The sequence below is a fragment of the Psychrobacillus syltrankelensis genome (genome assembly GCF_055454035.1).
In genome coordinates, this window is the sequence record NZ_CM144227.1 from 3,787,689 (window position 1) to 3,903,031 (window position 115,343).

The window sequence follows — 115,343 nt, forward strand, 5'->3', positions numbered from 1 at the left end:
CAATAGCAAGACTTTGAGATACTAAGCTTCCTGTTTCTGCTTTTTTCAGCAATAGTGGAAGCATCGCACAGATGGTTGCGATTGCGGTCATGAAGATTGGTCTCATTCTTGTTGCTGTTGCTTCGATAAGTGCCTCGCGAATAATCATTTTTTGTTCGTTTTGTTTTACTCGGTCTAACAGCACAATCGCGTTTGTTACGACGATACCGATTAACATTAATGCTCCTAAAAGTGCAGTGATATCAACTGGTATTCCACTGATAAGAATTCCTAAAATGGCGCCAATTGCAGCAAGTGGAAGGGAGCAAAGAATTGCTATCGGTGCTTTAATCGACTTAAATGTGATCACCATTATTAAAAATACAATTCCGATGGAAACAAGCATGATGAGAAATAGGTCGGTAAAATCTTCAGCTTGTTGGCTACTTGATCCTCCAACTAAAACCTCCACGTTCTTAGGAATATCCATTGCCTTCATCTCTTTTTTATCGCCGAAAATCTCTTGATTTATCTTTTTCGAGATTTCCGATAGCTTCGTAGGATCAACGGATGCAGTGACACGTAGATATGCATTCCCATCTTTATGGAACTGGTTGGTTGAACGCTCTTCGCTTTTTATAGTTGCAATAGAAGAGATAGGGACTAATCCCGCATCAGTCATAACTGGAGTTTTTTCCAAGTCTTCCGGTGTTTTTGTATCTAGAACAGGTTCTAGGAATACGGTTTTTTGTTTGTCATTTAATTTAATCGTACCGATTGGTGTTTTATTTAACATTACACCTAACTGTTGTGCGATTTGTTCTGTGTTTCCTTTTGTTGGATTTACTATAATAGAGTGTACGGTTTTCTTTTTCTCTTGGTTGGTTGTTACTTCCTCCACGCCATCAATGTTCTGCACTTTTTCTTTAATAGTTGTTGCTACATTTTCAAGGTCCGCAATATTTTCACCTACTACATCTATGGTGATATTTGTGCTTGCACCTCCCATCATAAAGGAAGCTGTACTTACTTCAAAATGAGCATTCGGATATTGATCTTTTTTCTTTTCCATTTCTTTTAAGATGAAGTCTGTATCTTTTTTATCGTCCAATAAAATACTGAAGCTTGCTTCTGTCGGTGATCCAACCCAACCATATTGCGCAGCTTCTGATGGAGAACCTACTTGTGAAAATACATATTTAACTTTATCCATTGCTAGTATAGATGTTTCAAGTTCAGTAGTCTTTTCTTTCACATCTTCAATTGGTGTATCATTCGGGTAACTTAAAGTAGCCATCACATAGTCCGCGGAAGAGCTGTCAACGGCTCCTTTTGGAACGATAAAGTAAGCACCGATTGATCCGATAAACAGGAAGATGGAAATCGAGAAGACAATCCATTTGTGATTTAAAGACCATGAAACTATTTTTGGAAACCGAACAGCTGGTTTATGTTCTGGAAGCTTAGTATTCTTTAATAAACCTGCACTCATGATCGGAACGACAGTCAACGCAACAATCAAAGAGGCAAGTAAAGAATACGTAACGGTTAAAGCGAATGGTAAAAGGAATTCTTGAAGTCCACCATTCAATAAACTCATTGGTAAGAAAACTGCTACTGTCGTTAATGTAGAGGCAGTAATAGCTACTCCAACTTGCTTCGTTGCTTCAATAATCATTTGAGCTGAAAATTTCTCCGATTGCATTTTCCGGAAAATATTTTCGATTACGACGATACTATCATCAACAAGACGGCCAACTGCAACTGCCACACCGCCAAGTGTTAATATATTTAAAGTCACGCCAGACCATGATAGTAGTATTAGTGTGAAGCAAAGTGATAAAGGAATCGATACAATTGTTATAAAAGTAGTCCGAATATTTCGTAGGAAAATCATAATGACAATTGTTGCAAATAATGCACCAATAAGTACTTCCTTTATCATCGTTTGAACAGAATTTTTAACAAGATCAGCAGAAGAAATGTAAAGCACAGATTCCTGCTGTTTATACTGTTTATTGATAGCCTTTGTTACTTTTTCAACTTCTTTGCTAATAGTTACTGCATTAGATTGACTGTCCTTTGTGATGCTAATCTCTAAGCTATCCTTACCATTGAAACGGCTTATGAAATTTGCATCTTTTGTTTCTTTAATGATGGTAATATCTTCAAGCTTTACATTAGGAGCAACAGTTAATCCTTTCAGCTTATCAATGCTTGTTACATCTCCAATTACTTTAATATTGCTAGTTTTTCCATCTATTATTTTCTCGCCAATAGATACAGCGGTATTTTGGCCATGAAGAATCCCCATAACCGCTTGAAGAGGAATTTGTTTTTCAGACAATTTCATATCATCAATCTTGATGGATATAATCGTATCTGTAATTCCATATATATCGACATTGGATACACCTTTGATTTCTTGATAACGAGATAGAAGCTTTTCACGAGCAAAATCCATATTTTCTGTAGTCAATCCATCTTCAAAGGTGACCGCAATATTAGCAATTGGAATCATGGAAGTATTCAGCTGTGAAATGGTTGGCTTGGATATATAGACAGGTAAGGCAACCTTACTTAATGCTTCTTGTACATCCTGTTTTGCTTGTTTCATATCGTATCCTGCCTCAAAGAATAGGTCCACTTTGGAAAATCCGTCGCCGGTTGTAGAATAGACAGATGTTTTACCATTCAGTCCTCTAACGGCTCTTTCAATGGGTAAGGTCACTTCTGATTCCATCGTTTTGGAATCTGTACCTTGACCCATGGAAATTATTGTTACTTGCGGATTGTCCGCTGATGGTAAAAATTCCATTGGCAGTTTAAAGTAACTGATCACACCTATAACTAATATTAAAATGGTCAATACAGTAACAGCTGCTTTGTTACCAAAAGCCCACTTAGTAAAACTCGACATAATAATACTCCTCCTAAAAATTCAAAAGTTTGATAAAAAACACGAAGATAAATACGAAATTTAAAAACTTACTATATTTTTAATCCAGAATTATGTACTCCCTTCCTTCAACGTTTAAGTTCTATCTTCATTGTAAAAAATGGAAACATATTCCGCATTGAGCCTTAGAATTATATTTTTCTAAGACCTAAGACTTAGTATCATATGGAAAAATGGTTTCTAAAAATGCCAAAATTATTGAGGGAATTTCCTGGAATATAAAAAGGGTATAGAATACTTTTATAGAATTTATAGATTGGCTATATATAATATGGGGAATAAAATAAAGAAGACTGCGTAGCTTATATTCTTTTCTTCAAATTTAGAGCACACTTACAATTCTTTGACTGAAAAGGGAGTAAGCGTGATTGATCTACTAAAAGATGGATTAAATCCTTTTTTTGAAAGATAAAAATGTATATTCATTATTCTCCTGGCTAATTCATACTCTGAGCGATAGCTGGGCTAAATCTTCTTGTTAGTACAACTCACTTAATGGATTGTAGTGAAAGGTGGCGACTCCAGCGGGATGAGTGAGACAGATGAACCATCACAACGAACGCGTAGCGGCGGTGATGGTTCAACGCTCCCCCCGCGGAAAGCGTCCACCTGAAACGTAAATCCGCGGTAATGCTTTTGAAATAAGTCTATTTAAAGGAGTAATGCATATGAATTTTTTTACAACATTATTCGAATCGCATTTTGACTTATATTTACGATTGTTTATATCGACACTTATTGGTTTTTTTATTGGCTTAGAAAGAGCTATAAAAAACAAGCCAGCGGGTATTAGAACTCACATATTAGTATGTTTAGGATCGACATTAGCAATGGTCTTATCAACGCTAAATCAAGGACCAAGCATGGATCCTATGCGTTTAGCAGCTCAAGTAATTAGCGGCATTGGATTTCTTGGTGCTGGTGTAATTTGGGTTGATAAAGATAATGTGAAGCGGGGTCTTACAACTGCTGGAAATCTTTGGATTACTGCTTGCGTAGGTTTAACAATTGGTTATGGGGAATATGATTTAGCAATTATCACAGTAATATTAATGTTTATTGCTATGAACTTACCAAGATTGGTAGAGAAAGTAGGAATATTACCGTCAAGAGATAGAGAAGGCGATGATAGTGATGGAGAGTAGGACAAATTGTATTGGGTATAAAGTAAAAAGCTACAATAACCACAGTCAGTGGTCATTGTAGCTTTTTATATTTATAAAAAATTATTTAGTTATTTTGTGTAAAATGCTTTAGTTTCTTTTTCAGAAATGAAGTAAGGGAGATATAGTGTTCTCTCCGTTGGAAAAATTGTTTTCTACCTTATGCGTTGGAACAAATGACCATAAAGTTTTTTATCAATTTAAAGTTATTAATCTATTCCTTTAATTTAATTTGTGCTAAATTTCAGAGTATACAAAAAATTGTTAAGGAAATGGGTGCTGTGTAAATGAATTAATTTTTATGAAATGGCCAAAAAAGAACATTGTTTAATAAAAAGTAAGTTTTATAATCAAAGACCCACATTTTTTGGAGTAAATAATGTAACCGCTCTCATTAAGTTGGTCTTATATCTTTAATCACATGTATGAAAATGTTGAAATTACGAGGGGGATTAGAATGAAATTTATTAAGTATGTCTTATTTTTATGTCTGATGTTAATTGCACTTGTTGGTTGTTCGAATGATGACGTGGCTGGGGAGAGCACTAAGAAAGAAACAAAAGGCGGAGTATTGAGAGTTGCGGTACCTTCAGAACCACCAACATTGGATACGCATGTCAATACAACGACGATTTCTTCAAATATTGCGAGAAATATTTTTGAAACTCTTCTTACTTTTGACTCTAAAGGTAAAATTCAACCGATGCTAGTCGAATCGTATAATGAGGATGGAAAAACAATACAATTTAACTTGCGTCATGGCGTTAAATTTCATAATGGCGAAGAAATGAAAGCGGCAGACGTGGTCGCATCAATGAATCGTTGGATCAATGTTTCGAGTACAGGAAAAGAAACATTCAAAGGTGCCGCATTCAAAGAAGTTGATGAGTATACTGTTCAATTGGAAATGGCGCAACCGACTTCAACTGCCACACTCGTTCTTGCTTATTCTGGAGGAGAGTCTCCGAGTATAATGCCTGCTTCAATACTTGAGGGGAAAGATGAAAAAGAAAAAGTGACCGAATATATCGGTACTGGTCCATTTCAATTTAAGGAATGGAAACAAAATCAACAAATTCATTTAACTAAATTTAATGATTACTCACATCGAGAAGAGCCGGGAGATGGGTTAGCTGGAAATAGGGAAGCATTGGTAGATGACTTGTATATTATTTTTGTTCCAGATTCATCCACTCGTGTTGCTGGGATTTTATCAGGTGAATATGATGCAGCGATGGAGCTTCCGATTGATAACGTAGACATGCTTCTTAGTAGCAAGGATATCGAATTGAAAAGCGTTCCAAGGGAACTTCTGCTATTATATTTCAATAAAAAAGAAGGTCTTTTCACAAATCAGATTGCACGTGAGGCAGTAGATGCAGCAATCAAAAAAGAAGATGTGTTAAAAGCGGCTTTTGTAAACCCAGACTATTATAAGACGAATCACCATGTGATGTTAGCTAATCAGGAATCACAATGGTATAGCGATATCGGAAAAAACGAATATGGTTTCCAAGATCCAGAACTTGCGAAAAAGTTATTTAAAGAAGCTGGTTATAACGGCGAAGAAATTCGATTAATGACATCTAGAGATTATGACCATATGTATAATGCTTCGATTGTTATACAGGATCAGTTGAAAAATGCCGGGGTTAACGTGAAGTTAGAAGTTTACGATTGGCCGACTTTCTCAGAGCGTCGCAATGATCCGGATGCATTTGATCTGACAGTTATCACAAATAAAGGAAAAGTCGAACCGACTTCCCTTGTTTGGGCGAGACCAGATTATGTTGGTTGGACAGATAGCAAAGAACTAGAAGAGATTTCATCAAAGATTCGTCAAGCACCTTCACTTGAAGATGCACGAGGCTATTATGATGATTTGCAGGCTTGGTTCTTGGATTATAGACCTGCTATTAAAATGGGGGACGGAGATATGCTTTTCGCAGGGCGTAAATCACTCTCACATTTAGAAGACGTTGATGGGCTTATTTTCTGGAACGTTTCAAATTCTAAATAATTTTAAGATTGGATAACGCCAAGTTTAACATGTTGTCTTTACTAAACATGGCGTTATTTTTTATTTTCATTCAGCGGAATACTCTCACCTCTATAGGTGGTGATATGAATGAGGTTTTGTTTACTGTTCAGCGGGTGTTCAACCCCCCGCTGAATGAAGATAAAGCCTCCGGCGGATGACACAGATTTTGAAAGGAGTTAATCGAGCGAGCTCGATTCAAAATCTGGACGCAATTACGCCGAGGCGTAATTGATTTTAGCTCATTTATTCATCTTGTTTAATAGGAGGGAATCATTAATGTGGTCATATATTATTAAGCGATTGTTATCCTTAATCCCAGTATTATTTGTAGTATCAATTGTTATCTTTTCAATTATACATATCACTCCGGGGGACCCGACGTCTTTTATGTTGGGAGAGGAAGCAACGGAAGAACAAATTGCATCTGCTAAGACTCAACTTGGATTAGATAAACCTGTCTACGAGCAATATTTCCATTGGGTAAAAAAGGCCGTAGTTGGTGATTTGGGATTATCTTATCACATGAATATGTCGGTGAATGATGCAATCATGAGCCATGTTGGCCCTACATTATCTCTTGCAATTTTAGCGGAAATTGTTGCTTTGTGTATTGCCATTCCACTTGGAATTATCGCAGCAATTAGGAGAGGAACAGCTACAGATCAAACCGTTATGGGGTTTTCTTTACTAGGAATGGCAATCCCCAGTTTTTTACTTGCTTTGTTTTTAGTATTACTAGTGGGCGTGAAATTACAATGGTTGCCTGTGGCAGGATACCAACCACTGGAGAGTGGATTATGGAACCATCTTAAATATTTAATCATGCCAGCCATTTCGTTAGGCTCCATTCAAGCTGCATTAATTGCACGAATGACTCGGTCATCCATGTTGGAAGTTTTAAACACAAATTATATTAAAATGGCTAGGGCAAAGGGAGTAGTAGAAAGAAAAGTCATTTACAATCATGCTTTACAAAATGCTTTTCTTCCAATTCTCACAGTTATCGGTATCACTTTTGGTGGGCTAGTTACAGGTGCAGTAGTAACTGAAACTATTTTTAATATTCCTGGCATAGGATCGCTCATAATCAATTCAGTCTCAAAACGGGATTATACGGTCATACAAGGTATTGTGCTATTTGTTACTTTTGTATATGTAATGCTAAATCTGGTTATCGATATCTTTTATGGAATCATTGATCCACGTGTTCGATTAGAAGAAAAGTAAATTTTTTATTTTCGGAATATTAAATTAACATTTAAGTGTTAGGAGGAATAGCATGGACGGGATTGGGAGCACACTAACCCTCTCAGAAGCAAGAAGAAAGTTGAAAAAAGAGCAGCACCAACTTCTGAGAAAACGCTTTTTTTCCAATTATTCAATGATGATTGGGATTGTAATCGTCGCTTTTTTAGTACTGTTAAGTTTAATTGGCCCAAAATTAGTGGGCTATAGCCCTTATGAAATGATCGTCAGCAATCGACTACAATCACCAAATGCAGAACATTTATTGGGCACGGATAACTTTGGAAGAGATTTGTTAACTCGAATCATTCATGGAGCTCGTGCATCGATGGGCGTAGGTTTCTCTATCGCGATTATCACTTCGATTATTGGACTGACAATCGGTTTATACGCTAGCTTCTACAAAAGATTAGACCAAATTTTAATGAGAATTTGTGACGGGCTAATGGCGATTCCCGGAATCTTGTTGGCAATTGCCTTAATGGCAGCTTTAGGACCTAAAGTCGAAAACGTAATAATTGCATTAAGTATTGTGTTTACACCCTATGTTGCACGGATCGTTAGGTCTGCAGCACTCGTTGTATGTGAGCAAACCTATATTGAGGCGATGAAAGCTCAAGGTGCTAGTACTTCGCGCATTATTTGGCTACACATAGCACCTAATGTACTTTCTCCATTAATTGTGCAGGCAACTTTCATCTTTGCCGATTCTATCATTACAGAAGCAGCTTTGAGCTTTCTAGGAGCAGGGATTCCAGCTCCAGCACCAAGTTGGGGGAACATCTTATATGACGGAAAGCTTGTAATTTTTAATGCATGGTGGATGACCGTTTTCCCTGGATTGCTTATTATCATAGCTGTTATTGGCCTTAACTCTTTAGGGGATGGGTTAAGAGACATCATGGATCCACACTATAAAAAGGTTAAGAAAAAAAGAGCTAAAGTAAAAGCTTGAAGGGGGAAGAAGAGTCATGACGGATGCACTTTTGGAAATAAAGGATTTAAAAACACATTTTTACACGGAAACAGGACAAGTCACTGCAGTTAATGGCGTCTCTTTTGATGTTAAAAAAGGTGAAATCATCGGTGTTGTTGGCGAGTCTGGATGTGGAAAGAGCGTCATGTCTCAAACTATCTTACGGTTATTTGAAAAGGGAACGGTTGAATATGACGGCGAAATAAATTTTAAAGGAAAGAATCTTCTTTCGCTTACTGATCAACAAATGAATGGAGTTCGGGGAAATGATATATCAATGATTTTTCAAGATCCACTCAGTACATTAAATCCGGTTCATACTGTTGGACGTCAAATTGCCGAGTCTATTATATTGCATCAAAATGTGAGAAAAAGGGTTGCAGAAGAGCGTGCAGTTGAACTGTTGAGACTTGTTGGAATTCCATCTCCTGAAAGAAGGGCAAAGGAATTCCCGCATAATCTCTCAGGGGGAATGCGACAAAGAGCGATGATTGCAGTAGCACTTGCTTGCCGTCCACAATTATTAATAGCTGATGAACCAACAACGGCGCTAGACGTAACAATACAAGCACAAATCTTGGAATTAATGAAAAATTTAAACAAAGAATTGGATATGGGAATTATCTTTATCACACATGATTTAGGCGTAGTTGCAGAGCTATGTTCTCGAGTTGTTGTCATGTATTTAGGAGAAATTGTGGAAGAGGCAAGCATTGAAGAACTCTTTTCTAGACCGTTGCATCCTTATACACAAGGTCTTATTAAATCGATTCCACAATTAGATGGGGATAGATCTGCTCTTCTTCATACAATTGAAGGTACAGTACCTCCATTAACACGCATACCTATAGGATGTCGATTTGCATCTCGTTGCCCATTTGCAGATGAACATTGCATAGCCTCTTCACCGCCTGTTTTCGAATATACTCCTTCACAAAAGGTGAAATGTTGGCACTTTGAAAAAATTCTTGCTAAGCAGGAGGTGGCGACAGATGTCCACACTTACAATTGAGTCAAGTAATGAACAGATAGAATTAATTAACAGTAAAGAAACGCTATTAGAAATAAATAATTTAAAAAAGTTTTTCCCAGTGAAAAAGAGCCTCTTAAATTTTAATAAGGAAAAAACTTTCGTGCAAGCAGTGAATGATGTTTCCTTTATGCTTTATAAAGGCGAAACATACGGACTTGTCGGAGAGTCAGGCTGTGGAAAAAGTACGACAGGCCGTACGTTGCTGAAGCTCACAGAACCAACTGAGGGACAGGCATTTTATAATGGGAACGATATTTTCAAATTGTCAGAAAGAGAATTGAGAAAAGTACGTCAAGATATTCAAATGGTTTTCCAAGATCCTTATTCATCATTGAATCCGAGAAAAAGAATTGGGAAAACATTAGAGGAACCTTTAGTGATTCATAATATCGGTACCGCTAAAGAACGAACAGAAATTGTCATGGATATCTTAGATATAGTGGGGTTACAACTCGAACACTATTATCGCTATCCACACGAATTTTCAGGAGGTCAACGACAACGAATCGGGCTTGCGAGGGCGCTTATCTTAAATCCGAAACTACTCATCATGGATGAACCGGTATCGGCTCTTGACGTATCGATTCAATCTCAAATCCTAAATCTGTTAAAAAAATTACAGTCCGAGTTAGATCTAAGTTTTCTGTTTATCTCTCATGATTTGAGCGTAGTCCGTCATATTTCAGATCGGATAGGAGTCATGTATCTGGGGAGATTAGTAGAAGAAGCACCCACAGATGTGCTATTTTCAAACCCATTACATCCTTATACACAGGCACTTTTATCGGCAGTCCCAGTGCCGAAACTCGAATCAAAAAGGGAGCGAATCATACTAAAAGGTGATTTGCCATCACCTATGAATCCACCTTCAGGTTGTGTGTTCCATACAAGATGTCCTTTCGCAATGGAAAGATGCAAAACAGAAATTCCGCAAAGGAAGCAAATTACGAACGAACACAATGTAGCCTGCCATCTCCACGATTAATAGAAAGGCTCCTTCTCTATTGGAGGAAGGAGCCATTCTGGATAACTAGCAAATATACTATAGTAAACTAGTATTTACTGTTCCAGATGAATAGAGGCGAATTATTATGGTTTTAAGAAATGTATTACTGATCGTTTTAGGCTTTCAAATTGTGATTAATGCTACCCGTCCAATCATTACATTATCTGCATTTGATATGAATGCTTCTATGTTGGAGATTGGTGTATTGACAGCATCGTTTGCAGTCTTGCCACTTCTTATTGCTGTTAAAGCGGGAAAAATTGCGGATATTATTGGAGATCGCCTTCCAGTGATTTTTGGTTTAGTTGGCATTTCCCTAGGTATGTTTATCCCTTACATATTTGAATCCATCTGGTCATTGTATGTCAGTCAACTTCTAGTAGGAGCATCTAATATATTCATCGCCATTTGTTTGCAAAAAGTTCTCGGCAGTCATGCGACAAAAGAAAATCGTGATTATTACTACAGTATGTTCGGACTGGCTGTTGCGGCAGGGGCATTTATTGGCCCCGTTATGGGGGGCTACCTATCGGAACACTTTTCATATTCCGCATGCTTTCTCGTTTCGATGGTCATTTGTGTACCTTTAATAGTTGTTTCCTTTTATATACCAGTGGAGTTGAAAGAACAAACGACTGGAAAAGTAAATCTAAACTCATCACTTCAATTGGTAAAAGATCCACTCATTCAAAAAGCCTTATTTTCAAGCGCATTAGTTTTATATTCAAAAGATATATTTGTTGCCTATTTCCCGTTATATGCCAAAGATTTAGGCATCTCTACTTCAACAATCGGTTGGATACTTTCGATTCAAGGTTTAGCAATGATGATTGTTCGCTTTATATTGCCTAAAATGTTGCAAATAACGAATCGAGATAAGATATTATTTTATTCGGTCTTGCTTGCAGGTTCTTCTTTTCTGACTTTCGCATTGTCGAATAGTATTATCCTTTTTTGTATCTTTAGTTGTTTAATGGGATTCGGTTTAGGATGCGGACAGCCAATTTCCATGACGACAACCTATAACGCCTCGCCAAAATCACGGGAGGGTGAAGTACTTGGGATTCGTTTAATGATGAATAGGCTTTCACAATTCATAGCACCTGTCTTCTTTGGGGCAGTGGGGGGCTGGATTGGTATCGTATCTGTCTTCTACGTTAGTGGAGCCTTTTTAATAGGAGGGGCTTTTATAATGAAACCTGAACAAAATAAAGATGAATCAAAAACTGAAGAAAAAAGCCGTTCATAACATCGAGCTTTTTAAATAATCCAGGAGATTGTGGGGGGATTACTTGTGGAATATATTCTTATTTTTTTCATTGGTATCATAGCTACGATACTTGGCACACTTGCTGGAGGTGGTGGACTTATCAGTCTTCCGTCTATGCTGTTGATGGGGCTTCCAATTCATTCTGCGATAGGTGCAAATAAAGTATCGAATACCGTAAGTGCATTTTCAAGCTTTTACGTTTTACTTCGGCGCAAGGAGCTAACGATCAAAGAATCATTTTGGATCATTCCTGTGAGCCTTGGGGGAGGCTTGAGCGGAGGGTATATTGCTTCATTAATTTTCGGAGGCAAACTTATATTGGGTCGCTATTTGTTTACTAATATTCGCCTTTATCACGTCATTTCTATCTAAAGGAAATTTTGAGGGAAAAGAGCCGCTCCGTTTATCGAAAACTAGTGTTCCGGGTCTTTACGGAATTGGAATATATGACGGGTTGTTTGGTCCAGGGCAAGGGACATTAATGCTCTATTTATTTAGCCACTTACAAGTTGGATATATCCGGGCAGTCGGTTATGTGAGGCTTGCAACATTTGCAAGTTGTTTTGGTGCTTCTATCAGTTATATTTCCTCTGGAAAAATCATTTGGCCAATGACAATTGCTTTACTGCTTGGTTCCGTGACGGGCGCGCAGTTGGGTGTACGGATTGCACAAACTTTGAACCCGAAATTAGTTAAGCCAATCCTTCGGATTGTAACTGTCGCTATTATCCTTCAGCTTGTAGTGAAAAATTTTAAGTGAGTAAAAATAATATCAGCAAATAATTTCCGGCGTTATTCCTAAAACCATGGTGTTTTACAAATAACGATCATGTGCAGACTAAAATGTTATAATAGTAATATAATTATAAGTTGAAAAATGGTGATTGAATGTTTAAAGGGTCATTGCAACGTAAAATTTTAGTCGTAGTTATTTCCCTTATCTTTTTGATGGTCTTTTTAATGCTGAGTCTTTTTATTTACACAGATTATAAACGGGTGTTTCAAAATGCGGCGGAAAGGGGTTTGCAGACGGCGAGAATTCTGTCGCAAATGGACTCCATACAGTGGGCGATGTCGGAAGGAGACACTGGCGAATTAAAGCCACTTGTTGATTATTATGTGACACAGTCAGAATCCGCTTTTATCGTCATTAAAGATCGTGAAGGTAAGGTTCTTGCCCATCCGGATGAAGGGGAAGTTGGTAAAAATTATCCGATACAGGATGAGATGAAGGCACTTGTGTTCGGTGGAACTTATTCCTTGATATCCGACAGTATTTTGGGTTCCGCGGTTGTCGGAATTTCACCCATATACGTTGACAGACAAATTGTAGGTACAGCAAGAGTCGGATATCTGGTAAAGGATTTACAAAATACAGTTATTGAGCGAACAAAGAGGTTAGCATTTATTTCAATTTCTATATTTGTGATTGGGATAATCCTTAGTATTTGGCTAGCACGTCAAATACGTAAAGACACTTTTGGTATGGAACCGCAGGAGATTGCAAGCTTTTACAAGGAGAGACGTGCCATTCTTGCTTCCATTTCGGAAGGACTAATTGCAACCGATGGAAAGGGAAATATAACACTAATTAATACTGCCGCTAAAAAGATTTTGGATATTTCAAGTAACTATATTGGATGCTCAATACAATCAGTTTTCTCCACTTTAAGCTCTTCCGAACTGCTCAATGTTACCAATCAGCCTTTTTCCTTTGAATTAAATGTTCGTGAGAAAATTTTGATCATGACAATCGTACCGTTACGTAAGGATATTACAATATCTGGTACAGTGATTACATTTAGGGACAAGACGGAAATGAATGAACTCGTTAATACATTATTTGAGGTAAAGAAGTATTCAGATGATCTGAGAGCCCAAACACATGAGTTTATGAATAAACTCTACGTTATATCAGGATTATTACAACTACGTAAGTACAATGAAGCGGTTAAGATGATACAAGAGGACATCGACGTTACACAACATACGAATACATTTATATTTGAACATATCAAAGACCCAAATGTTCAAGCTATCTTGTTTGGAAAGATTGGGAAGGCATCGGAAAATAAAATCAAATTTGATATTGATGAAAACAGTAGTATTGGACATTTGCCTACCTTCATTGGCACGGGGCTTTTGACAATCATTATTGGCAATCTGATTGATAATGCTTTTGAGGAAGTGGCTGACCAACAGGAGTGCTGGGTGAACTTTTTTGCTTTAGATATTGGAAAGGATATCATTTTCGAAGTATCAGATAACGGTGGAGGAATTGATCCAGAGGTTTCAGATAAGATTTTTACAAAAGGATTTTCCACAAAGGCTACACCCGACCGCGGTTATGGATTATCGAATGTACGAAATGCGATTCAAGATCTAGGTGGGGAAATCCAGTGGAAAAGCGATGAAACAGGAACTATATTTACAGTATACCTCCCAAAAACAGAAAAAGTTGAAAGGTGAAGCTATGATAAATGTATTAATCGTGGAAGATGATTTTAGAATTGCAGAGATTCACCAACAGTTCTTAGAAAGCATAGAAGGCATTCGAGTGGTTGGGAAGGCATTACGAGCGGAGGAAGTTCACGGGTATTTCAAAAAGGAAAAAATTGATCTTTTGCTCGTTGATATCTATATGCCTGATCAGCTAGGGATTGATTTGGTTGTGGAATTGAAAAAGACATACATAGATTTGAGTTTCATTATGATCACGGCGGCTAAGGATATGGAGCTCCTCGAAAGAAGCGTAAAAGCGGGTGCCTTTTATTATTTAATTAAACCGTTGCAATTACAGAAGCTGTGTGAAGCTATCGAACAGTTTAGGAAGAGAAAGTTAATACTTGAATCGGACAAGCCAGTGGAACAATCATTAGTAGACCAATTATTCGGTAATTCCTTTGAAACACAGCAACAGGAGGAATTGCCGAAAGGAATCAATGCGCTTACACTTTCTAAGGTTTTGAAAACAGTAAAGGATATTTCGGACGGTACTACCGTTGAAGAAATTGGTGATCAGATAGGTGTATCAAGAACAACGGCGCGAAGGTATATGGAATACTTAGTGTCGACTGGGAGAATGAGCGCAGAGCTGGAGTACGGGATTGTTGGGCGCCCTGAAAGGAAATACTTTATGATTTGAGCATTCTCACACCGAGATGCTCTTTTTTGAACTTATTCAAAAGTGTGTATTTAAAAACATCGAATATTTTAGTAAAAGAAGAGGAGGGAGTTCGATGAAAAGAATCGTAAGCATACTTTTACCCGTATTCGTTTTGCTTTTGGCAGCATGTTCTACTAGAGGCATAGGTTACTCGGAAGAGAAAAAATTTCCAACAAAAGATATTGAGTTAATCGCCCCAGCAACACCTGGTGGCGGATGGGATGCTACGGCACTTGCAATCCAAAAAATCCTGAAAGATGAGAATTTAATAGATCAAAAAGTTAATGTTGTGAATAAGCCAGGAGGAAGTGGTGAAGTTGGCTGGCAGTACTTATCTAGTAAGGATGCCCATCATATTGCGATAAATTCAAGTCTAATGTTGACGAATAATCTTCTCGGACAAAGTAAATTGGAATTTCGGAATTTCACGCCTCTAGCAATTCTTACGACGGAATGGATTGCGGTCGCGGTACCAAATAGTTCACCATTTAAAGATGCAATTGAATTGATGGAAAAATTGAAAGAAGAGCCGTCTACTTTGAAAATCGCTGTAGCGCCAGGATTAGCAAACAATGACCATCTTTCTTTTTTACAAGCGGCTAAAAGTTACGGAGTAGATGTGTCGAAGCTAAACTTTCTTGTATATGATAGTGGTGGTGAAGTAGTAACAAGCTTACTTGATGATCGAGTGGAAGTAGCGATAACTTCCGTTTCCGAATTTATAAATGAGCATAAAGAGGACAAACTCAAAATCATTGCAATCTCTGCTGACAACCGTCTTGAAGGGTTGGAAGAGGTTGCAACTTGGAAAGAACAAGGAGTAGATATGGTATTTCCACACTGGAGAGGAATTGTCGGACCACCCAATATGTCAGAAGAAGAAATTGCTTATTGGAACAAAAAGATAAAAGAAATGATTGAAACAGAAGCCTGGACCCAATTGTTGAAAAAAAACAAATGGGAATCATTTTATAAAGATAGTAACGAAACGAAAAAGTTTTTAGAAGAGCAAGAAAAAAACTATCGTTGGCTAATTGATGGTTCTGGTTTAGTAGACTAACGATAAACTAAATCTATATCTAATGTATTGATGCGGATATATTACATTGGCAGATATGCCAAGTGTATTCAAAAAGTTTGATTCCTTGATTAGAAGAAGGCTTTGAATTTCCAAAAGCCTAATCTTAGACAGAGCCCTCGGAAACTCCTTTTAGAGTTCCCAAGGGCTTAAAAGTCTATCGTTTCGTATGTATTGAACTTTTTGTCATTTACCTTGATGGAACCGTCGTATACCGAACTGTACTTGTGATGGTGTGAGAGGATGGGAGTTAATCGCTCCCTCCTACTCTATTCTTAAGTAAAACATTTAATGGGGACTCCCGATTAGGTGATGTCATCAATTGCAAGGAATCTTCGCTGGATATCTTTTTTGGGGAAGCTCACTTTTAATATTTCATTTTGAAAAGAGGCTTTTATTTCTTTTTCAGAAATTGCATATGGAAGCGGGATAAAGTGCTCTCTTCGTTGATAAAATTGTTTTCTTCCGGTGTGGGTCTCGTAATTAATTTCCTCAAGAATAGAGTCCTCCATACCAATTCTTAACCTGTTTCCGATGATCTCTAATTGAATTTGGTTACGATTGTAACCTGGTAATTTTGCTTCAATAATCACTTCTGAATCGGTTTCATACGTGTCTATCCAGTTAGGATTAGGTGTAAAATGAGTGTTCATTTGCTTAAAGAATTGATTGAAATAGGAATCCACCTCATTGATCAAATTCCATAGTGAGAGTGGTTTAAATTCCATATCAGACATTTTAAAGATCTGATGGTTATTCTCCTTTGGGAGGTTGTCATTTCCAAAGGTCATTTTTATTCCTCCTTTTATAAATGATTTGCATAAAAATAGGTTATGTAAGAAGGGACTTATGGTAGTGGGCGATTTTTCCACTTTAGTAAATATGGCTAAACCTTTCAACAAGACTGATGGAGTGAAAAAGTGTATCGTAATAATTGCATATATAAAAAGTATAGGAGGACAACAAATGAATACTAAATACGAAAAAATCTTTCAATCTTTTACTTTTCCTTCAGGTGTAGAGGTTAAGAATCGCATTATGATTGCACCAATGACTAATTACTCCTCCCAAGAAAATGGAGAAGTATCTGAACAAGAGCTAGCTTATTATAAGGAACGATCAGGAGGTGTCGGAGCTTTTATTACAGCATGTGCTTACGTTAGCCAAGATGGAAAAGGGTTTCCTGGACAATTCAGCATCGATGATGATTTTTTCATACCTAAACTAAACAAATTAGCGAAAACAATACAATCGAATGGAACAAAAGCGATTTTGCAAATTTATCACGGCGGTAGACAATCACCGCCATCGTTATTACCAGATGAGCAGCCTATTTCAGCAAGTGCTATCGCTGCAGAAAGGGAAGGGGCACCTATACCTCGAGAAATGACAGAAGTAGAAATACAAAATACTATTAAAGCATTTGGTGAAGCTACAAGACGAGCAATTGAAGGAGGTTTTGACGGAGTAGAAATTCACGGTGCAAATACATACCTGTTACAACAATTCTTCTCTCCGCATTCCAATCGAAGGGAAGATCGTTGGGGAGGTTCCCTTGAAAAGAGAATGCAGTTTCCGTTAGCTGTAGTGGATTCTGTAAAAAAGACAGTTGTAGAACATGCTAAATCACCATTTATTGTAGGGTATCGTATATCCCCTGAAGAAGGAACAAATCCCGGGATTTCGTTAGAAGATACGCTTCAATTTGTAGACAGGCTCGCAGATCAATCTCTCGATTACTTGCATGTATCCGTCAATCATTTCTGGAATGGTTCCTTCCGTGACAATAGTGAATCCCAGTCTAGGATTATTAAAATTCATGAAAAAATTGGCAGTCGTCTACCGATTGTTGGTGTTGGTTCACTTCATACACCAGATGAAGTAATAGAAGCATTAGAAACTGGCGTCCCATTAATAGCATTAGGCCGAGAAATGCTCATGGAACCAAAATGGATTGAAAAAGTGGAAGCTGGTCAGGAAGACCAATTACGTACTACTCTATCAAAAAAAGACCAAGAGAAATTAGTAATACCGGACCCATTATGGCAGCGTTTAATAAATGTAAAGGGTTGGTTGCCGGTAGAAGAGTAATTATTTTATTCATTAGTGGCTAACCAGCTGTAAGAAATAAGAAAATCTAATTGAAATAATGGTATAATAGATTGCTTATTGAATTAAGATATTATGAACCTAATTGAAATGAAGGAATTCGAAATGTCTCATATAATTAGAATTCGGAAACACTATCGGAGGTGTCAACATGAATAAAAAATGGACAATTGAAAGTATCCGTGAGTATGTCACGAAGAATTCAGATAGTGAATTACTTTCTACAGAATATATCGGTTACTCGCAAAAGCTACTCTTTAAATGTTCTTGCGGAAATAATTTTGAAAAAACGTTCACTAAGTTTAAAGGTAGCAATCAGAAAAAATGTTCAGATTGTTTAGCACCTAGAACTTCACGTTAAATCATCTCTACATCTAAGAGCTACAACTCCCGGTTAGAATCGGTAGTTGTAGCTCTTTTTCTAATTACTTTATTCGCGAAAGGGAAGTTAATTAATTTGTGTAGTATTTATTTGAATCTTGTTCTATTCTATATTAAGAAAATAGAATTAACACGCGACCCTATGTCAGTCACAATTTGAGGAATAATTGAGTCTGGCACGGGGTCGTTCTTGAATACGGCAAATTTATTGTAGGGGGATGGAGAGTATGGAACAAACTATGGATAGTTCAAATGTTCAACTAGATAATCAAAGGATGGATATTGATGAATGGGTGACATTTTATCGTGCATTTACTTCTGGCGGAAAAAATGCCTCTTACATTCCAGCTTTAGAAATGGCAGACTCATCGCATTTGGGCATCACTATAATTGGACCAAATGGTACCATTATAAAAGCAGGAGATTGTGATGTTCCTTTTACTTTACAAAGCATTTCCAAAGTAATCAGCTTTATCGCAGCTTGCATGCACCATGGCATTCCTTATGTATTAGATAGAGTCGACTTAGAACCAACTGGAGATCCATTTAATTCGATTATTCGATTAGAAATGCATAAGCCAGGAAAACCATTTAACCCAATGATTAATGCTGGGGCAATTACAGTTTCCTCTATTCTTCCAGGAGAAACCCCACACCAAAAACTAGAAACGATAAGCCTTTTAATGGAGAAAATGGTGGGAAAACGACCAGTGTTAAATGAGGAAGTATTCCTTTCTGAATGGCAAACGGCAAATAGAAATAGAGCTTTAGCTTATTATTTAAAAGAAACAGGTTTTTTAGAAATAGAGGTAGAGGAAGCTTTAGAGGTATATTTGAAACAATGTTCACTAGAAGTAACGACTGAAGACATCGCTTTAATAGGATTAGTTTTGGCACATGATGGCTATCATCCAATACGGAAGGAACAAATTCTTCCTAAAGATGTAGCTAGATTAGCAAAAAGCTTAATGCTGACTTGTGGGGTTTACAATGCATCTGGTAAATTTGCAGCTTTTATTGGAATACCGGCAAAGACCGGGGTATCCGGCGGTATAATGGCTGCCGTTCCACCTCATATAAAAAGCGAGGTATTTCCTTTACAAGATGGATGTGGCATAGGCATTTATGGACCAGCCATTGACGAATACGGAAGTAGTGTGGCCGGTGTTATGTTATTGAAAAAAATAGCGGATACATGGGATTTAAGTATATTCTAAAAGTTGTTATGAAAGAGCTCTACAAATTCAGATCATGCAATTTGTAGAGCTTTTATGTTTAGTTAGGGGAGTTTAGTTAATGAAAGTCGCTGATACTGCAAAATTTCAATTAGAAAACTTTGAGGTTATTGATATACCAAGTTTAATTGATCTGTCAAATTCTGTAGGGTGGGACTATGACGAATCTGAAATTAAAACAATCATGTCCTCAGGAAAAATTTATGGATATAAAAATGAAATAGGAGAAATTATATGTAGTGCAGCAATTGTTACATATGATTCAAAATTAGCATCCATTGGGATGGTTATCGTTAGACAGGATTATCAGGGGATGGGGCTAGGGAAGAAAGCTACAAAAAAATGTATAGAATCTATTCCAAGCAGTACAACGATTATGTTAATTGCAACTGAGGAAGGAAAACCTATGTATGAAAAAATGGGTTTTAGTTCGGTAGATTCCATCCAAAAATTCATTTGTAAAACCTATGAGCCAAGTGATACCAATGTTAAATCTATAAATATAAAAGTATATAATGAGAAAGATTTTACACAATTAATACAAATAGATAAAGAGGCTTTTGGGGATAACAGAAAAACCTTTCTTTTAAACAGGATTAAACAGTCAAAAGTTGCCTTAGTTGCGAAGGATTCTAATGGAAAAGTTATTGGTTATGGACTCTCTATATCCGGCCCAGTTAATCTAATATTAGGTCCAATAGTTGCTCCAGATTCTGAAACAGCATTGGCAATTGTCGATGAGTTAGTTAAAAATCATCAAGGTAAACTAAGAATCGATGTTCCTTCAGGGAATGAAGAATTTATAGCTCAGTTAATAAAATGTGGTTTCTCAAAAGTAAGCCAACCTCCTATTATGATTAAGAATTCAGTGGAGTTACCTCGTCGAAATAAAACCTTATATAGTATTGCCGCACAGATTTTCGGATAAAAACATATAAGCGTTAGTTATTACTTCTAATAAGTAATTTGTCATTTTTTTATCATAAGACAATATGTTATTATTTTCCTGTGAAGAAATGGGGAGAATGATTATGTTTACAATGAATTCAATTGGAGTAGCTTACAATGAACGTAAAACTCCGGAAGATGATTATTGGGGAAAAGTAATATCAGAAATAACATTAAACAGTGAATTGAATATTAGCTGTCTCGATGGGATTGAAGCTTTTAGTCACTTGGAGATTATATATGTATTTCACCTTGTTCAAGATGAAAATATTCAGTATTCCTCAAGACATCCTAGAAATAATAAAGAATACCCTAAAGTAGGTATTTTTGCACAAAGGGGAAAAAATCGACCTAATAAAATAGGGGTAACAATTGTTGAGCTATTAAAAAGAGAAGGAAACACTTTAACTGTCAAAGGATTAGATGCAATTGATGGAACACCTATAATAGATATCAAGCCTGTTATGAAAGAGTTTTTACCAAAAGGCGATATAAGACAGCCTCAATGGTCATCTGATTTAATGGCTGATTATTGGGGGTAAGAGGATAATGGGATTTGCTAGAGTATAAAAGTTTTATGCTCCTCAAAATCTACCGGTAATAGTGAAGTTGATGTTTAGTCCAAAGCCCTCAGGAATTAATGAAGACAAGATGCATTTAAAGGACAGTTGGGTTTTTCCCAAACTAATTCATTAATATGATCGTATTAGAATTAAAAAGGAGAAATTTAAGAGATTAAAGTAAATTCTGTTGAATTTACTGGTTGTATATTCACATATAAACTGAGATTCTTTTCTTGTCAAAATATATAAAAAATTGTGTAAGCGACGAGCACTTACACAACTTTTATATTCATTTTATCCAATTGTTTTCGTATTTGATCTGCGGAAGATGTTGATAATTCCATTATAGGCTGGTTCAAGAATTCTTCTTTGCCATATGACCATATACGTGACAACTAATGCTATTATTGCACCCGATAACACATCAAGTGGGTAATGTACACCAATATAAATTCTTGAAAGAGCCATTAAAAAGGCAAAAATTAATAGCGAAATTCCCATTTTTTTTCGTTTCCAAAAGACTGCAAGTGCCAAAGCAAAAGATCCTGCAGAATGATTACTCGGAAATGAAGGATCTAAATTAGATTTCTGAACAAGCAATGTCACTGCATGATTTACAAATGGACGAGGACGAAAATAGGATATTTCAATTAATTTGTCTATCCCAAGCGCTATAACGGCAATCGTACATGCCAACAAAACAATTTTTCTATTTTCCAGTTTATCTCCTGATTTTGTAAACCATAACCATAATAACGCTAAACCAAGTAAAAATGGACCATATTTTGAAAATAAAATGACTGTTTGATCTAATAAATTATTTTTTCCTGCAAACTGATTAATTAATTCAAAAAGTTGAAAATCTAGATGCATATCTCTCACTCCTTAGGGTACACAAGATCTGTCTCTGTTGCACTTTCTCCATTCCCAGAAAGGAATTCATGCAATGCTTGTTTGTTTTTATCAAAATCAATACTTAGGACAGAACCAACGTTTACACGTTCATCCTTAAAGGAATCTTTAACGGGTATACGTAATGTTTCCATTTGCTGTTCTTTTCCAATAAGTAAACCTTTTCCAATTGTAAGTATCGTTCTCTTATCTAAATTCGTATCAATGTATGGGTCAGCAATGCCAAGAAGCTTCGGAAGGTTAACTAAGCTATGAACAGAAATAGCTTGTACCTTAGCTTTTGACAACACTTCTTGTTGTCGTTCTACTCGACCAAAATCGCTTTTAGAATCATGGCGAAAACGCACATATCCTAATAATTCATCCCCATGTAAGGTTTGCTTTCCTGGATGTAAAGTCATACCTATCCCATACTTCATTTCATTAGGAATATCCACATCAATCCCATTTGGAGCTACAATGTCAATAATTTTTGGAAAACCTTGAAAGTCAACTACAGCATAGTAATTAATATCTAAATCAAAGTTTTGCAAAATCGTTTTTCGAACAAGTTCAGGGCCTCCAAAAGCAAAAGCAGCATTTATTTTTTGTTTTCCATGACCAGGAACTTCCACATAAGTGTCTCGCATAATCGAAGCAAGTTTTATGTTATGTGTTTTTTGATTGTAATGCGCAATCATTAGCGTATCAGAAAGACCTCCCCGATTAGGCCTAGCATCGCTACCCATTAACAAAATATTAATTTCTCCAAATTGGGGTTCTGGACCTTCAAATGGATCAAATGTCTTTCCATCATCTTTATAGAAACCATCGCTCGCTTCTGTTAGCCCACTATTATATTGATAAACTGAATATATAATTGTAGGAACGATTATCAAAAGAGCTATTAATAGTGTATTTCTTAGCCATTTACGCTTTCTTTTTTTCCTTGTTCTTTTCTCCATAACTAGTACCGCCTACCGTTTATATTGTTAGTTATTTTTCATAAAAGAATTTAGCACAAATTGTACAGCAATCGCATCATCTAAATAGCCAATTGGAAATATATAATCTGGAATAACATCAACGGGTATTATAAAATACAAGAGTGCTCCTCCAATTAATACAAGCTCATGTGAAGTGCCCTTTCTGTGACGAAACTTCTCAAATAGTTCTTTCAATTCATTAATAAATGGACCTATACTACCCACTTTCTGAAGCTTTTCCTCAAAGCTTGTAAGAATAGTTTTATTACCTTCTTCTGTTTGTGAGTAATGTCCGTAATTGGATAAATGTTGTTCGACACGTGCAATTGAAAACTTATCATCTACTAGATTTGCTTTCGTAATAATATCTTGGATCTCTTCAACTGCTGTATAAATATCCGAATCAGAATTTTCTTGTGTCTGTTCAATAGGATATCCAGCTCCAGCTGCTTCAATAAGCTCTGCCATTGGAATTTCAAGGCATTCAGAAAATCTTTGTAAGTGCTGTAGGTTTACTTTTCGTTTCCCGTTAATAATACGAGAGATTGTTGCTGTATCTATTTCGGTAAGTTCACTTAATCTTCGCATGGATAGCGAACGTTTTTTTAAGATTTCCTTTAGTGACAAGCCGAAACTGTTATTCGTGTTTACCTCAGGCATATTCACTTCTCCTTTCGATGTTTGTTGTTACTTGTGCCGAATAAAAAACAAATAGCTGTATGAAGTGTATATCTGTGTTGACATTTTGTCAATGGAAGGACCACTCAAATGTAGTATTAAAAGAATGAAGTAACGGCGATTACTATAATGATAGCTCCGCTTAAAACAGATCCAAATTGACCAACTGTAAACTTCCCAATCCGAACTGATGATAGTTTTACACCTAATTTAACACCAATCCAAATGCTAATATAACTACCGATTGCTGCAGTTGCCGAGATAGCTAATGGCGAAAAGCCGAGTAATCCTGCACTTAAGCCATTTGTAAGAGCATTTGCAGACAATGCTATGCCAAGAAAAATGGATTCTCCCCATCCAATTATCCCAAGGTTATTACTTTTAGTATCCGTTTTTATTGCTCCGCTGTTAGAAGACCTTGCTAAGAGAATAATTCGAATACCAATAACAAAGAGGAGAAATGCTCCTACAATTACGGGTAAAATTCCAGGAAGAAAGGATGATAGCCAAATTCCAAATGAAATTCCCGCCATACTCATGAGAAAACAAATAATCGCAATCAAAAAATTTTTAACTACCCCAATATGAATTTCACGAATCCCATAAGATATTCCTACTGCTAAATTATCTATACTTGATGAAACTGCAAAAGCCAGAATGACTAACAAAACCAATGAAAACACCCCTTATTTTTTCACATTATATGGAGGGTGTTGACAAATAGTGCTTGTCAATTCGACTGAAATTGACAAAAAGTCAACGAGTTATTTTGAATATTAAAAATGTATTTTATTTTTTAGGAGAACTGTTTCCTATATATGGACGAATAAAAGTTGAAGAGGATTCGCCAAACGCATAATATCCTAATAAATTCCAAGAGAGCGACGGACAAACATCCGCCACAAGATTACCGAAAAAAGTGTAGCCAAAATTCTTTGTGCGAAGAGTAACCGCAGGAGCAAATGTTTCGTGCAAAGCAATCAGGAAATACTGAAGACAATATACTCTTAAAGAGCGCTTGCGGTTTTCTATTTTTTTTACTCTTTCACTTACTTTCTTCACACATTGGAAGTATTTTATTGATCATTATATTAATACATAGACATATTGGAATTTTTTTCTTTTTATGAAACTAATTCAATATATAAACGTAAATGAATTATAGGGGGAAAATTTAGAAAATAAAGAAACCTAGTTTGATTTAAACGGGGAGAAATTATGAGAAAAATAATTACTTTATTAATTACAGTAGTAAGTTTAGGAATTTTAAATTGGATTAGTACATTCTTAGTTAATGCTAGTTATATAGATATTGCGATTCCTTTTGGAATTGTGGCGATATTTATTGTTTATATGTTCACAATGGAAACTGGGAGGTTGAATCGACAAATGGATTTGGAAGTACATGGGCTAATTGAACAAAGAATGGATTTCATTAAAAGAATAAACAGTATGTCTTTTGTTTTTTTAGGATCTGTTATTTATTTTCTATTTACGATTGTAGCTACCTTCTTCATATATAGGGAGTATTTTTTCAATTGATATGTTGGAAGTTAGATAAGAGAGTTTAATATGAGTAGATTTGTAAGCGTTTTATGTAAATTTTTGCTCGACTTCTTAGGTATTATGTGATTAAACGGAGGGATATTATGAGAAAAATAAATACATTACTAATTACTGTAGTAAGTTTAGGAATTGTAAATTGGATTATTACATTCTTATTTAATGCTAGTTTTATAGATATTGCGATTCCTTTTGGAATTGTGGCGATATTTATAATTTATATCTTCACAAATAAAAGTGGGACAAAGAGTCGGCAAATGGATATGCAAATACAAGGTCAAACAGGTATAAAAATGGACTTTACTCATCGAGTAAACAGTGTATCTTTCGTTTTTATAGGATCTCTTATTTATTTTCTACTTACACTTGCAGTTTCTTTCTTCATTTATAGGGAATATTTTATCAACTGATGTGTTGGTAGTTAGATAGGAAGGTTTTAATATGAGTAGAATTGTAAGCGTTTTATTTAAATTTTTGCTCGGCTTACTAGGGATTATGTTAATTAGCTGCACACCTGCGCTATTTACAATAAATGATGCTTTTGATTTTCACGTGTATTTCAAGACTTTTGTTGGGTTATTAAAGGATTTAGCGGATCCATCTAAATGGCATCTGAGCTATTTCATTTCTTCCACGGTTGAGAGAGGAAAAATATCCTTCCTCGAATACTTTAAAGGACCTTATTTATACTCTATGACTGTTCTAATTATTTCTTTATTAATGTCTTTTATTACCGCGCTACTATTGGCTTTTATAACGATGTTATCGAATAGAACGGTAAAAAAAATTGTCCTACAAATAACCAAAATTCTAGAGTCATTTCCCGATTTTTCATACGTCTTTCTGATTCAAATGGTTGTAGTTCAAGTATATTTAGCAACTGGATATCGGATTTTATCTTTTTATAGTTTAGGTGGTAATTTGGTATATGTTGCCCCTATCGTATGCTTATCAGTTATTCCGACACTATTGTTTTTCAAACTTTTCCTTTTGATATATAAAGAAGAGTTGAACCAGCCATATGTGGAATTGGCAAAATCTAAAGGTTTGAATAAGGTAGAAATATTAATTAGGCATTGTAGTTCCAACGTCTTGAAAAGTGCATTTTTTCAGTCTAAGTCAATTATTTGGCTCACTTTATCCTCTTTAGTTATTATTGAATATCTATTTGGGATGAAGGGAATTCTTTATTATTTAAGAGCGGATTTTAGCCCCACAGGTATAACATTTATTCTTTTCTCGGTGTTTATACCATTTTTTATCTTTTATTCGTTCGTAGAGAATATTGTGTATAAAGGAAGCGTTGAGAGAAATGTAATTTTTGAGAAATATAATTTGCCATTATTACATAAGCAACAATTACATTCACTATTTAAAATTAGCAATAAAAGAATCAGCTTATCAACATGTAAAATTATATTCAAGCGCTGGGACATAATCTTCCCACTTTTCATCGTGCTTGGGCTGCTTTCTATTAGCTTTTTATACACCATTTTATTTCATGATCAAATCGATCAAATTAATAATATCTATAATGAAGATGGAAAGTTAATAAGCAGAGCACCACATCCTCCGTCTAAAAGTGTATTCTTTGGGACAGATCCTTATGGTTATTCTATTTTGCAACAGTTATTAGTCGGTGTGAAATATACTATACTGCTCACATTAATAATTGCAACGATACGAATAGTTGTTGGATATATAATGGCGATTGTGTATGTATTTTATATGAATAATAAAAGCCGAAAAGTGATAAATGCGATAGCAGATGGCATGCATTTTCTACCATTAACTTTGCTTGTATTTATCTTATTAGTTCCAGTACTTATTAATTCTACAGGGGTTTGGAATACTACATTAACGGAGCGATTAGTGTTACAAGTTCTAATCATGTCAATCATTGTCTTACCCGTCACAACGAGTTCAATTGGAAATGAAATGAATGAAACCTTAAAAAAAGAGTATGTTCAAAACTCTGTAATTATGGGGGGGTCATTAACTTGGGTCATATGGAAGCATATTAATCCACAGTTATGGACAAAGCTAGTTTTATTTTGGACTCAGCATATTGTACAAGTGCTTCAAATGTTTGTTCATTTAGGAATACTTTCGATTTTTGTAGGGGGAGCGGCTTATTACGAAGATACACCTTATCGATTAAAGCCTGATATATCCGAGATTTCTGGGATGATAGCAATTTCGAGAGATGTCTTTGTAACAAAGCAGTTTTGGATGATTATTCCACCTTTATTGGTTTTCATGCTCTTAATCTATTGTTTTAATCTGATTGCTGAGGGAATATCGAAAAAACCTAAAAAATATAAAAGGAATAACACCGGTTTATAATATCCGGTGTTTTTTTAATGTCACATTATGGTGTAGTTGTTTGTCTTACATATAGAGAGAAGAAAAAGGAGGTGCATAGGGAGTGTATACAAATGTAACGGAATATGTAATCGAAGAGTCGCATGAGACGAAGGTGGAGGAATTACTAAAGGAGTATCATCAGAAAATTTATAGGTATTGCTTTAATATCTTGAGAAATGCACACGATGCGGAAGATGCTGCACAGGAGGTATTCATCAAAGCATTTCAAAATAGAAAACTGATGGAAATAAATAATAGCAGTGCTTGGCTGTATAGAATTGCGTACAACCATTGTCTAAATAAAATTAAGAGAAAAAAGCTTGTTGAATTTATTCCATTTACTGAAAAGGGTCTGTCTCCAAAAGAAGATACAAATGAATATAGTGACTTTGAATTAAGTTACATATTGTCCCAATTGAAACCAAAAGAAAGAGCATTGATCGTATTAAGAATAATAGAAGATAAAGACTTTAAAGAAATAGCGTCTATTTTAGATATTAGTATCCCAACTTCTAGAAAGAGGTTTGAGCGAATAAAATCGAAAATCCAAAAAATAATCGAAAGGAGATCGGATGATGGACAATAAAATCAAAACGTATGAAGAATTTGAAACGCGTTTGAAAAGCCAAGCCGTCCCACAGATAGAGCATAGCAATTCTCTTAAGAATAAAATAATGGAACGAAAAAAGATATCTAGACCTATTTATTTAAGAGCTTCGTTTATCGCCATTTTTCTTTCTATTTTTTTTACTGCATCTATAGCTACAGCCATGCAATATACGGGGTGGAGACTTTTTAATTCGGAGGGGAAACAAGTTTTCGAAATGAATTCAATGACTCTGGAAGAAGCAGCACCACATAGAAAATATGATGAGGTCATGGCGAAATATAGATGGATAACGAATAATCTTCAGGAGACAATGCCTAAAGGAAAAATAAAATATTTTCTACCAGTTGATGGGTATGAAGAGCTCGGATTAACTGCCTTAGCTGCGATATTTAAAGGAGAGGAAATTGCGAGCGTTTCACAAATTCCTAAAGAATTTAAGGGTAGCCTCCTCTTAAATGACGAGTTACAAATTTCGGATGAGGTAAAGGGATCTCTCTTCTTCGAGAGCGACTCATTAGATAAATATATACTTACAGAAGGAAAGATATATTATGAGACTCCAAATCTGGGAGTTGATGGATTTGAAGCTTTGACTGAAGAAATGTATAAGGAAGCAAAGGAGAATAATGCAAAATATACTATAAGAGAGGCTAAGTCAACAGACGAAATAAGAGACATAAGTCTTATGTATAGAGAAAGTAAAGAAAGTTTTGGTGGCATTGAAATTCAACTACAATCTGCAAAAGGAGGGCTATCTACTACAGAAAATGTAGCTTCGTACACCAAGATGACAGAGGAAGGGATAGAATACTTATACGATCCATTTTTTCAGCAACTCTATTTTGTAGTAGAAAATAACTCAAAGAAGTTGCTCGTATCTGTTAGGTTCACAGCAAAAATGGAGGGTAAAACAGTGAATAGTAAAGATCTAATCACAATTGCAAAAAGCATGTTAAAATAATGGCGCCATTTGGTCATTATAATACTTCAAAATAATATTTATGAGCTGTCCTAGGGAATAAATCCTAGAGACAGCTTATTTTTGTCTCCATTAACTTGTTCATCACTTTATTTTGTTAGTTCTTTTTTAGTAGGGAAGGTGAATATACTTTCTTAGTAGCTCAGAGTTTTCAAATATTAAAGGAGGCTGCGTTTTGGAAAGCTTGAAGAATATAACCTTGCAGCAAAGCAATCGTTTCCTATATCAGCGTTATGGTAAGCGAATTGTAGACTTATTGGGTAGCGTTTTACTTATAGTAATTTGTATTCCTTTAATATTTTTATTTTCAATTATACTTTTCTTATTTTCCGGAAGTCCAATATTATTTAAGCAAGTCCGATCTGGCATGAATAATGTTCCTTTTACGATTTGGAAATTTCGAACGATGCAGATTGAGTTAGAGGAATCTAGTAGTCATCAATATGCCTGGCAGCATGAAGTACCTAAAGACTTTTCCTTTGCTAAACCAGAACATTTAGATGTTACAGCCTTAGGAAAAATATATAGGAAGTTTAGTATAGATGAAATCCCTCAATTATGGAATGTACTTAAAGGAGATATGAGCTTGGTGGGACCAAGACCTGAAATAGTAGAAATAACAAATCATTATTCTACAGAACAAAAGAAACGATTACTCGTAAAACCAGGAATTACAGGATATGCACAGGTTAATGGGAGGTCCAAAATTACACACGGGGAGAAAGTACTGCATGATTTGTACTATGTGCAAAATTGTTCATTTTTATTAGATTTGAAGATTGTAATACGAACGATTGTTATTGTGGCTACTGGAAAAGGAGCTTATTAAAAGTATTTATGTTTCATAGACTAAAGGGACAAGTAATTCAATCAACTATCTACTAAAGGGGTAGTAAACAGATGTTAGCAGATATCCATAATCACATTCTACCTGGACTAGATGATGGGGCTCAATCCATGGAAGAAGCGATATTACTTGCTGTAGATTCAGTTGCAAATGGGGTAACACATATAATTGCTACCCCGCACCATCTGAATAGCAAATACAATAATTCTTCTTTAATAGTAAAAGAAGCGGTTGCCCTTTTTTACAGAGAACTTTCTCGGAGAAATATCCCATTAAAAATTCTGCCAGGACAAGAAATTTATCTATCGATTAATAATATTCTAGATGAACTGGAGGATAATCTATTAACGCTAGCAAATAGCGGAAAGTATTTATTAATCGAACTACCTAGCAACCATATTCCTTCTTGTACTTTAGAAATTTTTTATAAAATCCAACTAAAAGGATATATTCCGATTATTGCACATCCAGAAAGAAATGCTGTACTAAGAAAAAACAAACAATTGCTATACGAGTTCGTAAGTAAAGGGGCACTCATTCAAATAACAGCTTCGAGTTTAATTGGGGATAATGGTAGAGGTTTAAAAAAGTACACAAAACTTTTAATCAAACACAATTTAGTGCACTTTATAGCTTCAGATGCACACCATTATTTAAAAAGACCTTTTTTGTTAAAAAAGGCTTATCAATATGTTAAAAAGAAATTTTCTAAAAGCCATGTTACTTACTATTGTGAAAATGCCAACCATGTCATATTCGGTACAGAGTTTCAACCATTACCACCAATTAGTTTCAAAAAAAATCGTCATATATGAATTAACACTTGATTCTATTCGAATGAGCGAGAAAAAGGGGTTATAACTCTAATGGAGGAAACAATTAGTTTACAAGAACTTTTTAAAACCATAAAGAAACGGCTTGTACTCATTATTAGTATGCTCGTTTTAACGGTATCGATTACCGGTGTATTCAGCTACTATTTTCTGACACCGATTTATAATGCATCAACACAAATTCTCATAAACCAGAAGGAATTCCAGCGGGAACAATTAAACACTCAGGACATTCAAACAAATCTTCAATTAATTAACACATACAATGTCATCATTAAAAGCCCAATTATTTTATCAAAAGTAATCGAAAATTTGAATTTAAATATGACACCTGCATTACTTAATACAAAAATATCCGTTAATAGCGAGCAAAACTCGCAAGTTGTGAACGTACGTGTAGAAGATCCAGATTTGCAAAAAGCAATTGATATTGCCAATATGACAGCCGAAGTGTTCCAAAAAGAAATTAAATCATTGATGAACGTAGATAATGTCAACATTCTCTCACCAGCAGTATACACAAAGAACATTTCACCTGTTAAGCCTAAACCTGTCCTAAATATAGCAATAGCAGCTGTAATCGGTTTAATGCTCGGGGTGGGAATAACTTTTCTCATAGAGTATTTAGATACAACTATAAAAAACGAGCAGGATATTGAAGAATTTTTAGGTTTACCAATCTTGGGACTCATTAGTCCTATTTCAAGGGGAAATTTAAAAAGAACAAAAGATTTAACTAGTAGCATAAGGAAAAGAGGATCAAAAAGTGTTTAATAAGAAAAAAAAATTGAAGCAATTTGCTGCACGGAAACTTGTGACGAATGTTAGCCCTAGATCCATCATTTCGGAGCAGTTCCGAACTGTCCGAACAAACATTAACTTTTCACTTCCAAATAAAGATTTGAAAACACTTTTATTTACTTCTTCTTCAATTGGAGAAGGGAAGTCCACCTTAGCTGCAAACGTTGCAATTGTTTTCGCACAAGAAGGAAAAAAAGTGCTCCTCGTTGATGCTGATTTGAGAAAACCTACAATGCATTACACTTTTGAAAAATCCAATTCACCTGGTTTAACCAACTTACTGACAGGGCATTGGCATTTTAATGGAATAGTAAAAGAATCTGGAATTGAAGGATTACACCTAATTACTTGTGGACCTATTCCCTCCAATCCTGCAGAACTTCTTGGATCAAGTCTAATGGATATTTTTATAAAAGAAATAAGAGAGATTTATGACGTGATTATATTCGATGCCCCTCCTGCTCTTTCCGTTTCAGATGCACAAATTCTTTCAAATAAATGTGACGGTACAATACTAGTCATTAGTTCTGGTAAAACGGAGAAAAGGAACGCTGTAAAAGCTAAAGAAGTGTTACAAACTTCTAAAGCAAATATTATTGGGACAATTCTTAATAATTATAAACTTGAAAAGGATCATTACTATTACCAGTATTACGAGTAAAGTGAGGCTTTAATAGAATTTCTCCAAGATCTTCTTGGACATGATAGGCGGTATGCAATAGAGAATTCTAAAATAAGTAAAGAATCGGACTGGTCCGCTTCTTACTCTTTTGAAGAAGGTATTGCAGAGACAATTCATTGGTATTTAGATAATGTTGGTAAAAATGATTTATACGTATCGAAATTCAATTGAATCGGAGGTTACACATTTGAAGGTAATGGTGACAGGAGCTGCAGGTTTTATCGGTTCTTACGTTGTACAAGCATTATTAGAACAGCAAATTTACGTAATAGCAGTAGATAATTTAACTACTGGGAAGTTGAGTAATCTACCAGAAAACATTATCTTCTATGAAATAGATATTACGCAAGAGAATCTTGAGGCGGTTTTTCAATTGGAACAACCAGACTATGTCATTCATTTGGCTGCGCAATCATCGGTTATCGAATCGATGAGTAACCCAGTAGAAGATTGCCAAGCAAACTTATTCGGAACTTTGAATATTTTACGATATGCAAGACAATATGAGGTGAAAAAATGCGTGATAGCTTCCACAGCGGCAGTCTATGGTAATCCAACTACATTTCCAGTATTTGAAGACAGTAAACTCTCCCCACTCTCTTTTTATGCTCTTTCTAAACTATCTGCTGAAAAATATGCTCAGCTTTACGAGAAATTATTTGATGTAAAAAGCAGTATATTACGATTTTCTAATGTTTTTGGCCCGAGGCAACCAAATGGAGTAATTACAAATCTTATCCATCGGTTAATACAAGGAGAAAATCCAGTTATTTATGATGGCAATCAAACAAGGGATTTTATCTATGTAAAAGATGTAGCAGCGGCATGTATACAATCCGTACTATCTGATTATACAGGAGTTTGTAATATTAGCTCCGGTATAGAAGTCTCTATTCAAAAATTATATGAAGAGATAGCTAAATTAACTGGTATGAAGGTAGAACCAGTTTATGAATCACTTAGAGAGGGAGAGATTGAGCGGAGTGTTCTCTCTAATGATAAAGCAATAGCATCACTTGAGTGGGTCCCAGTTTATAGTTTTGCTGAAGGTTTGAAAGAAACCATTCAGTATTACACGCATCAAAAGCAACCAAATTAGAAAGGGGAATGGTTTGGAGCTTATACAGATTAAAACACTTAAGCATTTAGAAGTATTCGAGAAAGAATGGAATGCTATTTTGGAAGAGAGTAAAAATGAAAATCCATTTATTGAGTACGCTTTTATTAATAATTTGTGGAAATCAATGGAATACCAAGGGAATGTAGAAATATATGCGGTTAAGGAGCATAATCGAGTAATTGCATTTTTTCCATTTCAGGTAAAAAAAGCGGGATTAGCATATGTGATCCACTTTATTGGTAAAAATGAAGCGGCATTTATGGACTTTATTGTTAAGAAAGTAGATCTGAAAAGAACTATTATGTTCACAATGGATGAATTAATTCGATTGAAAAAAAGTGCTGTGTTTTCCTTGCATGGGCTGTTAGAAAGTTCTAATACTATAGAAAGCTTATCTGAATATCTAATAGCACGAAATTTGAAAGCACGCAATTATCGAATGGATTTACCTTCTTTTGAATTTGAAAACACTAGAATAATAATCTTTTCTACAAATACGCCAAAAGCAAAAATGTATCGCAATTTTTTATGGATAAAGGAATGGAGCTTATTTAAGAGATTACCAAAAGGGATTTTGGAAAATCCGACTACCTATGATGATTAGAAGTAAGTTAGTAAAGTAAAACTACGAAGGGAGCATAGAGATTCCTTTCGTATTTTTACTTAGTCTAGTATGTATACATATGATTAAGCCGCTTTTTAGAATTTCAGAATTCCAAAGGCGGCTAATCTTATATTATATGCAATCTGGGATAGGTTTGAATTAAGTTGAATACTACGAAATACTCAAGCATATTATAAAACGAAGATACGCTTGAAAGTAAGGGGACAAGATATAGATGGGCTTATCAACAAAAAAAGTAGGAATCTTATGTCAATACTTTTATCCAGAACATGTGTCTACTGCAACTCTTATTACTGAACTTGCACTTGGTTTAAAAGAAAGGGGCTTAGATGTTAGTGTAGTTTGCGGATATCCTCAAGAATTCGTGTCTCATAATTACAAGGAAATACAAATTGATGAAGTTTTGGAAGGAGTAACGATCAAAAGAGTTAAATACACCGCATACAATAATAAATCAAAGTTCGGGCGTATATTTAACTTTTTTTCACTTTTTCTATCTATGTTAACTAAGTTTTTTTACTTAAGAAAATTTAAGACGATCATTGTTTATTCCAACCCACCTATTTTGCCTTTAATTACTTATTTCTTAAAAAAGATTTATGATACAGAATTTATATTTGTTGCTTTTGATATTTATCCAGATAACGCACTAAGGATTAATAGTATAAAAGAGAATGGGATAATCCACAAACTTATGAATTCTATTAATAGACGTGTATATTCAAAAGCTTCTAATATAGTTCTTTTAGGAAATGAAATGAAAGATTATGTATTAGGTCACAACATAGCTAAGAGTTCTAAAAATCTACAAGTTATTCCAAACTGGTTCTCTAATGAAAAAAGTGTTCAAAGTACTCAAATAGTTAATGATAAATTTAAGGAAATTCAACAGAACTATAAGTTCATTGTTTTATATTCCGGCAATATGGGTGCCGTCCAGGATATGGAGACTATTTTACAAGGAATCTTACATTTCAAAAATCACAAGGATATATTTTTTGTTTTCTCGGGACACGGTACTAAAGTGGAATACGTTACAAGTTTTTTAAGAAATAATGAGATAGTCAATTCCAAAGTTTTTGGATTTCTTCAGGGACAAGACTATGCGGATGCTTTAATTATAAGCAGCTTATGTTTAGTTAGTTTAGAAAAAGGCATTGACGGTCTTGGAGTACCAAGCAAAACGTATGGATACTTAGCTGCTGGAAAACCAGTAATATCCATTATGAGTTCTGATACTGATATTGCAAAAGACTTAGCGGAATTTGAATGCGGTGTGAATATTGAACAAGGTAATATAATCGATTTCGTGAATGGTATTAATAGATACTTCTTAAGTTCAACTTTAGCTGAAGTGGAATCTGGTAACGCCAAAAAATTATATAAAACTAAATATACTAAAGATATGAATGTAGATAAATATTATGAATTGATTATATAGAGAAAAGATGTGGAATTTATGTTTAAAGATAAAACATTGCTTATTACAGGTGGAACAGGATCATTTGGAAATGCTGTAATGGAGCGGTTCTTAAATACTGACATAAAAGAGATTCGAATTTTTTCACGTGATGAGAAAAAACAAGATGACATGCGTAAATTATATAACAATGACAAACTTAAGTTTTATATAGGTGATGTAAGAGATATCGCTAGCGTTAAGTACGCAATGCATGAAGTAGATTATGTATTTCATGCTGCCGCTCTTAAGCAAGTCCCATCATGTGAATTTTTTCCGATGGAAGCAGTTAAAACAAATGTAATTGGTACAGAAAATGTATTAAATGCTTGCATTGAATATGGAGTGAAAAAGGTAATATGCCTTTCAACAGATAAAGCGGCTTATCCAATAAACGCAATGGGTATTTCTAAAGCGATGATGGAGAAAGTTGTTGTTGCAAAATCAAAAACTGTCTCTCCTGAAAAAACATTAATCTGTGGAACAAGATACGGTAATGTTATGGCCTCTCGGGGATCAGTTATTCCACTATTTGTGGAACAATTGAAAGTAGGAAAAGCTCTAACAGTCACCGATCCAGAAATGACTCGATTTTTAATGAGTCTAGAAGAAGCGGTAGAACTAGTAGTATTTGCATTTCAACATGCAAATTCAGGAGATATTATGGTACAAAAATCACCAGCATCTACAATTGCTGATTTAGCACAAGCTGTAAAAGAATTATTTAATGCTAATAATGATATAAAGACTATAGGTACAAGACATGGAGAAAAACTCTTTGAAACGTTATTAACTAGGGAGGAACATGTTGTTGCTAAAGACTTAGAAGGGTTTTATAGAGTCCCAGCAGACAATCGGGACTTAAATTATGATAAATATTTTGAAGAAGGAGATAAAAAACTTTCATCAGATGAAGAATATAATTCTCACAATACGTATCGACTCAATGTTGAACAAATAAAGGATAAACTACTGCAACTACCTTATATTCAAAGTGAATTGAAAGGATGGAGTAACTAGTGAAAATTCTAATAACAGGGGCATCCGGTTTCGTTGGAAAAAACTTAGTAGCTGAGTTGAAAAATAGAGGGTATGAAGAGTTATTTTTATTTACAAGAGAAAACTCATTGGAGGATCTATGGAAATTTACAAAAGAATGTGAATTTGTATTTCATTTAGCAGGTATCAACCGACCAGAAGATGAAAAAGAATTTATGGAAGTTAATTTTGGATTTACATCTACACTGCTAGAACTGTTAAAGACAAACTCTAATAAAGCTCCTGTACTTTTTACTTCATCTACTCAAGCAGAGAAGGATAATCCTTATGGTAGAAGTAAAAAAGCTGGTGAAGATTTACTATCTGATTATCAAAATGAAACCGATGCAAAAGTATACTTTTATAGACTCCCAAATGTATTTGGTAAGTGGAGTAGACCTAATTATAATACGGTGGTAGCTACTTATTGTCATTATATAGCTAGAGACTTAGACATCCAAATAAACAGTCCAGATGCAGAACTTAATTTATGCTATATAGATGATGTATTAGAAGAATTTACAAAAGCATTAGAAGGTAATCCAACCTTCCAAGATAACTTTTGTGTTGTACCTATTACACATACTATTAAACTGGGAGAATTAGCTGATCTTATAAAAAGCTTTAAGGAAAGTAGAATAAATTTAAGTGTTGTTAATATGGACGATAAGTTAACTCAGAAACTTTATAGTACATATTTAAGTTTCTTACCGGAAGATCAATTTTCTTATAATCTTAAGATGAATATTGATCAACGAGGGTCTTTCACAGAATTTATTAGAACTCCTGAAAGAGGTCAAGTTTCTGTAAATTTATCAAAACCAGGAATCACTAAAGGTAATCATTGGCATCACACAAAAAACGAGAAATTCTTGGTCGTAAGTGGTGAGGGTTTAATTCGTTTTAGAAAATTAGACTCTGAAGAAATTATTGAATATAGAGTTTGTGGAGAAAAGTTACAGGTTGTTGATATTCCTACTGGATATACACACTCCATTGTAAATGTAGGAAAAGGTGATCTAGTTACAGTAATGTGGGCAAATGAATGTTTTAATCCCGAAAAACCAGACACGTATTTCTTGGAGGTAAATAAATGAAGAAATTAAAAGTCATGACAGTTGTTGGTACCAGACCTGAGATTATTAGACTGTCTGCAGTGATAAATAAATTAGAAGAATCGAATGCAATAGAACATATACTTGTCCATACTGGTCAAAACTATGACTATGAATTAAATGAAGTATTCTTTAAAGACTTTAAATTGAAGAAACCTGATTACTTTTTAAATGCTGCTAATGGAACTGCTGTAGAGACAGTAGGAAATATTCTTATTAAGATTGATCCAATTTTAGAGGAAGTTCAACCGGAGGCCTTTTTAGTATTAGGCGATACGAATAGTTGTTTATGCGCGATTGCAGCGAAGAGAAGACATATTCCAATTTTCCATATGGAAGCGGGTAATCGATGTTTTGATCAAAGAGTACCAGAAGAAACGAATAGAAAAATTGTCGATCATACAGCTGATATTAACTTAACTTATAGTGATATCGCAAGAGAATATTTGTTAAGAGAAGGACTCCCGGCAGATCGGATTATTAAAACTGGAAGTCCAATGTTTGAAGTTCTTAATTCAAGAAAAGATGATATTGAGAAATCAAATATTTTAGAGAGATTAGACCTTGAGGAAGGCAAATATTTTGTAGTATCCGCACATAGGGAAGAAAATATTAATTCAGAAACCAATTTCTTAGATTTAGTTGAAAGTTTAAATACAGTTGCAGAAAAGTATAATATGCCTGTTTTTGTAAGTACGCATCCTAGAACGCAAAATATGATCAATGCTAAGGGGATAGTGTTTAATCCATTAGTAAAAACAATGAAACCTATAGGATTTAATGATTATGTAAAACTTCAAATAAAAGCTAAAGTTGTGCTTAGTGATAGTGGAACGATTAGTGAGGAATCTTCTATTCTTGGCTTTAGAGCGCTTAATATTAGACAAGCTCATGAAAGACCAGAAGCGATGGAAGAAGCCTCGGTGATGATGGTGGGGTTGAGAAAAGAGAGAGTATTGCAAGGATTAGAAATTTTGGAAGCGCAAGATGAAAAAAAATTAAGAATAGTAGAAGACTACAGTATGCCTAATGTATCAGATAAAGTATTAAGAATTTTAATATCTTATACTGATTATTTGAATAGAGTAGTGTGGGGTAAATAATGAAAGTATTACAAATTAATTCTGTGTGCGGAGTAGGAAGTACAGGTCGAATTGCTACAGATATTCATTCTATTTTAGAGGAACAAGGACATGAGAGTTGGATTGCTTATGGTCGGGGTGAAGCAAAAAACTGTAAAAATACTATCAAAATAGGAAATAATATAGATAACTATAAGCATGTTGTAAAGACTAGAATTCTGGATAGACACGGATTTGCTTCTGAAAAAGTAACTAAATTGTTCATTGAAAAGGTAAAAAATCTTGATCCAGACGTTATACATCTACATAATATTCATGGTTACTATATTAATATTGAAATCCTTTTTAGCTACTTAAAAAAAGCAGATAAAAAAGTTATTTGGACTTTACATGATTGCTGGCCATTCACAGGACACTGCTCATATTTTGATTATGTAGATTGTGGTAAGTGGAAAACAGGATGTTACGATTGTCCTCAGAAAAATAATTATCCAAGTAGTTTTATTTTAGATAATTCCGAAAAAAATTATCATGAAAAAAAAGTCATGTTTAAAGGTGTCAAAAACATGACGATAGTTACTCCGTCAAAGTGGCTTTCAAAATTAGTTAAGCAATCTTTTTTAAGTGATTATCCAGTTCAAGTTATTAATAATGGAATTGATTTAAACATATTTAAACCGTTTGAAAGTGAATTTAGAGAGAAATATAAATTAGAAAGTCAATTAATAATATTAGGAATAGCAAATGTATGGGAAAAAAGAAAAGGATTACATTATTTTTTGGAGTTGTCGAAAAGAATTAAGGAAAATGAAACTATTGTTTTAGTAGGATTAACAGAAAAACAAATTAAAGACCTTCCAGCAAATGTTATTGGTATTAATAAAACTGATAGCACTCAAGAATTAGCCGAAATATATTCTGCAGCAAACATATTTTTAAATCCTACTCTTGAAGATAACTTTCCTACCACGAATCTAGAGGCACTTGCTTGTGGAACGCCTGTAATAACTTTTAATACAGGGGGAAGTCCAGAAAGTATTGATAGTACCTGTGGAATGACAATTGAAAAAGGTAGAATTGAAGATTTAATAGATGCAATTGAGCAATTAAGTATAACAAATTTCAGCTCAAATAATTGCATAGTTAAGGCAAAAAGATTCGATAAGTATGATAGGTATAATGATTACATAAATCAGTATCTGAGGGGTTTATAAATGAAGGTACTATTTTTAACAAACATTCCATCACCATATAGAGTTGATTTTTTTAATAGACTTGGAGAAGAATGTGACTTAACAGTTTTATATGAACGTAAACAAGCTAGCGACAGAAATTTCAAATGGGAGTCAAAAAAGTATAGAAATTTTAATGAATTTTTTTTAAAGGGAATTAAATTTCGACAAGATTCAGCACTTTGTGTGTCAGTATTAAAGTACTTAACAGTAAAAAAGTATGATATTTTCATTATTAGCGGTTATAGTACACCCACTGGAATGTTAGCTATTGAATATTTATCAGCTAAAAAGATTCCTTTTATTTTGAGTGCTGACGGAGGAATAATAAAAAATGAAAGTTATATTAATAAAGCAATCAAAAAGCATTTTATTAGTAAAGCACAGGTATGGTTAAGCACAGGCAAAAAGACAAATGAATACTTACTTAATTATGGTGCAAAAGAGATTGATATTTTTGAGTATCCTTTTACTTCAATAAAAGATCAAGATATCATAGACAATGTTTTAACAAAAAATACAAAGTCTATCATTAGGGGAAAACTAGGAATTAAAGAAGAAAAAGTGATTTTATCCGTTGGTCAATTTATATACAGAAAAGGATTTGACGTTCTTATAAAAGCATGTGAAATGATGGATAAAAAAACAGGTATATATATAATTGGAGGAATACCAACAAAGGAATATACTATTTTAGTAAATGAACTAGGGTTATCTAATGTTCATTTTCTAGAATTTAAAACAAAAGAAGAATTAAATGATTATTATAAAGCGGCTGACTTATTTGTCCTCCCAACACGTGAAGATATATGGGGACTCGTAATTAATGAAGCAATGGCAAATGGTTTATCTGTCGTTACAACTGATAATTGTGTAGCAGGGCTAGAACTGATTAAAAACAATGAAAATGGTTATATTGTTCAAACAGAAAATATAGAGCAATTAGCAGAAAAAGCAAACTTAATTCTTATTAATAGTAAATTGAATGAAAAAATGGCGAAAAATAATATTGAAACTATTAGAAATTATACTATTGAGAGTATGGCGAAAAAGCATATAGAAATTTTGGAGAAAGTAGAGGAGCGGTGGAATGGAAAAACTACATAAAATAATTGTAGCTCATCCGGGACAACAACATTCATTTAAGACTGCCGCAGCATTAAAAAAAGCTAATTTGCTTTACAAGTATTTTACAACTGTATATTACAAGAAAAATTCTATTACAAATATTTTAAGTGAGTTTTTAAAAGGAGATGACAGTATTAGAGTTAATAAAAGGAGATGTAATGACCTTTTAGATATTGACATAATACAAAAATACGAAATCTTAGGTTTGTTAACAATTCTATTTTCTCGAATATTTAAAAATCAAAAATGGGAAGAGAAGTGGAATAACTGGGTGGTTGATATTTTCGGAAGAAAAGTTGCTAATTTCGCCATAAAGAACAATGTAGATGCAGTCATATCATATGACAATAACTCTGGAATTCTTTTTGAAAAACTTGAAAGCAAAGATATTATACGCATCTTAGATGTTTCTGCTGCAAATAGATTATATATGCAGGGCATTTATAATAATGACCTAAAATTGATTGGAGATTTTGTACAACTTTACGGAAATACTCAACTAATTAAACAGGAAAAGTTAGTTAAAAGATATGAAAATGAAATTAGATATACTGATTATTTTATAGTCGGTTCTAAATTTGTAGAAAAGTCACTACTTTTTAGTGGTGTTGAAAGAAGCCAAATTAAAATAGTTCCATATGGTGTTGATATTGAAAAATTCAAATTTAATCTTAAAAAGCTTAATGATAGTGAAACTATTAAATTTATTTTTGTAGGAAATGTTAGTTCAATAAAAGGGATATATTATTTACTAGAAGCATTTAAGAAACTAAATAATAAAAATATTCAAATTGATATTATAGGGAAATTTAATGGACCTGAAACTCTTTTAGAACCTTATATACCCTTCTGTAACTTCAGGGGAAGTGTGCCGAATGATCGAATGCCTGAATTATATAAAGAAGCAGATATTTTAGTATTTCCATCATTAGGAGAGGGGTTCAGTTTAGTGGTATTAGAGGCTATGGCTTCTGGATTGCCAGTAATTGTTTCCAAAAACGCCGGTTCAAGTGATGCTATTGTAGAAGGAAAGAATGGATTTGTTATAGATATTCAAAGTGTGAACACTATCATTGAAAAAGTAACTTGGTTTACAAAGAATAAAGACAAAATTGAGGAGATGAGTGTAGCAGCTAGAGAAACAGCTCTTGAATATTCTTGGAGAACCTATAATGAAAAGTTAACTAAAGCGGTTTATGAAATTGTTGACCTAAAGAATAAAAAAAGAAAGTAAATTCCTGGAGATTCAAAAAATATAAAAAAGATATTTTGTAGATGATGTTTATTAGGTGAGTTTACATTTCGCCGGTAAGTTCTCAGAAGGTTAAGGTTTCTCATTCCGTGAGTAAAATATGCATATATGTATCGTTAAAGGCATCCCCTGAATTAGAGTCGATTCGAATTTCTACTTGTTTTCTATAGTGAAAAGTAAAGACATTCTTTCCCTCACTATTCTTTTTTCCTCCCATTCGGGGTGAGTATTAACGGAAGATCGAAGTTCCGTTAGAGGGACTACGAGTTGAGCGACAATTGTCTTTTCATATAGTGGAAGATTCATTTCTTCCTCCGCCTATTCCAGAAGCCATTGTTCGCGCTCTTCTTTCTTTTTCCAGCCTCGTTTTTTCGCTTTTTTTTCCACTTGTTTTATCTTGACTGGTGCACGATCACGGGCTTCCATATGGGTTGCTTCAATGGTCACCGTTTCATCAGATACGAAACCTACCGACATGGCCAATTAAAGGATTTGTTCTTGAACGATTTCCAACGCATTCGATTCGCGATGAACGTAATCATGCGCGAATAAGAGGCTTCCGAAGGAATATCATCAGACACGAGAAAACCACAGTCAATTTTGAACCGTAAATCATCTCGCCGTAGGAAAGAAAAGCCAATACATCGTCCGATCCCTGTTTTCTTCGGACAGTCTGAATGATGGTAAAGCCGAGATTCCCTTGTGTAAGTGAACATTCCTAACGATACGACAACTTGATTCAAAGCATGAGACGCTTAAATATTCACGCCCACATAAGTGTGGTGATTGTCCATTGGCCAACAAGAGCTTATGACAAAAGGTGTATAAAATGAAAGTACAAAAGATCTTAGACGGTAAACAGCTCCTGCAAGAGGGTCGAAGAAATGGAACCTACTCATGTAAAAAGAAAAAATGAATGGAGGTTAATCTAATAAACAGCAAAGAAAAAATAAGAAAAACATTATTGTTTTTTACCTTTTATATGAGTTTAGGTATTTTTATTTTAATTAAGTTACCTGTAAATATAGAGGGAAATGATTTTTTCGTTTATTTAACCTTAGTAATTACTTATTTCTCTATTGGTGGGTTACTACTTTTATCTTATATAACTAGAGGATTAGACTTATTAGAACCAATTGTTTTTGTGAGCTTAATTTATCTTATGTTATTTGTATTTACACCATTAATAAATATAGTTTACCAAGAAACCCTTTGGTTTAATATTGATTTAATGGATGGTGGTTTAAAGGCAACAATTATTTTTCTAGTTTCATATTTAGCATTTTATATAGGATACTATAAAACAAAAACAAGAAGAAAACAAAATAGAAGTACAAAGATAATTATTAAAGATTCCTCTATAAAATATATATTATTAACAAATATGTTAATTTGGTTATTTTGTTTTGCATGTTCTTTAGGTTACTTAATAAGTAATGGAATGAGCATTTCCTACACTCTCTCACTTGGTGCTAGAGGGTTTGTTAATGAGAATACTAATAGTTCATTTGCATTTCTTAATATGTTTAGCTACTCTTTAATACCTACTTTTATGTATATTTTTGTTTATAGTAAAAACAAAATAATTAAAATAATATTAGGAGTGCTTACCTCTATTGTATTTATTTTAAATGGCTTTAGATTTATTTTACTAATCTTTATTTTAGCACCTGTTATATATTGCTACATTGAAAAAAATAGACGACCCAAAATTCTATCTTTAAGTGTGGTTTCAATTATTTTAGTAGCAATGACTGCTCTAATAGGTTTTACTCGTGATCCTCTGCGAGGAGGACAGGGGATAAATTTTGAGGGTTTTAATATGGATTCCATAGTTTATTCAATCAAAGGAAATTTTGATATATATAATAATTTTTATGGAGCTGTTAAAGCTATACCTGAATTACATCCTTATACGATGGGAGAACAAATAGCTTATACATTTGTTATGTTTATCCCTCGTTTTCTATGGCCATCAAAACCAGAACCGGTAACAAATGATTTGATAGCTGTTTCTGTAAGTAATTATGCAAATCAAGCTGGGACAGCATTGCCCAATTTGGGTGAGTATTATACTGAATTCGGAGTAATAGGTTGTGTAATTATAATGTTTATTTTTGGATGGATTTGTGGAAAGAGCAAGTTGTTATATTTAAATAATAACGGAGATACTCATTCATTGATTGGTTATGCAATTTTGTTGCCAGCGCTTTTTCAAATAATCATTCGAGGTTACACTCCGTCAAATTTTTACCTAATAATCTTTCTTCTTTTGCCTGTATTAATAGGTAAAAAGATAATACGAGAAAAAATACGGAAAAAATAAAAGTTTCTAATTCGATTTTATAAACTAAACTGAATGAAGTATAAAAAATTTGTAACACTTTTAATTAGGTGTGCCTCATTCATCATAATATGGAAAAGGAGAATAAGAAATTGAAGAAAATAAAAGTTTTGAATATTTCTCCTACAATGAAAAGTGGTGGAGGAATAGAAGAGATTTTAATAAGATATTATAGAAATATAAATAAAGAAAATATACAATATGACTTTTTAGCAAATAGCTTAGCAGAAGGTAATTTAGAAGAAGAAATTTTGAAGTCGGAAGGGAAAATATATAAAACAACTCCATATCGCAAAAACTTAATTTTAAATCTTTATAAAAAGTATAAAATCTTAAAACAAAATGAGTATGATGTTATTCACATTCATACAGTAGGTGCTTCGATGTTGTTCGACGGTATTATCGCAAGAATTTGTCGGATAAAAAAAATAATATTTCACGTTCATACTTTAAATCGGAAGAAAAGCTTATTACATCATATTTGTACACCAATATTTAGAATATTAGGTACTGATTTTTGGGCGTGTTCTAAGGATGCTGCAAAATATTTTTTTGGAAGAAGAATTTTCAAACACGATAAGTTTCGTGTAATAAACAATGCACTTGATTTGAATCAATATCATATAGATATAAATATAAGAATGAAAATTAGAGAGGAACTAAATGCTGATAATAATTTTTTAGTTGGTTTTATTGGGAGACTAGCAGAAGAGAAGAATGTAAATTTTACAATTGATATTTTTCTTGAAATCTTAAAAGTTAATCCTAATTCATTCTTGGTGATTGTTGGAGAAGGAGAAGAAGAAAAGAATTTAAAAGAAAGAGTTATAAATTTAAAACTAATAGATAAAGTGATTTTTACCGGGGTAAGAAAAGATATTTATAGAGTTATGCAAGGAATTGATGTTCTGTTAATGCCCTCATTATTTGAAGGGTTAGGAATGGTAGCTATTGAAGCACAAGCATTAGGAGTTGAAATAATTGTTTCAGATAAAATACCAATAGAAGCAAAGATAACAGATAGTTTACATTATATGAAACTCTCTTCTAGTCCATCGATATGGGCTGATAAATCCCTTTCTATAAAAAATAACAATAATAAAGATAATAGTAAAATTAAACGTCAAATTCAAGAAAAAGGATATGATATAAAGGTAGAAGCAAAAAAAATAGAAAAATACTATTGTCTCTAGCTAGCCGTATGGGATTATTGTTTAAAGGTACTTTAGTAAAATCCCTAGAAAATCTAACATTTATTTTATAGACAGAATGGCTATAAAACGGGGTGGGACAAGTCAAATCATATGTGAATTAAACCTGTTAGATATTACTCTGCCGAAACAATATTCTTACTACCATCTTTTATCCGGTGTTAATTTGCCCTTAAAATCACAAAAATATATTCATAATTTCTTTTAATCTTACGCAGGCAACTCGCTTGAGTTTTGGAAATAAAAAGAACGTAATAGTTCAAAAGGAATGTATGTCGTGAATCAAATACGCATTGGCGCAATACTATCTTATTTCTCAATATTTTTGCAATTTGGTGTTGGTTTAATTTATACCCCAATTTTGATCAGGTGGTTGGGACAATCAGACTATGGATTATATTCACTTGTCTTGGCTTTTGTCTCTTATTTGAGCCTAATGGATATGGGTGTAGGAAATGCAATTGTACGCTATATAGCTCGTAATAGAGCAATAGGGGATTCAAAAACAGAATCAGATTTGATTGGTCAATTTTTGAGATTTTTCCTAGCTATCAGCGTTCTAACACTAATTGTAGGTTTCATTATTTGTATAAAAGTACCTGATATTTTCCAAAGTAGCTTAGCAAATTCAGATATAAAGACTGCACAGATTATGATAATAATTTTGACAATTAATTTTGCATTGTCATTTATTTTAAATGTTTATAGTGCAGTTTTGCAAGCATATGAGCGTTTTGTTTTTTTAAAGTTAAGTTTAATTATTAGAATAGTACTAGTACCTATTATAACAATAATTTCATTAGCAACAGGTGGAAGTTTAATATCGATGACAGTCATTACAACCTCTGTGAATATTATTATTTTAATTATTGGATATTTATATTGTAAAAAGATAATAGGAATTAAGGTGACATTTTCTCCAATTGAACCAGATTTAACGAAGGAAATATTCATATATGCTTTTTTAATCTTGTTAACAACTATTGCAGATAAAATTTATTGGCAGACGGATCAAGTTCTTTTGGGTATCTTAAAAAATCCTGAAATTGTCGCTGTATATGCTGTTGCAATACAATTTGTAATGATATTTATGTCTTTATCAGTAGCTCTCAGTAGTTTATTTTTACCTAAACTTTCTAAAATCGTTACTGAAAAAAATCATCTAACCAAGTTGAATGAGTTATTTATAAGTATTAGTAGGTTTCAATTTTTTGTACTAGGATTAGCATTTAGTGGTTTTATACTCTTTGGAAAAGAGTTCATTATTTTGTGGGCAGGTTCAACATATGAACAGGCATTTACAATTGTTATTATACTAATGATTCCTTTTTTCTTTGATTTAGTTCAAAATACTGGCCTTGTCATTTTACAAGCTAAGGGACTTTATTTATTTAGAACCATATCCTTAGTTATTTGTTCAATATTAAATATTATTATTTCGATTCCCATTATTGAACAATACGGTAGTACTGGAACAGCAATTGTGACAGCTATCTTTATAGCGGTAGGAAATGTAATTTTACTAAATTATTACTATCATTATAAGATTGGTCTAGATATTAAATTATATTGGAAAGATATTATAAGAATAATGATTCCTTTATTAGTTTTGGCAATACTATTCTATAAAATCAAAATCAACTTTAATTTGGAAACAGTAGGACTTTTTGTTTCTATGTTCCTCTATATGATTTTATATATTATTACTACATATTTACTTTGTTTGAATACTCTTGAAAAAAAAGCTTTAAAAAAGATTATAAAATTTCTTTAAAATAGCGTCCCTGGTAAAAATACTATCTAATTCTGGTGGAAAATATAATCATAAGTAGCAGATTGGTTAAAATAGCGCCCCTGTGTCAGAAACAATTCTACGCAATTCTGACAATTAACTACAATTCAAAAAGAGAGAAGTTAAACTTGCAATCCCGAGTGGTCTTTAGCTATATTTAGTGGCTTAATAATATGGCATACTTCTTACTTTATACTAGCTCTTATCCGTAACTGGAGAGTATAAGAGGCTATCATAATATTCCTATAGTGAAATCTGTATCTAGGTACGTGGAATATTAGAGAGAACTAAAAACTGGCGATGTTTAAAAACAATAGAAAAGGAAGTTCTGATTTTATGAACATATTAGTATCAGGCGGTGCAGGGTATATAGGTTCCCCTACATGTGTAGCTCTTCTTGAAGCAGGTCATTCAGTAATAATCGCTGATAATTTTTGTAATAGTAAGCATGATTCTATTGATAAAATACAACAACTTGCAAATAAGGAAGTTATCTTTTATGAAATCGACGTAACAGATAAAGCCACAGTAGAAGGTATTTTTCAAAGTAACAAGATTGATGGTGTGATTCATTTTGCAGGCTTGAAGGCTGTTGGTGAGTCGGTTGCAAAGCCGTTAATGTATTATATAAATAATTTAGTGAGTACAATGGTGCTAGCTGAGGCTTGTTTGAAGTATAATATCGGAAGATTTGTCTTTAGTTCTTCTGCTACGGTTTATGGGGATAATCAAGTGCCATTCGTGGAGACGATGAATTTACTGCCTACGACGAATCCTTATGGTGAAACGAAGGCAATGAGTGAGCGTATATTAACCGATATTGCAAACGGGACTCCTGGTTTTGCAGTGACTCTTCTTCGTTATTTTAATCCAGTGGGCGCGCATGAAAGTGGCTTAATTGGTGAGGCACCAAATGGTATTCCAAATAATTTAATGCCTTATGTGACGCAAGTGGCAAAAGGGAAATTAAAGCAGCTGCGTGTGTTTGGTAATGATTATCCGACAGTTGATGGCACAGGTGTCCGTGATTATATTCATGTGTTGGATTTAGCTACTGGGCATGTAGCAGCAATAGAGCGATTGATGGACGGTGTCAATGTTTATAATTTGGGTACAGGTCGAGGTACAAGTGTAATAGAACTAGTGAAAGCATTTGAAGAGGCAAATGGTATTGAAGTTCCTTATGAAATTGTTGCTAGACGTCCCGGGGATATCGCTTCATTTTATGCAGATGCATCTAAGGCTCAGCAAGAGCTAGGTTGGACAGCAAAACGTGATATTGTTTCCATGTGTCGAGATTCTTGGCGATTTGAGAAGAATTATAAAGAGTGAAGGATTTTATATAGATGTTTGAATTTCTTTCCTAGACAGCAGCTATTTTTTGAATGATTTTTATTTTCTATTTCTCACAACAACCAGTAAAGCATCAAATGAGTTAAGTACAGGAATAACAGAAGTAAAATCGTGTTCCTGTCTATATTTTAAATGTGGAAAAATTATCTATAAAATAAAATGGCAGTGTGAAAATGCTAAGTGCTTTAAAAAAAGACTATTTAGCTAACAATAAAGGCAAAAGGGCGGTGTTAATTCTCATTATTTTCGGGTGGGAAATCGAGTTTACTTTTCTAACTATCCGAGAATCTTAAAAAAAATTATCACTTTTGATTTTAAAGGTTTTAAATCAAGTGGTCGTCTTTTATCCACTCAATATTGAAATTCCATTTTCGTGCAAAATCGGGGCTGGATTCCGATTAGTCCATCAACACGGAAGCGTTATTAACGGGGGTTCCGAGTTTGGCGAAAACTGTACAATCTATCATAAAGTGACAATTGGAATTAGTGAATTATCGAAAGTACAATTAGCTCCCCAAATTGGCAACAATGTTTTCATAGGATGGGGAGCAAAGATAATTGGAAATGTAAATATTGGAGACAATGTTAAAATTGGTGCTAATGCTGTAGTTGTGACCAATCTTGAGGAAAGTTCTAAAGCAATATGCAGACAAGAAGTTATCGCAAAATGATAAAACAAAACATTACCTAATTTTGTAGTTGGATGATACTGCGTCTTAGTCTATTTTCTTACAATTAAATTGCGTCCCTGTAGTTTAGCACCTATTTTATGGACAGTGTAAAATTGTGCCTTAGCTAGCTGAATGTTTTAACTTAAATAAGCAGCTGGACTTAAATAACCAAGTCTTTTTTGACCACAGTTTTCGTTAAATCATGCAATGTATAAAAGTAAATCTTTCTTTACCTGTTTGGCATTATCTGCTGCATACAAGTGCGGAAACTCCGGCTTTAAATGCGGAAAAAAGCTCTCAGTTACAGCGTTATTCCAGCAGTTTTCTTTCAGTGACATTAATTGGTGAAAATTGAAGTTTCTTGGCAAGATTCTTATATTTATAAGACTTTTAAGCCGTAATATCGATTTGATCCCGTTCAGAAAGAGACTTTTGAGGTTGTGCTATATAGTTGTAATATCCACTAGCTGATACTTTAGTGTTTTACAAAGGGTAGATACAGGAGTAATCCTTTCTCAGGGCCGTAATGGCTTCGAAGCACTTCTTTTTTTTTCACCTTGAGAAAGGCCAGGAGCTTTTTTTAGATTTCATTTTGTATCAATAGCTCAATATACTTCTTTTCTATATTTCTTAATCTATTTAGTTCTACCGTGTGCTCAATCAAATTTGATTCCTCATAGTATGAGTGAAGTGCATCTTCACCGTGTTCTCCTCTGTATAGTTTCAATCACCCTGCCAATTAATTGGTATGAAATTCCATTTTGTCCGCGACATCTTGGCTGTTACGTTTTTTCAGACGTACTTCATTCACTGCAAATAGCTTTTGTTCAAATGTGAGATTGAATTTACTTATTGGTCTTTTAATATTAAATTTCATAGAAAATATTACTTTTGAGTTAGTTTTTGCTTGTGAATTTATTATGCATCCAATTATTTAATATAAATGATTATAGAGATGAAGTAAGTTATTTGAAGTAATCGAGTGAAACATTGTTATTAAAAATTTTCATTTTAACAGAGGATTTCCTTCCTCTTTAGTAGAATTACGGATTCATTGAGGGGGAATTTTATTTTATGGTATTCAAAATTAAGGCGGTGAGGGAGACCTGATGACATCTATATATAGCTGATTATAGCATGCTGCAGTTAGCGAGAGGTACTTAACATGGTCAGAAGTGGAGGTAGCAACTAATCTGGGATACTTACAAAGAACTAGAAGAACCGTCTAAAATAACATGTTATACCTGAAGAAAAAAGTGATGAGGTGATGAATTGTCAATGGAAAAAAATGAGTATTTAAAATTAACAGAACGATTACTTTTAGACGAATGGAATGAAAATTCCGAGACAATCGGTAGAGAAGTAGAAAAGGCTAAGACACAGTTGGCAGAAAAAGCGAATGATATATATGATTTGCAAAGTTTAAAAATGGACAAAAATTCTATTGATATATCTGTTAGTCAGATAAATAAAAATAGAGGTAAAATCGAACAAACCTATTTGACAGATACACTTTTAGAACAAATGGTAGAAACAACACCTTTATTATCTGAATTTCCAAATAGAAGTATTACGACAAGTAAAGTGAATGAAAATTCAGTTACAGGCGAAATCATTTCTGATGAAATAATCAAAAACGTAAAAAGTGTAAATTTATTAGATGACACAAAGTTTCAAATGGGTGGTATTTATAACTATCAAACAGGTCTTTGGAGTGATGATGCAAATGCAAAATCATCTCCACCTATTTCTGTTAAGCCGAATGTAACGTATACCAAAAAAAGCGAAGGAACACATGTTACTTTTTGGGATGGAAATTTAAACTTTGTTACAGGAATAGGGATACCTACGATGATTGCGACTTTTACTGTTCCAAACGAACAAGAGATTGCTTTTGTTAGGTATAGTTTGCTTCAAAATGAAAATAACGTGATGTTTGTTGAAGGTAGCGTTTATCCATCTGCATTTATTGAATATTATAATTTTGATAATTTGAATCAAAAAATTCTACCTCAATTAAACTTTGTAGAGAGCAAAGAGGTTGACTCTAGTCTCGATTACACAAGAATGAATGGATATTACAACTACGGAGTTTTTACAGAAAATTCAGATAATTATGCTACTACTCTAATTCCTGTACACGTGCAGGACATTATACAATTTGGTAATGAAGGTTATGTGGGTTTTTATAATAAAGATTACGTATTCTTGAAAGATAAACTGATTACCGCAAATTATACCGCTGCAATTAAAGACGAAAATGTAAAATATATTGCGTTTCATTGGTTGAAATCTCGAAGCGATAATGTTGTAATCAAGATTAAGTCCGATAATTCTTTTAAAAAGATTAAGGCATCTGCTTTAATGTTAAATGATGTTAAATTACTAAAACAAAAAAAGTTAGGAGAAGAAATATATAGTGTTAATAGCATTAATGAAGGTTCGTATTATAACAATAACACCCTTACCTATGATGAATCCCTCAGTTCATTGGGATTTATTCCTATAGAACAAGGGAATGTATATGAACTAGAAAATGCAACAGTACGATTTTATGATAAAAACAAACAATATATAAGAATCCTAGCAAGTGGAGATTACATTAAAAAAACATTCACTATCACAAGTCCGAATGAAAAATACATGCATATTAGTTTTGAAACATCATTGAAGAATAAGATATCACTTGTTCAAATAAGTGGAAAAAGTTTGGTTTATGAAACCGACAAAGATTTTTTCCATGTCAATAAAAATGATCCGGAGTTATTGCGTATTAGAAAAAAAATTAGTGAGGATATCTCTAAATTGCCGTCTCATGTTAACGGCAAAGAATTTTTGAGAATTCCCACTCCTTACGATGATGGCACAAGTTGGGACGGTAGAACTAATCAATCAACTCACCCATCCTGCGTTTACTTTCCTAATGGTTGGAACGGTTATAAACTTTGGCTAGCTTTTACGCCATACGCTTACAATCAAGTAAGGCAAGAAAACCCTTGTATTGCGGTTAGTAATGATGGTATCAAATGGGAAACGCCCAGTGGATTAACAAATCCTCTTGTTTCTGAACCGACAGATCCAACAGGTTACAACTCCGATACTCATTTGTTTTTTAATGCCACAACTTCAAAACTTGAACTTTGGTATCGTGAAGTCACTGTAAGTGAAACGATTGAAACTCTGTATAGAATTGAATCGTCAGACGGATTGACTTGGAGCATGCCTCAAATAACGGTTCAAGTTACAGGGAACACTCTTCAATTGATTTCACCATCGGTTTTATTTGAGGGTGGTAAGTATAAATTGTGGATAATGAGAGATTGGTATGTTTATTTATTAGAAAGTATGGATGGAGTAACGTGGAGCAATACAGGCAGAGTGAAATCAAATGGAAGAGATATTCACTCATGGCATCCAAACATACAGAAAATAGATGGGCTATATCATATGGTTAATTGCGACAAACAAGAGCCAACGGGGTTTGGTGGAATCATTAAACATTCTACATCCCATGATGGTGTAAATTGGACAGAAGAAAAACAAATACTCACGTACACTGGTAAGTCTTGGGATCCGGACGGTTACGGTGTATATAGAAGTTCGATTATAAAAAAAGATAACTTGTTTTTTATGTATTACGGGATGTATTCTCATGATAATAAGTGGACAATAGGATTAACAGTAGGTAATAGCATTGACACTCTAATAGGAATAGATGAAAAAGCATTAAAATATTACGGTGTTATTTAACGTCGTAGTTGGAACATACTGCGTCTTAGACTATTTTCTTAGCTAAATGCGACAACTATATTGACAACCACCGGGAGACGGATAGATAGGTTCACACAAATGTGTTGCCTTGCTTGAAGCAGGACATACAGTGATTATTGCTGATAATCTTTGCAACAGTAAAGCTGTGACAATAGATAAAGTGGAGAAGATAACGAATAATGAAGTAATAGATGTGACTGACAAGGAAGCTGTCGTCAGTGTATTTGCCAATCATGAAATTGATAGGGTCTTAAAGTGATGGGAGAGTTCGTAGAAAAGCTACTAGCTTATTAGTATAATAATCTTGTCAGTACTATGATTCTAGCATAAGGCTGTCAGAAGTATGATGTAAGACGGTTGTCTTTAGCTCTTCGGCAACAGTTTAAGGAGAAAACGAGGTTCCTTTTGTAGAGACTATGAATCTCTTACCATCGACTTATCCTTATGGTGAAACGAAAGCTATGAGTGAGCAGATTCTAATTGATATAGTAAATATTTTAAGTATTATCCTACTGATTGATAGTTGTAAAAACTATTTTATAAAAAACGAAGGGAATAATTTTGCCCTTCGTATTTTTATTTCACTCCATATTTTCTATTCAATTCAACAATCTCAGCATCTTCAGTTCGTTTTCCTCTTATTAAATCTCTTAACATACAAGAGCCTAGCATACTGTAAACAGTACCATTACCACCATATCCTAATAAATAGTAGTGATTGGGCTTTGTTGGATGCTCGCCGATAAATGGTAGATTATCTATCGATTCACCGAAAGTTGCTGCATAGGCATAGTCGATTTCAATTTCGTAGTTTGGGAATAACTCCTTTGCTTGTTTCAAAAGATTTTCTGCTCGTTGTTGGATTAATTCTAAAGAATAGGGAGCATTGGGGTTATCTTCATCTAGCCCTCCAACAATCATTCTATTATCGACAGTGGAACGAATATACAAGTATGGACGTTTTGTTTCCCAAATAAGTGCTTGTTTATGCCAATTTTTGAGATCTTGAATAGGATTACTAACAAATACATATGAGCGGTTAATGTCTGCGCCGATCCTATTTCCGACTGGAACAGTTTCATAACCTGTTGTGAATATTATACTTTTCGCCAAAAAAGGTTGATTGGATGTACGGATATCTAATATATCATCCGCCTCAAATACATCCTTTACCTCTACATAAGGAAATAAATGAGCTCCTTTTTCCTCGAGTTTTTTTAATAATCCTTGCACAAACTTCAATGGATTTATCTCTGCATCTTCAAATGTCACTAGTGCCCCTGGTTTCGAAAATGGAAATTTCTCTGCCATTTCATTTGGTCCAAAATAATCACATGGGAAACCATGTTTTTTTAGTGTGGTGTATTCCACTTTAATTTTTTCTACATCGTTTTCATCACTTGCATAACAAATGCTAGGTCTTCGAATAAAGTCAGCATCTAACTGTAGTCGAGTCACTACTTTTTCTAAATCATCTACAGCTTCATAGCATAGTTTATAAAAGTGAACAGCATCTTGTTCACCAATTTGATCTATTAATTCATGTAGCATAATATCATTCGAATATTGAAGATGGCCAGTATTTGCACTAGTGCTACCAGATCCCATTTCTCGCTTATCCAGTATTGCAACAGATAACCCAGCTTCTACTAATGCTAAAGCTGTCAAAGAACCAGACATTCCTCCTCCAACAATAACAACATCATAGATATCGAATTTGTCAAAATTGTTAACAGAATGGTATGGCTGAGTTGTTGTTGGCCAATAAAGTGATCCATTATGTATTTTCATGTTTAATTCCTCCAGGTTCTATTTATCTATTAATATACCCATACTTTCTTAGATTCAAGCGTACTCGTGTTATACTAAATACAATCTACTAATAAAGGATGTTTGACATGAACCAAGATAAACCACATGTATTAGTAATAGATGGTATGGCATTGTTATTCCGTTCATTTTTTGCAACAGCAATGTCTGGAAATTTCTTTAAAAATTCAAAAGGGATTCCTACAAATGCTGTACAAGGCTTTGCCAGACATGTACTAGCTGCCCAAGATTTAATGCAACCAACCCATATAGCTGTTTGCTGGGATAAGGGGATGCGAACTTTTAGAAATGATTTGTATGACGGATATAAAGCAAACCGACCTAAGCCTGCAGAAGAATTAATACCTCAATTTGATATGGCGCAAGATTTATCTGAACATTTAGGATGGATGAACTTTGGTATTGTTGGCATGGAGGCAGATGATACAATCGCTTCTATTACACATAAATGGCAAGATGACGCTAGGTTTACAATTGTTAGTGGGGATAAGGATTTACTTCAGCTTCTACATCCATCAACAGAAATCGCATTTACGAAAAAAGGTTTTTCGATTTATGATGTTTACAATGAAGCGCGTTTTCTAGAGGAGTATGGAATATCTCCATTACTATTCCCGGATGTAAAAGCATTTATGGGAGATTCCAGCGATGGATATGCTGGAGTAAAGGGGATTGGTCCTAAAACTGCATTGCAATTGATCCAAACCTATGGATCCGTCGAGAAAGTTATTGAGTCCCTACATTTACTAAAAGCAGGGCAACGAACAAAAATAGAAACGGATTTACAAATGCTCCAGTTATCAAAGGAACTAGCAACTATTCGACGCGACGTACCAATTGAAGCCGAGTTAGATCATTTGCTTGTAAAAAACATTCCATCCACTAAATTCGATTATTTATATGAAAATGGATATACCATTTTGGCTAGACAACTGCAAAATCAGCAATAAGGCTTTGATGTCCAACCTATGAGTTCTTCCTAGATGTACTAGGAAGAACTTTTTTTTCTGAATAAGAAACTACCAAGGGTCTATAGTAAATCACGCAGGTATTGGCAAAAACATAGTTCTCTTAAAGTTCGCTTGCCTCCATATGGTAGGCGGACCAGAGAAAAGATATGTAAAAAGAGCTTCCGAAATGGTCTTCGGAAGCTTTTAAAGAGTAGGGTAGAATTTTTTATCTAAGGTAAGTGTAGCCCATGTTTCGTCCAATGCACTCAGGAATTAGTAAAGTAAAGATGCGCTTAAAAGGCGCTTGCGGTTTTCTTAAAAGATAAGAATGTATATGGACATCGTCCTGCGAAACCAGTGTTCATAGTACTTTAAGAATTAAACAATACCAAGGATTTCCGTTTCAGGTGGACGCGTTCCGCGGGGTGAGCGATTAGCCATCACCGCCGCTAACGCGTTCGTTTGTGATGGCTAATCTGTCTCACTCATCCCGCAGGAGTCGCCACCTTTCACTACAATCCATAAAGTGAGTAGGAACTAACTAGAAGATTTAGCCCAGCTATCGCTAAGAGGATAGAAATAGTTTAAGTAAACGTAGTGATCATGCCGACCTGTAATAATTGGAGATGCTAATGCTTTTTAAAATTTGGTGAAGTTTTGTTCATCCGGATAAAATGTAGTTCCCTAACTTTAAATGTCATCTCTATCTTACTAAGCAATTATAAATCGTCCCATACATACTAGTTGTTTGGAGCGCAGGCGGCGACTTCTGCGGGAATAGCATGAGCGGAAGGCCCCGCAGGAACGCAGTGACGAGGAGGCTGAAGCCATGCCCGCGAAAAGCGTCCGCCGTAGCGGAAAACAACGATATTCATATGCTACTCTTCTTAAAAGGACCAGGCATCTATTTGCCCGGTTTTTCTTAAAATTTTTAAAAAAATCGTGAATGTTTGTATTGTTAAAATTATTAGATTATTTTATAATTAAACCGACTAGTTAGTCTGTTTAAGTGAAAAGGAGGTAATGATTTGATTCGAATTTTACAAAAGCAAGACTTTGAACATGCGGCAAATATTGTGGCATTAGCTTATCCCGGTATGAATTTACAATCAACTGAGGGAAAATTAAAATTTGTAGAGCGTTTGACAACTGAACAAGGGGAAGAAAATGGTATTAGCTATTTTGGCTATTTTAATGAGACAGAAGAGCTTTTAGGTATTTATCGTTTAAATGATTTTGAATGTAATGTTAATGGGAAGTTCCAACGTGTTTTTGGAATTGGTATGGTAGCTGTACATCTGCTACATAAAAAAGAGAAAATTGCTTTTCAGCTTCTTTCACATTTTCATCAATATGCTAGGCAGGAAAATGTAGCGCTAGTTTCACTTTATCCTTTTAATCCTAATTTTTATCGGAAAATGGGTTATGGTTATGGACCGATGAGATATGAATATAAAATTAAACCCGATGCACTTATTGCAAATGGTGACAAAGGACTTGTGAAGTTCTTGTCTCCAAATGATGAGGAAGCGATAGTCGATTTATATAATGAATATGCTTTACAAAATCATGGGATGTTTAAAAGAACGTGGTCTGAACGAAGGCTAATTAAAAATGCAGCAACTAATTACGTTGGTGTTGTAGAAAACGATAAGTTAATAGGTGCATTAGCATTTACTTTGCAACCAGTGAAAGATAGTCACTTTTTGCATCAACATATGATTGTGTACGAATGGATTTGGTCGACACCAAATGCCTTTAAACAATTAGCATCTTGGTTATCTTCACAACAAGATCAAGTTGAACGTATTATTTTCCGTACGAACGATCAATCATTTTTATATGCACTCACCAATCCATTAAATGGTTCCAATCATCTTATACCAAGTATATACCATGAAGTTGCGACTGCTGGAACGGGCTTGATGTATAGAATAACTAATATTGCTGCATTTGTTAAAGAAATGAACTTTCATAATAATAGAAGACCGGATGGATATACAAGGTTGTTACTAGAAATAGAAGACTCATTCCTAATAGAACAAAGTGGAACTTATGAATTCATTTATAATGGTGATTTTTGGAGTGCTTCAAAATTAATAAATACGAATGAAGAAGTAAATATAAAAATTGGAATCCATGATTTAAGCTCATGGTGGATGGGGTGTGTATCGCTTGAAGCACTTCATAAATTTGGAGAAGTTAATGTAAATAATGTTGATATTAACTTATTAGATAGTTGGTTTAAGCCAAATTCAAGTCCTATTTGTTTTACTTCGTTTTAAAGGGGGGAATAAAATGGCACCAAAAGTTTCGGAAGAATATAAGCAACAGAAAAAAAATGAAATCATACAAGCTGCAGCAATTATATTTGGAGAGAAAGGTTATTTTCCTACAACGATGGATGATTTAGTGAAGGCTTCAGGAATGAGTAAAGGTGCTATTTATCATTATTTCAAAAGTAAAGAAGAAGTGTATGAGTATATGCTTCAGCAACAAGTAGAATATAAAATTAAGAATTTGATGGATAAATTTTCAGTTTTAAAAACAACGAAAGAAAAAGTTAATGTGCTTTTTGATACGTATTCCTCAGCTGAATGGTTAAAACAGCCAAAAATAAATAGTGTTCGAAACCAATTAGAGCATTGGATGGCTGGGAGCAGAACGGATAATAGCAAAAAGTATGAGGAACATAGTGAAATTTTTTACAACTTTTTAAAAGATATATTAATTGAGGGACAAACAAATGGAGAAATTTCAATGGAGATTAATACGTTATATGCGGCAAAATTATTTTGGAGCATGATAGATGGCATTCTTCTACATGGAACTGTTTTAGAGGATTCATTTTCATACGTTGAGGTTGTATCTATGGCAAAAGAAATGTATATTACTTTTCTAACAAGGGGTGTTTAAGAATGATTACATTTAAGACGATGGAACATTTAACTTTTAAAGAGGCACATGAACTTTTTATTCGTGGGTTTGAAGGGTATTTTATACCGATGAAGATGTCACTCGATGCTTTTGTTGCCCGTATTGGCAATGAAGGACTATCACTTGAATTGTCGATTATTATGTTTGACGGGGAGACTCCAATTGGATTTGTGTTGCAAGGTTTGAAGGAAGTGGATGGTCAAAAAATAGCATGGAATGGTGGTACTGGTATCATTCCAGAATATAGAGGAAAAAAATATGGTACTATTCTAATAGAAAAAGCACTAGATATACTGAAAAAACAGAACGTATCTGTAGCTACTTTAGAAGCAATCTCTATAAATCAGCCAGCTATTAAATTATATGAAAAGGTTGGCTATGAGGTAATTGATACATTACATTTTTGGGAGTCAGAAGGAGTTCTCCCTTTTGATGAAAATATAGCAGATGAATTTATTATAAAAAGAATTCCCGCCTTCCAAGCAGTAAATGCAGGGATTTTTCCAATGCTAGTGCCTTGGCAAGTAGATCCATCCATTACTCCAAAAGTTGGTGGTGAAGCGGTCATCGCGATGAAAAATAATAAGATACTTGCTGCTTGCCTAGTAAGAACAAAGCAACAATTTGGTTTAGAAGCGGAGGGTGTCACGTTATTTCAAGCGATCACTAGTAGTGAAAATGAAGATTGCAACCGTGCCCTTCATGCTGCACTTCAAGATGGACTTAATTTTCAACGCGCACTCAAAAGAACAACGTATAATTTAGTGGACCATGAACAAAAAACGCTTTCATTTTTACAAAGTAAAGGCTTTAAAAATACGGATATTTCCCAAGTATTTATGATAAAACATATGAATGAAATTTAATGTAAGAATACGGCCACTAGCATGGACTTATAGTGGCTGTATTGCTATTCATTATTTAGAAGAAATAGTCTGATTCATTTCATTTAAGAGACGATTTAATGCTACTTTGAAACTATTATATGTTTCAAGCTCCACATGAATATTAGCTTGTACTATTTCACGGATAAATCTAGGATTGAAGCCAACATATATTGGACGAATACCCATCAACCGAAGAGAACTATTTAATCGAGAAATAGAGATAGCTAAATCATTGAAGTCAAATGCTTCTACATCTTCTAAGCTAACTGCTGAAAAATCAAAAACAGCCGTTTCAACTTCGCGATTTTCTCCAACGTATTGAAGTGTTTGCGACTCAATATTTTCAAAACGTTCTTTAAACATATATCCTGCAATAGGAATCATAATTGTTCTAGAAACAATAGAAGGAATAATTGGAGTAGACATTGTTTTAATAATTCGTTCGTAATAGGCAATCTTTTCTTTTAGTTCGAGAATTTCATTTTCTTGCGACATAATACACCCCAGTTTTTTTCTTATTATAACGAATAAAACATGAAAAAATCAAAGAAAAGACTGCTCCAACTAGGAACAGCCTTCTTATTAATTAGTTCTGTTCATCTAAAAATTCAGTCACTTGCTCAGGAGATTTAGCGTTTGCGCTATGTAAGTGAGCTTTTTTCTCACCATTTTTATAAATGAGAAGACTTGGAATACCCATTACTTCGTATTTATCTGCAATTTCTGGAAGTTCGTCGCGGTTTACTTCGTACCAAGTGTATTTATTGTATTTTTCGACGATAGGATCGATAAACATTTCCATTCTACGGCAATCCGGACACCAACCAGCTTCGAACTTCACTAAAACTTCATTGTCTCCAGAAATAATTTCATTAAACTGTTCTGTTGTTGTAATTTTATTCATATTATAATATCCTCCTAAGATTTCCTTCATTTTAGTGCCAATGCCATTTGCTACGGTAAAAGCGTTGCACCTTGTGATTTTCTTAAACAGTTTACACTGTTTAAGAAATACTAGAAAGAAAATTGCTCGAGAAACATCTTTTTATTATTGCGAAAATTTAAATATTGTTCTAAACTAATAGATATAGAGATTGGTTTTATTTTTTTTATTTTAAAAATGAATGAGTATTCATTCAAAGTGACGAGGGAGGTATTATCATGGCATTTCAAATTAAAAAGGCTGCCGTTTTAGGTTCAGGGGTAATGGGTTCAGGAATTGCAGCTCATTTAGCAAATATCGGCATTCCAACATTATTATTAGATATTATTCCAAATGAAGTTAGTAAAGAGGAAGAAGCAAAAGGATTGACTTTGGAGCATCCAGCAGTTCGAAATCGTTTCGCTCAAACGGCATTACAAAAATTATTAAAACAAAAACCAGCACCACTAACATCTACTAAAAATGTGCAATTAATAACAGCGGGGAATTTAGAAGATGATTTGGAAAAGCTAATCGATGTTGACTGGATAATTGAAGTGGTAGTCGAGAATTTAGAAGTGAAAAAGAAATTATATGAGAAGATAGATGCTGTTCGAAAAGCTGGAACAATTGTTAGTTCCAATACATCTGGGATAAGCGTTAATGCAATGATAGAAGGTCGTTCTGAAGACTTTTGTAAACATTTCTTAGGAACTCATTTTTTTAATCCACCACGTTATTTAAAGCTTTTAGAAGTAATCCCAGCAAAAACAACTGATGCAGAAGTTGTGGCTTTCATGAAGCAATTTGGAGAAGACGTTTTAGGTAAAGGAGTCGTTATAGCAAAAGACACTCCTAACTTTATTGCCAACCGTATTGGAACTTATGGTTTACTTGTGTCTTTGAGAGAAATGCAAACCCGTGGATATTCCGTTGGGGAAGTGGATTCAGTAACAGGTCCACTAATAGGGCGTCCGAAATCTGCGACATTCCGTACATTAGATGTGGTTGGACTTGATACATTTGCACATGTAGCAAAAAATGTTCATGACCTAACAACCGGGGAAGAGCAAAAAGTATTTGAAGTGCCTGATTTCTTGCATACAATGCTAGAAAATAAATGGCTTGGTGCAAAAACAGGGCAAGGGTTTTTCTTGAAAAAAGATAAGGAAATTTTGGAACTAAATATAGATACACTGGAATATGAACCAGTAAAGAAATTAAAAACTCCATCTATAGATATGGCTAAACAACAAAAGGGTCTTGCTGCCAAAGTGAAAACATTAACTTATGCAAAAGACCGAACTGGTGAACTTCTATGGAGCATCCTAAGTCCAACACTTGTATATTCTGCTGATCTCCACGGAGAAATTGCAGATGATATCGTAGCTATTGACCAAGCTATGAAATGGGGATTTGGATGGGAACAAGGTCCATTTGAAATTTGGGATTCAATTGGAGTAAAAGAATCCGTTGAAAAAATGAAATCGGAAGGTTTAGAAATTCCAGTCTTTGTTCAATCGTTATTGGATAAGGGATTCGATTCCTTCTATAAAGAAGAAGCTGGAGATCTTTATTACTTCGATGGAAAAGAGTATAAAACCGTTCCTGTGAATGAAAAAGTAATTGACCTGAAAAGATATAAGAAAAAACATGGTGTTATTAAATCCAATTCTGGTGCAAGTTTAATAGACTTAGGGGATGGAATTGCATTACTTGAATTTCACTCTAAATCCAACTCAATTGGTATAGATATTGTACAAATGATTAATTTTGCAATTGATGAAGTGGAGAAGAATTTCAAAGGTCTTGTCATTGGGAACCAAGGGAAAAACTTTAGTGTAGGTGCAAATCTTGGGATGATCCTAATGGAAGCACAAGATGATAATATTTTTGAATTAGATTTTGTTGTTCGTAGCTTTCAAAATGCGATGATGAAAATAAAATATTCCTCTAAACCGGTTGTTGCTGCTCCGTTTGGTATGACTTTAGGTGGAGGAGCAGAAGCCTGCTTACCAGCTACGCATATACAAGCGACGACTGAAACTTATATGGGGCTAGTAGAAGTAGGGGTTGGTCTAATCCCGGGAGGCGGCGGAAACAAAGAACTATATATGAAACATTTAAAAGGCCTTCCAAATGGTGTTCAAGTAGACTTCCAAAACGTTGCGAACAAAGTCTTTGAAACCATTGCTATGGCGAAAGTTTCAACTTCTGGGGAAGAAGCTCGGGAAAACAACTTTTTAAACTTTGCTGATGGTATTAGTGTGAATCCAGATCATCAATTATATGATGCAAAACAAGCGGCACTTGCTCTTGCAGATGCTGGATATAAAGCGCCGATTCGCGAAAAAGTTCCTGTAACAGGATCACCAGGTTATGCAACTTTATTGTTAGGAGCAGAGGGAATGTTTCTATCTGGCTATATTAGTGAGCATGATTTGAAAATAGCGAAAAAGCTTGCATATGTTATTGCAGGTGGGGAAGTTCCATACGGCACTTTAGTGGATGAGCAATATTTGCTTAATTTGGAACGGGAAGCATTTTTAAGCCTAGTTGCAGATCCAAAATCACAAGCAAGAATGCAGCACATGCTAGTGAAAGGGAAGCCATTACGCAACTAATTTTGCGTTCAGGTTAAAGGAGGAAAACTCATGCGTGAAGCAGTTATCGTAGCAGGTGCAAGAACGCCAATAGGAAAAGCGAAAAAAGGATCTTTAGCAACTGTTCGTCCAGATGATTTTGGAGCATTAGTTGTAAAAGAAACGTTGAAGAGAGCAGGGGGTTATGATGGCCCAATTGACGACTTAATTTTAGGGTGTGCAATGCCTGAGGCAGAGCAAGGGATGAACGTTGCTCGAAACATCGGGGCATTAGCGGGTCTACCAGATTCAACGCCTGCAATAACAATAAATCGTTTCTGTTCTTCAGGATTACAATCCATTGCATATGCAGCAGAGCGAATCATGCTCGGGTCTTCGGAAGCAATTATTGCTGGTGGAGTAGAGTCGATGAGTATGGTGCCGATGATGGGAAATACGATTCGTCCAAATGCACATTTAGCAGAAACAGCTCCTCAATACTATATGGGAATGGGTCATACAGCGGAGCAAGTAGCGAACAAATACGGAGTAAGCCGTGCAGATCAAGATGCTTTTGCAGTTCGTTCTCATGAACTTGCTGCAGCAGCTATCGAAGCAGGCAAATTCAATGAATATATCGTTCCAGTCGAAGTAGTGAAGCATGTTGTGGATGAAAACAATAAAGCTCAAGCGCAAAAGTTTTTATTCAAAATGGATGAAGGGGTTCGTGTAGGAACTTCGGTCGAAACACTTTCAAAATTACGTCCAGTGTTTAATGTTAGAGGATCAGTAACTGCAGGAAATGCTTCCCAAACTTCAGACGGTGCAGGCGCTGTACTAGTGATGGACCGTGAATTAGCTGAGGCACAGGGATTGAAGCCACTTGCGAAATTCCGTTCGTTCGCGGTTGGCGGGGTAGCACCAGATGTAATGGGAATCGGTCCTATAGTAGCTGTTCCAAAAGCATTGAAATTAGCTGGGTTATCATTAGAAGATATCGGTATTTGGGAAATCAATGAAGCATTCGCTTCTCAAGCAATTCAAGTTGTTCGTCATTTAGGAATTGATATGGATAAAGTAAATGTTAATGGTGGAGCAATTGCTTTAGGCCATCCACTTGGCGCAACTGGAACGATATTATCGTTAAAATTAATCAGTGAACTAAAACATCAGGGCAAACAGTTTGGTGTAGTTACAATGTGTATTGGCGGGGGAATGGGAGCAGCTGGAGTATTCGAGCTATTATAAATGAAACTACCTACAAACAGGGGGAATTAAACATGACAAAAGTTAAAGATGTTATTAAAGGCGGAAGCTTTTTAGTTGAGGACATAGATGCAAGTCGAGTGTTTACACCAGAGGATTTCTCAGACGAGCAAAAAATGATTGCAAAAACAGCTGATGACTATGTAAAAAGTCGGGTATTACCTGTAGTTGAAAATTTAGAACATCACGAGTTTGAGCACTCGGTACGTTTATTGAAAGAGGCAGGAGATCTTGGGTTACTAGCTGCTGATATTCCAGAAGAATACGGCGGGCTCGGACTAGACAAAGTTTCTTCTGCACTTATTGCGGAAAAATTATCTGTAGCAGGTGGGTTCTCTATCACGCACGGAGCCCATGTAGGAATCGGTACTTTGCCAATCGTTTTATTTGGAAATGAAGAGCAAAAACAAAAATACTTACCAAGTTCTTCAACCGGAGATAAAATTTTTGCCTATGCGTTAACAGAGCCAGGATCAGGTTCCGATGCATTAGGTGCAAAAACGACTGCAAAAATGAATGCAGAAGGAACTCATTACATTTTAAATGGTGAAAAGCAATGGATTACCAATGCGGGCTTTGCGGATGTATTTGTTGTTTATGCAAAAATAGATGGTGATAAATTCTCCGCATTCATTGTTGAACGTGAATTTCCTGGCGTTTCTGTTGGTGCCGAAGAGAAGAAAATGGGTATTAAATCATCTTCCACTCGCACGCTTATTTTACAAGACGCAGAAATTCCAGTGGAAAACCTACTTGGGGAAATCGGGCGCGGTCACGTAATTGCCTTCAATATATTGAACATCGGCCGCTACAAATTAGGGGTAGGTACTGTTGGAGGTTCTAAACGTGCTTTGGAGCTTGCGATCTCTTATTCAAATCAGCGTCAACAATTTAAAACGCCTATTTCTTCATTTAATTTAACAAAACAAAAATTAGCGACGATGGCATCTAAATTATATGCGACAGAGAGCTTAATCTATCGTACGGTTGGATATTTTGAGGATCGTATGAGTCAATTAAATGAAGAAGAACAAAAAGATGGAAAAGCAATTGCAGCTTCTATCGCAGAATACGCAATTGAATGTTCTATTAATAAAGTAGTAGGTTCAGAAGTATTAGATTATATCGCTGACGAGGCTGTTCAGCTACATGGCGGATATGGCTTTATGCAAGAATATGAAGTGGAGCGCATCTATCGTGACTCACGTATTAACCGTATTTTCGAAGGAACAAACGAAATTAACCGTTTAATCGTACCTGGTACATTCTTGAAAAAAGCTATGAAAGGAGAGCTACCACTTCTTCAAAAAGCACAAAGCTTGCAAGAAGAACTATTAATGATGATGCCAGAAGAAGTAAGTGATGAGCCACTTGCACAAGAAAAAGTTTTAGTAGCAAATGCGAAGAAAATTGGTCTACTAGCTGCAGGGCTTGCTGCACAACGTTTTGGTACAAAACTAGAAACTGAACAAGAAGTTCTAGTGAATATCGCTAATATCGCTAATAACTTATTTGCAATGGAATCTGCCGTATTGCGTACAGAAAAAGCAATTGGCCGTGATGGTTTAGAAAAAGCACATCAAAAACTACTTTATACACAAATTTTCTGCCAAGAAGCATTTGAAGAGATCGAAAAAGCGGCGAAAGAAACACTGATTGCATCAGTTGAAGGCGATACTTTACGCATGATGCTCTCTGCTTTACGTAAGTTAACTCGAAATACACCATATAATTTAATTCTTAAAAAACGTGAGGCATCCGTTAAATTAATCGATGCTGAAAAATATATCGTATAATAAATTCGAGAAAGCCGATTCTAATTGCAGATCGGCTTTTTTCTATGCGTTATGGGCAGTGATGAGGGGAACCTGCCGTGTTCCTGCGCAAGTTCGTCAGTTTGCACTGTGGATTGTAGTGAAAAGTGGCGACTCCAGCAGGAGGCTCATCGCTCACCACGCGGAACGCATCCACCTGAAACAGAAATCCCAGGTATTATATTTTTAGAAGGATATACACTAGTTTCACCGGCCGACATCCATTTACTGTCTTTTCTTTTAAGAAAAGCCGCAAGCGCCTATGTCTGCCCCGACAGGCAAATAGGAAAGGTGTAAGTTCTGCAAAGTTAGCTACATCTGGAAACGGTAAAGACAAGATGCACTTAAAGTACACTTGTCTTTTTCTAATGCACCCTGTTTAAAAGTCTATGATATGATAAAAAGAAAAAAGGTGATATATATGACGATTCAGTTTTTTGGTTATCCTAAATGTAGTACATGCAATAAAGCAAACAAATGGTTAAGAGATAATGGTGTGGAATTTGAAAATAACCATATTGTAGAAGCACCACCATCAAAAAAAATGATTAAAGAGATTCTAGCTACAACTAATATAGATTTAAAGAAATTATTTAACACGAGCGGTACGAAATATCGTGAATTACAATTAAAGGACAAGTTACCAAATATGACAGAAGAAGCGCAAATTGAAACTCTTGTTTCTGATGGGATGCTTATCAAAAGACCGCTTGTATTTGACGGAGAACATTTAACCCTCGGATTCAAGGAAGAAGAGTTTGAACATATTTGGAAAAGCTTATAAAGTAGCTTGTTTTTAATACAGAAATATGTGAATATTATAAGGGAATGTATAACTAATTGAGAGGGGTAAATCATGAGCACACCTAAAGAATTAAAATACTCAGAAGAGCACGAATGGGTTAAAACAGAAGACGGTAAAGTACGCATTGGTATTACACATTTTGCACAATCAGAATTAGGGGATATCGTATTTGTAGAGCTTCCACAAGTGGGGGACGATATTAAATCCGGAGATCCATTTGGTAGTGTAGAATCAGTAAAAACTGTATCGGAACTTTACGCACCTATCAGTGGAAAAGTAGTAGAAGTTAACTCAGAATTAGAAGATAGCCCTGAATTTGTAAACGAATCTCCTTATGAAAATGCATGGATGATCGTTGTAGAACCTTCTGATTTATCAGAAATGGATGAACTATTATCTGCAGAACAATATGACGAATTAATTCAAGAATAATAAAGTAATCGCCGTTCCATTTGGTATTACTAGATATAATTAATAATAGACATACAATTACTCGTTAATTGGATGTCTATTTTTTGTTTTTTACTCATAGACTCAGCGAGTAGGTGCTGATAGACTTGCGTTATGCGCTGATAGCCAAGGTTAAGGTGCTTATAGCGGCGTTTTAGGTGCTTATGGAATTTGTAGGTGCTGATAGACTTGTGTTATGCGCTGATAGGCAAGGTTAAGGTGCTTATAGCAGTGTTTTAGGTGCTGATAGACTTGCGTTATGCGCTGATAGCCAAGGTTAAGGTGCTTATAGCAGCGTTTTAGGTGCTGATGGAATTTGTAGGTGCTGATAGACCTGCGTTATGCGCTGATAGCCAAGGTTAAGGTGCTTATAGCAGTGCTTTAGGTGCTGATGGAATTTGTAGGTGCTGATAGACTTGCGTTATGTGCTGATAACTATGAATAAGGTGCTTATAGCAGTGTTTTAGGTGCTGATGGAATTTGTAGGTGCTGATAGACTTGCGTTATGCGCTGATAGCCAAGGTTAAGGTGCTTATAGCAGCGTTTTAGGTGCTGACGGAATTTGTAGGTGCTGATAGACTTGCGTTATGCGCTGATAGGCAAGGTTAAGGTGCTTATAGCAGTGTTTTAGGTGCTGATGGAATTTGTAGGTGCTGATAGACTTGCGTTATGCACTGATAACCAAGGTTAAGGTGCTTATAGCAGAGTTTTAGGTGCTGATGGAATTTGTAGGTGCTGATAGACTTGCGTTATGCGCTGATAGCCATGTTTATGGTGCTTATAGCAGTCTTTTAGGTGCTGATGGAATTTGTAGGTGCAATCAGACTATATAATCTGGGGATTTTTCGTATACTAATGGATAGGATGAATGAGGAGTGGAGATAATGGAGTTCAGTGAAAAAGTAATTCTTGTTGAAGGAAGATCGGATAAACTGAGACTTTTAACCATTCTTGCGGAAGACGTTGAAATCATTTGTACAAATGGTACTATTTCTAATGTGAAATTAGAAGAACTGTTAAGTCCTTTTGAAGACGTACCTATCTATGCTTTTCTTGATGCGGATAAATCAGGTGAACAAATTCGCTCTGTAGTGAGGAAAGAATATCCAGAAGCAATTCATTTATTTATTAGTCCGATGAATGGTGAAGTAGAAAAAACTCCACTCAAAGTTTTGGCTTCTATATTACATCGTGCTAATATTAAAGTGAAAAAAGAATTTTTACTATAGGATGATGAATGTGAATGAATGGTCGCGAGAAGAATGGGAGAAGGCTAAAAATGCTTCTGACCTTTCTCTATTATATTTATACACGCCAATGTGTGGCACTTGCCAAGTAGCTTCTAAGATGATGCTCGTAATAGAAGAATTGGTGCACTACTCAATTGGACAAGCGAATATTAATTATTTAGGAGATCTTGCAATGGAATACGAAATTGAAAGTGTTCCTTGTTTGTTAATTGCTAAAAATGGTAAACTCCTAAAAAAAGTATACGCATTTCAGTCTGTACCTTATTTATTTGAAATAATAAAAAGTGTTGACGATAACTAAATGTCGTGATAAAATTCGATTTACTAACAACAATTAAATAGTGTCGCTCTTATTAAGAGAGGTGGAGGGAAGTGCCCTATGAAGCCCGGCAACCGTCATGAAAATGAAATGGTGCCAAGTCACGCAAAGCAATTGCTTTGGGAAATGAGAGAATGGATGACTGTTATTTTGAATGATAACGTACACCCCTTCTGCTCTTTTGCAGAAGGGGTTTTTATTTTTTAAGAATAGAAAGATAGGAGGATTTGCATGATTAGTTTGAAAAATGTTTCGAAAAAGTTTAGTACGAAACAAGGTACAATTGTCGCCGTGGATGATGTAAATCTTGACATAAAAAAAGGTGAAATATTTGGGATAATTGGGTACAGTGGTGCTGGTAAAAGTACAATGATCCGATTATTGAATGGATTAGAAAAGCCTACTTCCGGACAAATAATCGTAAACAATAAAGAAATTACTTCCATAAATGAAGTTAAGCTGCGTCAAATAAGACAAAAAGTTAGCATGATCTTCCAACATTTTAATCTTTTATGGTCAAGAACAGTTGCAGAAAATATTGCTTTTCCACTTGAAATAGCAGGTGTACCTAAAGAACAACGATCTGCTCGAGTGAAGGAACTGATAGAACTTGTTGGCTTGGATGGAAGAGGAGATTATTATCCATCCCAATTATCAGGTGGTCAGAAGCAACGGGTTGGGATTGCAAGAGCATTAGCAAACCGCCCAGAAGTTTTGCTTTGCGACGAAGCGACATCTGCACTTGATCCTGAAACAACTGATTCCATTTTAGATTTATTAGTAAGTATTAATGAAAAATTGGGGTTAACCATCGTATTAATTACCCATGAGATGCAAGTCATTCAAAAAATCTGTAACCGAGTAGCAGTTATGGAAAATGGTCTTGTGGTAGAAGAGGGAGATGTATTAGAAGTTTTCCAAAATCCACAGCAAGCCATCACAAAGCGATTTGTTTCACAGGTCTCCGAAACGAACCAAGCGAAACAGACGATACAAAACTTGGGAGAGCTATATCCAAATGGGAAGTTGATAAAACTTGTTTTTGTTGGAGATCAAACAGAACAACCAATTCTCTCCAGATTAATCAAGCAATTTGATCTAGAAGTAAATATAGTGCAAGGAAATATATCGCATACTAAAAGCGGGGCTTATGGAACACTAATCCTTCAATTAGACGGAGACGCTCGAGCAATCGATGAAGGAATTCGATTCATACACGAGCAAAAAGTTAATACAGAGGTGATCAACAATGATTAATACGCTTTTTCCAAATGTTGATTGGCCTAAAATGTGGGATGCTGCACTAGAAACACTTTATATGACAGCAATATCAACTTTATTAACATTTGTCATTGGCTTAGCACTCGGACTTCTATTATTTTTAACTAGTCCACATCAAGCGTGGGCCAATAAATTTGCTAACTGGCTTACAGGAGCATTTGTAAATATCTTTCGGTCTATTCCATTTATTATTTTAATTATTTTATTGATTCCATTAACGAAATTTCTTGTAGGTACTATACGTGGCCCGAATGCTGCGTTTCCAGCACTTGTAATTGGAGCAGCACCGTTTTATGCACGAATGGTACTAATTGGACTTCGGGAGATTGATAAAGGTGTTTTGGAAGCAGCTAAATCGATGGGAGCCAAAACTTCTACTATTATATGGAAAGTTTTATTGCCTGAATCGTTACCGTCATTAGTTTCTGGTATTACTGTTACCTGTATATCGCTAGTTGGATATACAGCGATGGCAGGTATTATTGGTGCTGGCGGGCTTGGTACTCTTGCATTCCTAGACGGTTTTCAACGTAATAGAGGGGATGTAACGCTAGTTGCAACCATTCTTATCTTGATTGTGGTATTTATAATTCAATGGATTGGTGATGTAATTACAACTAAAATCGATAAAAGATAATTGGTGTTTACGAGTTTACTCGATCATATATTTATTAAACAAATAAAAAGGAGAGAAATGTAATGAAGAAATTATTAGTAGTAGCATTATTAGCAGTAAGTTTATTAGCTTTAGCTGCTTGCGGTGCTAAAGATAGTAGCAATGGTGCGAAAGAAAGTACCAAATTAGTAGTAGGAGCTTCGAATGTTCCGCATGCAGAAATTCTAGAGCAAGTTAAACCAATACTGGCGAAGGAAGGCATTGAGCTTGATATTCAAACATACCAAGATTATATTTTGCCAAACAAAGATTTAGAATCCAAAGATTTAGATGCTAACTATTTCCAACACATACCTTACCTAGAAGCGCAAATTAAAGATAATGGCTATGACTTTGTAAACGCAGGTGGAATTCATATTGAACCAATCGGTGTTTACTCGAAGAAATATAAATCATTAGAAGAGTTGCCAGAAGGTGCTACTATCATTATGAGTAATTCTGTAGCGGACCACGGTCGTATTTTATCTCTATTAGAAGCAAAAGGTTTGATTAAACTTAAAGATGGCATTGATAAAACGACAGCGGAAGTAAAAGACGTTGTTGAAAATACTAAAAACTTAAAGTTTGACGCAAATTATGAGGCAGCTCTTTTAGTACAGCTTTATGAAAACGGAGAAGGCGACGCAGTTCTTATTAACTCTAACTATGCAATTGACGCAGGCTTAAATCCACTAAAAGATTCTATCGCTTTAGAAGATAAAGAATCTCCATATGTTAATATTATCGCTGTTCGTAAAGGCGATGAAAACAAACCGGCTATTAAAAAACTTGTAGAAGCTTTAAAATCGAAAGAGATTCAAGATTTCATTCTGGAAAAATGGAATGGAGCAGTTGTACCAGTTAAATAAGTAGAAGCAGGCATGGAAATCATGTCTGCTTTTTTATTTAAGAGAATGGAATATTAATAGATTTAATTAATTATTCATGCTAATCTGATTTAGAGGTGAAGAAAAATTGATTGCTAAAACTTATGCAAATTCTATTCATGTGGAAGCAATGGAAAAACTATTAAAAAGAATACCACAGGAGCATCGACTATATTTAAAAATTTTGAATGAAATAGGTACAACAAAAGGAGGGGATTTTGGGGAAGAAATTGTATATAATGACCTTGAAAGAATGCAGCTGCCGTTTAAATATTATGTATTTCACAAATTACTACTGCATGCAGAGAATGCGTTCGAACTGGATTTCTTACTAATCACTCCATATGGTGCAATTATTTTGGAAGTCAAAAATATTATCGGCGAGTTAGAGTTCGAAGAAAATCCGTCCCAACTAATCCAGCGAAAAGAAACAGGAGAGATAAAAAAATACCCTTGTCCAGCACTCCAACTAAACGAATACAAACACCAACTCTCACAATTTTTCATGGATCATAATATTTTAGTTCCAATCTATGGCGCTATTGTATTCGCATCCCGAAATAGTTTTGTGAAAACTTCTACTGACAAAGCAATAATACTTAATAGGAACGAAGTCAGTCCATACCTTCGACAATTTCAAAAACATAAACCCACACTTACTATGGAAGAAATTGAAAACATGAAAGAAATTCTTCTAACGAATAATACCCCATTTGCTAAATTCCCACTAACTAAACATTATTCAATACAACCAGAAGAACTTATAAGAGGTGCTGATTGCAGTAAATGCGGTTTTATCGGTATGCACAAACGCAAACGTACATGGCATTGTCCAGCTTGTAAGACCAACGATCCCTATGCATATAAGAACGCACTCACTACCTATTTTTTATTGTATAAAGATTCTATCACCAATAAAGAATGTAGAGAGTTTCTACTATTAAATAACAGACATGAGGCTAATAAAATTCTTTCCAAATCTAATTTAATAAAACAAGGCAATAACAAAAGCACGATATATAAAATGAAGAAGCCTTTCATTAACTAGATGAAAGGCTTTTGAGATGAAAAAGCATTATGAATGCTTATCAAGGAAATAGGATAGTCATAAGCAGCAAGAGGATGCATAAGCGCCTAAGTGTTCGCTATAAGCACCTACCGGGAGTCCATGAGCGCCTAAAGTGGGTCTATAAGCACCTAACAAATGCATAAGCGCCTAAGTGTTCGCTATAAGCACCTACCGGGAGTCCATGTGCGCCTAAAGTGGGTCTATAAGCACCTAACGAATGCATAAGCGCCTAAGCGTTCGCTATAAGCACCTACCGGGAGTCCATGAGCGCCTAAAGCGGTTCTATAAGCACCTAACGAATGCATAAGCACCTAAGCGTTCGCTATAAGCACCTACCGGGAGTCCATGAGCGCCTAAATCGGGTCTATAAGCACCTAACGAAATCATAAGCACCTAAGCGTTCGCTATAAGCGCCTACCGGGAGTCCATAAGCGCCTAAAGTGGTTCTATAAGCACCTAACAAAATCATAAGCGCCTAAGTGTTCGCTATAAGCACCTACCGGGAGTCCATGAGCGCCTAAAGCGGTTCTATAAGCACCTAACAAATGCATAAGCGCCTAAAGCGGTTCTATAAGCACCTAACAAAAACATAAGCACCAAAGTGTTCGCTATAAGCACCTACCGGGAGTCCATGAGCGCCTAAAGAGGGTCCATAAGCACCTAAACGATGGCTATAAGCGCATACCAAAATACCTCTAGATAATTTTTTTCTTAAAAATATGTTTTGCCATGCTTTCAAATGGGTATACAAGTGGTGTAAGTGTTTTAAAAATTCGAAAGGAATGATTCATTATCAGTTTGGAAGAGTTGCCATACACAGAACAAATGGACCACGCGTTTAGAGGAGTTCACGGTTTCGGCTACAAGGAATTACGAAACAGTCAAGACTTGCGTATGAAAGTTGAACTACGTAGACAGCGAGATCATGAGAAAAGTGTTCAACTAGTTGCGAAAATTGATGCTCAAGCTTTTCGAAGTTAATTAATAGAAAGAGAGAATCCAGGGAGTATGCTATCTCCGTGGATTTTTTTATATATTTTAGAGTGAAATTTATTCTCATTTAGCTTGTTCTTATTGAAAATATAAGTGGAAACTATTATGTATTAAGTTTAGTTGGAAAGTTAATAGAAAGCATGAAATATAATCGTTTTGTATTCTAATTGAGAAAGTATTTCAAAAGATTTGCAAGGCAGTAGACTTTGGGTTAAGATTAGAATGATAATAAATTAGAATGGAATACCATTCATAGTTACCTAATGGAGGTTATTAAATGTCAACTTTAGTGATTAAGGATTTACACGTTGCTATCGACGGTAAAGAGATTTTAAAGGGTCTTAATTTAACAATTAATACAAATGAAATTCACGCAGTAATGGGTCCAAATGGTACTGGTAAATCAACTTTAGCATCTGCTATTATGGGACATCCTAAATATGAGGTTACATCTGGTTCAGTTGAATTAGATGGAGAAGATGTATTAGCGATGGAAGTTGACGAACGCGCTCAAGCTGGTCTATTTTTAGCTATGCAATATCCAAGCGAGATTACTGGGGTAACAAACGCAGATTTCTTACGTTCAGCTATTAATTCACGCCGCGAGGAAGGCGATGAGATTTCTCTAATGAAATTTATTCGTGAACTTGACAGCAAAATGGAATTTTTAGAAATGGACTTAGATATGGCTCAACGTTATTTAAATGAAGGATTCTCTGGTGGAGAAAAGAAACGTAATGAAATTCTTCAATTAATGATGTTAAAACCAAAATTCGCTATTTTAGATGAAATCGACTCTGGACTTGATATCGATGCATTAAAAGTTGTTTCAAAAGGAATCAACGAAATGCGTGGAGAAGGATTCGGAAGCTTAGTAATCACTCACTACCAGCGTCTTCTTAACTACATAACTCCGGACCATGTACATGTAATGATGCAAGGTCGCGTTGTTAAATCAGGCGGTCCTGAGCTAGCTCAGAAATTAGAAGCACAAGGATATGACTGGATTAAAGAAGAATTAGGAATTGAAGACGAGACAGTTGGACAAGAAGCATAAGAAAGGGGACGAATCAGCATGACGGTTGAAACAAAATTGGCATTAACCGAGCAGAATATCCGCTCCTTTTCAGAAAGTAAACAAGAACCAAGTTGGATGACGGAACTTCGTCTAAAAGCACTAGGTGAGCTTGAAACACTTCCAATGCCAAAACCAGATAAAACAAAAATAATTAATTGGAATTTCACTGAATTTCCTACACATACTGTAGAAAGCAATGTTTTTGCATCTTTAGACGAATTACCTGAAGAAATGAAAACACTTGTAAATGCAGAAGAACAAAAAAATATATACATTCAACACAATAATACACCTGCTTTTGTTTCCTTATCAGATGATTTAAAAGCGAAAGGTGTTATTTTAACCGATATTTATTCAGCTATGCGTGATCATAGTGAGCTTGTTCAACAATATTTTATGACTGATGGCGTAAAAGTAAATGAACACAAACTTACTGCACTTCATGCAGCACTTTTAAATGGTGGAGTATTTGTATACGTACCGAAAAATGTTGTGGTAGAAGAGCCAATTCAAGTTATATATTTACACGATGACGAAAATGCATCTCTTTTCAATCATACTTTATTAGTTGCAGACGAAAACAGTGTTGTAACATATGTGGAGAACTATTTATCAACAGTAAAACATGCAAATGGTTTGGCAAATATTGTTTCTGAAGTAATTGCAAAAGATAATGCAAAAGTAACTTTTGGTACAGTAGACGTTCTTGCAGAAGGCTTTACTACGTATGTTAATCGTCGTGGAGTTACAAGCCGTGATGCTGTTCTTGAATGGGCACTAGGTATGATGAATGATAGCGATACAATTTCTGAAAATGTAACACATTTAGTTGGCGACAATTCAGAAGGTCATGTAAAAATGGTTGTTGTAGGGCGAGGAAAGCAAAAACAAAACTTTACAACAAAAGTTATCCATTGGGGTAAACATACAAATGGTCAAATCTTGAAGCACGGTGTAATGAAAGATGAAGCATCTTCTATTTTTAACGGTATCGGGAAAATTGAATTCGGTGCAACAAAATCGAATGCAGAGCAAGAATCTCGTGTCCTAATGTTAAGCGAAAAAGCTCGTGGAGATGCAAATCCAATTCTTTTAATCGATGAAGATGATGTAACAGCAGGTCACGCAGCTTCTGTTGGCCGAGTAGACCCACTTCAGTTGTACTATTTAATGAGCCGTGGTATTTCTCAACACGAAGCAGAGCGTCTAGTTATTCACGGATTCCTTGCTCCAGTAGTAAATGAATTACCAATTGACGGTGTAAAGAAACAGCTGACGGAGGTTATTGAAAGGAAAGTCCGCTAATGCTCAGTAAAGAGATTCGAAGCTATTTTCCAATATTAAATCAAGAAATTAATGGACACCCCCTAGTCTACTTAGACAGTGGTGCCACTTCTCAAAAGCCAGTTCAAGTAATTGAAGCAATAAAAAAGTATTATGAATTTGATAACTCAAATGTACATCGCGGTGTACATACACTTGGTAACCGTGCAACGGAAGATTATGAAGGTGCCCGTGAAAAGGTTCGAAAATTTATTAATGCTAAATCTACAAAAGAAATAATATTTACACGTGGGACAACTACATCCATCAATACAGTTGCAAAGAGCTACGGCTTAGCAAATGTAAAAGAAGGCGATGAAATTGTTATTACGCCTATGGAGCACCATTCCAATATTATTCCTTGGCAGCAACTTGCAAAGGAAACAGGCGCTACGCTTAAATATATTGACTTAGAAGAAGATGGAACTTTATCTTTAGAAAAAGTGCGTGCAACGATAACAGATAAGACAAAAATTGTTTCCATCGTCTACGTGTCAAATGTATTAGGTACAATGAATCCAATCAAAGAAATTACGCAAATTGCGCATGAACATGGAGCTATAATGGTCGTGGACGGAGCACAAGCTGCCCCACATTTAAGACTAGATGTTCAAAATTTAGATTGTGATTTTCTTGCATTTTCAGGACATAAAATGTGCGGTCCTACTGGTATTGGTGTACTTTACGGAAAACAAGAATTGCTCGAAGAAATGGAACCGATTGAATTTGGTGGGGAAATGATTGATTTTGTAGGTTTGTATGAATCTACATGGAAAGAACTACCGTGGAAATTCGAAGGTGGAACACCTATAATTGCAGGTGCCATTGGCCTTGGAGCTGCGATTGATTTTCTAGAAGAAATCGGTCTAGATGAAATTGAGAAGCATGAACATGAGTTAGCTGCATTGGCAATGGAGAAAATGTCTACAATTGAAGGCTTAGCAATTTATGGACCTAAAGATCCATCTAAGCGAGCGGGAATTGTAACATTTAATTTAAACGATGTGCATCCACATGATGTTGCAACTGTACTTGATATGAATGGAATTGCTGTTCGTGCTGGTCACCATTGTGCACAGCCATTGATGAAGTGGTTACAATGTACGGCAACTGCGAGAGCAAGTTTTTATATTTATAATACAGAAGAAGATATTGATCAACTAGTTGCTGGATTGCGCAGTGCAAAGGAGTATTTTAATGTCTTCTAATTTAGATCAACTATACCGACAAGTAATTATGGATCACTATAAAAATCCTCGTAACAAAGGTAGCATTGAGGATGGCGCTTTAACAATTGATATGAATAACCCTACTTGCGGAGATCGCATCCATTTAACACTTCAAGTGGAGGATGGCATAATCCAAAATGCAAAGTTCGATGGGGAAGGTTGTTCTATTTCGATGGCATCCGCATCTATGATGACACAAGCAGTAAAAGGAAAGAAAGTAGAAGAGGCATTGCAACTATCTACAATTTTCTCCGAAATGATGCTTGGAAAAGAATATGATGACTCAATAGATCTTGACGATATCGAGGCATTAAACGGTGTTTCTAAGTTTCCCGCACGTATTAAATGTGCTACTCTTGCTTGGAAAGCAATGGAAAAGGGCGTTTCTGAAGAACAGAAATAAAATAAGAACGGAGGAAATACAATGGCAAAAAAAATGCCTGAAATTGGTGATTATAAATATGGTTTTCACGATAAAGATGTATCCATTTTCCGTTCAAAACGTGGATTAACAAAAGAAATAGTTGAAGAAATTTCACGTATGAAAAACGAACCACAATGGATGTTAGATTATCGTTTAAAAGCATTAGAAATATTCTATTCAAAACCTATGCCACAATGGGGTGGAGAATTAGGTTCACTTAACTTTGATGAAATTACGTACTATGTAAAACCATCAGAAGGTACAGAAAAATCATGGGATGAAGTGCCAGAAGAAATCAAAGCAACATTTGATAAGCTCGGCATTCCTGAAGCAGAACAAAAATACCTTGCAGGTGTTTCTGCTCAATATGAATCAGAAGTTGTTTACCACAACATGAAACAAGAACTTCAAGATTTAGGTATCGTATTTAAAGATACAGATTCAGCACTACGTGAAAATGAAGATATTTTCAAAAAATACTGGGGAACTGTAATTCCTTCTTCAGATAATAAGTTCTCTGCACTAAACTCAGCAGTTTGGTCAGGTGGATCATTTATATATGTACCACCAGGCGTTAAAGTGGATACACCACTTCAAGCATACTTCCGTATTAACTCAGAAAATATGGGTCAATTCGAACGTACGCTAATCATTGTTGACGAAGGCGCTTCTGTACATTATGTTGAAGGATGTACTGCTCCTGTATATACAACAAACTCACTTCATAGTGCAGTTGTGGAAATCATTATTAAAAAAGATGCATATTGCCGTTATACAACTATCCAAAACTGGGCAAACAACGTTTATAACTTAGTTACAAAACGTGCAGTTTGTGATGCTAACGCAACGATGGAATGGATTGATGGAAATATCGGATCTAAATTAACAATGAAATATCCAGCTGTTATCCTTAAAGGTGAAGGTGCACGCGGTATGACACTTTCTATCGCAATTGCTGGTAAAGGACAACACCAAGATGCTGGTGCGAAAATGATGCATTTAGCTCCAAATACTTCTTCTACGATTGTGTCGAAATCAATTTCGAAACAAGGTGGAAAAGTAACGTACCGCGGTATCGTTCATTTTGGACGCAAAGCAACTGGTGCTCGTGCAAACATTGAATGTGATACGTTAATCATGGATAATCTTTCAACTTCTGATACTATTCCATACAACGAAATCTTGAACGATAATATTTCTCTTGAGCACGAAGCGAAAGTTTCAAAAGTTTCAGAAGAACAATTATTCTACTTGATGAGTCGTGGACTGAGCGAAGAAGAAGCAACAGAAATGATCGTAATGGGCTTCATCGAGCCATTCACGAAAGAACTTCCAATGGAATACGCGGTTGAGATGAACCGTTTAATCAAGTTCGAGATGGAGGGAAGTATAGGTTAATTCCTATAAACATTTCAAGGGGGCAACAGGATGAATGAAAATTTCATTCCTGTTGCCTTTTTATGTTAGTGTTTTGATTTGTATAGAAGCAATGATATGTTACGATTGTATAAAAAGCGGGGTGAATCCATTGATTAAAATTGGTTTAACGGGTTGGGGAGATCACCCGGATTTATATACCTCATCTAAAAAAGAGAAACTTCGGGACTATAGTTCCCATTTCCCAGTTGTTGAGTTAGATGCATCATTTTATGCCATTCAACCATTAAAGAATACGTTAAAATGGTTGAAAGAAACACCTGACAATTTTCAATTTGTAGTAAAGGCTTATCAGGAAATAACTGGTCATCTTCGTGGGGAATCACCTTTTAATTCTCCGAAGGAAATGTTTGAAATATACCGACAATCAATTATTCCATTTAAAGAGGTAGGAAAGCTATCCATGGTTTTAGTACAATTTCCGCCATGGTTTCAATGTGAAAAAGAAAATGTAGATTATCTTTTAAGAGTAAGAGAAGAGTTGAGGGACTTTGAAGTAGCGATTGAGTTCAGGCATCAATCTTGGTATTCTCCTGAGGTAAAAAGTGATACTATTGATTTCTTGAAATCACACTCTTTTCATCATACAGTTTGTGACGAACCTCAAGTTGGAGCTGGTTGTGTCCCTCTAGTGCCAATAGCAACAACAGATAAGGTGCTTGTAAGGTTACATGGACGAAATACATATGGATGGATTAACCCAGGAAATAATGAAAAATGGAGAGAAGTTCGCTATTTGTATGACTATAATAAAGAAGAACTTTTAGCAATTCAAAAAGATTGCGAGCAGTTAGAAAAACAAGCAAAAGAAGTAGTAGTTTTATTCAATAATAACTCTGGAGGGCACGCTGCGAAAAATGCAAAAGCATTTCAACAAATGCTTGGAATTGAATATAAAGGTTTGTCTCCAAAACAATTAGACTTATTTGACGGAGGGATTTAATTTAATGGAATGGTTTCTATTAGCAGTTGCAGGACTTTTCTCAGGAGTTGTTGGAGCATTAGTTGGCCTAGGTGGAGGCGTAATCTTAGTTCCAGCTGTTTTATTTTTCGGTACAACTCTTGGGTTAATACCTAATATTACTCCTCAAAGTGTAGTAGGGCTTTCAGTCGTAATGATGATTTTCACTGGTCTTTCTTCAACCTTATCTTATATGAAAACAAAAACGGTAGATTTTAAGAGTGGATTTATTTTTTTTATGGGAAGTATACCTGGAACAATTCTTGGGGCTTGGGTAAATAAAGGGCTTGATTTACCATCTTTTAATTTATACTTTGGGATTCTACTAATCGTTTTGTCTACTCTATTGCTTGTACGTAATCGACTAAAGCCGGTTAAATGGTTTGTGGAAAATGGAAAGAAAAGAACTTTTACGGATGATAAAGATACATATGTGTACGGGTTTCCAATTTGGTTTGCCTTGCTGTTAACATTTGCAGTTGGTTTTGCATCCGGTTTATTTGGGATTGGAGGGGGTTCTATCATTGTCCCTGCAATGATTTTATTATTTCTATTTCCTCCCCATGTGGCTGTTGCAACGTCTATGTTTATGGTGTTTTTATCATCCATTATCAATTCAATTACCCATGTTTCTTTAGGAAACGTTCCATGGCTTTATACAATACCCGTTATCCCAGCTGCGTATATTGGTGCTAAATTTGGAGCAAATTTAAATAAAAAGCTCAATTCAGAGACATTAGTGGTAGCACTTCGCATTGTATTACTGCTATTAGGAGTAAGATCTATAATAGCGGGACTTATGTAAAATAAAAAGGTGGGAGTATGTTGAGAGAAACAATTCAAATTTATCATACGAATGATTTGCATAGTCATTTAGAAAACTGGCCGACTATTCATAAGTTTCTCTCCGAAAAACGAGCTTTACATGAAACATGTCTAATATTAGATATCGGTGATCATATTGATCGATCCAATATTTTCACAGAGGGAACATTTGGTAGAGGGAATGTAGAGTTACTAAATAATGCCAGTTATGATTATGTTACAATCGGCAATAACGAAGGAATCACATTAAGCCATGAGGAATTAGAAAATCTTTATGTGGATGCGAATTTTGAAGTCATTGTCTCCAATTTTACAAATCAAAATAGGGAAGTTCCCTCATGGATGTTGCCATATAAAATTCATCTAACTTCTTCTGGTATTCGAATAGGGATTGTAGCTGCTACAGCTGATTTTGGTTTTTATTATGAAAAATTGGGATGGCATATTCAGAATCCGATAAATCGATTAAAAGAAGTATGTGTGGAAATTCAGAGCAAAGTGGATATTATCCTGTGTATGTCCCATTTAGGAATAACACAAGACGAATTAATTTCTGAACAAATTCCGCAAATAGATGTCATCTTTGGTTCACATACCCATCACTATTTTGAAGAAGGAAAAATAGTGAATGAAACACTTCAAGCTGCAGCAGGAAAATATGGAGCATTTGTAGGTCAAGTAACATTAGTCTATGACCATGATATTAAAGGGATTGTCACTAAAAAGGCAAAGCTATTTCCTATTGAAGAACTTGATAAGCCTGTAAATTATTTAGAGCAAATAGAATTGTGGGAGCATATAGGAAACAAAAATTTAGCGTATCCAATCTTTCAAAATTCTACATTCTTAAATAAGGATTGGTTCCATTCCTCCAATATGTCCGTGTTCTTTGGAAAAGCATTATTAGCATTTACAGGGGCTGATTGTGCAATGTTTCCTGCGGGAATTTTCTTAACGGATTTACCTAAAGGGAGTATTAATGCTAGTGATTTACATAAACTTTTGCCCCATCCAATTAATCCGTGTGTTATCACGTTAACAGGTGCTGAATTGTTAGAAACGATTCATATATCCAAAAATGAAACATGGCCACGTTTAGAAGTAAAAGGTTTAGGATTTAGAGGTAAATATTTGGGTGCGATGCAATTTGAAGAATTAACGGAACAAGAAAATGGTGACGTTTATGTAAAAGGAGAAATTTTACAGTTAGAAAAGACATATACGCTTGCAACATTAGATATGTTTACTTTTGGTTATTTTTTCCCATCATTTAAATTTGCAAACAAACAATATTTTATGCCAGAGTTCATTCGAGATGTTATGAAATGGTATGGAAAACAACAAGAATCCATAAGGTAATTCACATAAAAAATCCTTCTATTACATATAAGTAATTAGGGGGATTTTTTCTGTTTTATCGAAAAAAAAGGCGTTTTAAATTTTTAACAACGCAGCGTAAATTGGCCATTTTCTTGACTTGTTTTATGCTTTCTATAGGGGGTTTATTATATTGGGTCAATGGTAGGTTAACACCTACTTTCTTAGAATATGCGGAAGTACAAACGAATAAAATTGCGTCTATGGTTATTAGTAAAGCGGTTAGTTCGAGAACCTCTAATGTACAAAATATAAATGAAATTATGGATGAGGTTCCGTCTGAAAACAAAAATATGCAGACCATTAAGATTGATACGGATAGTATTACTCGTATACTCTCAGAAATAAATAGCTTAGTGCAATCTCATTTAGAGCAAGCAGAAAAAGGAAACCTATCTAGTTTACCTTACCTAGATGATATTGAATATGATGAGCATGCAATGGAAGACAAAGGTGGAGTGGTGTTTTATGTTCCATTAGCGGAAGCTATGAATATTCCCCTTATCGGTAACCTAGGGCCAAAAATACCCATAAGATTTCATGTTATAGGAAGTGTCCAATCCACTGTCGAATCGAACATTACAAATTTCGGAATTAATAGTGCCTTAGTAGAAATAAACATTAAAATAAAAGTAAGTGTCCAAATTATTGTGCCACTTGCAAGTAAAATGAGCGTTGTCGAGCAAACAATCCCAGTAGCAATGGGATTAGTTCAAGGGCAGGTTCCGAATTTTTATACTAAAGGTGAAGGGCCACGTCCTTCGGTGGAAGTACCTTTGAATAATCCAAACAATTAGACGGGGCGTTTCAGATGCCCTGTTTTTCTATGTGAAAACAAGAGCGGATAAGGTTGTTTGAAATTAAATAATATGTTACATTGACATCAGTGTAGTAAGTTTTTTAAGAATGGGGTCGAAAAAATTATGACATCGTGTAAACCAACGAAAACAGAGCATCAACGTAAGCCTGATTGGTTAAAAATAAAATTAAATACAAATGAAGACTATAAAGGTCTAAAAAAGTTAATGCGTGAAAATAATTTACATACAGTTTGTGAAGAAGCAAGATGTCCAAATATTCATGAGTGCTGGGGATCACGTCGAACAGCTACTTTCATGATTCTTGGAGCAGTTTGTACGCGAGCATGTCGTTTTTGTGCAGTCAAAACAGGTCTTCCAACTGAGCTGGATTTAGCAGAACCCGAACGCGTTGCAGATTCAGTCGTTATTATGAACTTAAAGCATGTAGTAGTTACTGCAGTTGCTCGTGATGATCTTAAAGACGGCGGTTCAGAAGTATTTGCGGAAACTATTCGTGCGATTCGCCGTAAAAATCCATTTACAACGATTGAAGTTTTACCTTCTGATATGGGTGGAATTGAACAAAATATCCGCAACATTATGGATGCGAAACCAGATATTTTGAATCATAATATTGAAACTGTTCGACGCTTAACACCAAGAGTTCGTGCAAGAGCAAAATACGATCGTTCTCTTGAATTATTACGTCGTGCAAAAGAAATGCAACCAACTATTCCAACTAAATCTTCTTTAATGTTGGGTTTAGGAGAAACACATGAAGAAATATTAGAAGTTATGGATGATTTACGTGCAAATAACGTAGACATTATGACGATTGGTCAGTATTTACAACCAACGAAAAAACATCTACCAGTTCTAAAATATTATTCACCATCAGAGTTTGGTGAATTACGTGAAATAGCAATGAGTAAAGGATTCTCACATTGTGAAGCAGGTCCACTTGTAAGAAGTAGTTATCATGCAGATGAACAAGTGAATGCTGCTGCGAAGCAAAGACAAGCTCAAGGTGAAGAACTACTAGTTACTCAAAAAAGCTAATGGATGGTGATTGAGTGATTATTGCAGAAGGATACACGTATGAAGTTATCGAGGATTATCGCGAAGCATTTAATGAAGAAGCTTTTCTAGAAAGATATAGTGAAATCCTTTCAAAATACGACTATATTATGGGAGACTGGGGTTACAACCAACTTCGTTTAAAAGGTTTTTTTGAGGATCGAAATAATAAAGCTACATTTGATACAAAAATAAGTACAATGAAAGATTACTTGTATGAATATTGTAATTTTGGATGTGCATACTTTTTAGTGAAGAAAACTGGTGTTGCACCAAAAATAGTGCCAGTTGAAACAGATGAATTAGAACAAGAAAACCTTGAGCAGAATCAGTTATGATTTGCTAAAGGTTTTTTATGCTATGAACTGGTTGATTTCCGCTGCAGGCGGACGCTTTCCGCGGGCGGTCCGTGAGCCTCCTCGCTTCGCTGTGGGGTCTCACCTGGACACGCTTTTCCCGCTGGAGTCGCCGCCTTCCGCTCCATTCAACAGTGCAATTAATAAAGATAATATGCTTACCAGAAAAAATGCTGGTAAATTTTAGTTATTATCTATATGGCAAGTGGAACCTAAAAAAATAGATAGTGTCCATTGATAAAGAAGTACTGAGCGGACGAAATTGTATCTTCGTCCGCCTTTAAAAGAGTAAGAAAGCCATCTTATCTCTCATTAACCAAACCATATGGATACTCTATTTATATATTCCATGATGGCGACCGACAAACCCCCGCCAAGTGACGCATTCTCTTCACGTTGCATGAAATCAAGTGTTATAGTGTAGCTGATGTTTCGTCCAAAAAAATCTGGGAATAATAAAGACTAGATACAATTAAAAGTAACTTTTACTTTTTTAATTTAACAATTCTCTTAAGTAATCTCTTAATTCCCCAGCTTCCACTTCAGTTCTATTATAAATATGTTCTAGATAGCCTGGTTCTTCTAAATCATCTGGTCCTAATATAGCAGCACGTCCATATTGGATATCCATTACGAGTACTTTTCCAAAAAAGCGAGAACTTTGAACTATAGCTAAATCATAGCGTTGAGATTCTCCTGTAAAACCAACGAATCTTGTTTTTGTATCCTCTACATCATCATATAAGAAAAATCGTTCCACTTTGTAACACTCCTTCCTACCCTTTAATTATGGTACTATAGAATGGAAGTTAATATCAACCGAACAAAAATTAGGAGGCATTTCGATGTATTTTGTGGATCGAAAAAAAATAAAAACTACTATTGCTCATATGGATGCTTTAATTGCATTACTAGAAGAAAAAACAGACTGGAATCTGGATGATATATCTAAGCTAGCGCTAGAACGGATAGGTCAAAATATGATTGAGTCCATTATAGATATAGGTAATTCAATGATTGACGGTTTTATCATGCGGGATCCAGGTGGATACGATGATATTATAGACATTTTGACAGATGAAAAGGTAATAACAATGGAAATGGATGCTCCTTTAAAAGAAGTAATTGATTACAGAAAAGTACTTGTCCGTGATTTTCATTCCATCAATCATTCGCAACTAATGGAAGTATTAATCTCTAATCTTTCTTATCTGAAACAATTTCCGAAAATGGTGGAAAGTTATATAGTGAATGAATTAGGTCCGGTTTCTGCTTTTTTACCAGAGGACTCAAATGTTAAATTATAAGGCATACTGTTTAGATTTAGATGGCACAGTATATAAAGGGAAGACTCCAATAAAAGAAGCAGTTGAATTTGTTCACTTTTTACAAAGGAATGGAATTGACCCTTTCTTTGTAACGAACAATTCTTCCATGACGCAACAGCAATTACAGCAAAAGTTATCGCTCATGGATATCCATACAAAAGAAGATCATATTATCTCTTCATCTATTGCAGCTGCTAATTATATTAGTGAACACTACAACGGAAAGTCTGTATTTATGATTGGAGAAAATGGGTTGCAAGAAGCATTAGAATTGAAAAAAATTGAGTGTACAGAGGGTTTAGCTGAAGTCGTTGTGATGGGAATTGATCATCATATTACTTATGAAAAACTTGCCAATGCCTGTCTTTCGGTGCGTGCAGGAGCTGCGTTTTTATCTACAAATAGTGACCATGCTTTTCCTAGTGAGAGGGGATTTCTTCCAGGAAATGGAGCTTTCACAAAATTAGTAGAACACTCTACAGGTATGGAAGCCCTGTTTATGGGGAAACCCCAACCGTTTATGTTAGAACTTATTCAAAAAAAATATGGCTTTAATAAAGATGAAATGGTTATGATTGGGGACAATTACGATACTGATATATTAACAGGAATTCATATGGGGATTCATACAGCCCATGTAAATAGTGGAGTCACTCCAACAGAAATTGTTCAGCAACAGTTGGAGAAACCAACGTATCTATTGGAATCACTAAGTGAATGGATAAAGTAAAAAGACTGCAGTTTTTCATTGCAGTCTTTTAAAATAAAGGATTTTCCTCGATGTATTTATATATGTTTTTTACAAGTTCACTTGGCGTTTCTGCTTCCACAACTTCACCATTAACAATAGCGAAAAAAGTTTCGGAACACAGCGAGCAATAACTTAAACAACCATAGTCTAATACATCTAAGTCAGGATCTTGTTCCAAAATGTCAAATGCTTCTTGAGAACCATTTGCAAGGTTGCTTACACAAAATTCAACCATTGGATTCATAGCTGTCACCTCATTACTCCGTCATGCTACTCCATTTTAATTCATTCGTCAATGTAGAAGTCTTATTGTGAAAACCATCACAATCATTTATAATTTGAATAGACATTGAAAGTTGAGGGAGAATATTATGCGAAAATTAGTATTGTTAGGTGGAGGATATGGTAATATGCGAGTTTTACTTCGTCTATTGCCAAACAATTTGCCAGATGATGTAGAAATCACATTAATAGACCGAACACCATTTCATAGTTTAAAGACAGAATTTTATGCGTTGGCAGCTGGAACATCTCCAGATAATGAAATCCGTGTGGCATTTCCTGAAAACCAAAAATTAACGATAAAATATGGTGAAATTCTAGAAATTGATGTGGATAGTAAAGAAGTATTATTAGCTGATGGACAATCAGTTCAATACGATGACTTAATAATCGGTCTTGGTTGCGAGGATAAATATCACGGAGTACCTGGTGCGGATGAATTTACTTATAGTATTCAGACGATTGGACGTTCTCGTGATACTTACAGCAAGCTAGGCGGTTTACCATCCGGTTCTGTAGTAGGAATTGTTGGAGCTGGACTAAGTGGAATCGAGCTTGCGAGTGAGCTTCGTGAAAGTCGTCCAGATTTAAGAATTAAATTATTTGACCGCAGTCCTCGTGTATTAAGAGACTTTCCAGAGCGTTTAAGTAATTATGTAAAAAAATGGTTCGATTCAAATGATGTAGAAATTGTGAGTAACTCGAATATAACAAAAGTTGAGACAAATAAGTTATACAATCACGAGGAAATTATTCCTGTGGATGTTGTCGTTTGGACAGCAGGGATTCAGCCAGCTGCTCCGGTCCGCGCATTACCAGGTGAAAAAGATAGTACTGGTCGAGTTATCTTAACGCAATATCATGATTTACCTGGATATGAAAATGTATTCGTAGTCGGCGATTGTGCTTCACTTCCGTTTGCACCGAGTGCTCAACTTGCAGAAGAACAGGCGGAACAAATCGTAAAAGTATTGCAAGCCCGTTGGAAAAACATACCTCTACCAGAAAAAATGCCAGAGATTAAGCTAAAAGGTTTCATGGGATCTCTTGGGAAGAAACAAGGTTTTGCTTACTTAGCGGATATTTCTGTTACAGGTCGTATTGCAAGATTAATGAAGTCTGGATTGCTTTGGATGTATAAGCGTCATAATGGTTAAAAAAGCTTCGAAACGTTTATTTAATAAGCGTTTCGGAGCTTTTTTAGAGAGATTACCGGAAAAATGTATGGAGAAGTTCCCTGGTAATTGTGTAGCTAATGTATCGTCCAATTTACACTGGAAACGGAGAGGACAGGATGTTCTTAAAGGACGCTTGCGCTTTTCATGAAAGATACGAATGTATATTCATTATCGTCCTGTGAAAACAGTGTTCATAGTACTTTAAAGAATTAAATAATACCGCGGATTTCCGTTTCAGGTGGACACTTTCCGCGGGGTGAGCAATGAACCATCACCGCCGCTACGCGTTCGTTGTGATGGTTCATCTGTCTCCGAGGAACGAAGGCTAAGAGCGCCACATCGTGTGGCAACGCCTTCGTGACCAACATCCTGTTTGCCTCCGTCTGGAGTCGCCACCTTTCACTGCAATCCATTAAGTGAGTACTACCTAACAAGAAGATTTAGCCCAGCTATCGCTAAGAGGATAGAACTAGTTTAAGTGAACGTAGTGATCATGCCATCTTGTAATCGTCAGGCTTCAGTTTTCCATTTACAGTATATCGACTTTAATTAGTTGGTGCTTAGAGTAGGTGTACTCGAGAAAATTAGATAGTATCCATTGATAGAGAAGGCAAGAGCGGACGAAATTGTATCTTCGTCCATTTTTCAACCTAGTAGGAAAGTATTTTTTCACTAATTATCCAAACCAAACGCATCATGTCCTTACAAATTCCAAGAGGGCGACGGATAAACAACCGCCACAAGATTACCGAAAAAAGGAGAATCTGGAAGTGACGCAGTCACTTCCAGATCCTCCGTAAAAGACTTCGTTAATAGTGTAGTAAATGTTTCGTCCAAAGCACTCAGGAATTTGTGAAGACAAGATGCACTTAAGGACGCTTGCGCTTTTCTTTATGCAAAAAAGTTATCGGTAATTAGTCATAACAATCGGTCAATCTATAAATCTTATAATCATTCAGTCTCACTCACATACCCATATTTCTCAAGTGCAGCATATACTGGCTTTAATTGAATATAGCCTTCGCCAATGACATCATCATTAATCATGACAAGTGGGTAAAAATATTCGTCATCGGCAATTCGGTTTGCAATGTCTTGGTGTTTTTCATTCTCAATTGGTTGTTCGATATCGATATAAGTGAATGTTACTTGGTGATTTGGAAATTTTCGGTCGATAGCTGCTTGCAGCCATTCGTATGTATCCTTAGAGGACGGTGCATTTACGCAACTGGCGCACATTATGTCTGCTCCATAAATTTCAATATTTAATGCTTGAGTGCCCATATTAGAAGATCTCCTTCGAATTCTTTATTGGATTTTTTCCTTACTTCACATTATAATGATTATAGTGAAAGGAGTCGATAGATATGACAGATACAATTAATGAACAAGTTCAAGAAGTTTTAGATAAATTACGCCCATTTTTACTACGTGATGGTGGAGACTGTGAACTTGTAGATGTTGAAGACGGTATTGTAAAACTACGCCTTTTAGGAGCTTGTGGAAGCTGCCCAAGTTCAACGATTACTTTAAAAGCAGGTATTGAACGTGCGCTGTTGGAAGAAGTTCCAGGAATAATAGAAGTAGAACAAGTATTTTAATTCGGGTTTAGCTATAAAAATTACATTGTCCATAGTTAATGTTTTATTTGATGAAAAAGAAGCCTTAACGAAGGGCTTCTTTTTCTTTGTTCTCGCGTATTTCTTGCCAACGTTCTTTTGCCATTTCAATTATTTTTGGCTCAATGGACGTACTTTGTTTTTCAATTACTTTAGAAAAATATCGTGTAGCATATTCCATATCACCAATTCTTCTAGACAATTCAGCTATCAAGTAGAGCACACGAATTTCTGACATCTGTGTTCCATTATAATCGTCATTTGAATAGGAATCAGCATAACGATCACGTGCTATTTCCATGAATCTTGTTTCTTGTTCTTCCTTATTTTGTAGTCGATATAACCAGGCAGTGCGTAGTGCTAATCCAGCTAAATTAATAAATTTCTCTTTTTTTAATGAGCCACAGTGAATACCTAATTTATATGCCATTATACCTTCGTCTATAGATCTTTCATTACCTAAAGAGTGAGGAATCCATTTACTTGCAACCCCTTCCTGAATTATTTCTTTCACGCCGGGGGCAAAATATTTTGTGAAATCATCTGTAAATGAAAAGCCACAATACTCACAGACGAATACATTATAGAGTAGTGGGTTTATATCTTTGTTTTGATAGATAGGTTGAAAGTCAGTTTCAGTTGATTCCACTTTAACAAACTTAGATCGTACTTTCGTCGTTTTAAATTTCTTTTTGCAATGCAAACATTCAATATCTTTTTGATAATAAGGAGATAATTCCATTATTAAACCTCTTTTCGCCCAGTTACTAACTAGTTCTATTATACTTGATTACATTGTCGATTGCTAAGTAATTATCTTCATTACACAAATATTAAAGAACTAAATGACTCCACCTGATGTCACAAATTTTGTAAAGTAGTTTTCCTTGTCTACAGGGTCAAAACATTGATATGATATAAAAAAAGAAGGAATGGTGATTCAGATGACAGAAGTTGTGATACTATCTGAAGCGGCAGCTTACCGCGTAAAAGAAATGATGAAGCATAATGAAGAAGAAGGCTCTATGCTTCGTGTTGCAGTTAATGGTGGTGGATGTAGCGGTCTTTCTTACGGAATGAGTTTTGAAAAAGAAAAACAAGAAGATGATATAGAACTTCACCAACATGGTATCGATATATTAGTTTCTACAGAAGATGCATCTATCTTAAATGGAACATCAATAGATTATAAAGAATCTTTAATGGGTGGCGGATTTACCATCGATAATCCCAACGCCATCGCTTCTTGCGGATGTGGTTCTTCGTTTAGAACGGCTAAAAAAGAAGGTACGCCAGAGAGCTGTTAACCTTAAGTGGACATAATAATTATTTCATGTGGAGTTATCAGTAAATTCAAACCTTAATAATACCTTAACAATGTATTGAAATCATGTGATAAAAGGTCTAATATAGGAAGTAAGAGATTTTTGTCGTAAATATGACAAAGAACATGGCTTGCATGGTGAGATACGATTATGTAGGTCTGCTAAAAAATATATTAAAGGTGGTTGCGATCTTCGTGAAAAGACCAACAATTCTAGTATTAGGTGCAGGATACGGTGGATTATCTACAGTAGTTAACCTTCAAAAAATAGTAGGTACTGATGAGGCAGATATTATTCTAGTAAACAAAAATGATTACCATTATGAATCTACATGGTTGCATGAAGCTTCTGCTGGTACATTACGTCCTGACCAAGTTAGATATGATGTAAAAGATGTTATTAATTCTAGCAAAGTTAAATTTGTAAAAGCAACGGTTGATGCAATTGATGTAAATACAAAAAAAATTACAACTAGTGCTGGTGAATTTACATATGACTACTTAGTAATTGGATTAGGCTTTGAAGGAGAAACTTTCGGAATTACTGGCTTAGACAAATATGCACTTTCAATTGCTAACGTAAATGCTGCTCGTCAAATTCGTGATCATATTGAATATCAATTTGCAACATGGTCAACGGAAGAAACGCATGATGATAGCCGCTTAACAATCGTTGTTGGTGGAGCTGGATTCTCAGGTATTGAGTTTTTAGGTGAACTAGGAAATCGAATTCCTGAACTTTGTAAAGAATATGATGTACCAAAAGAAAAAGTTCGCGTAGTTTGCGTTGAAGCTGCTCCAATGGTACTTCCAGGATTTGATCCTGAATTAGTAGAATATGCTGTAAGACAACTAGAGTCTAAAGGTATTGAATTCTCTATCGGTACACCGGTAGTAGAAGCAACTCCAGAAGGTGTTAAAATTAAAAAAGGCGAAGAAGAATTTGAATTTATCAAAGCTGGTACTGTTGTATGGGCTGCTGGAGTTCGAGGAAATCGCCTAATCGAATCTTCAGGCATTGAAAATATGCGCGCACGTGTAAAAGTAGATAAAGATATGCGTGCTCCTGGTTTCCCAGATGTATTCATCGTTGGTGACTGTGCACTTATGATCAATGAAGAAGCTAACCGTCCATATCCTCCAACAGCACAAATTGCAATGCAACAAGCAGTTACTGTTGCAAAAAATATTGTTGCACTAATGAAAGGGAATGAAACAGAAGAATTTGTTCCTGCTCTAAAAGGTACAGTATGCTCACTAGGAGAACATGATGCAATTGGTGATGTAATGGGTAAAAAAATTACGGGAACGAAAGCATCTATCATGAAAAAAGTTATCGATAACCGTGCTTTATACATGATCGGTGGAGTTCCTCTTGTGTTGAAAAAAGGTAAGTTTTCTTTATAATTTCTATTAATAACGTTAAGCTCTCTCTGTATATATAATTACAGGGAGAGCTTTTTTAAAGGAGTTTTTTATATGGCAAGAGAGGATAGAGGGAGTATTTGGTTAGGGGTAGCTGGATTAATCGTAAATGATCGTGGAGAATGGCTAGTTGTAAAAAAAAGATACGGTGGACTTCATGGACGCTGGTCATTTCCAGCGGGATTTGTAAACAAAGATGAAACAGTAGATGAGGCTGTACTTAGGGAAGTGAAAGAGGAAACAGGGGTAGATTGTAAAGTGGTTAGCATGATTGGTTTTAGAAGTGGTGTCATACGCAATAAAATCAGTGACAACATGGCAATTTTTCTACTTACACCAACCGAAAAAGACCCAATTATACAAGCACAACTTTCAGAACTATATGAAGTAAAATGGATACATCCAGATGAATTACGTGTAGATGAAGATGCTTCAGTCTTGATTCAAGAACTGGCTCAAAAGAAAATAGCAGATGGTTTTGAAACAATGGAAGGTATTAACCCAGGAGATGTATTTGGTTATAGTAGCTATAAACTATTCTTTTAACTTTTCTATGAACATTATTGGGAAGTAGGAGCAATTTACCGAAGCATAAATTAATTTACTGGAGTACGATAAACATCATTACCGAAACCAAACGCACCATAATAATTCAAGCTGGCGACGGACAAACATCCGCATATTACCGGATAAAAGGATCGTGAAGTGACTAAGTCATTTTACGATCTATTACTCTAACGGTACTAATGTAGTTAATGTTTCGTTCAAAGCTCTCTTGAAACGGTGAAGACAAGTTCCATTTAAAGTATTTAATCAACAAGAAAATATTGAAAAAAAGACACATCAACCACTTTTCATATTTACAATAAATAAATAATATGATATATTATCTGAATATTAAAAATATGAGGAGGCGTTTAAATGGAATTAAAAAAAGAAACAAATCTAAAGTATTGCCCTTACTGTAAGGGTAAAGGTTATTTCCAACTAAGATTAGGAGGATCTGAAACGTGTGGTCGTTGTAATGGATCAGGAAAAAGGGATGTTAACCTAATTCAGTAACATGCACGGACTGAGGCAAAATGCCGAGAGATATTTGATTATGACAAATAAGTGAAATCGAACAAGTACGTTGAATACTAGCCTCCGTTAAGGTAAACTATTTAAAGATGCTACGGAGGTAATAGATTATGGACTTTATGATCGTACAAATGATACTTTCAGTTCTTATATTTTTTGTAATGTTTTTCGGAATTGCCTTCTTATTGAATATGCTATTACGAATGACTTGGTTTATGGCTGTACTTTATCCATTAGTTGTAATACTCATTATTGATGAGGTACGCTTTTTTGATTACTTTACGAAAACAGGAACTGCTTTTTCTGCTTTAGGGCATAAAATTGTTTCTCTACATGCTGCAGATATCATCATTTTATCTAGTGGATTAGTGGGAGCAATTGCAGCCGGTTTTGTAATGAAATATCTTCGAAAAAATGGATATCAAATGTTTTAAAAGAGAAAGGATAACTCATTTAATGGGTTATCCTTTTTCTTTTTTTGTGCTATATCTTAAAATAGACGAGAGCAATCTCGACGGAAACGAGAGCAATTTCGACTGATACGAGAGCATACACCGTCAGAGTATAACCGAAAAAGGCTAAGGAAGTGACGCAGTCACTTTCCTAGCCAAATTTCTTTTTAAATACTATAGCAAAAATTGCGCTTTAAAGTGGACTTGCGAATTTTTTATACTAAAGTGTTATATATTACAATTGAAATTGCAATACCAGTGAGTGCTCCCATTAGAACTTCGATTGGTTTATGACCAAGCAAGGTTTTTAGTTCTTTCATCTTTTCTTCGTTTTTCTTTTGTGCCCATCCTTTTGTTTGTTCAACAAATGTTTGAAAATCTGCACGCATTTGATTGATGATTATTGCTTGTTGGCCTGCTTGAAAACGGACACCAGTTGCATCAAACATAACGATTACTGCAAAAACAGTAGCCACCGCGAAAAGTGGGGAATCTAGCCCAGCTTCAAATGCAATTGCAGTACAAAGGGAAGTTACAGCTGCTGAGTGAGAACTAGGCATTCCACCAGTAGAAGTGAATAATTTCCAGTCTAATTTCTTTGTCATTAAAAAATGAATCGGAATCTTTACAAATTGAGCAAAGAAAATAGAAAAAAGTGCAGCCCATAATGGAGTGTTTTGGAGGATTGCCAAAGTAGACACCGCCTTTCATCTTAAACTTTAAGTAAGACTAGTATAACACATTCATACTATTCGAAAAATGTATCTTCTTCCTATATAATTAATATGTATTCGAATTTCAAGGAGGAAAAAGAATGATTATTAGCACTAATGCTGTTTTGTTCGAGGAAGTTCAGTCGGAAACGATAGTAGTTGCTGTTTCTAAACACGTAGAAAATACAAGCAATTGGAACGATCTTTTAGAATGCTTTGGTTCACATATTATGGACTGGGTAAAAGATGGGGACATTTCTTCAGATCTTAAAAAAATTGTGAAAGTACCTGTTGCAAATAAAGATGCTGTAAAAAGAATTCTCTTTGTTGGTATTGGAGATCGGAAACAATTATCACAAGAAAGCGTTCGTGAAATTTTTGGTCTTGTTGGGAAAGAACTTTTATCAAGCAAGCCTGAATCTTTAGCAATTTGGGTTTCTTCATTCACAACAGAATCTATTTCTGAAGCAGATGTAGCTTATTTGGCAGCGGAGGGAATTGGTATGGGTTCTTTCACATATGAAGGATACAAAACAACTTCTAATGTGCCAGATTATTATTTACCAGCAATTGAATTATTAACAAATGAAGATGAGGACGAAGTGGTTTCTTATTTTGAAGTAGGAACAATTTATGCAGATGCTGTAAATGAAGCTAGAATATTAGTGAATACACCAGGTAACGTCCTAACCTCCACCCAATTAGGAGAATACGCAAGAGAACTTGGCAATACATATGAATTTGAGACCGAGATATTAGGTAAAAAGGAAATTGAAGAACTAGGTATGGGTGCTCTTCTTGCCGTCAATCAAGGATCTGTTGAAGAACCTCGATTAATTGTCTTGAAGTATCAAGCAACCGAAAAATGGGAAGATGTAGTAGCTCTTGTCGGTAAAGGAATTACATTCGATACTGGAGGCTACTCTATTAAAACAAAAACAGGTATTGTCGGTATGAAAGGCGACATGGGCGGTGCTGCTGCAGTCCTTGGAGCTATGCAAATAATTGGGGAGCTCCGTCCAAACAAAAACGTACTTGCGGTTATTGCATCTACCGACAATATGATTTCTGGGAATGCTTTTAAACCAGACGATGTCATTACTTCTATGAGTGGTAAAACGATTGAAATTTTAAACACGGATGCAGAAGGACGTTTAGTTCTTGCAGATGCAGTAACTTATGCTAAACAACAAGGTGCTGACTATATAGTAGATGTTGCTACACTTACAGGCGGCGTTATTACTGCACTTGGTTACGATAAAACTGGTGCCCTTACAAATAATGAAGCGTTTTTTGAAATGTTTATGGAGTCTTCCATTGAAACAGGAGAATTTACTTGGAGATTGCCTTTAACAGAAAATGATAAAAAACGTATTCGTAAAAGTGATGTAGCCGATCTTAACAATTCACCTGGTGGAGATGGTCATATGATTTTCGGTGGTGGTTTTGTAGGAGAATTCGTTGAAAATACACCATGGATTCATTTAGATATCGCTGGAACATCTGATACAAAATCTCCCCATGATTTTGGCCCTAAAGGGGGTACAGGTGTTATGGTCCGTACACTTGCAACACTGATCGAAAGAATGGCAGACGAAGAATAGGGCAAACGCACAGACTCACTTTCCCCAGTAGCATACACTGAGGGGAAAGGAGGAGAAGCATGGTAAGATTTCGGGGAGGTTTTAGAGGTCCCGGTTTTGGCGGTTTTAGAGGTCGTGGTTTTGGAGGTTTCAGAGGTCCCGGTTTTGGCCGGTTTGGAGGCTTTGGAGGACCATTCTTTGGAGGCTTCGGAAGTCCATTTGTAGGGGGCTTAGTAGGAGGTCTTGTAGGTTCTTCGTTAATTGGAGGGTTCGGTTACCCAGGATACGGATACGGAGGATACGGATACGGAGGATATCCATATTACCCACCATATCCTTACGCATATCCATATCCGTATTATGGAGGATTTTATTAAAAAAAACAAAAAGCTTTTGCAACCGCGGATTTTTGCGGATTGCAAAAGCTTTATTATTTTTCAAGTTCTCTTTTTTTCTTCACAACTTCAGCAAGATCATCTCGTACGGATTTATCCCACATTTTCACACCAGATAAATAAGCAGCTCTTCCCATCATATGTCCACCAACTGGTCCAGTGACAAAAAGGAAGACTATTCCTAACAAAATGCGTGAGTTAAAACTACCTTCAATTAACCAAAAGTGAAAAAACACTCCGAGTAATATACTCATAACACCAAGAGTTGCACTTTTGGATGCTGCATGTGCGCGTGAATATGCATCTGGAAGTCTTATTAATCCAATGGCAGTTACAAGGATAAAGATAGTTCCAAAAGAAATAGTAGCAATGATTAAAATATTAGCTATTACGGTCACGTTGAATAATTACTCCCTTCTCCGTGAATTTAGAAAAAGCAACTGTTCCAATGAAGGAAAGAATCGCTAGGAGCAAAATGACATCTAAAAAATATCCAGTATCAAAGAGTATGGAAATGAGCCCGATTAAAGATATAATACCAACTCCAATAGCATCTAAGGCTATTACTCGGTCAGGAGTTGAAGGTCCCTTCACAAGGCGATATAAGAAGCCTAACAGCGATATACCTATAAGTACAACAATTACCCCAAAAAAGGTCGTCATGATTTGCTCACCTCCAAAATTGCCTTTTCAAATGTATCTTTGATTGAATTGATCGCATCATCTGCGTTTTCAAAATCAATAGTATGAATATAAAGGGTTTTATTATCATCCGAGATATCAATTACAATTGTGCCTGGTGTTAGTGTGATAAGACTGGACAAAAGTGTAATTTCCCAGTCTTTTTCAAGAACAGTAGGCATTGCAAATATAGCGGGGCGTATTGGCATCTTCGGTTTAATGATCAAGAGTAAAACGGAAATATTTGATAATGTTAGTTCTTTTAGGAATAATATAGTTAGTTTAATAACTGCCCAAATTCTATCCAAATAAAATCTAGAAGAAAAAGATTTTCGTAGCATCCATAACATTAATATTCCAAGTAAATAACCAATGATAAATGTTGTGGGTTTAAATGAAACGGATAAAAACATCCAAGTTAATGCGATTACAACATTTAATAATATTTGAAAAGCCATTATTTCACCCCTTTAAATACGGCATCCGTATAAACGGAAGGGTTTAGTAATACTGTTGTAGCGTCCTTCATAAAAGGGATAATATATTCTGAACCAACCCCATATAAAACTGTGATAGCTACTAAACAAACCGCTGGGGTTAATAAATGACGATACATTTTCGGATTAAGCTTCTGCACAACTTTCTCTTCACCCCAAAATGCATAGATGAAAATACGCATAACAGAAAGTAACACAATCAAGCTAGAAGCAAGGATGAAAATACTTTGCCAAGTATGTTCACCTTCAAATCCCCCTTGGACAATTAAAAGTTTTCCTATAAAACCACTTAGAGGAGGAATACCAGCTAGTCCAAATGCTGCAACTAGATAGCTCCATGCTAATGCAGGGTAACGCTTCATAAGTCCACCCATTTTACGTAAATCGGATGTGCCGGTAATTTTGATAACTATACCGATTAATAAAAACAGTGCACCTTTTATTAAAATATCATGGATTAAATAAAATATAGAACCAAGCATCCCATTTTCATTCATTATAGATGCTCCAAATAATATAACTCCAACTGCAATTACAATATTGTAAATAATAATTTGTTTTACATCGAAGTATGCTAGTGCACCTATACAACCTGCTATAATTGTGATGATAGAAATAATCATGAGTAATTCATGTGTAAAGCCCACATCAGTTGTGAAGAACAATGTATACGTCCGTATAATGGCATAAACGCCTACTTTAGTTAATAACGCCCCAAAAAGAGTGAGTATTGGAATTGGGGGAGCTGCATATGATCCTGGTAACCAAAAGAATAGAGGGAAGATAGCCCCTTTAATACCAAACACGATAAGAAAAAGTACAGCGATCACAGTGATAATTCCTGCTTGTCCTATTTCCGCAAGTTTAATCGAAATATCAGCCATATTCAACGTACCGACTACAGAATATAAGTACCCTACTGTAATTACAAAAAGCGAAGAGGAAACAATATTCACGAGTATGTATTTAATAGATTCTTTTAACTGAGCTTTTTCTCCACCTAAAACAATGAGTACATAAGAGGACATTAACAGTACTTCAAAGAAAACGAACATATTGAAAATATCTCCGGTTGTAAAAGCACCGTTTACTCCAGTTAACATGAACATAATTGCTGGATAGTAAAATGCTTTCTCTCGGTCTTCTCCGATGGAAGTAAAACTGTACCATACTACGAACAGAGCAATGATAAGAGAAGATGTCACTAATAATACAGAGAGCATATCCGATACCATCGTAATGCCAAAAGGGGGAGCCCAACTACCTAATGTAAGGGTTTGAACGCCATCTGATTTTACTTTTATTAATAGCACTATTGCGGATGCCAGTGCCAACAAGAGTCCAATCATCACAGTTATTCTCTGAGCTCTCACTTTTTTAGGGAAAAACAATAAAATAGCTGCAAAAAGGAACGGGATGAGGACTGGAAATAATAATAAATTAATCATTGTCTTCTGTTCCTTTCATTAATTCCATATTGTCTGTACCAAGTTCTTTATACGTGCGGTAAGCAAGCACTAAAGAAAAGGCAGTAACACCGAAACTGATTACGATAGCAGTCAATATTAAAGCTTGCGGAATGGGATCTACATAGTCTGTAACTCCATTTGTTAACACCGGAGCAGCTTTTCCATTTAAACCGCCCATCGTTAATAGTAAGAGATGGGTTCCATGACTTAACAAGCCAGTTCCTATAATTATTCGAAGCAAGCTTCTGGAAAGTATTAAATAAATGGCTGCCATGAATAGAAAGCCGATTAAAATGGACATTAAAATTTCCATTATTCATCTCCTCCAATCATTTGAATAATGGTCATAGTGACTCCGACAACAACTAAGTAAACACCAGTATCAAAAAACATGGCCGTATGAATTGAAGTTACCCCAAGAAGAGGCAAGTTGAAATCACTATATACATGCGTAAAGAAAGGGACATTAAAGAAAATAGAACCAGCTGCCGTAGCAAGAGAGGTTAACAAACCGATTGCGGTTATTACAGTGTAGTTAACTGGTAGCATTTCTTTTACCGTTTTTAAGTCAAATGCTAGTAGTAATAAAACAATTGCACTAGACATTAATAACCCACCAACAAATCCTCCACCTGGTGCATAATGGCCTGCAAAAAAGATATGGATTGAGAATAGAAAAATAATGAAGAAAACTACTTTAGTAGTCGTTTGGATAATTAAATCATTTGTTTTCAATTTTTCTATCTCCTTTCTTTTTTGCAAGACGTAAAGTAATCATGCCGATGATTCCAAGTGAGGCAATCGTTAATACGCTTATTTCGAACAATGTATCAAATCCACGATAATCTACTAAAATAACGTTTACGATATTCTTACCACCAGCCTCCGTATATACAGTATCTTTATAGTACTGTGAGATGGAAAGCATAAGTTTTTGAGAGTGAGATGAAATAGCGATTAACGTAACCATTACACCTACTCCAAGTGCTATAATAAAATTACCTAAACGGAAACGACGATCTTCTTTTCCTTTTTCATGTGTATTCATCTTCGGTAGATGATAAAATGCACCTAGAAATAAAGCAACTGAAACTGTTTCGATTACTAATTGTGTTAATGCAAGATCTGGGGCTTTAAACAGAATATAGAACAATGCAACTGTATAGCCTACTGCTCCAAGTGCGATAATAGCAGTTAGCCTTGATTTTGTAACTAGAATAGTAATAGTACTAATAACTAAAATAATCGAAATTAGTATTTCAAAGAAACGAATAGGTGCTAGGTTATCAAAACTAATAGTAAATGCATCTTTCAGCCACATCGTTCCACCAAGCAATACAATGATTGCGGCAAACATATACACAAAATAGGAGCGAATAGAGCCTGTCATGTAAATGGATGACAAACGATTAAATCCAGCATCCGTAAGACGCATCAAGCCATCATACATATTGTTTAAAGTAAATTTGGCTGGTAGTTTTTCGTAAGATGGAGACCATTTGGCAATAGTTTTAAATAATATAAAACCTACTAGAAAAATTCCAAGCGTCATATACAAAGAAGGGGAGTGAAAACCATGCCAAGCTTTAATCGTAAATCCAACATCTGCTGGAATACTGTAAGCTAAAGGCTGAATAGCTGCTACTGCTGGCTTAATAAATGTACGTCCAACAAAATTTGGGACAAAGAAAATAACTAAGACAAGTGTTGCTAATACCGCAGGTGACAAAAGCATTCCAATTGGTGCTTCATGCGCTGCTTTTGGTAATTGCTCGGGTTTATGTGTTCCTCGAAATGTATGAAATACAAAATACATACTATATACAAATGTAAATACACTTGCAATCCATGCAATAACAGGGAACAAAATGCCCCAAGAATCCATTGCATATAGATCAAAGTGTTGTAAATTTAGAACGGCTTCTAAAAACATTTCTTTACTCAAAAATCCGTTTAACGGTGGGACTCCAGCCATTGATAAGCTACCTATTAAAGCAATCGTAAAACTTATTGGCATTATACTCATTAACCCACCAAGTTTTCGGATATCTCTCGTCCCAGTTTGATGATCTACTATTCCAGCAATCATGAACAAACTTCCTTTAAAAGTAGCATGATTGATTAGATGAAAAATGGCTGCAAATGTTGCAAATGTAAAAGTAGTTACTAAATCTCCTGTGACATGATAAGCAACTGAACCGATTCCAAGTAAGGACATGATCAAACCAAGTTGACTAACGGTTGAAAAAGCAAGAATCCCTTTTAAATCCGTTTGCTTAATGGCAAAGAAAGAGCCCCAGAATAATGTGAGAATTCCTATTCCAGTTACAAGCCAAATCCAAACTTCAGAAAAAGCAAAAATAGGAGTAAATCTTGCGACTAAATATAATCCAGCTTTGACCATCGTAGCGGAGTGTAAATAGGCGCTAACTGGCGTTGGGGCTTCCATTGCATCCGGTAACCAAATGTAAAAAGGAAACTGTGCAGATTTCGTAAATGCTCCAAGTAACACTAATACAAGAGCCAATACAAAAAGGTCTCGTCCAGCAAGTGCTGGAGCTTGTCCAATCAGTTCTCGAATGGAGAAAGTGTCACCAATGATTCCTAGAATTACAAACCCTCCAAGCATCATAAGTCCGCCAAATACAGTGATCATCATCGATTTTAATGCCCCGAAACGAGAAGCATCTCTCGTATACCAATATCCGATTAGAAGAAAAGAGGATATGGACGTTAATTCCCAAAAGAAATACAAGCTGATTAAATTGTCAGATTGAACGACTCCTAGCATTGCACTCATAAAAATTAATAGGTATACGTAAAAGTTTCCAAGCTTTTCTTTTTTCTTATCCAAATAAAAAATGGAGTATAAAATAACTAGAGATCCAATCCCAGTAATTAATAAAGAAAAAAGCAAGCTTAATCCGTCTATGTAAGAAACAATGGATATTCCCAGGGATGGAATCCAAGGAAGTTCTTGCGTAATAGTGGTTCCACCCATTATAGATGGTATGTAGGCGGCATAAAAGCAGACCAATGCTACTGAGACAATTAAAACAAACCATCCTGTGTGAATTCTAGGAGCTTTCTTAAATATAAAAGGAATCACCAGAGCAACAACAATAGGAATGAAAATTGCAAAAACTAAGGACAAAGGAACCCTCCTTTCAAAAGTATGTATTTATATGCATCTTTAAAATTATAACGCAAAAGTGAGGTAATTGCATGGCAAAGTAACTGAAAGCTACTTGCAGAATGTACCTTTTCTTGGATATGATACAATCGTATACATTATAGAATATGAGGAGCAGTTATGAAGAACCCATATGTGTTTGGATTTTTACCATTAATTACTATTTTATTATTCAGTTTATCTTTTTCCATCTTTACAATGAACAAAGCACTGGAACTTTTTAAAGTTATCGGTGTCTATAGTGGTATGAGAGAGTTTCTGTCGGATTTGGAGTTGAAATTATTTTTACTTATTATTTTTGCTCTCATTTATTTTATGCTTTTTTCTGCACTCAAGTTAATTGCTGAAACGATTCATGAATTAGGTATGTTATTTTTCTCGAAGGATCTAGAGGGAAAGACAATTTCACAAGCTCGAGGCGGGTACGTTATATTTTTTATTGGAGCGGTGGTTTCTGCAATAGGTTTTCAATCTCTTCCAATATTGCTAGCGGTCTTTATATCTACAGCATTCATTTATTTTGTCTATGTCGTTTTTAAATTAAGCAGTTCGATGAGTATGTTGGGGACAGTCGGTTTAATCATGTTCGAGATTCTTGTATGGAGCCTTTTTTTAGCATTAGTGATCTATGTAATTATTAAACTTTATAACGGAGTTATGGCGAGTTTACCATTTTTATAATTTAAAAAAGAAGCTACAGATTCATAGCTTCTCAGACTGTAGCCAAACTCGAAAAAATCGAGCTTGGCTACAGTCATTTTTTAAAGACAAGAGAAAGTATATGAAATACCGTGTTCATTGGTTTTTTTGTTTCACACGATTGACTAGTGTTGATTTGTTGCCATCTCAAATAAAGTTAACTCTTTATATTGAGAAATGGTTGCTTTCTTCAAGGATTTGGTTGCTTTCAGTAAAGAATTTGTTGCTTTCAGTATAGAATCTGTAGCTTTCACCTTACAATTAGTCGCTCTATGACAGTTTTTGACTTTTTATTTGAGTATTTAAACTTAATAATACCAGTAATCCTGTGGAATTTAAGAAAAATAGACAGCATCTATTATTAAAGAAGCGTTGAGCGGACGAAATTGTATCTTCGTCCGCTTTTAAACGAGTAGAATAGAATTTATTCTCTTATTATCCAAAGCTTATGTACCTTGTCTCTATATATTTCAAGAGGGCGACGGACAAACATCCGCCACAAGATTACCGAAAAAAGAGGATCTGGAAGTGACAGCGTCACTTCCAGATCCTCTATAAAGTTCTTCGTTAATAGTGTAGCCGATGTTTATTCCAAAGCACTCGGGAATTAGTGAAGAACAGGTGCACTTAAAAGCCGTTTGCACTTTTCTTATTTTTCAAAGTTATTGATATGAAGATTCGATGGAATTATCCTAAACGATACCTCTAATAATCATAGTTCATAAAATATATCTTTTTAATTGACTAACGATATTATTCAGTTCGTGGTCTTTTCCAATAAAGTCCAGCAATGCATGAATAAGAATGGACTTAGGTGTCTCTTTTGTAAGTTCCTCCTGCAGCAAAGCGATCGCATCGTTTAGCTCCGCTTTTCGGAAATTTGTTATTGGAAGCTCTTTAACGGTAGATAATAAGTTACCAATCAAATGTGTTCGATATTCTTCTACTGGAATTGATTTTTCTGCTATTTCATATTGCATATAATTGTCCATTAGAGAACTTTGCAAGAGCGGCTTTGTTTTCTTTTGTAAGATACATTCGGATAGTTCTTCGATTCGATCTGCAATATAAATCGCAATATTTCTACTACTCAGCGGTTTGTTTTCGTATAGCACAAGGAAAATAAATTCTCTCGCAATCCCGTTATACATTATAACTAAATCCCAAATATTAGGGCAGACTATTTCTCCAAGAAATCGAATCAAACTCTCTTTACTATATTTTAGGTGATTTGCTCTTAAACGAAGGAAGTAAGGGGCAAAATGTCCCTTTGAAGTGTTCATTTTTTTGATATCATGCATAATAAATTTATTATTTAGGAAAAATTCGAAATGACATTCGGTTTCGAGAATAAATACCTCGCGCAAGGATCGTGTTGCATCTTCTCGAATGTTTTCAATTTTAGTGTACATGGCCATCTGTTGTGAATCGTGAAAAGCAATATATAAATCTTCTTTTGATGGGAAAAATTTATATAAGGACCCTTTGGCAATTCCACAATCATCAGCTATTTCTTGTATGGAAGTAGCCTCATAGCCCTTCTCCGAAAAATGTCGAGAAGCAGAGTCAATAATATTTTGTCTGATAATGCTCAAGGTTTTCCTCCTAATAAATATATTTGACATTGAATTTAAAAAAAGTAGAATAAAAAAGTAACCTTTGACTGGATAGTTTTTCTAAAAAACTATAGGTCAATAGTAAAACGTTCATCATATCTGGTCAAGGAAAGGAATTAACTTATGTCAACAAAAAACACTGCTTCGGCAGCGCAACAGCCTGAGTTTTCAGTAAAAGCACTTATTATGCCTCTTATGGCCGTAATTATAGGGATGATTATGGTCATTCTGGATAGCACGGTCGTTAATGTCGCAATTCCCAATCTGCAGTCATACTTCGATACTTCGCTTAAAACAATCCAATGGACAATTACAGGTTATACGTTATCCCTTGCGGCCGTAATTCCGCTTGCTGGTTGGTTAACTGATAAGTTCGGGGCAAAACAAGTTTTTTTAACTACAATTGCTTTGTTTACTCTTGGCTCGGTTCTTTGTTCTATCGCTCAGACATCGGAACAGCTCGTGCTTTTCCGCGTTATTCAAGGACTGGGCGGTGGAATGGTTTCTCCAATCGGAATGGCCATGATCTTTAAACTCTCTCCTCCCGATAAGAGGGGATCGGTAATGGCAATGCTTGGTGTTCCTATGCTTCTTGCTCCAGCAGCTGGACCGATTTTGTCAGGATGGCTTATTGGAATTGCATCATGGCATTGGATATTCCTTATTAATCTGCCAATCGGAATTGCAGCAATGTTAGTCGGTTTCAAATACTTGCCAATCATTGAGCGTCATAAAACACCTGCACTTGATGTTTGGGGAATGATATTAGCTCCGATTGCCTTTTCCATGCTTGCGTTCGGTATGAGTGAAGGTGGTACGGATTGGACTTCAACAAGAACATTAACAGGATTAATCGTTGGTGGTTTAGCACTTGCTGTGTTTATTGTTGTGGAGCTTCGTCAGAAACAACCACTTCTAGAGCTTCGTGCATTTGGTTCATCTGATTTCACAAGAGGAGTTATCTTAACTTGGATTTCTCAAATTGCACTTATGGGTTCTATCCTGATGGTTCCCTTATTCTTGCAAAATCTTCTAGGTTATACACCATTGGAAAGCGGGTTAACTACGCTCCCTATGGCGCTTGCTTCTGTTGTGTTTATGCCAATCGGAGGTAAGCTTTTTGATAAAGTGGGGGCTCGTCCGTTAGCTTTTGTTGGATTAATTATTATAACAACCGCTTTATTCTTACTATCTAAAATCGGCCTTGACAGCACTAGGACTACATTGATGCTACCACTAGCTATGATGGGATCCGGTATGGGGTTATCGATGATGGCACTTAATACGCATGTATTAAATTCCGCTCCTCGTAAACTTGTTAGTCGGATAACTCCACTTACAACAGCTACTTAACAAGTCGTGATGTCATTCGCTATTGCTGGATTAACAGGTTTCTTAACTTCTAGAACAACTCACCATATGGTTGAAGCGGGTGCTAATGCCAATCTGGCTCAAAGCTCAGCAGCTGCATTCGGCGATATTTTCTTTCTTACCTCTTGTATTGCTGCCTTTGGTGTACTTATGAGTCTTATCCTACGCAAGCCGCGTTTGAAGGACGACCATGAAGAAAGAAATGAAGAAGATAAACCTGATACAACGATGATGATGGGGCATTAAATTTTATACTTTCCATATCCATAAGGTTAGAATGCAAGTGCCCATTTAACTAAAATAAAAGAAGCTACAAACTCGTAGCTTCTTTTATTCGTACGTCATAATTTTATTGAAAATCGAAAGGTGGATTTTTTTGGATTCAATTGGCTTCATATTTTTAGGCATATCATATCCTATCCATACAGCAGATGTATATTTATCTGTTAGCCCGGCAATCCAATAGTCATAAAAATCATTTGTTGTTCCTGTTTTGGCACCTACATAGGTAGATGTTATAGATATTCCTCTTCCCGTCCCATTTTGAACAACGTCAGAAAGTAATGCCCTCATTGTTTGCACCGTTTTAGGTGACCAAACTTCTAATTTCTCTTCATTCCATTCATATAAAACATTTCCACTTTTATCAGTTACTTTGCGAATTGCATGAGCAGGTTTATACATTCCATTTGTAAAACTAGTGTAAGCATCTGCCATTTCTAATACTGTTACACCATTTGTGAGTCCACCAAGTGCAGCAGCATATGAATGATCTTCCTTTGTTAAATGATTAAATTGAAACTGATTTAGTTTAACAAAAGCATTGTCAATTCCGACAGTTTCTAATAATCGAACAGCGGGGGTGTTATGGCTTAAACGGAATGCTTGTTTAATTGTTACATAACCGTATTCTCTCCCTCCATAGTTTCTAGGACAATAATTACCTATGCATAGTTTACCGCCATTAATCGTATTATTTGGAGTTAGTGTAGTAGTTTCAAAGACTGGTGCATACACAAGTAATGGTTTAAGTGCAGACCCCGGTTGACGGACTGCTTGAAATGCACGATGAAAATCGAACTTTTTATAATCTTTACCGCCAAATATGCTAACAATTTCTCGCGTATCATTGTTTATGACAACTGATGCAGCTTGCAAGTCAGGTGTTTTATAAAGTAAATGGTTTATATATTTTTCATCGTTTTGTTGTTTTAAGGGGCTAAGAGCTGTATAAATCGTAACACCTTGTGAAATTACAGCGTTCACTTTTGTTTGAAGTTCATTTTCGAAAATAAGTTTTTGTTGCTCATTTTGAGCGTTATTCATTTTTTCGATAAAACCTTCTTTTTCAGCAATAATGTTTTTTAATTCATCCAATACATATGTGCTATAGGCAGGGTAAAGTTGTTTTTTTGTTTTGGTAAGTAGAACAATTGGTTCGGTTTTTAATGTTTCTGCATAATCTTTAGATATTTTACCATTTTTCACCAAAACATCTATAAGTAATTCTTGCCGCTTTTTAGTAGCTTCAAAGTGTTCAAGAGGATTATAAATTTTCGGGTTGTTTGGTATAGCACTAATAAAGGCAAGTTCTGCTTCAGATAATTGATTTAGTGGTTTCCCAAAATAATAAGTTGCAGCAGCCCCAATTCCATATACTTGGTTACTAAAATAGATTTCATTTAAATAATTTGCTAAGATTTCTTCTTTAGTAGATTGCTTTTCCATTTCATAAGCATAGACAAGCTCCGTTACTTTACGTTCATACGTCTTTTCAGTAGATAAGTATCTTAACCTAACTAATTGTTGTGTAATCGTACTTGCTCCTTGATCTTTTGAATTTGCGGAAGCATTTGCAAATACGGCTCGGAAAATCGCACTAAAATTAAATCCAATATGGTTGTAAAATTCCACATCTTCACTTTGAATAAACAACTCTTGCACAAACAAAGGAATGGACTCAAGTGGAAGTGGATCTCTCCATTCCACATAATCCTCTGAAAAAGTATGCTCGTTCTCATCTAATAAAACGATTGGAGATGATATGACCGGACTGGAAAGCTGAATGGATTGTGCTAACTCATCATTAAAAGAAGATGCCGCCAGTAATTCAGAATGAATGAATGAATACAAAATCCAAATGATTGGAAAACATATTATGATAAATAAAAAACCTATTAGTTGGCGCATTTGTTTGACTCCAATTCCTTATGAGCTAGGTGCTTTTTCATGCATTTCTTCTTCTAATAAGACATCCTCAAAATCTTGGACAGGTTTCTTACTTGCAAAATAAATAATAAAAAATGCAATTAAGAATAAAGCACCTGTTACAAAGAAAACCGAAGAAATTCCTATATATCCACTGACGAAACCACCAAACATTGGCCCAATTATATTTCCTAAAAAACGAAAACTGGTGTTATAGCCCATTAATTCTCCTTGCACTTCAATGGGAGCTTCCCGTCTAATAAGTGCAGTTGTAATGGGGATTAGTCCACCTGAAGCAATACCGAATAGAAGACGGAGAACAATGAGTTGCCATAAATCAGTTACAAAAGCCATTGGAACAATGAAAATAAAAGCAATTATAAGAAGTGCAGATAACACTTTTTCGTATCCAATTGAATCTCCTAGTTTTCCCCATATTCTCGCAAATAATAAGCTACCTACACCTGTTGCACTAAACGTTATTCCTGCAAGGAAAGCGACTTCATTGGAATTTGTTAAATGAGAAACGTATAAAGATAAAAGTGGTTGAATACTAAATAATCCGATTTGTATAAGAGAAGTGATCATTAGTACATTCAATATCAAACGGTGATGAAATATACCTGAGATAACCGTTTTTCTAGAATATTCATGATCGCCTTTTTTCTTTTCTTTTCTTAATTCTTGTACTCCGAAAATAACTAGTAGTGCGGCAGCAGTTACAGCGCTAGCCGTAATAATAAATGTATATTGAAATCCAAACGTATCAGCTAAAAACCCACCGATTACTGGACCAAATAAGGTTCCAGAAACACTTCCCATTTGCAACGTTCCCATCGTTTTCCCAGCAATATTCTTAGGAGTTTGCGAACTAATAAATGCGAGTGAAGTTGGGATAAATCCGGTAACGATTCCCATAAATAAACGAAGCACAAAGAAAGCTTCCACTGAATGGACAAATCCCATTAGTAGCACACTAATCGCAATGCCGAATCCATTAATAATTAGGATAGGCTTGTACCCATATTTATCAGCTATTCGTCCCCATATAGGAGACATAATGAATGCAGAAACAAAAGTAGCTCCAAAAATAAGTCCAGCCCATTTCTGGGTATATGCATCGGAAAAATCACCCATTGTTTTAATGTATAGAGATAAAAATGGCATTATCATCGTCATCGTTCCAGATACTAAAAAGTTTGAAAAAAACATAATGATAAAATTTCTTTTTTGTACGCTCACCCAAATCCCTTCTTTCTATTTGTTGCGTACTTTCTAGTTCTTCCTATTATAGGACATTTCGTGAAGCTAAGAAAGTTAGATACTTTGTCACTGAAAAACGCTTTTCATTATGGTAAACTAATTTGGGGTGAATGATTCATGAAGAAAATCATTTTTTTATGTTTAATAATTGCTGTATTAAGCTTAGGTGCATGCGGGAAAAAAACTACTGAAACGATAAAAGATGTTGCATCAACAGAGAATGAAACTGAAACAAACGTAGATCATACAGAAGACAAAACAACAATTCAAGAAGGAGAGAAAATAATGTATCCACAACTTTCAACAGAAGTTGCTTCCAACGAAGCATTAGTTATTATGAACACATCAATGGGATCTATTAAAATTAAGTTGTTCCCAGAACTAGCTCCTAAAACAGTTGAAAACTTTTTAACACATGCAGAAAATGGATATTATAACGGTATCATTTTCCATCGTGTAATTGAGGATTTTATGATTCAAGGCGGAGATCCGACGGGAACTGGTATGGGTGGAGAAAGTATATACGGTCAAGAATTTGAAGATGAATTTTCGATGAATCTATTTAATTTAAGAGGGGCACTTTCTATGGCAAATGCTGGGCCTAACACGAATGGTAGTCAATTTTTTATCGTTCAAGCATCTGAAGCACCAGCATCTGTAGAACAATTGAAATCAAAAGGATGGCCAGAGGAGATTGCAGAAGCATATGTAAAAATGGGGGGAACTCCTCATTTGGATCAGAAGCACACTGTATTTGGACAGGTCATCGATGGAATGGATGTTGTTGACAAAATCGCAGCAGTAGATAAAGGTGCAAAGGACAAGCCACTTGAAGATGTTACTATTGATTCGATTGAAATTGTGCAAAAATAAATAGGGAAGTGTTCGAGATGTTTTATTTTTTACAGCTAGGTTTTTTATACTTATATTTTCCAGAAGACAAACGAGAATACATTCCTGTTGTGATTGAATTATTTATACTAATAGGTATTTGCATACTACTATTTAGATGGTTAATGAAAAAATCTAATAGAGATGCAGAGAAAGCTAGAGAAATAGAAGCAAAAGTAATGCTAGCTAAAAAAGAACAAATGGAAAAGGATTCAACTCAAAACTGAGTTGAATCCTTTTATAATGCTATAAGAAAGTATGTGCTCTTTACCCATTTGCATGGCGCTTGGGCTATTCTATGTTAATGCTTTGATAAATCGTGCGACTCCATCTTCTACAGTCACTCTCGGGCAAGCTACATTCATACGTAAAAAACCATTTCCAGATTCCCCGTATTTTGTACCTGGCTCTAGTGCTAGCTTTCCTTTAGTTAAAAGAAGTTCCATCACTTCCTTTTCAGATAATCCAGTGTCGCGATAGTCAATCCACAATAAATAGGTACCCTCTGGTTTCGACACTTTTATCCCATTTACTTTGGTTGTTAATTCATTCACAACGTAATCCATATTTGACGATACAATTTTTAAAAGTTCCTCAAGCCAAGCTTCACCATATTCATAAGCGGCTTGAAATGCGGTCAAAGAGAAGATGTTCAATTCCATTTGTCCTCGCATCAATGCTTGTTCCTCTAGTACTTTTCTTTTTTGATCATCTGGAACAATAATTGTAGCAGCTTGTATTCCGGCTAAGTTAAACGTCTTTGTAGGTGCAAAGAAAGTAATAATATTATTAGGATTTTCTGCAACCGATAAAATAGGAATATGCTTGTTTGGTTTAAAAACTAAATCGCAGTGGATTTCATCTGACAACACTAAAACATTATTACTTTGACATAGTGCAGCTATTTTTGTTAAGTCTTCCTTACTCCACACTTTTCCGCCTGGGTTATGCGGGCTACAAAGAATAAATGCTTTTACTCCAGATTTTAATTTTGCTTCAAATGCTTCAAAATCGATTTCTAATGAGCCATCTTGTTCGATAAGTCTACAAGTTTCAACAACTCTCCCTAGTTTTTCAGGGACACTTGTAAAAGGGGGATATACCGGTGTCTGTATAAGGACTTTGTCTCCTACTTCTGTAAAAGCTTCAATAACTGCTGCTATTGATGGAATAACCCCTTGCTGAAATAAGATCCATTTATTTTCAATTTTCAATTGATGCTTTTTTTGTAACCAGTTGGTAAGAGCTGCTTTTGTTTCTTCTGGTGCCAAAGAGTAACCAAAAACAGGATGGTTCAAACGATTATGTAGTGCATCGGTAATAGATGAAGGAATCGCAAAATCCATGTCTGCAATCCACATTGGAAGTACTTCGGATGCATCTGGGATTGAATAAATCTCTTCTACTAAATCCCACTTTACTGAATGTGTATTGCGTCTTTGGAAAACAGTTGTAAAATCAGACAAATTAATTACCTCTTTCAATTTAAGATTATTATGTTATTATAACCCTAACTAATAAAAACTAGTAAGGTGAAAATTTATGGACTCAATTGAAATGAATCGAAAAGCTGTTTGGACATTACAAGAATGGGACCCATTCGAAATAGGTGTCGATAGGTATGACGCAGAAGCAGCAGATGTGGTTGCAGATCTTCAAACTATTGATCATCCGTCTGAATTGGCAAAACGTATTCAAACTATTTATGAACATTCGTTTGAACAATGGATTCCACTCGAAAAATGTGTGGAAATTTCGTACAAATTAATCGCTTTAAAATATGAGATGAAATGCATTATCTAAAAAGAAAAAGCTTTCGGTTGAGAAACCGAAAGCTTTTATGCGTTTTGAAGACCGTCTAATAAATTTGAAGCAGGTACTTCTAATGCATTTGATAGTTTAAGTATTGTTTGTACGGAAGGAGTTTCATTGCCAGCTTCATAAGCTTCAAGCTTTCCAGTACCAATTCTTGTTTTTAGTGCTAGAGTTTCTAATGAAATGTTGCGTTCTTCTCTTAATTGACGTAATTGTTCATGTAATTCTTTTTTCATATTACATCCATCCTTTCAAAGAAGTCTTAAGGTATTAGTATACTATATCACAAACTTTTTAGAACATCATTTTTGAAAGAACGAGACAAATATTTTTTAAAATATCAATTTCAGGTGAAGATTGTATATGCTCCCCAAATTAGCATAATGCATTCAATATGCGCTTAATGGGCGCTTTGCCGTGGTTTTGCTTACAGAATAAGATATTATATGGATTATCGTCCTGGAAACTGTGTTCATAGTACTTTAAAGAATTAAATAGTGCCGTGGATTTTCGTTTCAGGTGGGCGCGTTCCGCGGGGTGAGCGATGAGCCATCACCGCCGCTTTCGCGTTCGTTGTGATGGTTCATCTGTCTCCGAGGAACGAAGGCTAAGAGCACCACATCGTGTGGCAACGCCTTCGTGACCAACATCCTGTTGGCCTCCGTCCGGAGTCGCCACCTTTCACTACATTCCACAGAGCAAATAAGAAAGACAATATGCTTCATCGAAATAATAAACTAGTGCTTTTTTGTTTGTCCATATAGAAGCGGAACCAGTAAAAATAGGTAGGGATTTAAGGTAGAGAAGGGAAGAGCTTCCGAAATGGTATCTTCGGAAGCTTTTAAAAGGGTAGGAAAGTATTTTTTCTCTAATTATCCAAATCAAACGCATCATGTCCTCACAAATTCCAAGAGGGCGACGGATAAACATTCGCCACAAGATTAACGAAAAAGTGGAGCGGGAAGTGGCGCAGTCACTTCCCGCTCTAAAAATTCCTCCGGTAATAGTGTAGCAAATGTTTCGTCCAAAGCACTCGGAAATTATTGAAGAACAAGATAATCTTAAAGGACGTTTGCGTTTTTTTTATTAAAACAATTTAATTATTCCTTGAATAAAAACGATTATAATGGCGATTGGAGCAGCGTATCTAACAATAAAATGCCATGCGTGTAAAAGGAAATTATTAAGCATCAACTCTTTAGAAAGTTCCGATTTTGATAGTATAAATCCAGCAAATAACGAGATAAATAAAGCTCCTAGTGGTAATCCAAAACTGCTTGTGATGAAATCTGCAAAATCAAAAATGGACATTCCTAAAATGTGAATATCCGATAATACTCCAAAAGATAAAGCACTAGGAATACCTACTAAAAAGATAAAGAACCCATATATCCATGCTGCGCGTTTTCTTCGGTCATACTTTGATTTGATCCCAATTGAAACAACTATTTCTAGCATACTGATAGAAGAAGTGAGCGTTGCAAATAATAACAAAATAAAAAACAATATTAAGAAAAACTGACCAAATATTATTTGCTTAAACACAGCTGGTAAAATGATAAATACTAATCCAGGACCCGAATCTGGGGAGAAACCAAGAGCAAAAACTGCAGGGAAAATTACAAGACCAGCCATAATGGAAATTCCAATATTAAGTAGAGATACACTGAGAGACGAACTACCTAAATTGGTCTCTTTTGGTAAATAGGATGCATATGTAATCATAGCTGAAACACCGACACTTAATGAAAAGAATGCTTGCCCTAATGCAAGTAATGCAGTTTTCCAAGTGAAATATGACCAATCAGGAACAAAGAGAAACTTGACTCCTTCCATGGCCCCTTCTAGTGTTAAGGAACGAATTGCTAATACTACAAAGAATATAAGGAGAAGGGGCATCATCCATTTACTTGCCTTCTCAATTCCACTTTTAATACCACCAGAGACAATCCAAATCGTTAAAAATATGAATACACCTTGTCCAATCAATACTTCTAGAGGGTTAGAAATAACTGAACTAAAAAGGTCCTCATAGAACGATTCGCTTGTACCATTTAAACTAAACGTGATTGCTCTCATTAAATAAGATAAAATCCATCCACCAACAACACTGTAAAAGGATAATATGATAAAAGAAAAGATAA

The 115,343-nt window shown here is 35.2% G+C and carries 112 protein-coding genes, 2 pseudogenes and 1 riboswitch (2 of these 115 cut by a window edge); of the genes and pseudogenes, 86 read left to right on the forward strand and 28 right to left on the reverse strand.

Translation table 11 applies throughout. The features are described 5' to 3' along the window. Nucleotides 1-2,899, reverse strand: the 5' portion of a protein-coding gene (locus ACTSKG_RS18700) for an efflux RND transporter permease subunit (RefSeq protein ID WP_464756027.1). It extends 137 nt beyond the left edge of the window; the window shows 2,899 of its 3,036 coding nt (coding positions 1-2,899); it begins with the start codon at nt 2,897-2,899; its stop codon lies beyond the left edge, outside the window. A 707-nt stretch (nt 2,900-3,606) separates the two neighbouring features. On the opposite strand from ACTSKG_RS18700, the gene ACTSKG_RS18705 reads away from it, so the two are divergent. From ACTSKG_RS18705 to ACTSKG_RS18755, 11 genes and pseudogenes are all read left to right on the forward strand, one after another. Further along, nucleotides 3,607-4,083, forward strand: a complete 477-nt coding sequence (locus tag ACTSKG_RS18705; protein ID WP_464756028.1) for an MgtC/SapB family protein — start codon at nt 3,607-3,609, stop codon at nt 4,081-4,083. 475 nt (nt 4,084-4,558) lie between these two features. Beyond that, nucleotides 4,559-6,121 carry an ABC transporter substrate-binding protein gene (locus ACTSKG_RS18710; RefSeq protein WP_464756029.1) on the forward strand — a complete coding sequence of 521 codons (1,563 nt, stop codon included), beginning with the start codon at nt 4,559-4,561 and terminating at the stop codon, nt 6,119-6,121. A gap of 297 nt (nt 6,122-6,418) precedes the next feature. Next, entirely contained in the window at nt 6,419-7,369 is a 951-nt protein-coding gene (locus tag ACTSKG_RS18715) for an ABC transporter permease (RefSeq protein ID WP_464756030.1), read from the forward strand. A 52-nt stretch (nt 7,370-7,421) separates the two neighbouring features. Beyond that, entirely contained in the window at nt 7,422-8,342 is a 921-nt protein-coding gene (locus ACTSKG_RS18720; RefSeq protein ID WP_464756031.1) for an ABC transporter permease, read from the forward strand. Nucleotides 8,343-8,358: 16 nt separating this feature from the next. Further along, nucleotides 8,359-9,375 (forward strand): ABC transporter ATP-binding protein, encoded by a 1,017-nt coding sequence (locus tag ACTSKG_RS18725; protein ID WP_464756032.1) that lies wholly within the window; start codon nt 8,359-8,361, stop codon nt 9,373-9,375. Beyond that, entirely contained in the window at nt 9,356-10,381 is a 1,026-nt protein-coding gene (locus ACTSKG_RS18730; protein ID WP_464756033.1) for an ABC transporter ATP-binding protein, read from the forward strand. The genes ACTSKG_RS18725 and ACTSKG_RS18730 overlap by 20 nt, the downstream gene beginning before the upstream one ends. Before the next feature lie 106 nt (nt 10,382-10,487). After that, nucleotides 10,488-11,651 carry an MFS transporter gene (locus ACTSKG_RS18735; protein ID WP_464756034.1) on the forward strand — a complete coding sequence of 388 codons (1,164 nt, stop codon included), beginning with the start codon at nt 10,488-10,490 and terminating at the stop codon, nt 11,649-11,651. Nucleotides 11,652-11,696: 45 nt separating this feature from the next. Beyond that, nucleotides 11,697-12,432, forward strand: a pseudogene (locus tag ACTSKG_RS18740) (sulfite exporter TauE/SafE family protein). Nucleotides 12,433-12,560: 128 nt separating this feature from the next. After that, entirely contained in the window at nt 12,561-14,141 is a 1,581-nt protein-coding gene (locus tag ACTSKG_RS18745) for a sensor histidine kinase (RefSeq protein ID WP_464756035.1), read from the forward strand. Between the two features lie 4 nt (nt 14,142-14,145). Further along, entirely contained in the window at nt 14,146-14,817 is a 672-nt protein-coding gene (locus tag ACTSKG_RS18750) for a response regulator (protein ID WP_464756036.1), read from the forward strand. Nucleotides 14,818-14,911: 94 nt separating this feature from the next. After that, nucleotides 14,912-15,898, forward strand: coding sequence for a tripartite tricarboxylate transporter substrate binding protein (locus tag ACTSKG_RS18755; protein WP_464756037.1), 987 nt, complete (start codon nt 14,912-14,914; stop codon nt 15,896-15,898). Between the two features lie 323 nt (nt 15,899-16,221). Here ACTSKG_RS18755 and ACTSKG_RS18760 read toward each other — a convergent pair whose 3' ends face one another. Beyond that, the gene (locus tag ACTSKG_RS18760) at nt 16,222-16,707 is read right to left on the reverse strand and encodes an Hsp20/alpha crystallin family protein (protein ID WP_464756038.1); all 486 of its coding nucleotides are present in this window, start codon (nt 16,705-16,707) and stop codon (nt 16,222-16,224) included. Between the two features lie 175 nt (nt 16,708-16,882). Here ACTSKG_RS18760 and ACTSKG_RS18765 point away from each other — a divergent pair, with 175 nt between their 5' ends. The 5 genes from ACTSKG_RS18765 (at nt 16,883) to tsaA (ending at nt 21,131) form a co-directional block, all read left to right on the forward strand. Further along, nucleotides 16,883-18,007, forward strand: coding sequence for an NADH-dependent flavin oxidoreductase (locus ACTSKG_RS18765; protein ID WP_464756039.1), 1,125 nt, complete (start codon nt 16,883-16,885; stop codon nt 18,005-18,007). A 169-nt stretch (nt 18,008-18,176) separates the two neighbouring features. Next, complete coding sequence (locus tag ACTSKG_RS18770) at nt 18,177-18,386, forward strand: hypothetical protein (RefSeq protein ID WP_464756040.1); 210 nt, start codon at nt 18,177-18,179, stop codon at nt 18,384-18,386. Between the two features lie 259 nt (nt 18,387-18,645). Continuing rightward, nucleotides 18,646-19,623: a glutaminase gene (locus ACTSKG_RS18775; protein WP_464758068.1), complete on the forward strand. Its 978-nt coding sequence runs from the start codon at nt 18,646-18,648 to the stop codon at nt 19,621-19,623. Nucleotides 19,624-19,702: 79 nt separating this feature from the next. Continuing rightward, a complete protein-coding gene (locus ACTSKG_RS18780; RefSeq protein ID WP_464756041.1) occupies nt 19,703-20,569 on the forward strand; it encodes a GNAT family N-acetyltransferase in 867 nt (288 codons plus the stop codon). A 103-nt stretch (nt 20,570-20,672) separates the two neighbouring features. Further along, entirely contained in the window at nt 20,673-21,131 is a 459-nt protein-coding gene (gene tsaA / locus ACTSKG_RS18785) for a tRNA (N6-threonylcarbamoyladenosine(37)-N6)-methyltransferase TrmO (RefSeq protein ID WP_464756042.1), read from the forward strand. Between the two features lie 315 nt (nt 21,132-21,446). Here the strand turns inward: tsaA and ACTSKG_RS18790 are convergent, their stop codons facing one another. The 4 genes from ACTSKG_RS18790 to ACTSKG_RS18805 all read right to left on the reverse strand — a co-directional run bounded on the left by ACTSKG_RS18790 (nt 21,447) and on the right by ACTSKG_RS18805 (nt 24,381). After that, complete coding sequence (locus ACTSKG_RS18790) at nt 21,447-22,025, reverse strand: phosphatase PAP2 family protein (protein ID WP_464756043.1); 579 nt, start codon at nt 22,023-22,025, stop codon at nt 21,447-21,449. 5 nt (nt 22,026-22,030) lie between these two features. Then, nucleotides 22,031-23,008 (reverse strand): LCP family protein, encoded by a 978-nt coding sequence (locus ACTSKG_RS18795; RefSeq protein WP_464756044.1) that lies wholly within the window; start codon nt 23,006-23,008, stop codon nt 22,031-22,033. 27 nt (nt 23,009-23,035) lie between these two features. Further along, nucleotides 23,036-23,689, reverse strand: a complete 654-nt coding sequence (locus tag ACTSKG_RS18800; protein ID WP_464756045.1) for a DUF1232 domain-containing protein — start codon at nt 23,687-23,689, stop codon at nt 23,036-23,038. Between the two features lie 116 nt (nt 23,690-23,805). Then, nucleotides 23,806-24,381, reverse strand: a complete 576-nt coding sequence (locus ACTSKG_RS18805; RefSeq protein WP_464756046.1) for a manganese efflux pump — start codon at nt 24,379-24,381, stop codon at nt 23,806-23,808. A 544-nt stretch (nt 24,382-24,925) separates the two neighbouring features. Here ACTSKG_RS18805 and ACTSKG_RS18810 point away from each other — a divergent pair. The 18 genes from ACTSKG_RS18810 to ACTSKG_RS18895 all read left to right on the forward strand — a co-directional run bounded on the left by ACTSKG_RS18810 (nt 24,926) and on the right by ACTSKG_RS18895 (nt 42,422). Further along, nucleotides 24,926-25,249, forward strand: coding sequence for a hypothetical protein (locus tag ACTSKG_RS18810; protein ID WP_464756047.1), 324 nt, complete (start codon nt 24,926-24,928; stop codon nt 25,247-25,249). A gap of 107 nt (nt 25,250-25,356) precedes the next feature. Then, nucleotides 25,357-25,680, forward strand: coding sequence for a hypothetical protein (locus tag ACTSKG_RS18815; RefSeq protein ID WP_464756048.1), 324 nt, complete (start codon nt 25,357-25,359; stop codon nt 25,678-25,680). A 31-nt stretch (nt 25,681-25,711) separates the two neighbouring features. Further along, nucleotides 25,712-27,616: an ABC transporter permease subunit gene (locus ACTSKG_RS18820; protein ID WP_464756049.1), complete on the forward strand. Its 1,905-nt coding sequence runs from the start codon at nt 25,712-25,714 to the stop codon at nt 27,614-27,616. An 82-nt stretch (nt 27,617-27,698) separates the two neighbouring features. After that, nucleotides 27,699-28,223 (forward strand): RNA polymerase sigma factor, encoded by a 525-nt coding sequence (locus ACTSKG_RS18825; RefSeq protein ID WP_464756051.1) that lies wholly within the window; start codon nt 27,699-27,701, stop codon nt 28,221-28,223. 238 nt (nt 28,224-28,461) lie between these two features. Further along, on the forward strand, nt 28,462-29,208 hold the full coding sequence (locus ACTSKG_RS18830; protein WP_464756052.1) for a hypothetical protein: 747 nt from the start codon (nt 28,462-28,464) through the stop codon (nt 29,206-29,208). A 193-nt stretch (nt 29,209-29,401) separates the two neighbouring features. Next, on the forward strand, nt 29,402-30,055 hold the full coding sequence (locus tag ACTSKG_RS18835; RefSeq protein ID WP_464756053.1) for a sugar transferase: 654 nt from the start codon (nt 29,402-29,404) through the stop codon (nt 30,053-30,055). 71 nt (nt 30,056-30,126) lie between these two features. Then, entirely contained in the window at nt 30,127-30,888 is a 762-nt protein-coding gene (locus ACTSKG_RS18840; RefSeq protein ID WP_464756054.1) for a tyrosine-protein phosphatase, read from the forward strand. Between the two features lie 51 nt (nt 30,889-30,939). Beyond that, a complete protein-coding gene (locus ACTSKG_RS18845) occupies nt 30,940-31,680 on the forward strand; it encodes a YveK family protein (RefSeq protein ID WP_464756055.1) in 741 nt (246 codons plus the stop codon). Then, complete coding sequence (locus ACTSKG_RS18850) at nt 31,673-32,368, forward strand: CpsD/CapB family tyrosine-protein kinase (RefSeq protein WP_464756056.1); 696 nt, start codon at nt 31,673-31,675, stop codon at nt 32,366-32,368. The genes ACTSKG_RS18845 and ACTSKG_RS18850 overlap by 8 nt, the downstream gene beginning before the upstream one ends. A 217-nt stretch (nt 32,369-32,585) precedes the next feature. Next, the gene (locus ACTSKG_RS18855) at nt 32,586-33,488 is read left to right on the forward strand and encodes an NAD-dependent epimerase/dehydratase family protein (RefSeq protein ID WP_464758069.1); all 903 of its coding nucleotides are present in this window, start codon (nt 32,586-32,588) and stop codon (nt 33,486-33,488) included. Between the two features lie 13 nt (nt 33,489-33,501). Then, on the forward strand, nt 33,502-34,113 hold the full coding sequence (locus ACTSKG_RS18860; RefSeq protein WP_464756057.1) for a GNAT family N-acetyltransferase: 612 nt from the start codon (nt 33,502-33,504) through the stop codon (nt 34,111-34,113). Nucleotides 34,114-34,348: 235 nt separating this feature from the next. Then, nucleotides 34,349-35,575, forward strand: coding sequence for a glycosyltransferase family 4 protein (locus tag ACTSKG_RS18865; protein WP_464756058.1), 1,227 nt, complete (start codon nt 34,349-34,351; stop codon nt 35,573-35,575). A gap of 18 nt (nt 35,576-35,593) precedes the next feature. Continuing rightward, nucleotides 35,594-36,613, forward strand: a complete 1,020-nt coding sequence (locus ACTSKG_RS18870) for a polysaccharide biosynthesis protein (RefSeq protein ID WP_464756059.1) — start codon at nt 35,594-35,596, stop codon at nt 36,611-36,613. After that, nucleotides 36,613-37,728: a capsular polysaccharide biosynthesis protein CapF gene (locus ACTSKG_RS18875; RefSeq protein WP_464756061.1), complete on the forward strand. Its 1,116-nt coding sequence runs from the start codon at nt 36,613-36,615 to the stop codon at nt 37,726-37,728. Before ACTSKG_RS18870 ends, ACTSKG_RS18875 begins: the two co-directional genes overlap by 1 nt. Further along, a complete protein-coding gene (gene wecB, locus ACTSKG_RS18880; protein ID WP_464756062.1) occupies nt 37,725-38,849 on the forward strand; it encodes a non-hydrolyzing UDP-N-acetylglucosamine 2-epimerase in 1,125 nt (374 codons plus the stop codon). Before ACTSKG_RS18875 ends, wecB begins: the two co-directional genes overlap by 4 nt. Then, a complete protein-coding gene (locus ACTSKG_RS18885; protein WP_464756064.1) occupies nt 38,849-40,042 on the forward strand; it encodes a glycosyltransferase in 1,194 nt (397 codons plus the stop codon). Before wecB ends, ACTSKG_RS18885 begins: the two co-directional genes overlap by 1 nt. Next, a complete protein-coding gene (locus tag ACTSKG_RS18890; RefSeq protein ID WP_464756065.1) occupies nt 40,043-41,167 on the forward strand; it encodes a glycosyltransferase family 4 protein in 1,125 nt (374 codons plus the stop codon). Beyond that, entirely contained in the window at nt 41,151-42,422 is a 1,272-nt protein-coding gene (locus ACTSKG_RS18895) for a glycosyltransferase family 4 protein (RefSeq protein WP_464756066.1), read from the forward strand. Before ACTSKG_RS18890 ends, ACTSKG_RS18895 begins: the two co-directional genes overlap by 17 nt. Before the next feature lie 336 nt (nt 42,423-42,758). Here the strand turns inward: ACTSKG_RS18895 and ACTSKG_RS18900 are convergent, their stop codons facing one another. Then, nucleotides 42,759-42,917 (reverse strand): hypothetical protein, encoded by a 159-nt coding sequence (locus tag ACTSKG_RS18900; RefSeq protein ID WP_464756067.1) that lies wholly within the window; start codon nt 42,915-42,917, stop codon nt 42,759-42,761. Between the two features lie 136 nt (nt 42,918-43,053). On the opposite strand from ACTSKG_RS18900, the pseudogene ACTSKG_RS18905 reads away from it, so the two are divergent. From ACTSKG_RS18905 to ACTSKG_RS18940, 8 genes and pseudogenes are all read left to right on the forward strand, one after another. Beyond that, nucleotides 43,054-43,295: pseudogene (locus tag ACTSKG_RS18905) on the forward strand (hypothetical protein); the annotation flags it as partial. A 61-nt stretch (nt 43,296-43,356) separates the two neighbouring features. After that, nucleotides 43,357-44,766, forward strand: a complete 1,410-nt coding sequence (locus tag ACTSKG_RS18910; RefSeq protein ID WP_464756068.1) for an O-antigen polymerase — start codon at nt 43,357-43,359, stop codon at nt 44,764-44,766. 110 nt (nt 44,767-44,876) lie between these two features. Then, complete coding sequence (locus tag ACTSKG_RS18915; RefSeq protein ID WP_464756069.1) at nt 44,877-45,977, forward strand: glycosyltransferase; 1,101 nt, start codon at nt 44,877-44,879, stop codon at nt 45,975-45,977. Nucleotides 45,978-46,272: 295 nt separating this feature from the next. Then, nucleotides 46,273-47,769, forward strand: a complete 1,497-nt coding sequence (locus ACTSKG_RS18920; RefSeq protein ID WP_464756070.1) for an oligosaccharide flippase family protein — start codon at nt 46,273-46,275, stop codon at nt 47,767-47,769. 354 nt (nt 47,770-48,123) lie between these two features. Next, the gene (gene galE, locus ACTSKG_RS18925; protein ID WP_464756071.1) at nt 48,124-49,119 is read left to right on the forward strand and encodes a UDP-glucose 4-epimerase GalE; all 996 of its coding nucleotides are present in this window, start codon (nt 48,124-48,126) and stop codon (nt 49,117-49,119) included. 353 nt (nt 49,120-49,472) lie between these two features. Then, a complete protein-coding gene (locus tag ACTSKG_RS18930; RefSeq protein WP_464756072.1) occupies nt 49,473-49,811 on the forward strand; it encodes a serine O-acetyltransferase in 339 nt (112 codons plus the stop codon). Nucleotides 49,812-51,083: 1,272 nt separating this feature from the next. Continuing rightward, nucleotides 51,084-53,561, forward strand: a complete 2,478-nt coding sequence (locus ACTSKG_RS18935) for a hypothetical protein (RefSeq protein WP_464756073.1) — start codon at nt 51,084-51,086, stop codon at nt 53,559-53,561. Between the two features lie 130 nt (nt 53,562-53,691). Next, on the forward strand, nt 53,692-53,841 hold the full coding sequence (locus tag ACTSKG_RS18940) for a hypothetical protein (RefSeq protein ID WP_464756074.1): 150 nt from the start codon (nt 53,692-53,694) through the stop codon (nt 53,839-53,841). Nucleotides 53,842-54,158: 317 nt separating this feature from the next. On the opposite strand, the gene ACTSKG_RS18945 is transcribed toward ACTSKG_RS18940, so the two are convergent. Continuing rightward, nucleotides 54,159-55,373 (reverse strand): NAD(P)/FAD-dependent oxidoreductase, encoded by a 1,215-nt coding sequence (locus ACTSKG_RS18945; RefSeq protein ID WP_464756075.1) that lies wholly within the window; start codon nt 55,371-55,373, stop codon nt 54,159-54,161. 107 nt (nt 55,374-55,480) lie between these two features. On the opposite strand from ACTSKG_RS18945, the gene ACTSKG_RS18950 reads away from it, so the two are divergent. The 4 genes from ACTSKG_RS18950 to ACTSKG_RS18965 all read left to right on the forward strand — a co-directional run bounded on the left by ACTSKG_RS18950 (nt 55,481) and on the right by ACTSKG_RS18965 (nt 60,165). Further along, nucleotides 55,481-56,362 (forward strand): 5'-3' exonuclease, encoded by an 882-nt coding sequence (locus tag ACTSKG_RS18950; protein ID WP_464756076.1) that lies wholly within the window; start codon nt 55,481-55,483, stop codon nt 56,360-56,362. A gap of 1,028 nt (nt 56,363-57,390) precedes the next feature. Beyond that, on the forward strand, nt 57,391-58,647 hold the full coding sequence (locus tag ACTSKG_RS18955) for a GNAT family N-acetyltransferase (protein WP_464756077.1): 1,257 nt from the start codon (nt 57,391-57,393) through the stop codon (nt 58,645-58,647). Nucleotides 58,648-58,660: 13 nt separating this feature from the next. Next, nucleotides 58,661-59,278, forward strand: coding sequence for a TetR/AcrR family transcriptional regulator (locus ACTSKG_RS18960; protein WP_464756078.1), 618 nt, complete (start codon nt 58,661-58,663; stop codon nt 59,276-59,278). Nucleotides 59,279-59,280: 2 nt separating this feature from the next. Continuing rightward, a complete protein-coding gene (locus ACTSKG_RS18965; protein WP_464756079.1) occupies nt 59,281-60,165 on the forward strand; it encodes a GNAT family N-acetyltransferase in 885 nt (294 codons plus the stop codon). Nucleotides 60,166-60,216: 51 nt separating this feature from the next. On the opposite strand, the gene ACTSKG_RS18970 is transcribed toward ACTSKG_RS18965, so the two are convergent. Together ACTSKG_RS18970 and ACTSKG_RS18975 are read right to left on the reverse strand one after the other, a co-directional pair. Continuing rightward, entirely contained in the window at nt 60,217-60,681 is a 465-nt protein-coding gene (locus ACTSKG_RS18970) for an STAS domain-containing protein (RefSeq protein WP_464756080.1), read from the reverse strand. Nucleotides 60,682-60,772: 91 nt separating this feature from the next. Further along, complete coding sequence (locus ACTSKG_RS18975; protein WP_464756081.1) at nt 60,773-61,090, reverse strand: thioredoxin family protein; 318 nt, start codon at nt 61,088-61,090, stop codon at nt 60,773-60,775. Between the two features lie 257 nt (nt 61,091-61,347). On the opposite strand from ACTSKG_RS18975, the gene ACTSKG_RS18980 reads away from it, so the two are divergent. The 23 genes from ACTSKG_RS18980 (at nt 61,348) to ACTSKG_RS19090 (ending at nt 85,348) form a co-directional block, all read left to right on the forward strand. Then, nucleotides 61,348-63,732, forward strand: a complete 2,385-nt coding sequence (locus tag ACTSKG_RS18980; protein ID WP_464756082.1) for a 3-hydroxyacyl-CoA dehydrogenase/enoyl-CoA hydratase family protein — start codon at nt 61,348-61,350, stop codon at nt 63,730-63,732. A gap of 30 nt (nt 63,733-63,762) precedes the next feature. Further along, complete coding sequence (locus ACTSKG_RS18985) at nt 63,763-64,938, forward strand: acetyl-CoA C-acetyltransferase (protein ID WP_464756083.1); 1,176 nt, start codon at nt 63,763-63,765, stop codon at nt 64,936-64,938. Between the two features lie 32 nt (nt 64,939-64,970). Further along, entirely contained in the window at nt 64,971-66,752 is a 1,782-nt protein-coding gene (locus ACTSKG_RS18990; RefSeq protein WP_464756084.1) for an acyl-CoA dehydrogenase family protein, read from the forward strand. A 439-nt stretch (nt 66,753-67,191) separates the two neighbouring features. Further along, complete coding sequence (locus tag ACTSKG_RS18995) at nt 67,192-67,554, forward strand: arsenate reductase family protein (RefSeq protein ID WP_464756085.1); 363 nt, start codon at nt 67,192-67,194, stop codon at nt 67,552-67,554. Nucleotides 67,555-67,626: 72 nt separating this feature from the next. Further along, a complete protein-coding gene (gene gcvH / locus ACTSKG_RS19000; RefSeq protein ID WP_464756086.1) occupies nt 67,627-68,007 on the forward strand; it encodes a glycine cleavage system protein GcvH in 381 nt (126 codons plus the stop codon). 902 nt (nt 68,008-68,909) lie between these two features. Beyond that, nucleotides 68,910-69,254 (forward strand): toprim domain-containing protein, encoded by a 345-nt coding sequence (locus tag ACTSKG_RS19005; protein WP_464756087.1) that lies wholly within the window; start codon nt 68,910-68,912, stop codon nt 69,252-69,254. A gap of 10 nt (nt 69,255-69,264) precedes the next feature. Then, the gene (locus tag ACTSKG_RS19010; protein ID WP_464756088.1) at nt 69,265-69,576 is read left to right on the forward strand and encodes a thioredoxin family protein; all 312 of its coding nucleotides are present in this window, start codon (nt 69,265-69,267) and stop codon (nt 69,574-69,576) included. A gap of 46 nt (nt 69,577-69,622) precedes the next feature. Then, nucleotides 69,623-69,727: riboswitch (SAM riboswitch) on the forward strand. A gap of 98 nt (nt 69,728-69,825) precedes the next feature. Further along, nucleotides 69,826-70,851 carry a methionine ABC transporter ATP-binding protein gene (locus ACTSKG_RS19015; protein WP_464756089.1) on the forward strand — a complete coding sequence of 342 codons (1,026 nt, stop codon included), beginning with the start codon at nt 69,826-69,828 and terminating at the stop codon, nt 70,849-70,851. After that, nucleotides 70,844-71,512 (forward strand): methionine ABC transporter permease, encoded by a 669-nt coding sequence (locus ACTSKG_RS19020; protein WP_464756090.1) that lies wholly within the window; start codon nt 70,844-70,846, stop codon nt 71,510-71,512. Before ACTSKG_RS19015 ends, ACTSKG_RS19020 begins: the two co-directional genes overlap by 8 nt. 62 nt (nt 71,513-71,574) lie before the next feature. After that, nucleotides 71,575-72,399, forward strand: a complete 825-nt coding sequence (locus tag ACTSKG_RS19025) for a MetQ/NlpA family ABC transporter substrate-binding protein (RefSeq protein WP_464756091.1) — start codon at nt 71,575-71,577, stop codon at nt 72,397-72,399. Nucleotides 72,400-72,505: 106 nt separating this feature from the next. Further along, nucleotides 72,506-73,465, forward strand: a complete 960-nt coding sequence (locus tag ACTSKG_RS19030; RefSeq protein WP_464756092.1) for a nuclease-related domain-containing protein — start codon at nt 72,506-72,508, stop codon at nt 73,463-73,465. Nucleotides 73,466-74,284: 819 nt separating this feature from the next. Then, entirely contained in the window at nt 74,285-74,467 is a 183-nt protein-coding gene (locus ACTSKG_RS19035; RefSeq protein ID WP_464756093.1) for a hypothetical protein, read from the forward strand. A 289-nt stretch (nt 74,468-74,756) separates the two neighbouring features. After that, entirely contained in the window at nt 74,757-75,536 is a 780-nt protein-coding gene (sufC, locus tag ACTSKG_RS19040; protein ID WP_464756094.1) for a Fe-S cluster assembly ATPase SufC, read from the forward strand. Between the two features lie 18 nt (nt 75,537-75,554). Further along, complete coding sequence (sufD, locus tag ACTSKG_RS19045; protein ID WP_464756095.1) at nt 75,555-76,862, forward strand: Fe-S cluster assembly protein SufD; 1,308 nt, start codon at nt 75,555-75,557, stop codon at nt 76,860-76,862. After that, a complete protein-coding gene (locus ACTSKG_RS19050; RefSeq protein WP_464756096.1) occupies nt 76,862-78,088 on the forward strand; it encodes a cysteine desulfurase in 1,227 nt (408 codons plus the stop codon). Before sufD ends, ACTSKG_RS19050 begins: the two co-directional genes overlap by 1 nt. Next, nucleotides 78,078-78,512, forward strand: coding sequence for a Fe-S cluster assembly sulfur transfer protein SufU (gene sufU / locus ACTSKG_RS19055; RefSeq protein WP_464756097.1), 435 nt, complete (start codon nt 78,078-78,080; stop codon nt 78,510-78,512). The genes ACTSKG_RS19050 and sufU overlap by 11 nt, the downstream gene beginning before the upstream one ends. A 21-nt stretch (nt 78,513-78,533) precedes the next feature. Beyond that, nucleotides 78,534-79,931 carry a Fe-S cluster assembly protein SufB gene (gene sufB / locus ACTSKG_RS19060; protein WP_464756098.1) on the forward strand — a complete coding sequence of 466 codons (1,398 nt, stop codon included), beginning with the start codon at nt 78,534-78,536 and terminating at the stop codon, nt 79,929-79,931. Nucleotides 79,932-80,061: 130 nt separating this feature from the next. Next, entirely contained in the window at nt 80,062-80,913 is an 852-nt protein-coding gene (locus ACTSKG_RS19065) for a DUF72 domain-containing protein (RefSeq protein WP_464758070.1), read from the forward strand. A 4-nt stretch (nt 80,914-80,917) separates the two neighbouring features. Continuing rightward, entirely contained in the window at nt 80,918-81,736 is an 819-nt protein-coding gene (locus ACTSKG_RS19070; RefSeq protein ID WP_464756099.1) for a sulfite exporter TauE/SafE family protein, read from the forward strand. Between the two features lie 20 nt (nt 81,737-81,756). Next, entirely contained in the window at nt 81,757-83,115 is a 1,359-nt protein-coding gene (locus ACTSKG_RS19075; RefSeq protein ID WP_464756100.1) for a bifunctional metallophosphatase/5'-nucleotidase, read from the forward strand. Nucleotides 83,116-83,216: 101 nt separating this feature from the next. After that, complete coding sequence (gene yunB / locus ACTSKG_RS19080; protein ID WP_464756101.1) at nt 83,217-83,930, forward strand: sporulation protein YunB; 714 nt, start codon at nt 83,217-83,219, stop codon at nt 83,928-83,930. Nucleotides 83,931-84,056: 126 nt separating this feature from the next. Beyond that, the gene (gene lipA, locus ACTSKG_RS19085) at nt 84,057-84,992 is read left to right on the forward strand and encodes a lipoyl synthase (protein ID WP_464756102.1); all 936 of its coding nucleotides are present in this window, start codon (nt 84,057-84,059) and stop codon (nt 84,990-84,992) included. 14 nt (nt 84,993-85,006) lie between these two features. Then, the gene (locus tag ACTSKG_RS19090; protein ID WP_464756103.1) at nt 85,007-85,348 is read left to right on the forward strand and encodes a YutD family protein; all 342 of its coding nucleotides are present in this window, start codon (nt 85,007-85,009) and stop codon (nt 85,346-85,348) included. Between the two features lie 511 nt (nt 85,349-85,859). Here ACTSKG_RS19090 and ACTSKG_RS19095 read toward each other — a convergent pair. Further along, nucleotides 85,860-86,126, reverse strand: coding sequence for a DUF3055 domain-containing protein (locus tag ACTSKG_RS19095; RefSeq protein ID WP_464756104.1), 267 nt, complete (start codon nt 86,124-86,126; stop codon nt 85,860-85,862). Nucleotides 86,127-86,211: 85 nt separating this feature from the next. Here ACTSKG_RS19095 and ACTSKG_RS19100 point away from each other — a divergent pair, with 85 nt between their 5' ends. Both ACTSKG_RS19100 and ACTSKG_RS19105 read left to right on the forward strand, forming a co-directional pair. Next, on the forward strand, nt 86,212-86,673 hold the full coding sequence (locus tag ACTSKG_RS19100; RefSeq protein WP_464756105.1) for a DUF86 domain-containing protein: 462 nt from the start codon (nt 86,212-86,214) through the stop codon (nt 86,671-86,673). Continuing rightward, the gene (locus ACTSKG_RS19105; protein ID WP_464756106.1) at nt 86,660-87,424 is read left to right on the forward strand and encodes a TIGR01457 family HAD-type hydrolase; all 765 of its coding nucleotides are present in this window, start codon (nt 86,660-86,662) and stop codon (nt 87,422-87,424) included. The genes ACTSKG_RS19100 and ACTSKG_RS19105 overlap by 14 nt, the downstream gene beginning before the upstream one ends. Before the next feature lie 28 nt (nt 87,425-87,452). On the opposite strand, the gene ACTSKG_RS19110 is transcribed toward ACTSKG_RS19105, so the two are convergent. Then, nucleotides 87,453-87,689, reverse strand: a complete 237-nt coding sequence (locus ACTSKG_RS19110) for a YuzB family protein (protein WP_464758071.1) — start codon at nt 87,687-87,689, stop codon at nt 87,453-87,455. 127 nt (nt 87,690-87,816) lie between these two features. Between ACTSKG_RS19110 and ACTSKG_RS19115 the strand changes: the two genes are divergently transcribed. Then, entirely contained in the window at nt 87,817-88,884 is a 1,068-nt protein-coding gene (locus tag ACTSKG_RS19115) for an NAD(P)/FAD-dependent oxidoreductase (protein ID WP_464756108.1), read from the forward strand. Nucleotides 88,885-89,856: 972 nt separating this feature from the next. Here ACTSKG_RS19115 and ACTSKG_RS19120 read toward each other — a convergent pair. Then, on the reverse strand, nt 89,857-90,189 hold the full coding sequence (locus tag ACTSKG_RS19120; RefSeq protein WP_464756109.1) for a YuzD family protein: 333 nt from the start codon (nt 90,187-90,189) through the stop codon (nt 89,857-89,859). Nucleotides 90,190-90,272: 83 nt separating this feature from the next. On the opposite strand from ACTSKG_RS19120, the gene ACTSKG_RS19125 reads away from it, so the two are divergent. Next, nucleotides 90,273-90,506, forward strand: a complete 234-nt coding sequence (locus ACTSKG_RS19125) for a NifU family protein (protein ID WP_387585788.1) — start codon at nt 90,273-90,275, stop codon at nt 90,504-90,506. A gap of 64 nt (nt 90,507-90,570) precedes the next feature. Here ACTSKG_RS19125 and ACTSKG_RS19130 read toward each other — a convergent pair whose 3' ends face one another. After that, nucleotides 90,571-91,266: a DUF2225 domain-containing protein gene (locus ACTSKG_RS19130; protein ID WP_464756110.1), complete on the reverse strand. Its 696-nt coding sequence runs from the start codon at nt 91,264-91,266 to the stop codon at nt 90,571-90,573. A 202-nt stretch (nt 91,267-91,468) separates the two neighbouring features. Here ACTSKG_RS19130 and ACTSKG_RS19135 point away from each other — a divergent pair, with 202 nt between their 5' ends. From ACTSKG_RS19135 to ACTSKG_RS19155, 5 genes are all read left to right on the forward strand, one after another. Further along, entirely contained in the window at nt 91,469-91,831 is a 363-nt protein-coding gene (locus ACTSKG_RS19135) for a HesB/IscA family protein (RefSeq protein WP_464756111.1), read from the forward strand. A 212-nt stretch (nt 91,832-92,043) separates the two neighbouring features. Continuing rightward, a complete protein-coding gene (locus tag ACTSKG_RS19140; protein ID WP_464756112.1) occupies nt 92,044-93,255 on the forward strand; it encodes an NAD(P)/FAD-dependent oxidoreductase in 1,212 nt (403 codons plus the stop codon). Between the two features lie 72 nt (nt 93,256-93,327). Further along, the gene (locus ACTSKG_RS19145; protein WP_464756113.1) at nt 93,328-93,819 is read left to right on the forward strand and encodes an NUDIX domain-containing protein; all 492 of its coding nucleotides are present in this window, start codon (nt 93,328-93,330) and stop codon (nt 93,817-93,819) included. Between the two features lie 375 nt (nt 93,820-94,194). Then, nucleotides 94,195-94,335 carry a YuiA family protein gene (locus ACTSKG_RS19150; RefSeq protein ID WP_464756114.1) on the forward strand — a complete coding sequence of 47 codons (141 nt, stop codon included), beginning with the start codon at nt 94,195-94,197 and terminating at the stop codon, nt 94,333-94,335. A 128-nt stretch (nt 94,336-94,463) separates the two neighbouring features. Then, nucleotides 94,464-94,787, forward strand: coding sequence for a YuiB family protein (locus ACTSKG_RS19155; RefSeq protein WP_387585779.1), 324 nt, complete (start codon nt 94,464-94,466; stop codon nt 94,785-94,787). Between the two features lie 233 nt (nt 94,788-95,020). On the opposite strand, the gene ACTSKG_RS19160 is transcribed toward ACTSKG_RS19155, so the two are convergent. Then, the gene (locus ACTSKG_RS19160) at nt 95,021-95,497 is read right to left on the reverse strand and encodes a divergent PAP2 family protein (protein ID WP_464756115.1); all 477 of its coding nucleotides are present in this window, start codon (nt 95,495-95,497) and stop codon (nt 95,021-95,023) included. 122 nt (nt 95,498-95,619) lie between these two features. On the opposite strand from ACTSKG_RS19160, the gene ACTSKG_RS19165 reads away from it, so the two are divergent. Beyond that, on the forward strand, nt 95,620-97,122 hold the full coding sequence (locus ACTSKG_RS19165; protein ID WP_464756116.1) for a leucyl aminopeptidase: 1,503 nt from the start codon (nt 95,620-95,622) through the stop codon (nt 97,120-97,122). 59 nt (nt 97,123-97,181) lie between these two features. Beyond that, a complete protein-coding gene (locus ACTSKG_RS19170; protein WP_464756117.1) occupies nt 97,182-97,478 on the forward strand; it encodes a hypothetical protein in 297 nt (98 codons plus the stop codon). A 53-nt stretch (nt 97,479-97,531) separates the two neighbouring features. Here ACTSKG_RS19170 and mnhG read toward each other — a convergent pair whose 3' ends face one another. Genes mnhG through ACTSKG_RS19205 form a run of 7 tightly spaced genes read right to left on the reverse strand, consistent with a single transcriptional unit; the run spans nt 97,532 to nt 103,297 of the window. After that, nucleotides 97,532-97,894 carry a monovalent cation/H(+) antiporter subunit G gene (mnhG, locus tag ACTSKG_RS19175; protein ID WP_464756118.1) on the reverse strand — a complete coding sequence of 121 codons (363 nt, stop codon included), beginning with the start codon at nt 97,892-97,894 and terminating at the stop codon, nt 97,532-97,534. Further along, nucleotides 97,878-98,159: a Na(+)/H(+) antiporter subunit F1 gene (locus tag ACTSKG_RS19180; protein ID WP_387585770.1), complete on the reverse strand. Its 282-nt coding sequence runs from the start codon at nt 98,157-98,159 to the stop codon at nt 97,878-97,880. Before ACTSKG_RS19180 ends, mnhG begins: the two co-directional genes overlap by 17 nt. Then, nucleotides 98,156-98,635 carry a Na+/H+ antiporter subunit E gene (locus ACTSKG_RS19185; protein WP_464756119.1) on the reverse strand — a complete coding sequence of 160 codons (480 nt, stop codon included), beginning with the start codon at nt 98,633-98,635 and terminating at the stop codon, nt 98,156-98,158. Before ACTSKG_RS19185 ends, ACTSKG_RS19180 begins: the two co-directional genes overlap by 4 nt. After that, nucleotides 98,635-100,065: a Na+/H+ antiporter subunit D gene (locus ACTSKG_RS19190; protein WP_464758072.1), complete on the reverse strand. Its 1,431-nt coding sequence runs from the start codon at nt 100,063-100,065 to the stop codon at nt 98,635-98,637. The genes ACTSKG_RS19185 and ACTSKG_RS19190 overlap by 1 nt, the downstream gene beginning before the upstream one ends. Before the next feature lie 49 nt (nt 100,066-100,114). Next, nucleotides 100,115-100,456 (reverse strand): Na(+)/H(+) antiporter subunit C, encoded by a 342-nt coding sequence (locus tag ACTSKG_RS19195; protein ID WP_464756120.1) that lies wholly within the window; start codon nt 100,454-100,456, stop codon nt 100,115-100,117. Then, on the reverse strand, nt 100,456-100,878 hold the full coding sequence (locus ACTSKG_RS19200) for a Na(+)/H(+) antiporter subunit B (RefSeq protein ID WP_464756121.1): 423 nt from the start codon (nt 100,876-100,878) through the stop codon (nt 100,456-100,458). Before ACTSKG_RS19200 ends, ACTSKG_RS19195 begins: the two co-directional genes overlap by 1 nt. Further along, the gene (locus tag ACTSKG_RS19205; RefSeq protein WP_464756122.1) at nt 100,865-103,297 is read right to left on the reverse strand and encodes a Na+/H+ antiporter subunit A; all 2,433 of its coding nucleotides are present in this window, start codon (nt 103,295-103,297) and stop codon (nt 100,865-100,867) included. The genes ACTSKG_RS19200 and ACTSKG_RS19205 overlap by 14 nt, the downstream gene beginning before the upstream one ends. 159 nt (nt 103,298-103,456) lie before the next feature. Here ACTSKG_RS19205 and ACTSKG_RS19210 point away from each other — a divergent pair, with 159 nt between their 5' ends. Then, a complete protein-coding gene (locus tag ACTSKG_RS19210; protein ID WP_464756123.1) occupies nt 103,457-104,017 on the forward strand; it encodes a DUF5366 family protein in 561 nt (186 codons plus the stop codon). Between the two features lie 737 nt (nt 104,018-104,754). Here the strand turns inward: ACTSKG_RS19210 and ACTSKG_RS19215 are convergent. Continuing rightward, complete coding sequence (locus ACTSKG_RS19215) at nt 104,755-105,630, reverse strand: TetR/AcrR family transcriptional regulator (protein ID WP_464756124.1); 876 nt, start codon at nt 105,628-105,630, stop codon at nt 104,755-104,757. A 144-nt stretch (nt 105,631-105,774) separates the two neighbouring features. On the opposite strand from ACTSKG_RS19215, the gene ACTSKG_RS19220 reads away from it, so the two are divergent. Together ACTSKG_RS19220 and ACTSKG_RS19225 are read left to right on the forward strand one after the other, a co-directional pair. Further along, nucleotides 105,775-107,004 carry a DHA2 family efflux MFS transporter permease subunit gene (locus ACTSKG_RS19220; protein WP_464756125.1) on the forward strand — a complete coding sequence of 410 codons (1,230 nt, stop codon included), beginning with the start codon at nt 105,775-105,777 and terminating at the stop codon, nt 107,002-107,004. 6 nt (nt 107,005-107,010) lie between these two features. Then, on the forward strand, nt 107,011-107,268 hold the full coding sequence (locus tag ACTSKG_RS19225; RefSeq protein WP_464756126.1) for a hypothetical protein: 258 nt from the start codon (nt 107,011-107,013) through the stop codon (nt 107,266-107,268). 84 nt (nt 107,269-107,352) lie between these two features. Here the strand turns inward: ACTSKG_RS19225 and ACTSKG_RS19230 are convergent, their stop codons facing one another. Together ACTSKG_RS19230 and ACTSKG_RS19235 are read right to left on the reverse strand one after the other, a co-directional pair. Further along, a complete protein-coding gene (locus ACTSKG_RS19230) occupies nt 107,353-109,212 on the reverse strand; it encodes a transglycosylase domain-containing protein (protein WP_464756127.1) in 1,860 nt (619 codons plus the stop codon). Between the two features lie 18 nt (nt 109,213-109,230). Beyond that, nucleotides 109,231-110,472 carry an MFS transporter gene (locus ACTSKG_RS19235; protein WP_464756128.1) on the reverse strand — a complete coding sequence of 414 codons (1,242 nt, stop codon included), beginning with the start codon at nt 110,470-110,472 and terminating at the stop codon, nt 109,231-109,233. A 138-nt stretch (nt 110,473-110,610) separates the two neighbouring features. Between ACTSKG_RS19235 and ACTSKG_RS19240 the strand changes: the two genes are divergently transcribed. Then, the gene (locus ACTSKG_RS19240; protein ID WP_464756129.1) at nt 110,611-111,366 is read left to right on the forward strand and encodes a peptidylprolyl isomerase; all 756 of its coding nucleotides are present in this window, start codon (nt 110,611-110,613) and stop codon (nt 111,364-111,366) included. A gap of 17 nt (nt 111,367-111,383) precedes the next feature. Next, nucleotides 111,384-111,611, forward strand: coding sequence for a hypothetical protein (locus ACTSKG_RS19245; RefSeq protein WP_464756130.1), 228 nt, complete (start codon nt 111,384-111,386; stop codon nt 111,609-111,611). A gap of 69 nt (nt 111,612-111,680) precedes the next feature. Here ACTSKG_RS19245 and ACTSKG_RS19250 read toward each other — a convergent pair whose 3' ends face one another. Beyond that, complete coding sequence (locus tag ACTSKG_RS19250) at nt 111,681-112,850, reverse strand: MalY/PatB family protein (RefSeq protein ID WP_464756131.1); 1,170 nt, start codon at nt 112,848-112,850, stop codon at nt 111,681-111,683. 76 nt (nt 112,851-112,926) lie between these two features. On the opposite strand from ACTSKG_RS19250, the gene ACTSKG_RS19255 reads away from it, so the two are divergent. Then, nucleotides 112,927-113,187, forward strand: a complete 261-nt coding sequence (locus ACTSKG_RS19255) for a DUF1871 family protein (protein WP_464756132.1) — start codon at nt 112,927-112,929, stop codon at nt 113,185-113,187. A gap of 35 nt (nt 113,188-113,222) precedes the next feature. Here ACTSKG_RS19255 and ACTSKG_RS19260 read toward each other — a convergent pair whose 3' ends face one another. Together ACTSKG_RS19260 and ACTSKG_RS19265 are read right to left on the reverse strand one after the other, a co-directional pair. Then, nucleotides 113,223-113,435, reverse strand: a complete 213-nt coding sequence (locus tag ACTSKG_RS19260) for a helix-turn-helix domain-containing protein (protein WP_464756133.1) — start codon at nt 113,433-113,435, stop codon at nt 113,223-113,225. Nucleotides 113,436-114,285: 850 nt separating this feature from the next. Beyond that, nucleotides 114,286-115,343: the 3' portion of a sodium-dependent transporter gene (locus ACTSKG_RS19265; protein WP_464756134.1), read on the reverse strand. 277 nt of this gene lie beyond the right edge of the window; the window shows 1,058 of its 1,335 coding nt (coding positions 278-1,335); its start codon lies off the right edge, out of view — the gene reads right to left on this strand; it ends in the stop codon at nt 114,286-114,288.

Coding starts and splice junctions, on each gene's coding strand:
- ACTSKG_RS18705 (WP_464756028.1), top strand. CDS start 3,607: ATGAATTTTTTTACAACATTATTCGAATCGCATTTTGACTTATATTTA.
- ACTSKG_RS18710 (WP_464756029.1), top strand. CDS start 4,559: ATGAAATTTATTAAGTATGTCTTATTTTTATGTCTGATGTTAATTGCA.
- ACTSKG_RS18715 (WP_464756030.1), top strand. CDS start 6,419: ATGTGGTCATATATTATTAAGCGATTGTTATCCTTAATCCCAGTATTA.
- ACTSKG_RS18720 (WP_464756031.1), top strand. CDS start 7,422: ATGGACGGGATTGGGAGCACACTAACCCTCTCAGAAGCAAGAAGAAAG.
- ACTSKG_RS18725 (WP_464756032.1), top strand. CDS start 8,359: ATGACGGATGCACTTTTGGAAATAAAGGATTTAAAAACACATTTTTAC.
- ACTSKG_RS18730 (WP_464756033.1), top strand. CDS start 9,356: ATGTCCACACTTACAATTGAGTCAAGTAATGAACAGATAGAATTAATT.
- ACTSKG_RS18735 (WP_464756034.1), top strand. CDS start 10,488: ATGGTTTTAAGAAATGTATTACTGATCGTTTTAGGCTTTCAAATTGTG.
- ACTSKG_RS18745 (WP_464756035.1), top strand. CDS start 12,561: ATGTTTAAAGGGTCATTGCAACGTAAAATTTTAGTCGTAGTTATTTCC.
- ACTSKG_RS18750 (WP_464756036.1), top strand. CDS start 14,146: ATGATAAATGTATTAATCGTGGAAGATGATTTTAGAATTGCAGAGATT.
- ACTSKG_RS18755 (WP_464756037.1), top strand. CDS start 14,912: ATGAAAAGAATCGTAAGCATACTTTTACCCGTATTCGTTTTGCTTTTG.
- ACTSKG_RS18760 (WP_464756038.1), bottom strand. CDS start 16,707: ATGACCTTTGGAAATGACAACCTCCCAAAGGAGAATAACCATCAGATC.
- ACTSKG_RS18765 (WP_464756039.1), top strand. CDS start 16,883: ATGAATACTAAATACGAAAAAATCTTTCAATCTTTTACTTTTCCTTCA.
- ACTSKG_RS18770 (WP_464756040.1), top strand. CDS start 18,177: ATGAATAAAAAATGGACAATTGAAAGTATCCGTGAGTATGTCACGAAG.
- ACTSKG_RS18775 (WP_464758068.1), top strand. CDS start 18,646: ATGGATAGTTCAAATGTTCAACTAGATAATCAAAGGATGGATATTGAT.
- ACTSKG_RS18780 (WP_464756041.1), top strand. CDS start 19,703: ATGAAAGTCGCTGATACTGCAAAATTTCAATTAGAAAACTTTGAGGTT.
- tsaA (WP_464756042.1), top strand. CDS start 20,673: ATGTTTACAATGAATTCAATTGGAGTAGCTTACAATGAACGTAAAACT.
- ACTSKG_RS18790 (WP_464756043.1), bottom strand. CDS start 22,025: ATGCATCTAGATTTTCAACTTTTTGAATTAATTAATCAGTTTGCAGGA.
- ACTSKG_RS18795 (WP_464756044.1), bottom strand. CDS start 23,008: ATGGAGAAAAGAACAAGGAAAAAAAGAAAGCGTAAATGGCTAAGAAAT.
- ACTSKG_RS18800 (WP_464756045.1), bottom strand. CDS start 23,689: ATGCCTGAGGTAAACACGAATAACAGTTTCGGCTTGTCACTAAAGGAA.
- ACTSKG_RS18810 (WP_464756047.1), top strand. CDS start 24,926: ATGAGAAAAATAATTACTTTATTAATTACAGTAGTAAGTTTAGGAATT.
- ACTSKG_RS18815 (WP_464756048.1), top strand. CDS start 25,357: ATGAGAAAAATAAATACATTACTAATTACTGTAGTAAGTTTAGGAATT.
- ACTSKG_RS18820 (WP_464756049.1), top strand. CDS start 25,712: ATGAGTAGAATTGTAAGCGTTTTATTTAAATTTTTGCTCGGCTTACTA.
- ACTSKG_RS18830 (WP_464756052.1), top strand. CDS start 28,462: ATGAATTCAATGACTCTGGAAGAAGCAGCACCACATAGAAAATATGAT.
- ACTSKG_RS18840 (WP_464756054.1), top strand. CDS start 30,127: ATGTTAGCAGATATCCATAATCACATTCTACCTGGACTAGATGATGGG.
- ACTSKG_RS18845 (WP_464756055.1), top strand. CDS start 30,940: ATGGAGGAAACAATTAGTTTACAAGAACTTTTTAAAACCATAAAGAAA.
- ACTSKG_RS18855 (WP_464758069.1), top strand. CDS start 32,586: ATGGTGACAGGAGCTGCAGGTTTTATCGGTTCTTACGTTGTACAAGCA.
- ACTSKG_RS18865 (WP_464756058.1), top strand. CDS start 34,349: ATGGGCTTATCAACAAAAAAAGTAGGAATCTTATGTCAATACTTTTAT.
- ACTSKG_RS18870 (WP_464756059.1), top strand. CDS start 35,594: ATGTTTAAAGATAAAACATTGCTTATTACAGGTGGAACAGGATCATTT.
- wecB (WP_464756062.1), top strand. CDS start 37,725: ATGAAGAAATTAAAAGTCATGACAGTTGTTGGTACCAGACCTGAGATT.
- ACTSKG_RS18885 (WP_464756064.1), top strand. CDS start 38,849: ATGAAAGTATTACAAATTAATTCTGTGTGCGGAGTAGGAAGTACAGGT.
- ACTSKG_RS18890 (WP_464756065.1), top strand. CDS start 40,043: ATGAAGGTACTATTTTTAACAAACATTCCATCACCATATAGAGTTGAT.
- ACTSKG_RS18895 (WP_464756066.1), top strand. CDS start 41,151: ATGGAAAAACTACATAAAATAATTGTAGCTCATCCGGGACAACAACAT.
- ACTSKG_RS18900 (WP_464756067.1), bottom strand. CDS start 42,917: ATGTCGGTAGGTTTCGTATCTGATGAAACGGTGACCATTGAAGCAACC.
- ACTSKG_RS18910 (WP_464756068.1), top strand. CDS start 43,357: ATGGAGGTTAATCTAATAAACAGCAAAGAAAAAATAAGAAAAACATTA.
- galE (WP_464756071.1), top strand. CDS start 48,124: ATGAACATATTAGTATCAGGCGGTGCAGGGTATATAGGTTCCCCTACA.
- ACTSKG_RS18945 (WP_464756075.1), bottom strand. CDS start 55,373: ATGAAAATACATAATGGATCACTTTATTGGCCAACAACAACTCAGCCA.
- ACTSKG_RS18950 (WP_464756076.1), top strand. CDS start 55,481: ATGAACCAAGATAAACCACATGTATTAGTAATAGATGGTATGGCATTG.
- ACTSKG_RS18960 (WP_464756078.1), top strand. CDS start 58,661: ATGGCACCAAAAGTTTCGGAAGAATATAAGCAACAGAAAAAAAATGAA.
- ACTSKG_RS18965 (WP_464756079.1), top strand. CDS start 59,281: ATGATTACATTTAAGACGATGGAACATTTAACTTTTAAAGAGGCACAT.
- ACTSKG_RS18970 (WP_464756080.1), bottom strand. CDS start 60,681: ATGTCGCAAGAAAATGAAATTCTCGAACTAAAAGAAAAGATTGCCTAT.
- ACTSKG_RS18975 (WP_464756081.1), bottom strand. CDS start 61,090: ATGAATAAAATTACAACAACAGAACAGTTTAATGAAATTATTTCTGGA.
- ACTSKG_RS18980 (WP_464756082.1), top strand. CDS start 61,348: ATGGCATTTCAAATTAAAAAGGCTGCCGTTTTAGGTTCAGGGGTAATG.
- ACTSKG_RS18985 (WP_464756083.1), top strand. CDS start 63,763: ATGCGTGAAGCAGTTATCGTAGCAGGTGCAAGAACGCCAATAGGAAAA.
- ACTSKG_RS18990 (WP_464756084.1), top strand. CDS start 64,971: ATGACAAAAGTTAAAGATGTTATTAAAGGCGGAAGCTTTTTAGTTGAG.
- ACTSKG_RS18995 (WP_464756085.1), top strand. CDS start 67,192: ATGACGATTCAGTTTTTTGGTTATCCTAAATGTAGTACATGCAATAAA.
- gcvH (WP_464756086.1), top strand. CDS start 67,627: ATGAGCACACCTAAAGAATTAAAATACTCAGAAGAGCACGAATGGGTT.
- ACTSKG_RS19005 (WP_464756087.1), top strand. CDS start 68,910: ATGGAGTTCAGTGAAAAAGTAATTCTTGTTGAAGGAAGATCGGATAAA.
- ACTSKG_RS19015 (WP_464756089.1), top strand. CDS start 69,826: ATGATTAGTTTGAAAAATGTTTCGAAAAAGTTTAGTACGAAACAAGGT.
- ACTSKG_RS19020 (WP_464756090.1), top strand. CDS start 70,844: ATGATTAATACGCTTTTTCCAAATGTTGATTGGCCTAAAATGTGGGAT.
- ACTSKG_RS19025 (WP_464756091.1), top strand. CDS start 71,575: ATGAAGAAATTATTAGTAGTAGCATTATTAGCAGTAAGTTTATTAGCT.
- sufC (WP_464756094.1), top strand. CDS start 74,757: ATGTCAACTTTAGTGATTAAGGATTTACACGTTGCTATCGACGGTAAA.
- sufD (WP_464756095.1), top strand. CDS start 75,555: ATGACGGTTGAAACAAAATTGGCATTAACCGAGCAGAATATCCGCTCC.
- ACTSKG_RS19050 (WP_464756096.1), top strand. CDS start 76,862: ATGCTCAGTAAAGAGATTCGAAGCTATTTTCCAATATTAAATCAAGAA.
- sufU (WP_464756097.1), top strand. CDS start 78,078: ATGTCTTCTAATTTAGATCAACTATACCGACAAGTAATTATGGATCAC.
- sufB (WP_464756098.1), top strand. CDS start 78,534: ATGGCAAAAAAAATGCCTGAAATTGGTGATTATAAATATGGTTTTCAC.
- ACTSKG_RS19070 (WP_464756099.1), top strand. CDS start 80,918: ATGGAATGGTTTCTATTAGCAGTTGCAGGACTTTTCTCAGGAGTTGTT.
- lipA (WP_464756102.1), top strand. CDS start 84,057: ATGACATCGTGTAAACCAACGAAAACAGAGCATCAACGTAAGCCTGAT.
- ACTSKG_RS19100 (WP_464756105.1), top strand. CDS start 86,212: ATGTATTTTGTGGATCGAAAAAAAATAAAAACTACTATTGCTCATATG.
- ACTSKG_RS19105 (WP_464756106.1), top strand. CDS start 86,660: ATGTTAAATTATAAGGCATACTGTTTAGATTTAGATGGCACAGTATAT.
- ACTSKG_RS19110 (WP_464758071.1), bottom strand. CDS start 87,689: ATGAATCCAATGGTTGAATTTTGTGTAAGCAACCTTGCAAATGGTTCT.
- ACTSKG_RS19115 (WP_464756108.1), top strand. CDS start 87,817: ATGCGAAAATTAGTATTGTTAGGTGGAGGATATGGTAATATGCGAGTT.
- ACTSKG_RS19120 (WP_464756109.1), bottom strand. CDS start 90,189: ATGGGCACTCAAGCATTAAATATTGAAATTTATGGAGCAGACATAATG.
- ACTSKG_RS19125 (WP_387585788.1), top strand. CDS start 90,273: ATGACAGATACAATTAATGAACAAGTTCAAGAAGTTTTAGATAAATTA.
- ACTSKG_RS19130 (WP_464756110.1), bottom strand. CDS start 91,266: ATGGAATTATCTCCTTATTATCAAAAAGATATTGAATGTTTGCATTGC.
- ACTSKG_RS19135 (WP_464756111.1), top strand. CDS start 91,469: ATGACAGAAGTTGTGATACTATCTGAAGCGGCAGCTTACCGCGTAAAA.
- ACTSKG_RS19145 (WP_464756113.1), top strand. CDS start 93,328: ATGGCAAGAGAGGATAGAGGGAGTATTTGGTTAGGGGTAGCTGGATTA.
- ACTSKG_RS19150 (WP_464756114.1), top strand. CDS start 94,195: ATGGAATTAAAAAAAGAAACAAATCTAAAGTATTGCCCTTACTGTAAG.
- ACTSKG_RS19155 (WP_387585779.1), top strand. CDS start 94,464: ATGGACTTTATGATCGTACAAATGATACTTTCAGTTCTTATATTTTTT.
- ACTSKG_RS19165 (WP_464756116.1), top strand. CDS start 95,620: ATGATTATTAGCACTAATGCTGTTTTGTTCGAGGAAGTTCAGTCGGAA.
- ACTSKG_RS19170 (WP_464756117.1), top strand. CDS start 97,182: ATGGTAAGATTTCGGGGAGGTTTTAGAGGTCCCGGTTTTGGCGGTTTT.
- ACTSKG_RS19180 (WP_387585770.1), bottom strand. CDS start 98,159: ATGACGACCTTTTTTGGGGTAATTGTTGTACTTATAGGTATATCGCTG.
- ACTSKG_RS19185 (WP_464756119.1), bottom strand. CDS start 98,635: ATGGCTTTTCAAATATTATTAAATGTTGTAATCGCATTAACTTGGATG.
- ACTSKG_RS19195 (WP_464756120.1), bottom strand. CDS start 100,456: ATGGAAATTTTAATGTCCATTTTAATCGGCTTTCTATTCATGGCAGCC.
- ACTSKG_RS19210 (WP_464756123.1), top strand. CDS start 103,457: ATGAAGAACCCATATGTGTTTGGATTTTTACCATTAATTACTATTTTA.
- ACTSKG_RS19220 (WP_464756125.1), top strand. CDS start 105,775: ATGTCAACAAAAAACACTGCTTCGGCAGCGCAACAGCCTGAGTTTTCA.
- ACTSKG_RS19230 (WP_464756127.1), bottom strand. CDS start 109,212: ATGCGCCAACTAATAGGTTTTTTATTTATCATAATATGTTTTCCAATC.
- ACTSKG_RS19240 (WP_464756129.1), top strand. CDS start 110,611: ATGAAGAAAATCATTTTTTTATGTTTAATAATTGCTGTATTAAGCTTA.
- ACTSKG_RS19245 (WP_464756130.1), top strand. CDS start 111,384: ATGTTTTATTTTTTACAGCTAGGTTTTTTATACTTATATTTTCCAGAA.
- ACTSKG_RS19255 (WP_464756132.1), top strand. CDS start 112,927: ATGGACTCAATTGAAATGAATCGAAAAGCTGTTTGGACATTACAAGAA.
- ACTSKG_RS19260 (WP_464756133.1), bottom strand. CDS start 113,435: ATGAAAAAAGAATTACATGAACAATTACGTCAATTAAGAGAAGAACGC.